The 115,343-nt window shown below is 46.8% G+C and carries 82 protein-coding genes and 2 tRNA genes (2 of these 84 only partly in view); 32 read left to right on the top strand and 52 right to left on the bottom strand.

From position 1 onward, the window contains the following. Both KE626_RS10970 and KE626_RS10965 read left to right on the top strand, forming a co-directional pair. A protein-coding gene (locus KE626_RS10970) for an STAS domain-containing protein (RefSeq protein WP_211972942.1) crosses the window boundary here: on the top strand, positions 1-328 show its 3' portion. 47 nt of this gene lie to the left of the window's left edge; the window shows 328 of its 375 coding nt (coding positions 48-375); its start codon lies beyond the left edge, outside the window; its stop codon occupies positions 326-328. A 72-nt stretch (positions 329-400) separates the two neighbouring features. Continuing rightward, positions 401-1,309, top strand: coding sequence for a ribonuclease Z (locus KE626_RS10965; protein ID WP_211972941.1), 909 nt, complete (start codon positions 401-403; stop codon positions 1,307-1,309). Positions 1,310-1,412: 103 nt separating this feature from the next. Here KE626_RS10965 and dapA read toward each other — a convergent pair whose 3' ends face one another. Both dapA and KE626_RS10955 read right to left on the bottom strand, forming a co-directional pair. Continuing rightward, positions 1,413-2,294: a 4-hydroxy-tetrahydrodipicolinate synthase gene (gene dapA / locus KE626_RS10960; protein WP_211972940.1), complete on the bottom strand. Its 882-nt coding sequence runs from the start codon at positions 2,292-2,294 to the stop codon at positions 1,413-1,415. A 79-nt stretch (positions 2,295-2,373) separates the two neighbouring features. Beyond that, positions 2,374-3,327 carry an acetyl-CoA carboxylase carboxyltransferase subunit alpha gene (locus KE626_RS10955; protein ID WP_211972939.1) on the bottom strand — a complete coding sequence of 318 codons (954 nt, stop codon included), beginning with the start codon at positions 3,325-3,327 and terminating at the stop codon, positions 2,374-2,376. Between the two features lie 173 nt (positions 3,328-3,500). On the opposite strand from KE626_RS10955, the gene KE626_RS10950 reads away from it, so the two are divergent. Beyond that, positions 3,501-3,574, top strand: a tRNA-Asp gene (locus KE626_RS10950). Between the two features lie 426 nt (positions 3,575-4,000). Here KE626_RS10950 and KE626_RS10945 read toward each other — a convergent pair. From KE626_RS10945 to KE626_RS10925, 5 genes are all read right to left on the bottom strand, one after another. After that, positions 4,001-4,276: a hypothetical protein gene (locus KE626_RS10945; RefSeq protein WP_211972938.1), complete on the bottom strand. Its 276-nt coding sequence runs from the start codon at positions 4,274-4,276 to the stop codon at positions 4,001-4,003. A 69-nt stretch (positions 4,277-4,345) separates the two neighbouring features. Continuing rightward, positions 4,346-5,785: an AAA family ATPase gene (locus KE626_RS10940; RefSeq protein WP_211972937.1), complete on the bottom strand. Its 1,440-nt coding sequence runs from the start codon at positions 5,783-5,785 to the stop codon at positions 4,346-4,348. Between the two features lie 679 nt (positions 5,786-6,464). After that, positions 6,465-6,773 carry an RNA recognition motif domain-containing protein gene (locus KE626_RS10935; RefSeq protein ID WP_211972936.1) on the bottom strand — a complete coding sequence of 103 codons (309 nt, stop codon included), beginning with the start codon at positions 6,771-6,773 and terminating at the stop codon, positions 6,465-6,467. A 357-nt stretch (positions 6,774-7,130) separates the two neighbouring features. Then, complete coding sequence (locus KE626_RS10930; protein WP_211972935.1) at positions 7,131-8,162, bottom strand: alpha/beta hydrolase family protein; 1,032 nt, start codon at positions 8,160-8,162, stop codon at positions 7,131-7,133. Between the two features lie 290 nt (positions 8,163-8,452). Then, entirely contained in the window at positions 8,453-9,058 is a 606-nt protein-coding gene (locus KE626_RS10925; protein ID WP_211972934.1) for a succinate dehydrogenase/fumarate reductase transmembrane subunit, read from the bottom strand. 721 nt (positions 9,059-9,779) lie between these two features. On the opposite strand from KE626_RS10925, the gene KE626_RS10920 reads away from it, so the two are divergent. Genes KE626_RS10920 through KE626_RS10895 form a run of 6 tightly spaced genes read left to right on the top strand, consistent with a single transcriptional unit; the run spans position 9,780 to position 19,644 of the window. After that, positions 9,780-12,101: a TonB-dependent receptor gene (locus KE626_RS10920; protein ID WP_211972933.1), complete on the top strand. Its 2,322-nt coding sequence runs from the start codon at positions 9,780-9,782 to the stop codon at positions 12,099-12,101. 2 nt (positions 12,102-12,103) lie between these two features. Then, the gene (locus tag KE626_RS10915; protein WP_211972932.1) at positions 12,104-12,973 is read left to right on the top strand and encodes a heme/hemin ABC transporter substrate-binding protein; all 870 of its coding nucleotides are present in this window, start codon (positions 12,104-12,106) and stop codon (positions 12,971-12,973) included. Next, entirely contained in the window at positions 12,960-13,991 is a 1,032-nt protein-coding gene (locus tag KE626_RS10910; RefSeq protein WP_211972931.1) for a FecCD family ABC transporter permease, read from the top strand. The genes KE626_RS10915 and KE626_RS10910 overlap by 14 nt, the downstream gene beginning before the upstream one ends. Further along, entirely contained in the window at positions 13,991-14,764 is a 774-nt protein-coding gene (locus KE626_RS10905; protein ID WP_211972930.1) for a heme ABC transporter ATP-binding protein, read from the top strand. Before KE626_RS10910 ends, KE626_RS10905 begins: the two co-directional genes overlap by 1 nt. Further along, positions 14,730-15,320: a hypothetical protein gene (locus tag KE626_RS10900; protein ID WP_211972929.1), complete on the top strand. Its 591-nt coding sequence runs from the start codon at positions 14,730-14,732 to the stop codon at positions 15,318-15,320. The genes KE626_RS10905 and KE626_RS10900 overlap by 35 nt, the downstream gene beginning before the upstream one ends. Before the next feature lie 49 nt (positions 15,321-15,369). Then, positions 15,370-19,644: a discoidin domain-containing protein gene (locus KE626_RS10895; protein ID WP_211972928.1), complete on the top strand. Its 4,275-nt coding sequence runs from the start codon at positions 15,370-15,372 to the stop codon at positions 19,642-19,644. 56 nt (positions 19,645-19,700) lie between these two features. Here KE626_RS10895 and KE626_RS10890 read toward each other — a convergent pair whose 3' ends face one another. The 3 genes from KE626_RS10890 to KE626_RS10880 form a co-directional block, all read right to left on the bottom strand. Next, positions 19,701-21,071 (bottom strand): DUF4236 domain-containing protein, encoded by a 1,371-nt coding sequence (locus KE626_RS10890; RefSeq protein ID WP_211972927.1) that lies wholly within the window; start codon positions 21,069-21,071, stop codon positions 19,701-19,703. 68 nt (positions 21,072-21,139) lie between these two features. Further along, positions 21,140-21,370 carry a hypothetical protein gene (locus KE626_RS10885; protein ID WP_211972926.1) on the bottom strand — a complete coding sequence of 77 codons (231 nt, stop codon included), beginning with the start codon at positions 21,368-21,370 and terminating at the stop codon, positions 21,140-21,142. Positions 21,371-21,651: 281 nt separating this feature from the next. Next, entirely contained in the window at positions 21,652-21,951 is a 300-nt protein-coding gene (locus KE626_RS10880) for a hypothetical protein (protein WP_211972925.1), read from the bottom strand. A 361-nt stretch (positions 21,952-22,312) separates the two neighbouring features. Here KE626_RS10880 and KE626_RS10875 point away from each other — a divergent pair, with 361 nt between their 5' ends. The 3 genes from KE626_RS10875 to KE626_RS10865 all read left to right on the top strand — a co-directional run bounded on the left by KE626_RS10875 (position 22,313) and on the right by KE626_RS10865 (position 23,923). Next, entirely contained in the window at positions 22,313-23,044 is a 732-nt protein-coding gene (locus KE626_RS10875; protein ID WP_249207402.1) for an AraC family transcriptional regulator, read from the top strand. Between the two features lie 94 nt (positions 23,045-23,138). Next, positions 23,139-23,555, top strand: a complete 417-nt coding sequence (locus tag KE626_RS10870) for a DoxX family protein (RefSeq protein WP_211972923.1) — start codon at positions 23,139-23,141, stop codon at positions 23,553-23,555. A 14-nt stretch (positions 23,556-23,569) separates the two neighbouring features. Then, complete coding sequence (locus tag KE626_RS10865; protein WP_211972922.1) at positions 23,570-23,923, top strand: cupin domain-containing protein; 354 nt, start codon at positions 23,570-23,572, stop codon at positions 23,921-23,923. A gap of 47 nt (positions 23,924-23,970) precedes the next feature. On the opposite strand, the gene KE626_RS10860 is transcribed toward KE626_RS10865, so the two are convergent. From KE626_RS10860 to KE626_RS10825, 8 genes are all read right to left on the bottom strand, one after another. Next, positions 23,971-24,465 carry a hypothetical protein gene (locus tag KE626_RS10860; protein ID WP_211972921.1) on the bottom strand — a complete coding sequence of 165 codons (495 nt, stop codon included), beginning with the start codon at positions 24,463-24,465 and terminating at the stop codon, positions 23,971-23,973. 10 nt (positions 24,466-24,475) lie between these two features. Continuing rightward, entirely contained in the window at positions 24,476-24,838 is a 363-nt protein-coding gene (locus tag KE626_RS10855) for a VOC family protein (RefSeq protein ID WP_211972920.1), read from the bottom strand. 220 nt (positions 24,839-25,058) lie between these two features. Beyond that, a complete protein-coding gene (locus KE626_RS10850) occupies positions 25,059-26,636 on the bottom strand; it encodes a RagB/SusD family nutrient uptake outer membrane protein (protein ID WP_211972919.1) in 1,578 nt (525 codons plus the stop codon). Positions 26,637-26,656: 20 nt separating this feature from the next. After that, on the bottom strand, positions 26,657-29,707 hold the full coding sequence (locus tag KE626_RS10845) for a SusC/RagA family TonB-linked outer membrane protein (RefSeq protein WP_211972918.1): 3,051 nt from the start codon (positions 29,705-29,707) through the stop codon (positions 26,657-26,659). A gap of 36 nt (positions 29,708-29,743) precedes the next feature. Then, on the bottom strand, positions 29,744-30,691 hold the full coding sequence (locus KE626_RS10840; protein ID WP_211972917.1) for a glycerophosphodiester phosphodiesterase family protein: 948 nt from the start codon (positions 30,689-30,691) through the stop codon (positions 29,744-29,746). 41 nt (positions 30,692-30,732) lie between these two features. After that, on the bottom strand, positions 30,733-31,470 hold the full coding sequence (locus KE626_RS10835) for an MIP/aquaporin family protein (protein ID WP_211972916.1): 738 nt from the start codon (positions 31,468-31,470) through the stop codon (positions 30,733-30,735). Between the two features lie 13 nt (positions 31,471-31,483). Next, complete coding sequence (glpK, locus tag KE626_RS10830) at positions 31,484-32,977, bottom strand: glycerol kinase GlpK (RefSeq protein ID WP_211972915.1); 1,494 nt, start codon at positions 32,975-32,977, stop codon at positions 31,484-31,486. Between the two features lie 51 nt (positions 32,978-33,028). Then, on the bottom strand, positions 33,029-34,633 hold the full coding sequence (locus KE626_RS10825) for a glycerol-3-phosphate dehydrogenase/oxidase (RefSeq protein ID WP_211972914.1): 1,605 nt from the start codon (positions 34,631-34,633) through the stop codon (positions 33,029-33,031). A 360-nt stretch (positions 34,634-34,993) separates the two neighbouring features. Here KE626_RS10825 and KE626_RS10820 point away from each other — a divergent pair, with 360 nt between their 5' ends. After that, positions 34,994-35,764, top strand: a complete 771-nt coding sequence (locus KE626_RS10820) for a DeoR/GlpR family DNA-binding transcription regulator (RefSeq protein WP_346344378.1) — start codon at positions 34,994-34,996, stop codon at positions 35,762-35,764. Positions 35,765-35,800: 36 nt separating this feature from the next. Here KE626_RS10820 and KE626_RS10815 read toward each other — a convergent pair whose 3' ends face one another. The 17 genes from KE626_RS10815 to KE626_RS10735 form a co-directional block, all read right to left on the bottom strand. Next, positions 35,801-36,229, bottom strand: coding sequence for a hypothetical protein (locus KE626_RS10815; protein ID WP_211972913.1), 429 nt, complete (start codon positions 36,227-36,229; stop codon positions 35,801-35,803). Between the two features lie 142 nt (positions 36,230-36,371). After that, entirely contained in the window at positions 36,372-37,853 is a 1,482-nt protein-coding gene (locus tag KE626_RS10810; RefSeq protein ID WP_211972912.1) for an FG-GAP repeat domain-containing protein, read from the bottom strand. Between the two features lie 23 nt (positions 37,854-37,876). Next, positions 37,877-40,312 carry a GEVED domain-containing protein gene (locus tag KE626_RS10805; RefSeq protein ID WP_211972911.1) on the bottom strand — a complete coding sequence of 812 codons (2,436 nt, stop codon included), beginning with the start codon at positions 40,310-40,312 and terminating at the stop codon, positions 37,877-37,879. A 57-nt stretch (positions 40,313-40,369) separates the two neighbouring features. After that, a complete protein-coding gene (locus KE626_RS10800) occupies positions 40,370-41,941 on the bottom strand; it encodes a DUF4874 domain-containing protein (protein WP_211972910.1) in 1,572 nt (523 codons plus the stop codon). 76 nt (positions 41,942-42,017) lie between these two features. Then, positions 42,018-43,520, bottom strand: coding sequence for a RagB/SusD family nutrient uptake outer membrane protein (locus tag KE626_RS10795; protein WP_211972909.1), 1,503 nt, complete (start codon positions 43,518-43,520; stop codon positions 42,018-42,020). 17 nt (positions 43,521-43,537) lie between these two features. Continuing rightward, positions 43,538-46,954 (bottom strand): TonB-dependent receptor, encoded by a 3,417-nt coding sequence (locus KE626_RS10790; RefSeq protein WP_211972908.1) that lies wholly within the window; start codon positions 46,952-46,954, stop codon positions 43,538-43,540. A 281-nt stretch (positions 46,955-47,235) separates the two neighbouring features. Beyond that, the gene (locus KE626_RS10785; RefSeq protein WP_211972907.1) at positions 47,236-48,288 is read right to left on the bottom strand and encodes a FecR family protein; all 1,053 of its coding nucleotides are present in this window, start codon (positions 48,286-48,288) and stop codon (positions 47,236-47,238) included. A gap of 75 nt (positions 48,289-48,363) precedes the next feature. Beyond that, positions 48,364-48,993, bottom strand: coding sequence for an RNA polymerase sigma factor (locus KE626_RS10780; protein ID WP_211972906.1), 630 nt, complete (start codon positions 48,991-48,993; stop codon positions 48,364-48,366). A gap of 116 nt (positions 48,994-49,109) precedes the next feature. Next, the gene (locus KE626_RS10775) at positions 49,110-49,508 is read right to left on the bottom strand and encodes a hypothetical protein (RefSeq protein ID WP_211972905.1); all 399 of its coding nucleotides are present in this window, start codon (positions 49,506-49,508) and stop codon (positions 49,110-49,112) included. Continuing rightward, complete coding sequence (locus KE626_RS10770) at positions 49,492-50,241, bottom strand: class I SAM-dependent methyltransferase (RefSeq protein ID WP_211972904.1); 750 nt, start codon at positions 50,239-50,241, stop codon at positions 49,492-49,494. Before KE626_RS10770 ends, KE626_RS10775 begins: the two co-directional genes overlap by 17 nt. After that, positions 50,229-50,969, bottom strand: coding sequence for a DUF2071 domain-containing protein (locus KE626_RS10765; protein ID WP_211972903.1), 741 nt, complete (start codon positions 50,967-50,969; stop codon positions 50,229-50,231). The genes KE626_RS10770 and KE626_RS10765 overlap by 13 nt, the downstream gene beginning before the upstream one ends. Then, positions 50,969-51,352, bottom strand: coding sequence for a DoxX-like family protein (locus KE626_RS10760; RefSeq protein WP_211972902.1), 384 nt, complete (start codon positions 51,350-51,352; stop codon positions 50,969-50,971). Before KE626_RS10760 ends, KE626_RS10765 begins: the two co-directional genes overlap by 1 nt. A gap of 207 nt (positions 51,353-51,559) precedes the next feature. Beyond that, a complete protein-coding gene (locus KE626_RS10755) occupies positions 51,560-53,062 on the bottom strand; it encodes a glycoside hydrolase family 32 protein (protein WP_249207401.1) in 1,503 nt (500 codons plus the stop codon). Between the two features lie 20 nt (positions 53,063-53,082). Continuing rightward, positions 53,083-54,801, bottom strand: coding sequence for a RagB/SusD family nutrient uptake outer membrane protein (locus KE626_RS10750; protein ID WP_211972901.1), 1,719 nt, complete (start codon positions 54,799-54,801; stop codon positions 53,083-53,085). A 13-nt stretch (positions 54,802-54,814) separates the two neighbouring features. Continuing rightward, positions 54,815-57,889, bottom strand: a complete 3,075-nt coding sequence (locus KE626_RS10745) for a SusC/RagA family TonB-linked outer membrane protein (protein WP_211972900.1) — start codon at positions 57,887-57,889, stop codon at positions 54,815-54,817. A gap of 42 nt (positions 57,890-57,931) precedes the next feature. Further along, positions 57,932-58,834, bottom strand: a complete 903-nt coding sequence (locus KE626_RS10740) for a carbohydrate kinase family protein (protein ID WP_211972899.1) — start codon at positions 58,832-58,834, stop codon at positions 57,932-57,934. An 11-nt stretch (positions 58,835-58,845) separates the two neighbouring features. Continuing rightward, positions 58,846-60,228: a sugar porter family MFS transporter gene (locus tag KE626_RS10735; RefSeq protein ID WP_283093144.1), complete on the bottom strand. Its 1,383-nt coding sequence runs from the start codon at positions 60,226-60,228 to the stop codon at positions 58,846-58,848. Positions 60,229-60,521: 293 nt separating this feature from the next. Between KE626_RS10735 and KE626_RS10730 the strand changes: the two genes are divergently transcribed. After that, complete coding sequence (locus KE626_RS10730; protein WP_211972897.1) at positions 60,522-63,254, top strand: hybrid sensor histidine kinase/response regulator transcription factor; 2,733 nt, start codon at positions 60,522-60,524, stop codon at positions 63,252-63,254. A gap of 82 nt (positions 63,255-63,336) precedes the next feature. Here KE626_RS10730 and KE626_RS10725 read toward each other — a convergent pair whose 3' ends face one another. The 4 genes from KE626_RS10725 to KE626_RS10710 all read right to left on the bottom strand — a co-directional run bounded on the left by KE626_RS10725 (position 63,337) and on the right by KE626_RS10710 (position 66,147). Then, complete coding sequence (locus tag KE626_RS10725; RefSeq protein ID WP_211972896.1) at positions 63,337-63,669, bottom strand: hypothetical protein; 333 nt, start codon at positions 63,667-63,669, stop codon at positions 63,337-63,339. Positions 63,670-64,002: 333 nt separating this feature from the next. After that, a complete protein-coding gene (locus tag KE626_RS10720; RefSeq protein WP_211972895.1) occupies positions 64,003-64,725 on the bottom strand; it encodes a hypothetical protein in 723 nt (240 codons plus the stop codon). Between the two features lie 10 nt (positions 64,726-64,735). Further along, positions 64,736-65,704 carry a hypothetical protein gene (locus KE626_RS10715; RefSeq protein ID WP_211972894.1) on the bottom strand — a complete coding sequence of 323 codons (969 nt, stop codon included), beginning with the start codon at positions 65,702-65,704 and terminating at the stop codon, positions 64,736-64,738. A 119-nt stretch (positions 65,705-65,823) separates the two neighbouring features. Beyond that, positions 65,824-66,147: a S24 family peptidase gene (locus tag KE626_RS10710; protein WP_211972893.1), complete on the bottom strand. Its 324-nt coding sequence runs from the start codon at positions 66,145-66,147 to the stop codon at positions 65,824-65,826. A 195-nt stretch (positions 66,148-66,342) separates the two neighbouring features. Here KE626_RS10710 and KE626_RS10705 point away from each other — a divergent pair, with 195 nt between their 5' ends. Next, complete coding sequence (locus KE626_RS10705; protein ID WP_211972892.1) at positions 66,343-68,724, top strand: ABC transporter permease; 2,382 nt, start codon at positions 66,343-66,345, stop codon at positions 68,722-68,724. 53 nt (positions 68,725-68,777) lie between these two features. Continuing rightward, positions 68,778-69,581: a hypothetical protein gene (locus tag KE626_RS10700; RefSeq protein ID WP_211972891.1), complete on the top strand. Its 804-nt coding sequence runs from the start codon at positions 68,778-68,780 to the stop codon at positions 69,579-69,581. On the opposite strand, the gene KE626_RS10695 is transcribed toward KE626_RS10700, so the two are convergent. Continuing rightward, positions 69,578-70,300, bottom strand: coding sequence for a hypothetical protein (locus KE626_RS10695; RefSeq protein ID WP_211972890.1), 723 nt, complete (start codon positions 70,298-70,300; stop codon positions 69,578-69,580). The genes KE626_RS10700 and KE626_RS10695 overlap by 4 nt on opposite strands. Before the next feature lie 85 nt (positions 70,301-70,385). After that, a complete protein-coding gene (locus KE626_RS10690; protein ID WP_211972889.1) occupies positions 70,386-71,057 on the bottom strand; it encodes a DNA-3-methyladenine glycosylase family protein in 672 nt (223 codons plus the stop codon). A 143-nt stretch (positions 71,058-71,200) separates the two neighbouring features. Between KE626_RS10690 and KE626_RS10685 the strand changes: the two genes are divergently transcribed. Then, positions 71,201-71,398, top strand: coding sequence for a KTSC domain-containing protein (locus KE626_RS10685; RefSeq protein ID WP_211972888.1), 198 nt, complete (start codon positions 71,201-71,203; stop codon positions 71,396-71,398). A gap of 229 nt (positions 71,399-71,627) precedes the next feature. Here KE626_RS10685 and KE626_RS10680 read toward each other — a convergent pair whose 3' ends face one another. The 6 genes from KE626_RS10680 to KE626_RS10655 form a co-directional block, all read right to left on the bottom strand. Continuing rightward, a complete protein-coding gene (locus KE626_RS10680) occupies positions 71,628-72,764 on the bottom strand; it encodes a TlpA disulfide reductase family protein (protein WP_249207398.1) in 1,137 nt (378 codons plus the stop codon). Positions 72,765-72,781: 17 nt separating this feature from the next. Further along, on the bottom strand, positions 72,782-74,296 hold the full coding sequence (locus KE626_RS10675; RefSeq protein ID WP_211972887.1) for a RagB/SusD family nutrient uptake outer membrane protein: 1,515 nt from the start codon (positions 74,294-74,296) through the stop codon (positions 72,782-72,784). A gap of 18 nt (positions 74,297-74,314) precedes the next feature. After that, complete coding sequence (locus tag KE626_RS10670) at positions 74,315-77,776, bottom strand: SusC/RagA family TonB-linked outer membrane protein (protein WP_211972886.1); 3,462 nt, start codon at positions 77,774-77,776, stop codon at positions 74,315-74,317. Between the two features lie 336 nt (positions 77,777-78,112). Then, on the bottom strand, positions 78,113-79,291 hold the full coding sequence (locus tag KE626_RS10665) for a FecR family protein (RefSeq protein WP_211972885.1): 1,179 nt from the start codon (positions 79,289-79,291) through the stop codon (positions 78,113-78,115). Between the two features lie 147 nt (positions 79,292-79,438). Continuing rightward, entirely contained in the window at positions 79,439-80,026 is a 588-nt protein-coding gene (locus KE626_RS10660) for an RNA polymerase sigma factor (RefSeq protein ID WP_211972884.1), read from the bottom strand. A 152-nt stretch (positions 80,027-80,178) separates the two neighbouring features. After that, positions 80,179-81,018 carry a rhomboid family protein gene (locus tag KE626_RS10655; protein WP_211972883.1) on the bottom strand — a complete coding sequence of 280 codons (840 nt, stop codon included), beginning with the start codon at positions 81,016-81,018 and terminating at the stop codon, positions 80,179-80,181. A gap of 152 nt (positions 81,019-81,170) precedes the next feature. Between KE626_RS10655 and KE626_RS10650 the strand changes: the two genes are divergently transcribed. The 4 genes from KE626_RS10650 (at position 81,171) to KE626_RS10635 (ending at position 84,748) form a co-directional block, all read left to right on the top strand. After that, entirely contained in the window at positions 81,171-82,208 is a 1,038-nt protein-coding gene (locus KE626_RS10650) for a hypothetical protein (RefSeq protein WP_211972882.1), read from the top strand. Further along, on the top strand, positions 82,171-83,865 hold the full coding sequence (locus tag KE626_RS10645; RefSeq protein WP_211972881.1) for a hypothetical protein: 1,695 nt from the start codon (positions 82,171-82,173) through the stop codon (positions 83,863-83,865). Before KE626_RS10650 ends, KE626_RS10645 begins: the two co-directional genes overlap by 38 nt. A gap of 41 nt (positions 83,866-83,906) precedes the next feature. Next, positions 83,907-84,587: a hypothetical protein gene (locus KE626_RS10640; RefSeq protein WP_211972880.1), complete on the top strand. Its 681-nt coding sequence runs from the start codon at positions 83,907-83,909 to the stop codon at positions 84,585-84,587. A gap of 87 nt (positions 84,588-84,674) precedes the next feature. After that, positions 84,675-84,748, top strand: a tRNA-Asp gene (locus KE626_RS10635). A 496-nt stretch (positions 84,749-85,244) separates the two neighbouring features. Here KE626_RS10635 and KE626_RS10630 read toward each other — a convergent pair. Beyond that, positions 85,245-86,477, bottom strand: coding sequence for an MFS transporter (locus tag KE626_RS10630; protein ID WP_211972879.1), 1,233 nt, complete (start codon positions 86,475-86,477; stop codon positions 85,245-85,247). 391 nt (positions 86,478-86,868) lie between these two features. Here KE626_RS10630 and KE626_RS10625 point away from each other — a divergent pair, with 391 nt between their 5' ends. Then, a complete protein-coding gene (locus tag KE626_RS10625) occupies positions 86,869-87,450 on the top strand; it encodes a dihydrofolate reductase family protein (protein ID WP_211972878.1) in 582 nt (193 codons plus the stop codon). A gap of 107 nt (positions 87,451-87,557) precedes the next feature. On the opposite strand, the gene KE626_RS10620 is transcribed toward KE626_RS10625, so the two are convergent. Together KE626_RS10620 and KE626_RS10615 are read right to left on the bottom strand one after the other, a co-directional pair. Continuing rightward, complete coding sequence (locus KE626_RS10620) at positions 87,558-88,847, bottom strand: alpha-L-fucosidase (RefSeq protein WP_211972877.1); 1,290 nt, start codon at positions 88,845-88,847, stop codon at positions 87,558-87,560. A gap of 453 nt (positions 88,848-89,300) precedes the next feature. After that, positions 89,301-90,452, bottom strand: a complete 1,152-nt coding sequence (locus tag KE626_RS10615; protein WP_211972876.1) for a peptide-N-glycosidase F-related protein — start codon at positions 90,450-90,452, stop codon at positions 89,301-89,303. A gap of 23 nt (positions 90,453-90,475) precedes the next feature. Here KE626_RS10615 and KE626_RS34850 point away from each other — a divergent pair, with 23 nt between their 5' ends. From KE626_RS34850 to KE626_RS10585, 7 genes are all read left to right on the top strand, one after another. Next, on the top strand, positions 90,476-90,604 hold the full coding sequence (locus KE626_RS34850) for a hypothetical protein (RefSeq protein WP_283093143.1): 129 nt from the start codon (positions 90,476-90,478) through the stop codon (positions 90,602-90,604). A gap of 300 nt (positions 90,605-90,904) precedes the next feature. After that, positions 90,905-91,783, top strand: a complete 879-nt coding sequence (locus KE626_RS10610) for a helix-turn-helix domain-containing protein (RefSeq protein ID WP_211972875.1) — start codon at positions 90,905-90,907, stop codon at positions 91,781-91,783. 82 nt (positions 91,784-91,865) lie between these two features. Beyond that, positions 91,866-92,420 carry a sigma-70 family RNA polymerase sigma factor gene (locus tag KE626_RS10605; RefSeq protein ID WP_211972874.1) on the top strand — a complete coding sequence of 185 codons (555 nt, stop codon included), beginning with the start codon at positions 91,866-91,868 and terminating at the stop codon, positions 92,418-92,420. A gap of 72 nt (positions 92,421-92,492) precedes the next feature. Continuing rightward, positions 92,493-93,542, top strand: coding sequence for a FecR family protein (locus tag KE626_RS10600; RefSeq protein ID WP_211972873.1), 1,050 nt, complete (start codon positions 92,493-92,495; stop codon positions 93,540-93,542). A gap of 85 nt (positions 93,543-93,627) precedes the next feature. Continuing rightward, complete coding sequence (locus tag KE626_RS10595; RefSeq protein WP_211972872.1) at positions 93,628-96,786, top strand: SusC/RagA family TonB-linked outer membrane protein; 3,159 nt, start codon at positions 93,628-93,630, stop codon at positions 96,784-96,786. Between the two features lie 17 nt (positions 96,787-96,803). Continuing rightward, a complete protein-coding gene (locus KE626_RS10590; protein WP_211972871.1) occupies positions 96,804-98,405 on the top strand; it encodes a RagB/SusD family nutrient uptake outer membrane protein in 1,602 nt (533 codons plus the stop codon). Between the two features lie 109 nt (positions 98,406-98,514). Continuing rightward, complete coding sequence (locus tag KE626_RS10585) at positions 98,515-103,962, top strand: Ig-like domain-containing protein (protein WP_211972870.1); 5,448 nt, start codon at positions 98,515-98,517, stop codon at positions 103,960-103,962. 110 nt (positions 103,963-104,072) lie between these two features. Here the strand turns inward: KE626_RS10585 and KE626_RS10580 are convergent, their stop codons facing one another. Then, positions 104,073-105,455: a SusD/RagB family nutrient-binding outer membrane lipoprotein gene (locus KE626_RS10580; protein ID WP_211972869.1), complete on the bottom strand. Its 1,383-nt coding sequence runs from the start codon at positions 105,453-105,455 to the stop codon at positions 104,073-104,075. Positions 105,456-105,483: 28 nt separating this feature from the next. Beyond that, entirely contained in the window at positions 105,484-108,525 is a 3,042-nt protein-coding gene (locus tag KE626_RS10575) for a SusC/RagA family TonB-linked outer membrane protein (RefSeq protein ID WP_211972868.1), read from the bottom strand. Positions 108,526-109,062: 537 nt separating this feature from the next. Here KE626_RS10575 and KE626_RS10570 point away from each other — a divergent pair. The 3 genes from KE626_RS10570 to KE626_RS10560 form a co-directional block, all read left to right on the top strand. Then, positions 109,063-109,578, top strand: a complete 516-nt coding sequence (locus tag KE626_RS10570) for a DUF4402 domain-containing protein (protein ID WP_211972867.1) — start codon at positions 109,063-109,065, stop codon at positions 109,576-109,578. A 100-nt stretch (positions 109,579-109,678) separates the two neighbouring features. Beyond that, positions 109,679-110,545: a fimbrial biogenesis chaperone gene (locus tag KE626_RS10565; protein WP_211972866.1), complete on the top strand. Its 867-nt coding sequence runs from the start codon at positions 109,679-109,681 to the stop codon at positions 110,543-110,545. A 33-nt stretch (positions 110,546-110,578) separates the two neighbouring features. After that, positions 110,579-115,343 carry the 5' portion of a T9SS type A sorting domain-containing protein gene (locus KE626_RS10560; RefSeq protein WP_211972865.1) on the top strand. Its footprint extends 3,284 nt past the window's final position, so the window shows 4,765 of its 8,049 coding nt (coding positions 1-4,765); the start codon lies at positions 110,579-110,581; its stop codon lies off the right edge, out of view.

Below are 115,343 nucleotides of genomic sequence, written 5' to 3'. Positions count from 1 at the left end.
GGAAGAAACCGTTCTGGATGCTAATTTGTCAGACGACTTTATCCAGACTGCGATTGGATTGCCGGAGTTAAAGGGACGTAATCTCATACTGGATATGGCATTGGTAGAAAAATTTGACGTTAAGGGCGTTGAAGCCATTTTAACAGTATACCGGTGTATATATGACAATAATCTTTCCTGCGCCATTACAGGCCTTAACAACACTTTAACAGCTGCATTGAAAGTATCAGGCGACGACCTGCTTAATATTGCCCCAACCATGGCCGAGGCGATAGACCTGATCATGATGGAAGAACTGGAGAGGGAGTTGCTTGACGGAATGGAGTAAGAAAAGGCTATTAGCCGTTAACCAGATGTTAACGGGCTAAGAGCTAACAGCTAAAGGCTAAAAGCTATACACATGTTTGCAGTAACAATATTAGGTAACAATTCCGCTATCCCCACGCTGGACAGGCACCCCACTGCTCAGATAGTTACCTGTAACGAGCAGCTGCTGCTGGTTGACTGCGGAGAAGGAACGCAATTGCAGATCGCTAAATACAGGATCAAGCGCAGTAAACTGAGATACATCTTCATCAGTCACCTTCACGGAGATCATTACTTTGGATTAATCGGATTACTGAATACGCTCAACCTGATGGGGCGTACCGAGCCGCTCAGCGTGTATGCGCCACCGGAGCTGGAACAAATTATCCAGCTGCAGCTGGATTGTTCGGGGACGGTGATAAAATTTGAGTTGTCTTTTGTCCCCCTCCAGCCGGGATATAGTGGTATTATATTGGAAGACAAAGACTTACAGGTTAAATGTTTTCCGACCCAACACAGGATTTCCTGTTTTGGTTTTTCTTTTGAGATGCAGAAAAGGAAGCGGAAGCTGATCCCCGATCAGGCCAGGGCTTACGAAATTCCGGCCGCCTACTTCTCGAAATTACAGGATGGCGCTGATTATCAGCGGAAAGATGGCATGCTGGTAAAAAACGACTGGGTAACGCTGCCTCCTCCGGAGGGTAAGCGGTATGTGTATTGCGCGGACACTATTTACGATGTAACATTGCTGCCATGGCTGCGGAACGCGGATATGATGTATCATGAAACCACCTATCTCCACGAGTTGCAGGAGCGGGCGGCAGAGCGCTATCACAGCACTTCCGTGCAGGCGGCTTCACTGGCGGCATCAGCCGGGGCGAAACAACTGCTGATCGGGCATTTTTCGTCCAAATACACCGAATTACAACCTTTCCTGGATGAGTCCAGGCCGGTATTTGAAAATACCAATATCGCGGAAGAAGGAGTAACATACTTCGTATAGCTTAGCCATTGGCTTTTAGCTTATAATAAAAATGCAGCGAAGATGATCTTCGCTGCATTTTTATTATAAGCTAAAAGCCAATGGCTAACAACCGGGTTTGTTACTACCCGTTATAGCTTTTTAGATATTTTTCAATTTTGCTGTAAAGTCCGTCGGTAACTGGTAATACGGGCAGGCGGAAATTATTGCCCACAATTCCTGCGTGATGCAGGAATGCCTTGATTCCGGCGGGATTATTTTCTGAGAACATCAGGTCAAATCCTTCGAGCATTTTGTTATTCAGGATACGCGCTGCCGGGTAATCGTTTACCAACGCGGCGTGTACCATGCTGGAGAAATCGGTGGCGAAATAGTTGGCTGCAACGGAAATCACCCCATCCATGCCGCAGGCCAGCTGGCCAAGCGCCAGGGCATCATCGCCGCTGATTACCAGGAAATCCTTTGGTTTATCGCGGATGATCTGCATACACTGCATCATATCACCGGAAGCCTCCTTCATCGCAACGATGTTTTCCACTTCATGGGCGAGGCGCAGCGTGGTTTCAGCAGTCATATTGCGACCGGTACGTCCGGGCACATTATACAGGATAATGGGTTTAGGAGAAGCCGCCGCAATTGTTTTATAATGCTGGAAGATGCCTTCCTGGGTAGGCTTGCTGTAGTAAGGCGCTACGCTGAGTACAGCGGCAGCTTCATCCAGCGGACATTTTTCCAGCCGTTTCACTACATCCCTTGTGTTATAATCACCAATACCAATCACCACAGGCACCCGCTTCGACACCTTTTCGAAAGTGAATTTTATCAAATCCAGCTTTTCATCTGCAGAAAGAGTAGGTGTTTCACCGGTTGTGCCTAAAGACACAACGTAGTTAACGCCGCCATCGATCACGTAGTTGATCAACTTTTCCAAAGCATTCCAATCTATGCTTTCATCTGCTTTAAAGGGTGTTACCAATGCCACCCCGGTGCCTTTTAGTTGTTCCATATTGTGTTTACGGGAAAATAAAAATTTCGAACTTCGAAGGCCGAAATTCGAAATTTTTATTGTGATCTCTAAATATTTTTTATTTTTCTTCGTAAAAACCCATGCGGGAGAACTTATCGATACGTTGTTCGATACGGGTATCGGGATCGATTTTCTTCAGTTCTGCCAGTGTTTCCTTGATACGCACCTTTAACAAATGGGCCATTTCATCGGGGTTTACGTGTGCGCCACCGAGCGGTTCGCGTACAATTCCGTCTACCAGGCCAAACTGGCTCATATAATCGGAGGTCAATTTCAGTTCTTCTGCCGCTTTTTCCTTAAAATTCCAGCTACGCCAGAGGATAGTGGAGCAGTTTTCCGGGGAAATAACGGTGTACCAGCTGTTTTCCAGCATAAATACCCTGTCGCCGATACCGATGCCCAGCGCACCACCGGAGGCGCCTTCGCCGATGATGATGCAGATAACAGGAACGCGGAGTTTTACCATCTCAAAAAGATTACGGGCAATTGCTTCTGCCTGTCCTCTTTCTTCCGCTTCCAGACCGGGATACGCACCGGGAGTATCGATGAGGGTAACAATGGGCTTATTAAATCTTTCGGCCAGTTTCATGAGACGGAGGGCCTTGCGGTAACCTTCCGGGTTAGCCATACCGAAGTTCCTGAGCTGACGCATTTTGGTGTTTATGCCTTTTTGCTGGCCAATAAACATCACCGTTTCGCCATCGAGGTCGGCAAAACCGCCTACCATGGCCTTATCGTCTTTCACATTCCGGTCGCCATGCAGTTCCGTAAAGTTGGTGCACATCTTTTCGATATACGCCAGGGTATAGGGCCTATCCGGATGACGGCTCAGCTGTACGCGCTGGAAGGGAGTAAGGTGGCCATAGATTTGCTGGCGGGTATCAACAATTTTCTGTTCATACTCGCTCACGGTAGCAGATACATCTACGCCTGATTTTTCACCATTCTCCTTCAGCTTCTCCAACTGATCATATAAGTCAGCGATAGGTTTCTCGAAATCCAGGAATTGCATAATTTGATTAAATTGGTTAAAGATCGGGTGTAAAGATAATGCTGAAAATATTTTTTAAAAAAGATTTGCTTAATTGGGAACTTTGTTGCTATCTTTGCAATCCCAAAACGGAACAACACAACGAATTGGGAGACAGAAAGATAGGAAATTAACACTCCTGTTTTCTTTGGAATGGATCGGTAGTTCAGTTGGTTAGAATGCCGCCCTGTCACGGCGGAGGTCGCGGGTTCGAGTCCCGTCCGGTCCGCAAAATCTCGAAGGAACCCGCGCTAGTCGCGGGTTTTTCTTTTATGATCGATTACTTAGTCGATTCCAGTTTAATTTGGATCAAGTTGAAAAGTTGGGGGATTGGGTAAATTTTAAACACTGTCTATCCTGCTTGGCCATAGCTAGGAAGGGCTATCTATAATTTAATCCCTTTTTTTTCAACACTGTCTAACTTATCAAAAAAATCAAACAGAAGATCTTTAGATAGCACCTTCAGTTCATCATTAGACTCTTTAAAAGTCTTCAAGTCTAATGATTTGAAGACTTTTTGTTTGTAGTTAATCCTCCGCCAATTTTAGCTGATAGTAACGTTGTGATACCTCTTAAAAAACAAAGGTTATGAAACACAAGCATTTGCCGATAACAGGGCCACAAGCATTCATGTTTTCATTATTTAGATCATGTGCTAATAATTAAAGTGCTTGTTTAATTCAAAATAACCTTCTGCTAACGGGATTCTAAAAATATCAGTGGAATACGCTCCATTCCATACCCCCATTAATTCATGTTTTTTTTCATTCTGATTATCAAGAATATCTTTTAGCTTTTTCAATAAATCTTTTTTCCCGGAAACATTATAAAAATCTGTTTGGGTACGGTTTTCCCAATCTATCAGATAGTACCAAACAGCTTTATCTTTACTATGAAATGGGAAGTCTTCTGAAATATCTCTAAATGCCATCAGATGTACAGTTAATTGATATAATTTATGAATAAAGAACTATCTTCTTAAGCAACTTAAATTCACTGTTCATTTAAATAGATCTTCAAGGATAATATCATTTTGAACTAAGCCCGGTTTATACATATTCTGTTTAACTCCAAAAGTAGTCACCATTACCAGAAATAATGTTTTCCTCGTCTTGGTTTTCTGCTGAAATATATCCAGTTTATTTTTCAGTTCTATAGAATAGGCTTTATCTATAGAAAATTCTGCGCTTGAAAATTTCATCTCACAAATACTTATGCAGAAGTCATTTCTATCTATTAGTAAATCTATCTGTGCTCCTGTTCCGCACTCATCCTTTCCAGGCACATTTCTCCAGATTGATTCTTCCGTATAAACGCCAGAAATTCCTAAGGCTACCTTTATTTCAGTTATATGTTTGAGACAAATGCTTTCAAATGCGAGCCCACTCCAACTTTTCCATGTTGGCTGTGTAGATAATTTCATCCATGTTCCGGTGCCAGTTGCTCTTACATTGTCAATATACTTTAGATAAAATCGGGAATATTCATCACTCAGTTTATATATATTGTCTCTTACATTTTTCTCATATGGAATATAGCTTGTAATAAAACCCGACTCGATCAATTCATCAAGGAGTAATGTTGCTCTTCCTCCGCTGGATAATCCACAGGCAGCAATAATTTCTTTACGGGTTAAACCCATGGGAGTATTATTTAATGCTTTAACTACCGCTATATGCTTATCTGCTTCTGCAAATAATGACTGATATAAATTATCAAACTCATTTTTTAATATTCCATCCTTAGTAAAACAAAGCTTATCAATATTCTGTGCAGCGCTAAACCCAGCTTCTACCTCTTTCAGATAATGTGGAATTCCTCCCATCACCATATAAAGCAGAACAATCTGATAAAGTTCTAGTTTCACATCTCTGCTTTCCAAATATTCCTTCGTTTCAGCGAGTGTGAAGGGTAATAACCTGATTTTTTTTGTAATCCTATTGTGAAGCCCTCCTTTGTTGTTAACAACTTTTTGTATCATCCACGAAGCTGCCGATCCGCAAATTGTTAATATGAGATTATCTTGTTTAGTGCCCCATGAATTCCAGAAATATTCAAATGCAGACAAAAAACCTGATTTAGGAGTATTTAACCAGGGAAATTCATCCAGGAAAATAACGCACTTTTCTTTTTTCAACAATGGCTCACTATACTTTTTGAGCATCTCAAAAGCTTCTGTCCAACCAACAGGCACATCTGGTAAAATCTCCTGTTTCATGATTTCGGCTAATCTATTTCTAAAATTACCCAATTGCTCTTTTAATGTAGCATTGTGAACTCCCGAAAACTCCAATATCATGTTACTATTAAAGACTTCCCTTATCAGGAAAGTCTTACCAACACGTCGCCGTCCAAAAACCGCAATTAACTCAGCTTCATCAGATGCTAAAGCTTTTTCCAAAATTTTTTTCTCCTCTTTACGACCTATAAGTGGTTTCATTTTTATAAATGTTATTCTATCACTAACAGCCAATATTTATATTCGGCCATAACTATATAAAATTATATAGTTATGGCCGAATATAAAAATAAAATGGGCCATAACTATATAAAACATAGCACTTATAGCCCCGTATTGTGAAAAATAATATATAAAATTACTCCTTTACGACTGAAAAAAAATCGATCTAACTAAGTTGGATTACTTATAGTATAAGGGTTTCCTGTTACATACACATTTTAGAACAGCCTTAAAAAGGCTTATGGTGGTACTATCAATTATAAAAATTCGTTTGAGTAACTCCTTTTCAGTTTGGCTGTCCGATAAAAGGTTTTTATAGTGCCTATAAAGGCTGGCATAAACATGCCCAAAAAATGCTTCACCACTGCGTGCGTTGGCTTCGCTAAAAGTACTGCGAGGGAAATATAGTTGATCCCCAAATGATTGAGTTTACCTCCGTAAGCAGCTATACCCTGGGTTACCTCACGAAGTGAGGTGCATCCCGGATGGTTTATTAAGGGGATAATTAGAAAATTAAGTGGAAAATTCAGCTTGGATTGCTGCTATCCGGTACATAGAAAGTAAAAGCAAAGCTACAAACTACTTAACGTATTTTGCGGCTTTGCTCTTCTGCTCTCTTAACAGATAAAGGTAATCGACGTTTTAAAACATCCAACTATTAGTATCTGGGTCTAAATCCAGAGCCTGGGCCGGATCTCGAGAAACGATTATTTTCTGGTCTTTCAGGTTTTGGACGAGCCTCATACACTACTATTGTCTTGCCAGCAACTACTGAATTATTCAATTCCTTAATTGCCAGTACTGCATTGGAATCGTCCGGCATTTCAACGAATGCAAAGCCTTTAGAACGTCCACTGTACTTATCATAAGCCACATTAATACTATATACAACTCCAAATGGGTCAAATAAAGACCATATCTCATCTTCAGTTGTTCTGTCACTTATATTACCTACAAAAATATTCACAAATATAATTTTAATTAAAAATACATACTACTGAAAAACAGGGAATTAGAAAGAAACAGAAACCCAAACTAAATCAGAAGAAGCCAAATCCAACCTTGCTAAAGTTAGAGCAATAAATTGGGTATTACAGGATTAATTTATGGGGGATACTACAAGTGCGTTAAAAAAATGTTCTTTTTTACCGTATGGCCAATAATATCTTCCGTTATTCGTAACTGTTATACTAAACGGCTATTTAACGTTTCGGCAGAGCCATAGGCTCGAGTCCCGTCCCCTCCGCAAGCAGGGACAAATCATTATCACAATGGTTTGTCCCTTTTCGTTTAACCCGGTATTCTTCGAAAATGAGTCCAGCGCTCATTTCAAATTCTTACTGAAAAAATCAGCCGCGAGGCTGTCTATTTTTAAATGCACCTGGTGCCTGTCTACAGAAGGATCATCTACAAATGGCATCGGCGCTTCTTTCTTCATTTCGCTATTTGCTTCGGGCAACATTACATAATGCCCAACTTTACCGCCAAACTCATAGTAACCCGAACCTGCGATCAGCTTATGATATACCCTCGCATTTCCTTTAACAGGCGCCATACTATCTGCGAGTGAGCCGGTAATAAAAACGGGTCCGTGAACATTTTTAAACTGCTGTTTATGGATAAAGCCCGGCCCTGTACCCGGAGACAAGGCGAGGAAGGCTTTGATACGGTTATCTTTCAAATCCGGAACATGCTTAGTAGCCGCCAACAAAGTACTGTCATACAGTAAGTGGCCCAACCCCGGGTATTCAGGGAACTCCATCTCCCGGCGGCCTATGGTGCGGTAATAGTGTATCATGACCGGATAATCAACTACTCCGCCAGCCAAGGCGATCACGGTATACCCTCCAAATGAAAAGCCCAATGCACCGATTTTTTGTGCATCTATCAGGGTATTAAAATCCTTGTCTTTCAGCAGCTGGGTAAGCACAAAGCTGATATCCTGCGGCCTCTCCCACGCCTTTATAAATTCAATCGGAATTTTATTATCCGATGTATTGCCCCAGTGGTCGACAGCAGCTACTATAAAACCCGATTGAACCAAATGTTGTGCTAACCATTCTAAAGAAAACCGGTTCCCACCGGTGCCATGTGAAACTAAAATAAGAGGCAACTTACCTGCCGGTAAACTTCCTTCGCGTACTGTGTAATTGCGTAAAAAAGGAGAATACTTCTTATCACTTATTTTAAGTGTGTCCGTTGTTGGATACCATACTTCCGTAACGAGAGGCCGGTTACGTTTTTCATCTTTAAAATGAAAAGTGCGCTCACCTATATTAGAGGGTGGTACGCTCTGTCCAAAAATACCCAGGTGGATAAATAGTAATAGTATGGTGAGGATTTTTGTATGTATCATAATGCTATAAATGAAATGAATGTTTTTAGGGTCTGTTTCCCGGACTTGCATTTTTTCTGATAGCCTTACGGTCCTTTACTAATAAATCAGGGTAGTCTCTGTATTCCGGGTGTTCCAATTTCAATTAAACGGGTAACCTATTCGTAAATTTATGGAATTATACTGTTTAATTTTATCAAGGTTTGCAATATGTTTGTTTCAGTAGCAACGCGGAAGGAGGCTGACCGTTTCCACTGAGTAGAAACCGTAACAGGCGATTACTGGCATAAAGCAAAAAAGTCGCGCTTTCTTTATCCATACTTTACCATAGCGCCGATTATACACACTGCTGTAACAACGCCCACGGACGCAATTGTCAACGCTGCAACTTTGATTCTTCTTTTGGCGGCAGGTATATTGCTGTCAGGCAGATGAACAAGCAGGTCGTTGCTTTTTATATAATGAATGCTGGCAACGTGGAAGAATACTGCTACAACGGAAAGAAAATAATATGGTATAAAGAAATAGGCAGATGGCAAATGGGCTGCGCCTCCGGCGGCGAATTGAAACCCGGTTTCCACTTTCCAGACAAACCGGCCCATCATTACCGCCCGGATATGATTACACATAAAAGCTGCCAGGTAAAAACCGCTTACCCTTTGGATGACCTGTGGCGCCGATATCTTTCTCTCACTTTTCTTAAAAATCAACAACAAACCGGAAAAAATCTGGATGGCGACGCATAACAATAACAGGCATTCCACCGGGGGAAAGCGGTAAATTTTGCGTAAAGCAGTCATTACCGTTGCATGAAGCTCCGGGCCACCCAACGAAAAAAGATGGTTGGTAATATGGAGCAAAATAAAAACTGCCAGCACTTGTCCGGATCTCCGGTGGATCACTTTAAAATCAATCATAGGAAGGAACTTATAATCAAAACGGTTGATTAAAAACCAAACGCATCAAACACCCGCACTCAACCTTAATATTACTACAAATAATGGATTACTTCACTTTTTCGTTCAGGAATATGATGAATGTTGCGTACTGCGATATATATGCAGATCAGTCTTGCATATGCCGTGGCGTTAAGCCTGAATGATGGCATAATCCCCTTGAGTGCCGGCACAACCGATTACATTTACATGATAATTTCTTTTCAGAATTATCCATGATTGTCATAAAAAATAAACAAAGGAAAAAAGACTATCATCAGATAATTTTTTTTATTAGCTTTATTTGAACATAAACGACGACCAATTTCTGAAGCCGAATCTAAACGATCAGCAAAAAAACCTTGTTTAAAATACCTGAATACCACGGGAAAAGTAACCCTAAAACAGGTTAGATACATCAGCACAACGAGAGAAATAAACTTGAGCACTATTGTAATTATGCCGTACCGCACAGGAAAGATATTTCTATGAACCAAAAGACTCCGTGAACCCGACTTGCTGTGAACAAATGAACTGATACAAGTTGCCTTTATCAACTTTTAATTATGTTATTCATGTAATTAACCAAATCATATATAAGCAATGAAAAAATTTACTTCCCGGCTATAGGCTGTAGCATGGCTATGTCTAACGGCATCGTATACACGTTAAAATTCTTACAAAAAATCCAAATTAACACCCGATGAAAATCCTGATCAATTGTTTACTGGCGACGGTACTGTCGCTCCATAGCTATGCCCAACAGGGAATACATGGAAAGGTATATGATATCTATGCACAGACGCCGATCAAAGGCGCGGGGCTGTATTCTAATGGCAAGCTGCTGGCTTCAACAGACATAAACGGCAGTTTCAGCATAGACTGTTCCAACTGTACTATAACGGTAACGGCTATGGGATATGATGCCCAAACGATCCCGGCTAAAAATAGCAGTACACAACTGATGATAGGGCTTACCGCTGCATCCTATACCCTAAACGAAGTAATGGTCAATGCCGGCAAGTCCAACACTGATCTGTTGCAACCGAAATCTGTATCCATACTCACCCGGCAGGACCTGCACCGGAACGACGGTCTCTTTCTCGAAAATTCGCTGAACCTGGTACCCGGTGTACGGATGGAAAAAAGAACGATGTCCGGGGGCCAGCGTATTACCATCCGGGGATATGGCAATGGTACCAATTTTAATGGTACCGGCTACAAAGCTTATCTGAATGGCATTCCCGTCACCGATGCGGAAGGCACTACCATCCTGGATGATATTGATTTCTCTATATTAGGGAAAGTGGAAGTGATCAAAGGACCCGCCTCCAGTTTGTATGGCAGCGGTATTGGTGGTGTATTGAAAATGTACACACTGAAACCTGCCACCTACGGCACCCGCATCTCGCAGGAAGCGCTGGCGGGAAGCTATGGCCTGTTCAGAACTAATACCAGGATAGAATACGCAGATGAAAAATCGTCTGTTATGCTTAACTACGGCCACCAGAACTACGACAGCTACCGCATACAAAGCGGCTCCAAAAAAGACTTTGTTTCCTTTATCGGAGATTTTCATAGTAATGATAAACAAACCCTGTCTGTTTATGCTGCCTATAACAATTCCAACGACCAGCTTGCCGGGCAACTGGACAGCATACAGTTTGCACAACGAAAAGATACCGGGGAAGTACCCTATCTGAAAAACAAAGGCTATGTATCTTTCGAATCTTATCGCGCCGGAATTTCCCACAACTACCAGTTTTCCAAACACGTCAGTAACCTCAGCAGCGCCTGGTTTACCGGGTACAAACAATCGCAGGCCTTTGCAGTAGGACTATCCAGTAACCTTGCCCAGAACATCGGCGCACGCACTGCATTCGGGCTTAATTTCACCGGTCGTGCCATTACCCTGAATGGGAGCATAGGCGCTGAATACCAGAAAACAAATTCTTTCAAAAAAAGCTATGGACTGGCTAACAATGTCCCTGGTGCGCAGACAGGAGATATTGAATTATCCGCTATGCAGTACAATATTTTCACCCAATGGGAACTGACGTTACCACAGGGATTTATGGTGATCGCCGGTGTGAGCAATAATTACATTGAATACAGCATCACCGACCGTCTTACCAACAGCGCCAATCCTTCACATAAGGACCAGTCGGGTCATAAAACATTTACGCCGGTACTTACGCCGCAGATCAGCGTGCTGAAATCACTGAATGAAAATGTGTCGGTATATGCCGGTGTCAGTAAAGGCTATTCCCCGCCGGTATCCGGACAGGTAGTGATTCCACAGATCAGCCAGGTGAATACAGGCTTACGACCCGAAAAATCTGTACAATATGAAGCCGGCGCCAAAGGTACCCTGCTACATAAAAACCTGTTGTTCCAGATAGCTGTATTTGATATGGAGATAACAGATAAGCTTACCTCGCAGGCAGTAACAGACAATACCGGCACTGTGCTGTATTCCCTGACCACCAATGCCGGGGCTCAACAAAACCGTGGTATAGAAGCAGAAGTAACCTACACCATACGCCCGGCAAAACCGCAGGTATTCTCCCTGATACAGCCATTCGTAAGTTATACTTATTCCAGCTTTACCTATAAACAGTTCCGGAGCGACAATAATAACAATGCCAAAACCATTGACTATAGCGGAAACAAAGCCTCCGGCGTACCTCCTCACCTTGTCAATGCGGGGATAGATTTCATTTCCAAATGGGGTGTTTATTTAAATACCACCTGGCAGTTTGTGGATAAAATGCCGATCACCTATGACAATCGTCATTACGCTGACGCCTATACGTTATTACAGGCCAAATTGGGCTACCGTCATCCTATCGGCAAGCATTTTCAGCTGGATGTGTTTGCCGGTGGCAACAACCTTACCAGCAGCCGTTATTACACGATGGTGTTTTTGAACGCCAACTTCAGCGGCGCCACTCCTAATATCTATTTACCCGGCCCTTATAAAGCCAACTGGTATGGCGGGTTTAATCTCAACTATAAATTTTAATCATGAAAAAAAATATCCTCCTTCCATGGGTCGTGATATTGCTTACTTCCTGCGGAAGATTTGGCCACCAGACGCAGCAGCACAACGACAGCATCCGCATTGTTTGTTTATCCAAACAATACAATGAAGTGATTTACGCACTGGGAGCGGAAAAGAACCTGGTAGCAGTGGACCTTTCCAGCACCTACCCCCCAGCCATCAAAGCGCTGCCCACAGTAGGCTACCACCGTGCTTTAAGCGCAGAAGGTTTGCTGGCGCAGCATCCAACGCTGGTGATACACGACAACAACATAGGGCCGGAAAATGTGATGCGCCAACTGGAAAAGATGAAAGTCCCTATGAAAACTTTTAAAGACAGTGTATTCACCATAGCGCAGGACAAAGCCATGATACAGCAACTGGGCGCTTATTTCCACAAAGAACCAGAAGCCGATAGCCTTTGTAAAAAACTGGATGCAGAAATGACCCTTGCGCTGACTAACGCGCACCAATATACGGATACGCCCAAAGTAGTCATTATTCATTTTGGACGCGCCATGAACATCTACCTGGCGCTGACTCAAAAAAGCACCGCCGCCAAACTAATGGGATGGGCCGGGGGGAGCATTCCTATTGGTGGCGACAAGGGTATGCAGCAGGTATCCGCAGAGCTTATTGCGCAGGCAGATCCTGATGTAATACTGCTAACCGACTTTGGATATGACAGGCTGGGTACTTTCGAAAAAATAAAAGAGCTACCCGGTGTTTCCGGCACGAAAGCGGCGCTTCATCATCGTATTTACAGGATAGAGGAACACGATATTGTGTACCTGGGGCCACGCACAGGCGCCAATGTGCTGGCTTTTCAAAAACTGATACATGCAAATAAATAGGCAATACCGTGGCGTGTATCCGATCCTGGCAGTATTACTGATATTAACGGTATTGTTATCTGCCTGCTATGGCGCTGTTAATATCAGTACCGGTGAAATATATGATGCCCTCAGTAAAACCCTCTCGGGGCATAGCGACCTCTCTTTGAATGAACGCATTTTTATGGAGATACGTTTACCAAGAGTGCTTTTCTGTTTGCTGGCCGGATCGGCGCTGGCGGTAGGCGGTGTATTACTGCAGGCGCTTTTCAGGAATCCTATTGTAGAACCCGGCCTGGTGGGAACTTCCAGTGGCGCGGCTTTTGGAGCGGCGCTTTATTTCGTATTGGGAGCATCCCTGCATTTCAACGCCGGAGAATGGACGCTTCCCATTGCGGCCGCCGCCGGCGCCATGATAGCCACTTTCCTGGTACTCGGCTTATCAGAAAAAAAGCAGACAGGGAAAGCGGTTATCGGGACTTTGTTACTGATGGGAATTGCGATTAATGCCTTGTTTCTCAGTGGCACCGGCTTTCTTTCTTACTTAGCCCGCGATCCACAGGCCCGCTCCATTACTTTCTGGAACCTGGGCACGCTCTCCGGCGCCAGCTGGCATGCGGTGATCATTACCTCTGTTGTATTGGCCATCTGTTTCTGGCGCTCACTTTCCTATGCAAAGCAATTGAACCTGCTGATACTCGGTGAAGAAGAAGCAATGCTGGCAGGGGTTTCCGTTCAACGGCTCAAAAGAGAAATATTGATCATTAATGTCATCATGGTGGCCGTGGTTACCTCTTTCACCGGTGTGATCAGTTTTGTAGGATTGGTAGTTCCTCATTTAATGCGGATCTGGAGAGGGGCCGATAACCGCTACCTGATTATCGGCAGCGCGCTGACGGGAGCTATCCTGTTAAGCCTGGCTGATATCGCCGCAAGAGTGTTGCTGCGCCCGGCCGAACTGCCTATTGGGATTGTTACTTCCGTTACCGGCGTACCTGTTTTCATCTTCCTGTTAAGGAAAAAAAAATATTACTACTGATGTTGACAGTATCTCATCTAACCTATGCAGCGGGGAACACCTTATTGTTGCAGTCTGTCGACCTCCGGTTGGATGCCGGCAAACTGCACCTGGTAATAGGTCCCAACGGGGCAGGGAAATCCACTTTATTAAAAGCCATGGGTGGACAAATCAGGCCTTCTTCCGGTACTATCCGGTATGGTGATAAAAATATTTCCGCCATTGGGTATAAAGAGCTGGCACGGATAAGGGCTTCACTTTCCCAGCAGCAGGAATTGTCTTTTCCTTTAAAAGTATGGGAGGTGGTGATGATGGGGCGATACCCTCACGTACGGGAAAACCCCGGTCATAAGGATACCAGGTATTGCAGGGAAGCGATGCAGCTCTTTCACCTGGAAACATTAGCTGACCGGGACTATATGAGTCTTTCCGGGGGAGAAAAACAGCGGGTACACTTTGCCCGTATCATGGCGCAGATATGGGAGCCTATTCCGGGCGCCTGCCGCTATCTGTTCCTGGACGAACCGCTCACTTTCCTGGATGTGCATTACCAGTTTCAGTTGATGGAATTGTTAAAGACTTTGCTGCAACAGCCTAATCTGCTTATCGTTGGCGTGGTACATGATCTTAATATCGCCGCCCGGTTCGCCGACAACATCCTGCTGTTACATCATGGGAAGTTAATAGCTCAGGGCAACCGGGAACAGGTGCTTACATCAGAGAACATACGCAATGTTTACCAGCTGGAACCGGTGGTCTATGAAAAAGATGACCGGTATTTTCTGGCCTTTTGAAAACTATATTTTATCCACTTCACAACAACCAACACAAATGAAAACACAATTTGTAAAAAGATCACTATGGCGCTATGCTTTACTGATGATTCTCCTGCTTTCCGGCATTGCATCATCAGCGCAGCAGCATGCCCGCCAAAGCACCAAGGCGCCCGATTGGATCGCCATGATGGATGATCCTAATGTCAACTTCTTCGTGATTGAAAAATCATTTAATGATTATTGGAGAGGGAAAGAATTACCAGTGGAAGAAGATGAAATACTGGATGTGAAAAATAATTCAGAAAGAAAGCGTGGCTTTCTGGGCTTATTCAGACGAAAAGAATCGGCAGAAAGAAAAGAAACAGAGAAATATGCATTTGCATATAAAAAATACCAGTGGTGGCGGAGACAGGTACTTCCCTATGTACAACCTGACGGCACCATTCTCAGCAAGGACCAGCAGATACGGATCTGGCAGCAGCAGAAGGAACTGAAGAACAACATTAACGCCAAGCAGGCCAGGGACAAAAAGGAAAAAGAGAAAGACACCAGTAATTCTCAGCAGCGCTATTAAATAGCCGTTGACCGAAAACTAATTTCCCCATCAATCTGAAATAACTGAAATGCATATACGTAAATACCCTTTATTAATCTTATCCGCTTGTCTGCTGTTATCATCAGCGGCATTTGCCCAGAATTATGGCAACTGGCGGAATATAGGACCGGTGCTCTTCCCCGTCAACTCTTCCGGTCAGATCAATGGCATAGGCCGCGTTACACAAATGAAATTTCATCCCACCACTTCGGGTACTCTTTATGCGACCAGTGTGTGGGGATTATGGAAAAGTACCGATACGTCCAATACCTGGCAGTTGCAGGGCACCGACGACCTGCCGAAAGCTTCCTGCGCCTCCGTGTGTATTGACAATACCAACGACCAGATTATTTACCTGGGCACCGGTGACCCCAACTATTACGGCACTTCCCTGGGCATTTACAAAACAACAGACGGCGGGCAATCGTGGCTGCCGGCTAACAGCGGCATCGATACCCGCATGGCTGTGGAGCTGCTGATGTCGCCCACGAATCACAATGTACTGGTAGCCGCCACCAACGATGGTATCTGGAAAACCACCGATGGCGGTATTTCCTGGTCGCAACAGCTGATCGGCGGTCAGTTTACCGATATGGTTTTTAAAGCAGTCACAAACACTTCTACCCTGTTTGCCGTTACCATGGATGGTAAGTTTTATACTTCCAAAAATATGGGAGATACCTGGACTGCTACCACCCTCACACTGCCCACAAATGGGGCCAATGGCACCAGGCTGGGGGTAACAAAAGCCGACTCCAACCGGGTGTATGTGGGCATGGTGGGTTCCAATAACGGGTCCGCAGGCGGTGTTATTTACAAATCTACCGATGGCGGCGCCTCTTTCACGCAGGTAAAAGGCGACGTTTCTCCCAATCTGAATGGTTATTCCAGCACCAGTACCGGTCAGGGTAACTACAACTGGGCCATGTGCGGAGATCCCGCCAACGCTAATACCGTATACGTAGTAGGCCACCTCATATGGAAAAGTACTAATAGCGGCAGCACCTGGACACAAATGGAACCTAACTGGGCTTCCGTGATCCATACAGATATGCATGGTATTAAAGTAGACCCTTATAACAATACCCGGCTATTTAACTACAACGATGGCGGTGTATGGCTTTGCACCGATGGCGGCACCACCTGGACGCCCAAAAGTAACGGCCTTTCGTCCACAGAGGTATATCACGCCTCCAACAGTCCTATCAGGAGAGATATGATCAGCATTGGTACCCAGGACAACGGGGAACTATATTATAAATATGCCGGCAATCCCTGGTTTACCAACAGGGGCGGTGACTGGGGAGAGCGCTCCAACTTTGACTACAGTAATAACAGCCAGGTGTATTATTACAACGGAAAAAGAAGGTCCGTGACCGGCAGCGACGCCTCCTATAACCTGCCCTTCACCGGAACCAACAATATGCAACTGGAATTCACGCCGCAGAATGTAGCCATCGCCTTTGCCGCAGATACCGGTTTATGGCGAAGCGCCAATATTACTGCTGGCTCTCCCTCGTGGACCCAGGTAGCCAGTGCCGCGGAGAAAATTAATGCGGTACAAATCAGTAACGTCAATGCCAACGTGGTTTTCTATGTTACTACCAATCAGAAGGTATACAGCTCCCGCAATGCTACTGCAGCCACTCCCACTTTTACCAGCATTGCCGCGCCGGCCGCTACCAATGTAGCTGCCAGCATTACTACCATTTCCAGCGATACCAATGTGGTGTACCTTTCCTGCGGCAGCCGCGTATACCGCTCCGGCGACAAAGGCAACACTTATACTGATATCAGTGGTACCCTCCCACAGGTAAATGTGATCCGCCTGCTGGAAGATCGTTATGCCACTAATGAAACCGTATACCTGGCTACCGCACGTGGCGTGTATTACCGCAATAAAACCATGAACGACTGGGGACTGTATTCCATAGGGCTCCCTACTGTAGCAGATATTACAGATCTCTTTGCTTATAATACCGGTAACGCTGACAGCAGCGAATTAAGAGTGAGCTTTTATGGAAGAGGCGTTTTTGGTACCAAGCTAAACAATGCCATCACTCCGCTGATCTCCTTTGCAGCAACAACCATTGGTACCACTGCTGCCGGCACCAGCATTTCGGGATGTAAGCCCTATACGGATTACCCTGTGAACCTGACCATCAGCCCCGCGCCAACCGGCAATGCAAACGTACAGCTGGTAGTAGGCTCCACGTCTTCCGCCAAGCAGGGAATTGATTTTGATGTAACCACCAATGGTAACTTCACCACTCCCAGCGATACCGTAATTTTTGCTTCCGGGCAAACAGCCCCGCGAACGGTTACGATCAGGATTTATGGCAGCAAAACAGATCCTTCCAGCAAATTCAGTTTGCTTACCTTCAGCGTTAACGGCACCACCAATGCCATGGCCAATCCATCTGCGCAAACAGCACGCGTGGACATCACCTATCCGGACGCTTCACCGGTGGGAGACTCCGCACTCGTCAACCTGACCTATGGCAACGGTACTACAGGAGGAAGTGCCTCCAGTCCGTTTAACGGCACACAATCGGATAAGAAAGCACAAACTATTTATCCGGCCAGTGAGTTAAGGGCAGCAGGCATACAAAAAGGATACATCAATTCCATCTCCTACCATGTCAGCTCCAGAACAGTGACCACTATCAGCACTTTCCAGAACTTTAACGTAAAGGTGGGACTTACACCACAGGTAGCCTTCACCAATACGGTGTTTGACAACAGCCCGCTTACCAGTGTATATACAGGCACGATCAATGTACCGGATACAGGCTGGATTCAGGTACCTTTCTCACAACCATTTTATTGGGATGGTTATTCCAACCTGCTCATCCAATCCTGTTACGATAACGCAGATGGCAGTAACCAGGGAGATAATCTCGTAGCATCCATATCTGTAAGCGGGGCTAATCCTACGGCTTTCCAACGCCAGACCAACGGCGCCGGCTGTACGTTTAACGCCCCCGGTTACGGTTCTACCAGGCCTAACCTGATCATCAATACCAAACCTGCTGTGACGCCGGTAGCCAGTGTATTAAACCGCAGTACCACACAGTATCTCGGACCTAATGCAACTGTTTATTTTTCAGATACCAGCGGCGCGATTATCGCCAAAATACAGAACCAGTCCGGTTTTGATTACGGATGTACTACCGTAAAGATAGACAGGGCAGGCAGCAGCGCCGCACCATTCTGGGATAGCACTGCCGCACATTACCTGGCTTCTAAAACCGTGAAAATAACGCCTGCCAACAACAATCCTTCCGGCAGGGTTAGTGTAACGCTTTATTACAACCAGACAGAGAAACAAGGTTGGGCAGCAGCTACGGCACAATCATGGGATACGATAAAGATGGTGAAGGAAATCAGTAACATCAGCAATGTAACACCTGGTAATCCCTATCCGGACGGTGCGGGAGGCTTTGAGGTAAGCCGTGATTCCAGCGGTAAAAAAGGTGCTACGATTTATTATGTTTCTGCTACATTTAATACGGGTCTCGGTGGCTTTGGCGTGGGTATTCCTGGTACTCCGCCTGCAACACCCGGCTGTAATACGCCGATACCACGTACACAATTAAGGATCTCCCAATTCGACAGCCAGGAAACGGTTGGAGAAAGCGCGCCGGTTACCAATGTAATTGACGGCAATATTAACACCTTCTGGCATACGCAATGGTACAACAGTACCGCGCCAATGCCACACTATGTGTCCATCTACCTGGGCGGCGCCTATAATCTGAGCAAGCTTACCTACACACCCAGACAGGCAGCCGTAAACGGCCGGATTAATGCCTACAAAGTAGAAGTAAGTACAGACAGTCTTACCTGGACACAGGTAGCTACCGGCAACTTCGCCAACAGCACGGCAGCCCAGGATGTTGTTTTCAGTCCTACCGTAAAAGCAAAATATGTGAAACTCACTGCCACTTCGGAAGTAAATGGCAATGCGTGGACCTCTGTAGGAGAGCTTTCCTTTACCGGTTGCCCGGATACCAGTCCAATGCTGAGTAAGACAAATACTTTGTCTGCCAGCAACGTCAAGGTATATCCAACTTTATTGCGGAGAGGAGAACCCGTTCATGTCCGTAACAGTAGCCCAGGCACTATCCTGATACAGCTGTACGATGTGAATGGAAAAATGATGAAGCGGGAATTGCTAAACAACAGCGGTACTATTCAAACGAACGAGCTGCCGGCAGGTATTTACATCTATAGTATTTTCAATAATAAAACGAATACGCGCAAACAGATCATGAGTGGAAAAATTATTATAACGGAATAATATTTCACCTTTATGATGATAAATAGCGAGGGCTGGCCATTGGCCGGCCCTTACTATTAATTAAAATGCATCTCTTCCATCCTGGATTGTAAAGCGCCAATTTTACCAATAAACCCTGCAAAATCATCCATAGCCGAAAGTTTTGAAGTAGCAATAATTTCAAAAACGCCGGTATCTGATGTAAACGTATACTCTGAGTAGGCACACACCGGCAGCCTGCGATTGTCATTGAAACGCTTGTCCGGTCCACCCGCCTTATTTACATACTGCCAGGTGTAGTCGAGCACTTTTGCATCCTGTGGCAGCACTTCTGATTCAACAACATTCGTAACAATACCCGTTATGCGTAAATTCTTATAGAATACGGCTGCAAAAGTATTTCCGCGCTTTATCAGCAGGCGTTCAGGTAAAAAATACAGTTCCATCTTATGGAGTGAGATACATGGAATGGCTACATTAGCAACAAAATAACGAACCGGCATTTTGTTCTCAGACAGTCCTGGTATCCCCACCCTTCTTATCAGCTTACCCGCTCCTGCATTTCGCTTATAATCCGTTGTGCGCTGCGCATTCAGATATTGCCAGATTCTTGAAGACCGGGAAAAGGTAACAAAATGTGTTTTAAATTGCTGGTACACCTGTTGGTATTTATCGTCCATGTCATAATGCAGTTCAATGCGGAGTCTTTTCTTATCCAATTTTTTCAACCAACGGATAAATAGGATAAAACAAAGCACATATAGGGCCAATTCATAACCCAGATACCGGTTTACCAGGTACGTCTCTTCTTCTTTCACTTCTTCAGAAGACAGATGGTTAATTTCCGCCACTTCACGGTTTATATAACCGGAAAAGTCCGGTAGTCTTACTTGCAGCCATTCCTGATTTGAGCTATCCTGTAATGCAAATTTCTGATCATAATCGACTGTTTGCAAAACCTTGGATTTTAGATGGGGTTCTTTTCGAATATTGGCACCATTAAATGCAATTACTCTCACAATGGTACTGTCTACCGCCGGTTGCACTATTCTATCCCGTTTACCAAAAGAAAAAAACAGCAACACCATCGGGATAAGTAACAGCGGAAATTTCGCTTCTTTCACATAAGAAATTCTTGCGGACTTCTGATTCAGTTCTGTAATAAATGCCAGGGAATCTGTATCAGTCAGTTCTTCCACTGCCGCAGAAGTTATATTACCGGGTGCATCATCCGGTTGTATTTCAAACGCAGGGCGGGGTAAAGGAGCAGCAGGACCGGGTATCTTTTGCCGGTAGCTGATGCCATGCGTACTTAAATTAACGTATGTCCCTCCTGGCCCCATATTAATGCGTGCACCTTTCACTCCCATTGAATAACTGATACCTTTTTTAGAAAAGTTCATTCTGAATGGTCCGGCACTAAAAGACTTACGGTATGACCAACCCATAACTAACAATGTTTAATTCAGGCAAAAGGAATGGCTGCTGATCTATGCGTTCCATAGCAGATGCAGGTTTACAAATGAAGCCTGTTCAGTAATAAATGGCGAAAGGAAGAGGCGATGTACCTGTTCATCTGCGAGGTGCTATCTCGTATTGCATGAGGGAGAGCATATTTTGCAGCCATCTGCTGTTGGATAGATTTCTTTGGCTGCACTGACAGCATCTTTGCAGTCAGAAAATTCTCCCAGTGCTCTCCTGTTTTCAGGCTTGGGGACCACACGGCAAGTTTCGTGGTGGACTTCATGATCTCCATTGTCTTGCCGGATCTTTGATACGTAGTACATTAATTTCATAAAAGCTATTTTAATAGTTACGTATCAAAAATAGAGGAAGAAAAATGTCGATTCTTACGGAAAACCGTATTCGGGATTTTTTATGAGAAAACTACAAGTATCGCCAATAGAGAGAGTAGTAAGGAGTGGGTTAATGCAAAGCAATAGATATAACCCCCCACTCCATTCTGCAGAGAAATGAATAACCCATTTGGGTGAGGGTCAACGATCCTAACTTTCGCGATATGGATTTTTATTTCGGTACTCCCAAACTCTGGAGTCCCTTTTGCAGGTCTTCTGCGTTCATAACAGGACTAAACTCTACTTTAGCATTAAGCGACATAAAGAAAGGCTCAGATATGCCTGGTATTTCGGAGGGGTCTTTAAGATCGAAGACGAATATCGCCGTTCTGCATCCATCCAGTGCAAGAAAATAACTTGCTTCCGGATTTAATTTTTCTTTGGTTGATTGCATAATTTTTGGAAGTGTTCCATCCAGCAGTGCTTTGTTGGATGCTTCTACTTCGAGGGTCACTTTGAGTAATGTACGCATTGCAATTGTTTTTTAAGAAGTAAACAAATACTTAAATCTCATGGAGGGCATTACAGGCATATTGTTTCATCCATCATTGGTTATAGCTAAACCTGCTCTTTTATAGTTGTGTAATTATCATAACAAATCAAACGCCGAAGTGGTTGGGCTGACAAGCGGAATATAATGGTTCATATTGTTAATAATTTGTTATTCCCCCTGCGGTTACCCACCGGGGAAGTTCATCATCGTCTATTTATGGCTATTTATCTTTTCACGGCAAAAATTCGTTAACATTGTAAAGAACCTTATCTCGCGGAAACAAATGATTACGATAGCATCTCTGGAAACTATTACCGGTCTGGAACATCCACGGCGTATTATGAGATACGTATTAATTTATTGCAGTTCAGGCAACCTCGCTATGAACATTGATGAAAAGGAATTCCACCTTTCTGCAGGACAAACAGTTACCATTACATCAGGGCAAATCCATAGTCTTAGCAGGCCACCAAAGGCCAAAGGTTATATACTTGAATTTACCTTAGACTTCTTTTGTAAAGATGACAAAGACATTGAACTGATTTTCCACAATGGACTATTTTGCCACTTTGCGATGAACGAAGTGATACCGGTTGATAAAACAATTGTTGAAGCCCAACTCAGATCAATTGAAGAAGAACTGCTTCATCAGCCATATCAATACCTTATTTCTGTTCATAGCCGGATAGAATTGATATTGGTAGCCATTAACAGGGCGAAAGTTGCCAGGGGAGATGAAATCTGGAAACCCGATGCCTTATTCCTCAAATTTTTAGAAGCGGTAAGAAACAACTTTGAACATAACTATTCTCTCGGTCAATTGGCCAATATGCTTGGCACTACCGAATTAAAACTAAACGAACTGGCCAGACTGCATACCGGTAAAACGGCTCAAAATGTTATTTATGGGTTAGTAACGTCTGAGGCTAAAAGACTGCTTACCTATGGGAATTTGTCGGTAAAAGAAGTCGCCTACCAACTCGGCTTTAACGACCCTTTTTATTTTTCCAATTTCTTCAAAAAACAAACAAAGTCCTCCCCCAAGCAGTATAAAGAAAAGCTAACGATATAAATATTACATGTTTTTCTCAGCATTCTCTATTCTTTAGGCCTCCTTTATGAGCCATCTTTGTGCCTGATTAATTATCTGTTTAAAAAATCAGGACATGAAAATCACAGACCTAGCAAGCCTCCTGTTGCGCCTGGCGCTGGCATCCGGCTTTTTATCGGCCGTAGCGAGCCGGCTTAACCTATGGGGATCCAAATCTTCCGGCTGGAACAATTTTCTAAATTATACAGCACAGGTAAACTCATTTGCACCCAAAGGTTTTATTCCTGCCATTGCCATCACCAGCACCATTTTGGAAACCGGGTTAGGAATACTATTGCTTATCGGGTTTAAAACAAACTATGCCGCCTATAGCGCCGCCATCCTTTCGTTGCTATTTGCCCTGGCCATGACCTGGTCATTTGGCATAAAGGAACCAATGGACTATTCCGTTTTTGCTTTCTGCACAGGCGCTTTTCTCCTCGCAACGATGCCCTCCTACAAATGGAGCATTGATCAATTATTACTCAACTAAATAAAACGAAAAATATGAATACCGACATCCATCACTACATCGTAAGAAATAATCAAAAAGAATGGCAGCCGTTAATTGAAAAAGGCATCCGGTATCATGGCATATCTGTCATCTCTCTCCGGTATGATGAAACCGCGCAACGTTCCAAAACCATACTGTTGAAATTTGAAGCGGGAGCCACCTATCCTTACCATAATCATCCTGCCGGAGAAGAAATATATGTGCTCAGCGGGGAAGTAACACTGGAGGGCGTAACGCTTACAGCGGGCGACTATTTATATACTCCTCCCAATTTTAAGCATGCAGTTACTTCAAAAACGGGATGCACCCTATTATTTGTTATCCCGGAAGAAGTGGAAATTCTATAATTGTTCCGGCATACGCCGGAACAATATTTGAAAATAATTCAGTTCCATTAGTGATTCTTCTCCATGGTTTTCTTTAAGGTCTGCAGGTCCGCTGTTACCAGCTTTGCATCTTCCTCAAATTCGGCAGAAGTTTTGCCGGGCATACGAAACAGGGTAAACACAAATTCGCAGCCTTTATTATTGGTAATAACTCTCATAGGGTTATCTACCGTTTCACCGTTGGCAAATGTTACCTGGTGGTCGAGAATGCCGTACTCATTTGGAACAGGCCATTTTATCCGGATATCGCCCTGGCTGGTTGTACCGATCCAGTGGTTGTCTTCCTTCCTGATTGCCCGGACAAAAGCTACCCATTTGGGAAAGTTTTCCGGTTGGGAAGCGAATTGATACACTTCCTTTGCAGGTTTATTGATAGCAACACTGATGTTTTTTACCGGATAGGTGATGTCATTTGCCATAGCAGCATTTCTTGTAACGGACGCGTTGTCTCCACCGGCCAGCATAAAACTGACCGACACCAGGAGTACCAGCAGGTTGTTCATATGATTGTTGTTATAAAGCCCAAACAGCCAGTTCGTAACCGTCAGGATCTGTGAAGTGGAAGCGTTTGCCACCGGGGAAATTAAAGGTGTCTTTTACAATGGTACCACCAGCTGCAATGATCTTTTGTTGGGTTGCCTCAATATTATCTGAATAGAGAATTACCAACACAGTACCTTTTACCGGCTTTCCCGTGGTAAAGCCACCATCTACATAATCGCCTTCAAATGCCGTATAGTCCGGTCCGTAGTCGGTAAACTTCCAGCCAAAACTATTGGTATAAAATTCCTTGGCGCGGGTAATGTTTTTTGACAGGAATTCGAGGTACTGTACCTGTTCATGCTTCAATTTTCCTTTGGAATGAGTGTCTGCCATAGCTGTTGTACTTTTTGTAAAGTTAGGGAATAAGAGCAGTTCCTTGTTTGGAAAAAAACGCCAAAATCAGGCGGTTGTGTTTGCCAGGAAGCCTGATGGGTAACATGGGGAGTGGTATCCTGTTAAAAAAACGTGTGCGTATATGGCCACCTGGCAGCGCTAACAAAAAGCGTGTATGCGATAACAAACGTTATCGCATACACGCTTTTAAGCTAATAATTTAATATCCTTTATTCTGTTCCAGGTTTGGATTCAGATCTCTTTCGCCTACCGGGATAGGCCACCAGTAGTCCCGATCTTTGTCAAACCGGCGTGTCTCCAGGTTTTTACCACTGTAATTCTGAACAGTAGCATTCATCAGGGTTTCAGCTGTTTTCCAGCGACGGATATCGCTGTAGTACAGCCCTTCCCCCGCGAACTCTACGCGCCTTTCATGACGGATCTCAGCACGCAATGCCTCTTTGCTTAACGTTCCATCTATATGCGGCATTTTTACACGGTCGCGTATGCGGTTTAGCGCTGTAAAGATGGATGCATCCGGACCACTTACTTCATTCTGTGCTTCTGCATACATCATCAATACATCAGCATAGCGCAACACAATGAAATTAATATCGGATTGTCCGTCTTTCAGATCAGATTTATCTTTGGGCGGTGCAATGCTATCATACAAACTATACTTCTTCATGCCATAACCGGTGATGGCAAAGCGGGTAGGTTTAATGATGGCGCCCTGGTACATATCGCCCGGATAAGTGAATGTACCATATAGGCGCGGATCACGGCGCAGATAGGGGCTATCGGGATTATATCCGGAAGCGGGATCAGTAATTGGCAAGCCTTTGTTGGTATAGTATGTTTTGGCCAGGTCCAGCAATGGTGCATTGGTATTGTACTGTGCACAGATCAGGTCAAAAGAACTACCCTGCTGCGGGAATATATACTGCACATCAAAAATAACTTCCTTGTTATTTTCATTAGGCTGCAAAAATAATCCCCTGTAGTCGGCAAACAGATCATAGCCGGTGCCGGCCAGGTCTATTACTGCTTTAGCTGCATCTGCGGCGGCTTTCCATTTGGTAACATCATTGGTGGTATTCAGCAGCGGGCTCGCCTCATATAACAGCACTCTTGCCTTTAACCCCATAGCAGCACCTTTCGTTGCTCTTCCCAGATCGGCGCCGGTAAATTTCAACGGCAGTATGTTAGCTGCACTGTCGAGATCAATGAGTACCCGGCTCACTACCTCGGCACGCGGTGTACGCGGCAGATCGGACTGGGTATTTTTATCCGGCGGCGCCAGTATCAATGGTACTGCGCCATAGTAGTTCTGGAGCATGAAATAATAGAGGCCGCGCAGAAAATAGGCTTCTCCTTTCATTCTTCTTCTTACCGCGGGATCAATAGCTGCTACGTCATCCACCCGGGCCAGGAAAGTATTGCAACGGCCAATACCACTGAAACAATCAGCATAGCGGCCGGTTACAATGCCACCGGTACTGGACATCTGTGTGCCCCTGGCGATGGAGTTAAAACTCAATGCATCCGTTTGGTTGTAGGCATTGGGAGATAAGGTTTCTTCCCATAACGCAGTAGCATTGTTGGAAGTTTTACCACCATAAACACCCGCGTTTCGTAATACGGAATAGCAGCCTGCCAATCCGGCGAAAGCGGCTTCCGGTGTTTTCCAGAATGTTTCCTCAGTATAGCGGTCATGCGGGGCAGTGTCCAGCAGACTTTTGTTGCAACCTGCAGCCAGGGAACCTGCGCAGAAAAGTAAAAGAAATATTTTCTTCATGTTACTTGTCATTTGATTATTTAGAACGTAATGTTAATACCGCCGTTAAAGGTTCTCAACATCGGGTAAGTGTACAGGTCTGTTTGATCCAATACAGACTCCGGATCAAAGTCCTTGTAACGGGAGAACGTCAGCAGGTTCTCTGCATTGATGAAGAAGTTCACCTTCTGTATCTTCACTTTCGACAATAAGCTTTGCGGCAACGAATAACCCAGTTGTATATTCTTCAACCTCAGGTAGGAGTTATCTCTTAACCAGAAAGTAGAGCGCTGGAAATTATCGATACCGCCGGTGCTGGTAGTAACAATAGGCAAATGGGCATTGGGGTTGTCTGGTGTCCAGGTATCCCTGGTCCACTCCCAGGTAGCATTGGCGCCGTTGTTGAAAGGGAATGCCAGGTTAGCTACCGGCAGTGCTTTCACACCACTGATACCCTGGAATGCGGCAGTAAGCGTTATCCCTTTGTAACCGAGATTAAAGCCAAATCCGTAGGTCGTTTTAGGTACCGATGAAGAACTGTTTACAATAACACGGTCATCACCATTAATGATGCCGTCGTTATTCACGTCCCTGTATTTGATATAGCCGGGTTTGGTATTGGCAGATTGTTTGGCGCTATGATCTATTTCATCCTGCGACTGAAAAATACCCTCTGCCTGTAACAGGTAATAGGCGTCAATCGGTCGTCCTTCGCGGGTAATGGTACCGGTGCCGTATATAATTTCGCCATGCAGATCCGTTACTTCATTTTTATTCAGCGACAAGCTTCCGTATACGTTTACATCGAGGTTGCCGAAATGATCGGTGTACTGCACCGTGGTTTCCAGGCCGATATTTTTCACGGAGCCTACGTTCTGTTTAGGCCCTGTGAGGTCGCCCACCTGTGATGGCAGGGCTACGGAGCGGAGGATACCATTGGTAAGTTTCTGGTAGGCATCAACGGTAAAGCCTAAACGATTTTTCCAGATGTTGATATCCACACCTACGTTATAGGTATTGGTAATTTCCCATCTGAGTGAAGAATCCGCATCTGCTTTCTTCGCAGCGCCGGAATTCAGGATACCACCGAAACTATAGTCTTCTCCCAGCAACACAGAGGCCTGTGTGCTGTACAGGTCAACCGCCTGGTTCCCCATTTTACCTGCAGAGGCGCGCAGCTTCAGGAAGTTGATAAACCCTGACTGGAAGAATGCTTCTTTATCAATACGCCAGCCGGCTGATACGGACGGGAAAAATGCCCAGCGGCTTTGTTTACCCAGCCTGCCGGAACCATCGTAGCGGAAAGTGGCTTCCAGTAAATATTTACCGTCATAATCGTAGTTAGCGCGACCAAAATAAGACTCCAGTACATCGCGGGTAATGTTACCACTGGTGGCATTCCAGGTGGTACCTGCGCTTAATGCATCCAGCGTGCCATCGAGGTAGCCATACATGCTGGTGGCCCAGGTATCTGCATCCATATTGTCATAACTGGCGCCCACCATAGCGCTCACGTTATGTTTTGCAAACGACTTTTTCCAGTCGAGTGTATTATAAAAATGGATGTTCATGTTGTTATAGTCTGTTTTAGCAGACCTTGGTGCAGTAGCCGGGCTATTCCAGTTGGTAGCTTTGAATGTTTTCGGATCAAAGGTTTGCATACGTGGTGTGAAGCCGTTGAGCAAACCATCATATTTATCCACTCCAAATTTGATGTTATAGTTGATATCAAACGGCAGTTTGTATTCAGCAAAAACCGTGGTCAGGAAACGTTGTACTATTTTCGTTTGCAGGCCGTTAAAAGCCAGCATGCGTGGGTTTTCCCAGTTATTACGGCCGGTGGTCCTCATCCAGGAATTACCGTAGCGGCCATCTGCCAGGGTATCTGTGAGGATAGGGAGCGTACGTGCTAAATAAGACCAGCTATCAGTATAAAAAGGTGTGGTATAGTTACGGTAGTAACCATCTAAGGTGATGCCTGCGCGCAACCGTTTGCTAACATCCATCGTCGCATTTAAGCCTACAGAATATTTCTTTTCATGGTTACCGGGTCCGAAGAGGATACCGTTTCTGTCGAGGTAGCCCAGCGACAGGCGGTACTGGTACTTTTCGCCGCTACCGGCCACGCTGAGGTCGTGCTTTTGTATGACACCGTTTTTAAGGGCAATTTTATACCAATCGTTTGCAGGATAGGTGAAAGGATCTGTTTTCATCCCTGCTTCATATTCGGCGATATCGGCATCACTGTATTCCTGGGCCTTGCCTTCATTCTTCAGCGCCTGGTTTTTCAGCTTCATATACACGATGGGATCGTTGATGGCATCGGGTAAATAGGTAGCTTTCTGCTGACCATAGAAATAGCTGTAGTTCACATGCGAAGCGCCTTTACCCTTTTTGGTAGTAACGATAATAACGCCATTCGCGGCACGTGATCCATAAATGGAAGCAGCGGCATCTTTCAGTACGGTAATGGTTTCAATGTCGTTTGGATTCAGTTCATCCATGGAATATTCGATACCATCTACCAATACCAGCGGATCGTTGCCGCTGAGTGTACCAACGCCGCGGATGCGGATAGTGCTGCGGTCAACACCCGGCTGACTGTTGCTTTGATTGGCAAATACGCCGGGAACGCCATGCAGGGCGTTACTGACGTTGGTAATAGGCTGGCCTGCCTTGTCGCTCATTTTCACTGTAGTGATGGCGCCGGTGAGAGAGGCCTTCTTTTGTGTGCCGTAGCCCACTACTACCACATCATTCAGTTTCTGTACATCTTCCTCCAGCACTACCTGCAGCGGCTTACCGGTTACTTTTACTTCTTTCGGGAGATACCCGATAAAGGAAAATTTCAATACCGCGTTTGCCGGGGCATTGAGCTTGAAGGCGCCGGCAGCGTCTGTGGCGGCGCCGCGGGTGGTGCCCGCTATCTGAACATTTACACCGATGAGCGGCGTGCCATTGGCGGCGATTACTTTTCCGGTCACCGGCTGATCCTGCGCCTGTAAAGTTAAACTGTTACTACCGATGATTCCGATGCATAGCAATAGGAACACAGCCGGCTTTAACCGCCGGAATCGTGCAAGTAATTTCATACGTGTTTTTTGTTATGATGGTTGATTAAAAAATGGTCATATCCCTGCTGCCTGCAACCTGTTGGGGTAATCGGTGATGATGCCGTCTACGCCCATTGCTTTCAGCCTTTTCATTTCAGTAAGGTCGTCTACCGTCCATGGAACAATCTGAATATGTTTATCGTGACATTTTCCTATGAGCTCCGGTGTTACCAGTTTATAGGAAGGGTTATAAAAAAAGGGTGTAAATCCCAGCTGGCTCAGGTGCTGATCAAATCCGTTCTTTTTATCATCAGTAAGAAAACCTAGCTTAATATCCGGGTAGCGGCGGTGTATCACCTGCAACGGGCGCATATCAAATGATTGTACAAGCAGGCGTTTCCCCAGCGGCTGCAGTTGTTTTACCGCCATTAGTTTGGTGATATATTCTTCCGGCGCCGGCTGTTCTTTACCATCTGTTTTTTCGGAGGATTTAATTTCCAGCAGGTAGTAAGCCGCAGGCAGATGATTTGCTTTCGTATAGGCTTCCACGGAGTCGATCATTTCCGACAGCAATGGCGCGTAGGAGCGCATCTTTTGTTGTTCCGGGTAAGCGGGATAAAATTTTTCACCGATAATAAATGGCCTGATATCGGCATAGTTCATCTGGTAGAAAATATAGTCATTACGTTTTTCTGCAGGTATATCTTTCCCTTCGGGAGATGTGGTATACGACGGGGTAAAAGAAGCGTCATGATATACCACTACCTGTCCGTCTTTCGTAATATGCACATCAAATTCGATGGTATTGGCGCCGGTAGTTAATCCCTTATACATGGCAGGGATGGTATTTTCCGGCATCAGTCCGCGGGTACCGCGGTGGCCTACTTTATAAAAGGAAGGATAACCATTACCGGCAGTGGTGGCCGGCTTACTTGTTTTACAGGCATTGAGCAGGGATACAGCTGCCAGGGCAACTGTGCAGCCAATCAGGCCAATTGATATCTTATTTTTCATTGTTTTCATTGTTTCATTGTTTTAACGGGCAAAAAGCAGGAAACTAACAGCTAATGGCTGACAGCTAAAAGCTGGTACAATGTTGCTGCGAGTACAGCGCCGGCTACAGGCCCTGCTACAGGTACCCATGCGTATGCCCAGTCGCTGTGACCTTTGCCATTGATGGGCAATATGGCGTGCATGATGCGTGGGCCCAGGTCCCTCGCAGGATTGATGGCATACCCGGTGGTACCACCCAGTGATAAACCGATAGACCATACCAGCAGGGATACCGGTAAAGCGCCCAGGGAGCCAAGGCCCATCGGTGTTTTCTCTGCGCCAACGGAGGCATCGGTGAAATAGAAAATAGTAAACAGCAGTACGAAAGTGCCGGTAGCTTCACAAATAAAGTTGCGGAGTGGATTTCGTATAGCCGGCTCCGTGCAAAATACTGCGCGTTGAAGACCGTTGTCAGTGGTGTTGTTGAGATGGTCTTTATAGTTAAGCCATACCAGGCTGGTACCGATCATAGCGCCCAGCAGCTGCATGGCAATAAACAGCGGCACATCTCTCCAGGGAAATTTTCCGGCGGTAGCCAGTGCGAGGGTGACAGCGGGATTGAGGTGTGCGCCACTGTACGGACCGGCAAAAACAACGCCTACAAATACGGCTAATGCCCATCCGGTGGTAATAACGATCCATCCGCTGTTGTTGCCTTTGGTGTTGTGTAACACCACATTGGCCACCACACCATTGCCCAGGAGGAGCAGCAGGGCGGTACCAATTAATTCTGCTAAATAAGGATACATAATGTGAAATGATTTATTGGTGAGCCCATGATTTAGCTGCGTGTACAGCCTTGTTCCATCCGTTGATCCAAAGTTGCCGTTGTTCCTGCTCCAGCGCGGGTGAGAATGATTTTTCCATTTGCCACTGGCTGCTTATTTCTTCGGTATCTTTCCAGTAACCGGTTGCCAGTCCGGCGAGATAAGCTGCCCCCAGTGCAGTCGTTTCCGTTATACCGGGTCTTACCACGGTTGATTCCAGGATATCGGCCTGGAACTGCATCAGCAGGTTGTTCCCGGTGGCGCCACCGTCAACGCGCAGTTCTTTGATACTGATACCGGCGTCGGCCTCCATGGCTTTCAGCACTTCCATGGTTTGATAAGCGATACTTTCCAGTGCGGCGCGGGCGATGTGTGCAGCGTTGGTACCGCGGGTCATGCCTACCAGTGTGCCACGGGCGTGCTGGTCCCAGTGAGGTGCGCCCAGACCGGCGAAGGCGGGTACGAGATAAACGCCGTCGTTTTGCGGTACGCTGGCTGCCAGGGCTTCTACTTCCGAAGAAGCTCGGATGATGCCCAGTCCATCACGCAGCCATTGCACGATCGCGCCGGCAATAAAGATGCTGCCTTCCAGTGCATATTGTACCTGTCCGTTTATTTTCCAGGCAACGGTAGTAAGGAGATTATTTTTGCTGATAATAGGTTTGCCGCCAATGTTCATGAGCATAAAACAACCGGTGCCATAGGTATTTTTCACCATGCCGGGCGCAGTACACATCTGGCCAAACAGTGCCGCGTGCTGATCTCCGGCGATACCTGCGATAGGTATCTGTACAGCAAAAATACCGGGGGCTGTTTCTCCGCATACTTCGCTGGACTGCTTCACTGCCGGCAGCATAGATGCAGGAATGTTAAGCAGGGCGAGCAGTTCGCTGTCCCACTCCTCTGTGTGAATATTAAACAGCATGGTACGGGAGGCGTTGGTGATATCGGTTGCATGTACCGCGCCATGGGTAAGGTTCCAGATCAACCACGCATCTACAGTACCAAAGGCGAGCTTGCCTTCGTTGGCCCGTTCCCGTGCCCCGGGTACATTTTCGAGTATCCACCTGATTTTTGTTCCTGAGAAATAGGCGTCGATGACCAATCCTGTTTTTTCGCGCACCCCTGTTTCATGACCGGCGGCTTTCAGCTGATCGCAGTATTCCGCTGTACGGCGGTCCTGCCATACAATGGCGTTGTACACTGGTTTGCCGGTTTCACGGTCCCATACCAACGTGGTTTCCCTTTGATTGGTGATGCCGATAGCGGCGATGTTACCCCCTTCCAATCCTGCTTTGGCCATGGCTTCTGTGGCTACGCCGATCTGGCTGCTCCAGATTTCAGCGGGATCATGTTCTACCCAGCCGGGTTGTGGAAATAACTGGGTGAATTCTTTCTGCGCTGTGGAAATGACGGCGCCTGTTTTGTCGAATATGATGGCTCTTGAGCTGGTTGTGCCCTGATCCATTGCCATAACGTACTTGATCATGTTTCTCTTTTTTGTTACGTGGATATTACGTGGTCTGTTTTTTCGTATATGCTATGCTGTTACCTTCAGTTGTTGATGTGCGCTTTCATTTTTGAGCAGGTAATGTTGAGCTACCTGGATAAAATTGTTCACCTGTTTTTCCTGCCATGCTGTATCCTTATTCATTTCTGCGGCCATGATGGTGGCAACGGCGGGGGCCATGTCGATAGCAGCCTGTGCATCGAGGAAGAGTGCGCGTAAGCGCCTGGCCAGTACATCTTCCACGGTTTGGGCCATTTCGTTTTGCACGGCCCATATTACCTGCGCTTTGATATAGGGCAGGCGTGGATGCAATGGAGCGGCCATTTCCGGATGCAGGCTGATATAAGCTGCTATGCGGGTAGCATCGCTGCCATATACATCCAGTGGCGCCGGCGCGGAGGGGCGCTGCTGATAGCCGTGAATGCGGAGTGTTTTTGTTTTGCAGGCAGCCGGGGTAAGTCCCCCGGTTTTGATAGCCTGTTCCACTGTATCTTCCGCCATTCTGCGGAAGGTGGTCCACTTACCGCCGGTAATGGTAATAAGACCGGAGGGGGCTACCAGTATTTTATGGCTGCGTGAAATTTCTTTTGTGCTGCCGGTATTTTTCTGTGGCGCTGCCAATGGGCGGAGACCGGCAAATACACTGAGCACATCTTTGCGGGCTGGCGGGCGCGATAAATATTTCCCGGCGGTGTTCAGGATAAAGCTGATTTCTTCTTCCAAAGCTATCGGCTCAGGACTATGTTCATCCAGTGGTGTATCTGTGGTGCCGAGTAATACTTTGTTATGCCAGGGCACTGCAAACAATACGCGGCCATCGTCCGTTTTGGGGATCATGATAGCGCTGTTGCTGTTAAGAAAGAAAGCGTCGAGCACCAGGTGTACACCCTGACTGGGCTTTACCATATTGGGTGCGGTGGGATTGTCCAGCTGCAATACTTCGTCTACAAACACGCCGGTGGCGTTGATCACCGTTTTTGCAGAGAGGGTAAATATTTCTCCTGTTTCCAGGTCTTGTGCGCGCACGCCGTTTACCTTACCTGCCGTTGATTTCAGCAAACCATTCACTTTAAAATAGTTCAGCAGTACGGCGCCGTTTTCATCGGCCGTCCGGGCAATATCTACCGCAAGCCTGGCGTCATCGAACTGACCATCATGATATACGATTCCTCCTTTTAACCCTTCTTTGCGGATGGTAGGAAGCCGGTTGATCACTTCGCTGCTGCTGATGTGGCGGGAGCGGCCCAGGCTCAATTTCCCCGACAGGAGATCATATACTTTAAGACCGATCGTATAAAAGGGGCCTTGCCACCAGCTGTAATGCGGTATAATAAACTGCTGATTGTGTGCCAGGTGCGGCGCATTGTTCAGTAATAAACCTCTTTCGTATAGGGCTTCCCGTACCAGGGCTACATCTCCCTGGGCCAGGTATCTTACGCCGCCATGTACCAGTTTTGTGCTCCGGCTGGAGGTGCCTTTGGCAAAATCCGCCTGTTCCAGCAACAGCGTTTTGTAGTTCCTGGTGGCTGCATCCATAGCAATACCAAGGCCTGTGGCGCCCCCTCCTATTATGATCAGGTCCCATGGCTGATCCCCGGTTGCTTTTAGCTGTTTAACCGATTCAGTTCTTTTCATTTTATTACTTAATATCTTATAATTTATTTCATTTATTTTCCGTATGGTCACTTTGAAAACAAAAAGAAACAATTCGAAACCAAAATATAAAATAAAATGAAAAAGAAGAGAAATTGATGGATGAGCGGAAAAGAAAGAAAAATAATTTTTAAAATTATTATTAATCAATAAATTATATATTTACGATCAAAGAAATATCTTTCAAAATATTTCAAATTACCAGAATGAAGTAAAATTGAAGAGGGAATTTTACGTTAAAAAGGAATTATAAATAACAATATGAAACCAATTTGCGGATATTTGTAACGGGCTCATAAATATTCTGTGAAGACACATTTTAATACGTTAATTTTATCTGATATGTCTATGATCAATATTGCTGAACGTCATAAGTTTATCCTCAGTAAACTGCATGAGAAGGGATATGTTAATGTACTGGAACTGTGCAAAGAACTGGATGTATCAGGAGTGACCATACGAAAAGATCTGAAGCTGCTGGAAGATAAAGCACTCTTATACCGGTCGCACGGAGGCGCCACGGTACAAAACCCGTATACGATCGATAAACCGGTTAACGAAAAAGAAAATATACGCCGGGAGGAAAAAAACCTCATCGGTCAAACTGCAGCGGCCCTGATTGTCCCCAACGACGCTATCATCATAGCCTCCGGCACCTCGGTGCTGTCGCTCGCTAAAAACATACATCCCAAAGGACACCTTACCGTCATTACCGGCGCCCTGAACGTTGCGCTGGAACTACTGCGCCGCCCGGAAATTGAAGTCATACAGTTAGGTGGTCATCTGCGTAATAGCTCCACTTCTGTAACAGGCACTTATGCAGAAAAAATCCTGGAAGATTTTTCCTGTAGTAAACTATTCCTCGGCGTAGATGGTATTGACCTGGAATTCGGGCTTACTACCACCAATATCATGGAGGCCCACCTGAACCAGAAAATGATGGCTACGGCGCAAAAAACCATTGTGCTGGCAGATTCCAGCAAATTTGGCAAGAGAGGTTTCGGCAGGATCTGCGGACTTGAAGATATTGATGAAGTAATTACCGACAACGGTATTTCGGCACATGTGGTAAAACGGATGGAAGACCTGGGCGTAAAAGTGACGGTGGTGTAAATATATCAGCGTGGCAATCTATATTCTATTGTGGGTTTACTGTCCGCTGGACCACTGTACTCTCACGCTCACCTCGTGATTAGTCCCAAATTGCACCTGTACTACCCCTGTATATATTCCCCCGGTTACAGTAAAATTTATCTGCTTCCACACCGGGCTGTTAACCGGGTAAGAATACGATATACCGCTCGCAGTAGTAGATTGTTCATTGCCATTGTATTCCTGGATAACATAGGAATTGGGCGAATCCAGGTCAAAGGTATTTAAACTGGGAGCCGTTCCTCCACTTGGACTCCACATCACGTTGGTAGTTTTGTAATATGTACCGGGGATTTCGTTATTAAATACGGTTACTACAATGGGGCCCGGGGAATTTGTTTTATTATTGAACGACTGGGATTTCGCGGCGAATGAGAACAGGAAGCAAACTAAAGCTCCTGTTACAAAGAATAGTACTCTTTTCATAAAAATTGGGTTTAAAGTAATTGTCTGCTGATAACTAAAATGGAATGAATATAGATTGCCGTTCACTGATGTTATTTCCGGATAGTAAAATAAGCTTTGTTCAGAACAGGAAAGAATTAACTCTCCGTTAATTCAATAACATTTACTTACTGTGGTTAAACAATATCACTACCCCTGGTCCATCTTTCCATTCAGACCTGTAACCACCGGGCGCCATCACCATCATCGGGTAGCTGCCCAGCACAATGTCACAGTCGCCGTCGCCGTCAATATCTGCTGCATCCATTACCAACCAGCGGCCTACATTACCCAGGTGATTGGATAATACCGTAAAATCATGCTTATCTTGTAAATACAATCTCATATCGTCCTGTTGGGATGCTTTGGTATCCGGGAAATACGCAATAGCTGCAAGATCCATATCCCCATCGCCATCAAAATCTCCCGCGAGTACTTTGGTAACACCATTTTGCGGCAGGAAGCGCTGCAGGGTGAACGACTGTTGCCCGTTGTTATGATAGATATAAATACCGTGGTAGGGTTTCAGTACAGGTGAATAGTCGGCATTATCACCACAGGTGTAAACAATATCGGGGGCTCCATCATTATCCATGTCGGCGATATCGAAACTGGTAGAACCATACGCTGGCGCGAAGCGCAGTAAGGTATGCGCTGTAAAACTGAGCCCGCCTTTATTTTCAAACCATATCAGCTGTTCATTTCCCTGGCCAAACAGCGCCACTATATCCGGCCTGCCATCATGGTTCATATCGGCAACGGCTGTATGAATAGCGCCGGGCATGGAATATAACACTGTTTCTTTTCCTGCTTTCCAGATACTTAATTTTCCGTCATCTGCTCCAAATTCGCAGGTGAGGAGCTCTGAAGCGCCATCGCCATCCAGGTCGGCCGTTAATGTTTGTACGGGTCTGTAAAGATGAGAACGTATAACCGTAGCTGTTGTACCAGCGTATAGCCCTCTCCGTGATACGATTCCGTTTTTCTCCGTTGTGGGATTAAGAGAAGCACCGATACTTGTTTCCAGCACGGTGTCCTCCAGCAGCTGCATATCTGTAATAACAGCTCCGCCGGTATTGTAGGCATAGGTGGGTACACCGGTTGCATCTATATACCAGATCTTATGGTTTACCGCATCTGCGGCATACAGTTCATGTTTCTTTGTATTGATGCGTACACAGGAGATGTTGACGGATTTCTCACCGGGAATATTCACCTGGCGTATCTGGAATAGCTTACCAATATTGCCGCTTACCGGCAGCGTGTCATTCGTTTTTAGTTTTCCGGGAGCGTTGGTGAGATAATAACGCTTTATGGCCTGCCAGTCTTCATTACTGATAAGCGGTTGTGACGGTACCAGCCGGGCTTCTACAGCAGACAACTTTTTACCGGCCACCGCCTCCTTTACTCCCAGTCTTAATCCCATTTGCGGCAATACCATCTGCTCCCAGATACCGGCGGGTAATAGCGCCGGCTCCGGGAACAAATGGCAGCTACCACAGGTACGCTTTGCAATATCTTCATTTCTGCGATCTTTTCCGGGATGGCAGGCCGTTATAAAAATAATGACTGACAGCCACACCGGCAGGTAGCCCGATTTTTTCATATATCCTTTTACGTTATTAACATCTATGGCCTGACCAGCTTGCACTGCAATGTCTTCCCGGAATACTGCACGTTTACCAGGTAAACACCCGCCGGCCAGGCTCCTGTACTTAAAGATATCTTATTGTAGCCTTTCAGCAGTTGTTTTGGTGTATTATATACCTGCCTGCCATCCATGTTATAAATGCTGATCACAGCATTCTGTGCCTGTAATAACTGCAGCTCCAGCTGAAAGCTATCACCGGATACCGGGTTGGGGTAGACATTAATGGCATCGGCCACCAGCGAATGCTTCAGCGGCGCCACGCTGCTCATGAAATTGTTTGCCGCCATCAGGCTTCCCACCCCACTGATGCTCACAAAAAAATCCTGCGTAGTAGTATAATCGGCCTGGCCACATGGACCGGGATCTGTATTCCATGCATCATAGAAACGCACCCGCAGGCGCACCTTACCTGTTATCGCAGCGGCGGGTACTGTAATACTTCTGCTGATGTTTAACACAGTACCGCTGTTATCCTGTTTGGCGTTCCCTACCGAAAATAGCAATTCGCCGCCGTCTGTAAAACTGCCGTTCCCGTTCCAGTCGGCATATACATTTACTCTTGCCCACTTGGTGTTTGGGCTGTTGGTGATGTTAAGGGTAAAGGAAGAATCCTTATACTCCGCGATAGAATCGGCGGTATATACGCCATAACCATTTGCTGGATAGGCCGCGTTGGTATAACTGATATTATGCGCGGCATTGGTAGTTGTTAAGCTGGTGATGTAGCGGTCCTGGGCATTAGCGCCACCTGCCGCAGAGCAAACCACGGCCTGCCCGCCGTTACCGCCTTTTATCAGCGTGAGGTCATCAAATGTAACCGTTCCGGCGCCTGTATTGGTGAGCGTCAGTTTAATTGTTTTCAAATGATCCCCGTACTCTGTGCCGGTGGCGAGCAGCAGCGAGTCCTGGCTAAAAGTAGCCGTAGCAGTTTTACTGCCGAGGTAAGTACGCTGCACCACACCGGTTACGGGGGTGAGGTTTTCCACTTTTACCTGCACCGTACTATTTCCCTGCAACCAATAATTCAGGCGGTAGTTGCTGCTGTTATTGAGGTATATGTATTGTGCAGCAGACTGGCCTGCTGCCAGTACCAGTGCGCCGTTACCCGTTCTTTTGGAAGTGGCTGACAAGCTGCCGTTTCCACTCCAAGGCAACAAGGTACCATATTCAAAACCGGCATTGGGCAGTTCATTCCCCATTACAACGGGCCACTGATAGCCGCGGATATAATCCACTTCCATAGTAGCGGTGCTGGTCATGCCGGCGGTCCATCCGTAGTAGTTGCCCAGCAGGATATTCATAAAATGATTGGGCGCCATATTATGCAACGGGTCGCTCCATTCTTTTTTCAATACGCCGTCGATATAATATTTGATGCCTGCAGCCGTCCATAATAGTCCGTGGGTGGTCCAGTTGTTTTGTGTAGGAGAGGTGGCGTTATAGGTAGTGAGGTTTCCCTGGAAAGTGCCATCGGCTGCCACGTTGCCATGCATGGTAAAAGGCGTGGTGGTGGTAGTGGTAGCATTACCGCTTTGTTCAAAAACATCTATTTCAAATACCTGCCCCCGGGGTCTTACGCCGGTAACGCCATTGTAAGTATTTCCCTGCTCCATATAATATTTCAGATCCGGACCTGGTGCATCGAGCCAGTAGGCGGCATTTAAGCCTGAGGTAGCGTTGAGGGTATTGCTGCGTCTTACCCTTATTTCATAGTAACCTCCGCGGCTGTTGTCGAGGTATCGTTCATTTGAGTTCCAATCGTATGTTTGAATTGATGATAACTTCCTGGCAGGCCAATATGCTTTTGCGGGCATGGTATCATTTACGATCAGCTGGATACTGTTGCCTGTCATGATAATACCCGGCTGTGGCAGGGAATCGTGTTGCATGGCGGAGAGGTTGGTACCGGATTTAAAATCGATGGTAGAATAATAATTGGTGGACCATTTATTCCTGTTGAGGAGTGCGTCATTAAATTCATCCTGCCAGAAGAGCTGCATACCTGCCGGTACTGCTGCGGAGCTGGCGATGGACAGGTGGTTGACTTCTGCCGTATCGAGTGTCCATTGCCGGGTAGTGAGTACGGCAGATTGCAGCGCAGCAGAGGAGCCGCTGGCATTGTATGCTTCTACCCAAACATTATAAGTGGTGGTGGCCGTGAGGCCATCGATATAATACCTGTTGCTGTTGGCTGCGATGGTGGCGCCCGGCGAGCCTGGTTTAACAGCTGATACCGACCAGTAAATTTTATATCCCAGTTCATTGGTGGCATTGTCCTGCCAGGTAAGCCGTATCCAGCTGCGGGTGCCCAGTGTTTGCAACTGCGCAGGTGCGGCGGGTTGTTGTGCCATAGCGGTATATGCTGCCAACAGTGAGGTTAGCAGCAAACAAAAAGAACGTAATAAGCTTTTCATGGGTACCTGTGTTTTTTGTTAGTAACGCATAAAATGAAAAAGTAGGAGCCGTTCTATTTATCGTATAGTCATTTCTGTTAGTATGTTAACGCCGTATTGCCTGGTATTGTCTATAAACCAGGTGTTACCGGCATTGGCACAGTGCATCGCATAGTCCGCATTATATTTCAGCACCGTGTCGCCATCGGGCAGCCATAGGCCCACGCGGTATTTGCCGGGCGCAATTGTTGTTCCGGCGGGTACGCTCACCATTACCGTATGCAGCAGCGGTTTGTAACTACTGTCGCCGGGCTGGTAAGGTTGCCAGCTATCGGGGCGGGCATAAGCCGGCAGCGTCTGCGCTACTTTGTTCTGTGGATCGATGAATACAAAAAAGGCTTCGCGGGCATTGTGCGGAGCGGAAAACCCGCGGTTGATCAGCGTAAGCGTTAAGGGGAAACCTTTCCTGCTATCTGCGTCTGCAGGAAGAATGAGTTGTTGTAATTCCAGGCGGTAGCCAAGATGATCGCGGATGTAATCGAACGCCGACCTTGTTACAGGCTTGTTTTGTTTGTTGCGGAAATAGCCATCCGACAGTGGCAGGCGGGCAGAGGTGATGTCTCTTTCCGTCAGCTGGTATCGGCGCCAGTAGCGGATATTGCTGCTGTCGTTTTCCAGGTTATTATGCACAATACTTAAACTGGTATAATGATGATCGCGTAATCTTTTAATCCCGTTCATCACATTGAAAGGATGATTCAGGCACCATTCATCACCATTGCAGCTATAAGGCAGTTCTCCGTCGATCAGCAGGGCAGGCGATTCATAGCATGTTTGCCAGTATTCCGGTGTCCCTTTTACGTAGTCGTTTCCGCTGGCGCGGGGATGCTCGTCGGCACAAAAATAATCGTTATGAAAACCGATGCGCGCTTTCCAGCTTGCCGGCAAGGCAGCCTCATTTTTCCGGTAAGGCAGGCGCACCATTACCTGCTTTGATACGGGGATGTTTTGAAACAAGGCTGTTAACACCATCTGCAAACTGTCTTTATGTGCAGCGATGGGTGTGCTGTGCCATTCGCCCCAGGCGCCTATCAGTCCGGCCTGCACCGCATGGATGGCGCCGGCATATTCTTCCATCACCGGTTTCAGTTGTACCAGGTGGCGCTGTATATCAGCTACGGATACGCTGGTCAAACCCGGGTTGTAATCATATGCGAAGCGCAGCAATGCTTTGTATCCTTTATTGCTGAAGCTCCGGAAAGTGGCGCGTATATTCTCCAGTCCTGCTGCTGTAATATCTTTTCCTACATAGGGCGTCAGGTAGATATACAGCTGGGATAACGTAAGACTATCCTCTGGCCCATAGCGGTTTTCGAGAAAGGTAAGTAAACTGTCTATCTGTGCCGGGTTAGCGCCGTAAGTGGTATTGTTATTTGCTTCATTGTTCGCTTTCGCATAGGGCGACTGCAGGTTATTGGCGAGTACAAAAGCTTCATAACGAAAGCCTCTTTCCGGGTTTCTTAACGGCGCTTTGCCATTGGGATCATCGGAACGGATGCCGCGGAAAACAACATGCTGCTGTGCGGCCAACTGCTGTGTAAGGCAGCATAACAGTATGCACCGGATGGTATTTTGAATGAAACGTTGCATGTAAATATCTTTTGAAGAAAAATGACGGGTATCCCGGGAGCAATATCCCGGGAGTTCCCGTCATCACTATGATTACTTAGTACCCTGTATTCTGCTTTATTTTACCGCCGCTTTCATCTATAGCGGGGCGTGGAATCGGGTAAAAGATTTTGTTAGTATCTGCAAAAGGCGATCCTTCCGCCCTGGCCCTTTGTACAAAGAGCCCCCAGCGGATCAGGTCATCACGGCGGGAACCTTCTGTCCATAATTCAAAGAGGCGTTCGTCCTGTAATTTGCTGCGCAGTTGTGACTGGGTAAGACTCCCGTACGCAAAAGGCGTTAACCCTGCTCTTTCATGCACGCGGTTGAGAAGATCGATGGCTGCGTTCACAGGTCCGCTGGTTTCGTTGATAGCTTCGCTGAGCAGTAACAGCACATCAGCATAACGCCATACAACCATATCGTTGCCTTGTGATTCGCCGCTGGCGGCAGGATCGGGGCTGTATTTAATGGGGAGGGCGCCAGGTAAACCGGCTGCTTTCGCATCTTTATATACCAGTTCTCCGTTGCCATTTTTCCCGGTAGGATAATTTCTCAGCAATACGGTGAGGCGGTTATCTTTCGGGTCAAACTTATCGTACGTTTTCCAGGGCATTTTATATCCTCCCCAGGCGGTGAGGGCCTGACCCGCCGGATCAAAATAGTCGCCCTGTAATACGTGCGCCAGCCACATATTGGTTTGATCTGCGTCATTACGGCAAGGTATGGCCAGGATGATTTCTTTATTGCCTTTGTTGGTAATTTTGAAGATATCCGCATACTTTGGTTGCAGGGCATATACGTTTTGTTCATCTCCTATTTTCAGCAGTTGCTGACCAACAGTAACGGCATCGGCCCAACGTTTTTTCTGCATGTACAGTTTCATCAGCCCGGTGAGTGCCGCCGCCTGTGAGAAACGGCCATAGTCGGATCCTGTAAAGGATGCCGGCAGCGCTGCGGCGGCTTCTTTATAGTCTTTCTCGATCTGCGTTACCATCCATTCATCGGTAGGGCGCGCCATGGCCGGCGCTAACGGATCCTGCGCTACTTTAGGATCAACTACAATGGGTACGGGCCCGTAGTAGCTGTACAGGATCTGGGTAAAGTGTGCGCGCAATGCTTTGGCTTCGGCAATATACCTTGCCTTCAGGGTAGCGTCCATAGTTACGGCCACCGCTTTATCCATGAAGATGGTACATTCCGATACTTTCCTGATCAGGGTGGTATAATGGCCGGTGATTTCGCCAAAGTTTTCTGCGAAGTTGAGGTCATTCATTTTCTTCCATCCATCCCATCCCCAGGAGCAAACCAGTTCATCTGTTGTCATACTGTTTTGCACATGCCAGGAACCGTTGCCACTGCCCCAGCCGGCGTAACCGCCTGTCATGAGGCCATTGTATGCGGCAGTAAGGGCAGCCTTTACATCATTTCCATCTTTGTAAAAAGTAGATGGCGTGAACTGGTCATACACATCCGGCTTCAGATCTTTTTCACAGGCGGTGAAAGTGGTAAGTCCTATTAGTGCCAGACCGCCGAATATAATAGATAATTTAATGTTCATTGTTTGCTGTTTTTACATTAGAAAGAAACATTCAGACCGAGTATCCATGAACGTTGCACCGGGTAGGCTGCAAAGCTCTCCAGCTCCGGATCGATACCACTGTAAGGCGATATCACAAACAGGTTTTGTGCATCGATATAGAAGCGTACCGAAGAAATGATGTGCTGTTTCTTTAAGAGTGCCGCCGGCATGGTGTAGCCTAAAGTAATATTACGGCAGCGCAGGAACCAGGCGTTTTCCCGGAAATAGTTGCCGGTATAGGAACCATAAGGATTATTTAACCCGCTGGGGCGGTTGCTCGACTGGTTGTCTGACGCCCAACGATCTTTAACGAGGCTCAGCGCGTTCCAGCCAAACTGGGCGAGTGTAGATTCCAGGTCGTACGCGGTAGCCAGGTCAGAATTGTATTTTGTGCGTTGCAACTGACCATAAAAGAAGATGTTCAGGTCAAACTGTTTGTAACCAAAAGTATTGTTGAAACCAACAGAATAACCCGGATCCTCTGTACCCATATATACCTGGTCGGCGGTATTTAATTTACCATCAGGCACACCGGTGAGATTACCATCGGCATCATATCCGTTTACATCTTTTACTTTTACCATACCGGGTTTCAGGCCGGTCAGGTAGCCCGGTACTTTTTCACCGGCCTGGAGAATACCATCTGTCTGATAGCCATAGATAGCACGGATAGGATCATTCAAGCCTACATACTTTGCCAGTGTTTTAATCACCAGCGGGTCACGTTGTTTCCAGGTATCTTTATAGCGGGCGATATTAAAATCGGTGTTCCAGACAAAGTCTTTCGTAGTTACATTATTGGTACGCAGCGTAAATTCAAAACCCCGGCTTTGTGTTTTACCGATGTTGGCTGCCATTGAGCCAACCACAAAATAGCTGGGCAGTGGTCTGGAGCTCAGCAGGTTGCTGATGGTTTTATTAAAGTATTCGAAAGTACCGCTGATACGATCTTTAAACAGGCTGAAATCTAACCCGAGGTTTATTTCCCGTGCTGTTTCCCAGGTGAGATCCGGGTTAGCCACCTGGCTCAGGTATACGCCGGTGTTTTGTGTATTTCCGAATACATAATTTTTGCCGGTGCTATAATAGGAAAATGCGCTGCCTCCTATATTACTGTTACCGGTGGAACCGTAGCTGGCGCGTAATTTCAGGAAGGAAATGAGGTTGTTGTATTTCAGGAATTCCTCATTGGAGATTTTCCAGGCGCCGGATACGGAAGGGAACCAGCCATACTTTTTATTTTCTGCAAACTTAGAGGAGCCATCACGACGGATAGAGGCCGTGAGCAGGTATTTGCTTTTGTAATCGTAGGTAGCACGTGCAAAATACGAAGCCCATCTTTCCCTTGATTTAAATGATCCTACTCCCGGTCTTTCGAATTCTCCCATTCCCAGGTTGTTATACAAAAAGTTATCGGTGATAAACTTCTGGTTACCTGCATTAAAGCCTTCCTGTTGCATTACCTGGTAGGAATACCCGGCCACTGCATTAATGCTGCTGTTATCGGCGAAGGATTTATTATAGTTCAGCAGGTATTCGAGCAGGCCAATGTTGGCGGTATTTTCGAGAATGTTTGCCTGACCGCCTGTACGGGCGCCGTAGAGGAAAGTTTTAGGCAGGTAGTTGCTTCTTTTGTTATTGGATTGGTCGAAGCTGAAATTTGCTTTCGCGCTCAGGCCTTTGGTAATATCCCAGGTAGCAGCAGCAGATCCCAACAGGCGGGTACCTACGGTTTGATCCGTTATTTCCAGGAAAGAAGCGGGATTAGGTGAATTGGAATAGTCGGGATTTAAAGGATAGCTGCCATCAGCATTTTTTAATGGAACGGTAGGCGGATGATAAAATGCCGCAACGATAATACCTGAGTTTTCATATAAACCAGTACCGATAGCGGGGTTGTTGCTGATAGAGCGGGAGCCGTTTACATTTACTGACAGTTTGATTTTATTACCGATCAGCTGATCCAGGTTGAGGCGACCGGTATATCTTTTATATCCTGATGTTTTGATCACACCTTCCTGGTTCAGGTAGTTACCGGATACGTAGTATTTGGTTTTATCGTTACCACCGGAAACAGACAGGTTATGCTGATCCATGAAACCGGATTGGGTAACCGCATCGATGGCGCTTTCAGCGGTACCGGCGGTATCTATTTCCTTTTGGGTATAACGGGGTACGAAGGCCGGTGCGGTAGATGGATCGGCGCCGCCATAAGGACCAATTTTATTATTACGCATCCACATTTCATGCAGGATGTGATTGCGTTCTGTCATGTAGTCCTTTTTGTTCATGATATCATAGAACTTAGCGGGCTCCTGGAAGGCATGGCTGAAGGTGTAGCCCACTTTTGCCTTTCCTTCCTTTCCTCTCTTCGTGGTAATGAGGATCACGCCGGCGCCTGCTCTTGCACCATATATGGCGGAGGAACTGGCATCTTTCAGTACTTCAATGGATTCAATATCGTCGGGGTTGAGGAAGTTAAGCGGAGAGCGATTGATACCGCCATAGCGGTTACCGGATCCCGGCTCATCGGCAGCGCCGTTTACCGGTACGCCGTCCACTACATATAACACACCGGCGGAAGCAAAGGAAGCATTTCCCCTGATCTGCACATTTACACCGGCGCCGGGTTGTCCGGATGGCTGGCTGGCCATTAAACCGGCGGCCCTGCCGCTCAATGCCTGATCGATAGAGGTGTTCGCTGATTTGGGTATATCTGTAGCTTTTACAGAAGCAATGGCGCCGGTAATATCTTTTCTTTTAACGCTGCCATAGCCGATCACCACTACTTCTTCCAGCCCCTGGGAAGAAACGGCCAAGGTAATAGCCATTTTCTGGTTACCCGTATGAGCAGGTACTTCTTTCTTCTCGTAGCCTACAAGTGTCAGTACCAGTGTTACATCTTCCGTTACATTCAACCTGAAATGCCCGTTCGCATCGGTAATAGTGCCATTGGAGGTACCTTTTACCAATACGGTTACGCCGGGCAATGGCAGGCCATCTTCCCCTTTCACAAAACCGGCAATAGATTTTTCCTGGTCGCGTTCCATGGCAACGGGAAACGGATGATCGAGCAGCATGTCCTTTTTCCACACAGTGCTGGATAGTACAATTTGCCTGTCTACCACTTCATAACGTACGCTGGTACCGGCAAACAGGGCATCGAGCACCTCTCCCAGCGGCTTATTGGCCGCGGCCAGGCTTACGTCTCTTTTCACATCTATCAGTTCGCTGCTGTAGATAAATTTTATATCGGCCAGTTTTTCCAGGGTAAGTAAAGCTGTTTTCAGCGACTGATCCTGCAGTGTAAAACTGATCTTATTATCCAGCAAAGTTTGTGATTTCCCTTCCGTAGCATAGCAAACGCCGGTAAGGGTAAAAAACAGTAGTAATTGTACAACTGAAATACGCATAAGCTTTTTTAGTAGCTGATGGTGATTAATACGATAATTCCACATAATTTTGGTTGTTTACGGTTCTGTAATAGAAATAGACGTCCCTCACCGCAGCGTGCTGCGGTGCAGGTTATGGAGCCGGAAATGACTCATAGGGTTGGTAATGTGTGCGCATTGCCAGCCCTTTTTTCATTGTTCTGAAAGCGTTAAGACATAGACATAAGTGGTATTAAAAGTGAATATTTTAATTAATGTGATGCCGGGTGGTTGATAACCCCGGTATTGTTTTCAAACAGGCGCTAGTTATTTTTACAGCCCTTGCCGTTAATCATTAACTGACCGTCTACTTCCTGGTAGCTTAATCCCAGTGCTTTACAAATGAGGTCCAGTTTATCGTAGAATGCTTCTTTGTTCAGATTCGCGGTAATGGTACAGGATTTTAGCGTGGCAGTATCGTACATTAACCGGATAGAATAAACTTTCTCCAGTTTTTCAAATACCGTAGAAACAGGCGTATCGTTAAAAATAAAATCCTCCTGGTGTTTCACAACTACCTGTGCCAGCGGAGCCGGGATCAGGGTTTTGCTTAATTTTCCGCTGCTGGCTTCATAATCGGCTTCCTGGTTTGGCAGCAATATCATTTCCTCTTTCGCGGCTTCTTTATTTTTCCGGATGGCTACCTTACCATGCTGCACCGCCACCAGCACGTTCTGGTGCTGCAACCCTGCTGTTACGGTGAAGGTGGTGCCCAGCACCACCGTCTGGATGTCGCCGGTATTTACAATGAATGGTCTTTCCTGGTGTTGCTGTACATCAAAAGCGGCTTTCCCTTCCAGGTATACGGTGCGGTCATCTTTGCCCCATTCCCGGCTATACCGGATATGTGCACCGGGTTCCAGGATAATGGTGCTGCCATCTTTCATGGGGAAAGTTACCGGCTTGCCGGTATTATTCACCATTTCTGTGAGGGCATGGTCGGGTATACCAGCCAATGGCGCGGGCGACGATTGATGACGGGTAAGCAGCCATGCCCCGCCGCTGAGCAGCAGCACGCCAATGGCAATAGCTGCGGCGCGCCAGTTTAGCCAGCTCACCTCTCCGCCCGTGGTGGGCAGTTGTTGTATAATTTCACTGACATGGCCGGCTATTTCGGCATCTGGCAGGGGATGTTCCTTTATCTGAACGGCCAGCAATAACTGACGTGCTTCTTCCAGCAAGGGCGCCTGTTGCGGATGTTCCAGCAACCAGTTTTCCCACCAGGCAGCGGCCACGGGATCCTTGCCCAAAGTCCAGGACAGGAAAGAGGCTTCCTGCCAAAAGTCTTCAATACGGTGAAATTGTTTATCTGTCATTGTTCACAAAATATAACCTTGCTATATCTTAAATACATACAGCGATAAAATCTCACCAATAAAAAAACAAAAAATTTAAAAATATTTTCCGGAGAGCAGGAGGGCGATGCCGGAAAGCGGGCCTATCTGGCTTTTGAGCCGTTTCAGGGAAGACGATAAAAGGTTATAAACAGCTACCCTGCTCAACTTCATGATAGCGGCTACCTGGTCATGTTCCAGGTTCTGAAAATAACGGAGATAAATAATTTCCTGCTGCCGTGGGCTGAGGCTTTTTAAACTGTCGTGCAGCAATTGCTTACGTTGCCGGTCTGTTTCATTATCTATAATAGCTGCTTCCACGGAGAATTCCGCGTCGAAGGGCTCCCGGGCGCCCTGTCCCCATAAAAGAAGGTGTCGTTGCTGTACATCCCGGCGCTGCAGTTGCCGGATCATTTTATGCCGCAGACTTTTAAACAGGTAACTTTTCACATGCACTTGCCTGCTCAGGCGTTCCCGTTTGCTCCAAAGGTCGGTAGCCATGTCCTGGATACTGTCCTGTACAAAAGCTTTGTCTGCATGGATTTTGATACCATATTGAAAAAGAGCCGCATAATAGCAGGAAATAATCTGACCAAAGGCCTCACTGTTCCCCTCCAGAAATTGCTGCCAGCATGTTAAAAGTTGTCCTTCTTCCAGATGATATATATTTTCTCTAATGGTGTGCATGCATTAATTACCCTTCACCAGATAATAGCTTGTGACAACGTTCTGTAAATAAATAATAATATGATGGTTTTATAAAGGCAAGTTAACAAAGTTATGGAGAAAGCGGACTTTTTTCCTTACACCATGTGCCATGCCAGCAGAAACACCATGGTAACGTATCCCCAGATCAGTGAAAACAGCACATGTATTGTTGTTTCAAAACGCTTGCCCTTCCATAACACCGGGGAATACACAAAGAACTGGAATAACAACCGGCATGCCCAGAAAATGAAAAGTCCCAGGACCAGCAGATGCCCCAGCCGGGTTTGCAGCATTTCTTCCGGCACATATATACAACAGAGTCCCATCAGGAATACCGCGAGCCCGATAAAAAAAGTATGTACATACATCATCTGCCGGTTTAACAAACCCACTGCAGCAAACTCTTTCTTCCAGTTAAAATACCTGGGAAAGAAAATATGTAATATTGATAACAACACCTGGATATAACCGGCGATCTTAAGATGCAGTTCCATTTTTATAAAGTATAAAGGCTGATAAAAAAGGCGTGATCTTTATTTCTTTTTCGATGCGTAATCCCGCCGATGCAAACACCTGCCGCCATGCTGCCCCGGAAAAAAAATGCAGGAAACCGATATTGTAGGCTGCAAAATTACGGGCATCTCTCAAATGCTCCAGTACTACCATCCTTCCATTTTCCCGCAAACTATGACGCAGTTGTTCAAAGAAAATACTTCGCTCCTGCCCGTCCCTGATTTCATGGGCCGCCAGGAACAGAAAAATAACATCTGCCGACGCGGCAGGCAGCGGTATCGCCGATGTGTTGATGGTTTCAGTACCCGGATAGGCAGGATATACTTTCCTCGCACGCTCTATAGATACCTCGGTATGTTTTGCGGGATCGTAAAAATCGAAAACGCGCAGCAACGCCCCCGGATATTTCTGTGAAAGCAGTTGACTGGTTTCGTCAAAGCCCGCGTTGATGTTCACGATCTGCGCTCCGCTGTGAATATGCAACCCATCCAGCCATTGCAGCTCATACAAACGGGACGCGTCGTAGATATACCACGAAACACCCAGTGACAAAACGGTGGCAGCGACGAGCGCCCATAACAATACCTGCACGGGAACAAGATGGCGGAAAAACAAACCGGCTGCCAGCAGCATTGCCGACAGCAAATAGAAATGCCAGTTAAACCGGATGATATTGAAAACTCCCTGAAAGGGTTTTCGTGTTACCCTTTCCATATATCTACTTTACCTTTTTTCCAGTAATACGGAATATGCTCTACCCAAAATGCATTGGCCAGCACCGCATCACGTAACTCCGGCCGGTTCATAAACCCTACCTGCGAAGCAATGACAGCTACCGGTTTTGGTGTCCAGTTTTCCCGTACACCTTCAATGATCAGTACTTTATCGGATACATTATCACAGTTAAATGTAAAAGGCAAAGGACCGGCAAAACGACGGGCTTCTTTCCAGGTGTTAAAAGGCGATCCCGCCGGCAACCCGGCATCCGGATCATTCAGCTGAACAGCGATATTGACAGCTGATTGCGCAGATGTTACCCGAATCATACCTGCTTCATTTTTCACTTCAATATCGGTAGTGGTGTAATTGTAATGGGTAAACAGGTTGCCGAAGAATTCCATCTTCCTTTTATCTGTTTCCGATTTCAGGATATATAATCCGCGGAGTTTTTTTCCCTTGCTGTTGGTATACCGCACAAAAACGCGGTAGCCTGTCAGCACGAAATCGTGACCCATAAAACCCGGGAATCCCTTTGGCCGCAGCTGCCGCGTTTTCACCACTGCCACCGCCACAAAGGCCCATCGGTTATCAAACAGGTCCAGCTCCAGCTTGGCAGGTACCAGGTGGCGCAATGCCGCCGCAGGTACTGCATATGCCAGCACCAGTGAGCTTTCAAAATATGCTTCTACCGCAAAAGGATGATTTTTAAGAAAGGATAACATCAACTAATGGTTTTGGCACCGTAAAAACGGAACTGATTCCAGTATATTATAAAGATAAAAAAAGCGGCTACAACAATATTTATTCTTCCAAATAACAGCAGATCAGGTACCAGCAAAAATTCAATGATGTTCATAGTGGCTACGAGCAGGATCTGCGTAAGGGCACACCAACGGGACTTTACGTTCGACAGTACCCATGCCGCCATTAACACTTCCAGCCAACCAATAGTACGGGTAAGCATGGCTGCATGGTCAGCGCCCAGGATACGGGCTACAATCTGCTGGTGCCGCGGTACGCCATTAAGTACTTTGCAGTATAAACCGTTGATCATCCAAACAGCGGCAATTGCGATGTTCAGATACCTGTGGATTTTCTTTTTCATCCGGTAACGTTAGGCCTCCAAGGTAAGGGAAACTACCCGGCTGCAAAAGACCAGGGTATAAAATTAACTACTCTGCTGGCCGGACACTACTATGCGGACACAGTATAATAAAACAGGTATCAAAGGCCGTTTCAAATGAATTGCCCCAAAAAGCCAAACACTTTTTGGGGCAATTCATTTGAAAACGACCTCTTTTATATTTAATGCTTACTTATCAAGATTCCATACTTTAACACTATTCAACTGTGCGCTTCCATTTTCAGCAAAAGCAGAAAAACCGGTGGCCGCTTTATCCGGGAATACCAATGTAGTCAGCACCTTTTCCCCGTCGTTTACAAAAACCTCCAGCGAAGATTTATCAAACAATACCTGCAAACGGATACGGTTGTTTACCGGCATCACGTCCAGTTGCTGCACCTCTTTTCCTGCAGTAATATAAAGCTGATGACGGGTATTGCTATATCCTATTACCACGCTGCTGCCATCATTATGTTGTGCTACTTTCAACCCAAGATCTGTAGCAGTACCCAATGTGAAAGTGGCATCAATCCAGTTGGTGTTGGTATTAAAACGCTGCCGGTTGTTCAACGGCAGTTCTTTGCCCTCCAACGATATGTTTTGCTGCTGCCATTTTTTTGTTGCGGGAAGTTTATCCAGGTAAGCATTTAATATCGCTGCCGGCTGCTGGAATAAACGTATACCCGTTTCCGTTGTTTTCAACGCCAGGTCGCGGGGAATAGACATTTGTCCACGCCATGGATGGGTAGCGGTTTCAAACGGCATCAGCCAGCCTATCATCGTATGCCGGTTATCCGGCAGGTGGTTATAGGGAATAGCGGCATAGAATGTTTTGCCTTCATCCACAAATAACTGTGCAGACGCCGGGTTGTCGTTGGTAAAGGTGGTACCGTCGAAATCGCCGGTAAAATATTGCATACCGGTAGCAGCGGCGCGGTTTCCTGAAGAAACCATCAGTAACCATTTCTTTTTTGCCGGATTACCATCCACCAATAAAGGCGTGAGCGAAGGGCATTCCCATATTTTCCGGGTATCACCCTGGTTACCAAATTCGCTGAGCAACTTCCAGTCTTTCAGGTTTACGGAGCTGTAAAACTGTACTTTATGTTCTGCCGGCACCGCTACTGTCATCAGCCATTTCTGCTGATCTTCGAGCCAGATCACGCTGGGATCGCGGAAATCTTTTTTATGGATATCCACTACGGGGTTAGCGGCGTAGTTAGTGTAAGTAAGACCACCGTCATTGCTGTACGCGATGAACTGTGATTCCTTCTGTTGTTTAGGCTGATCGGCGGTATAGATGGCCACTACAGGTCCTTTGCCATTTTTCCCAAAGCCGCTGCTGTTGTGTTTATCCCATACTGCAGAACCGGAGAAGATCCAGGTGGTGGTGTCTTTGCTTTCTATTTCGGGGATGGCCACCGGCAAATGTTGCCAATGTAGCAGGTCTTTGCTGGTAGCATGTCCCCAGCTCATATGTCCCCATTTATTTTCGAATGGATTGTGTTGATAATACAGGTGATACACGCCGTTTATCCAGATCAGCCCGTTAGGATCGTTCAGCCAGTTTTGGGGCGCGGTAAAATGATACACCGGCCGCCATTGCGGCGTAGGCACTGGTTTATCCTGCGCCTGCAGCATGAATGGCAATATACCTGCTGCCAGTATGGAAAAGAGTTTCTGCTTCATCATAAAAAGATAATGTTTATAGTTTACCAGCCGGTATTTTGTTTGTATAATCCTTTGCTGTAGTTGATCTGGTTAAGTGGTACGGGCAGGTATTCATCCCTTCCCTTTTTAAACGAGGCATCGTTTAAATGCGCACTGCGTGTTTTCTCTACTGCAAAATACGCATTGAGGTATTGCGCTGCAACACCCCAGCGAACCAGGTCGAAGAAGCGGCTGCCTTCCATAGCAAATTCGAGACGGCGCTCCCAGCGCAGCGCCTTCCGGGCAAAATCCGGCGTCCAGGTACAGTTTATGCCGGGTTGATAAGTACCCATTTTATAGCTGGATGTAAAATTACCATTTGCCTGTTTTAAGAGGGTGGTGCTGGCAGCGGCTCTTTCCCTTACCCGGTTGATCAGCGGCAGCGCTTCGCTTTGCCGGCCCAGTTCTATGAGCGCTTCTGCCTTGAACAACAACACATCAGCAAAGCGTATAATTTCCCAGTTTTTGGAACTCGACATAAAAGGCGGTACTTTCTGGAAGAGCGGATCTGTAGGTAATACCACTTCTTTCAAACTCATATAACTGCCATATACTTCCGGTGCGCGGGTCCAGGAGCGCTGAAACAGGAATGCAGGATTATATTTATAGGGATGCCCCGGTATGGCTACAGTATGATCTAAACGCGGATCAAAAGTATTGGCCAGGAAATCACTTTCCTTACTGATGTTGACATTGTTAAAAGTTTCAAACATCGGTAAGCCGTTGATATCCGTTTTAAATGCGTTCACCAGGTTATAGCTGGGCGAATGAAAGCCACAGCAGCCATATTCCTGGTTCATGGGATAATCGAGTGCATGACCGTAGTCGAGTCGGCCCTTGGGCGTACCATCATCTTTCGAATACTGGATGGCAAAAACGGACTCCGGGCCATTCTCGTTTTTCGATAAAAAATTGTTGGCGAAATCGGCAGCCAGATGGTATTTGCCGGCGTTGATCACTTCATCACACAAACTGTTTACCTGCTGCAGCAATGTGGCATCTATACCGGTTACCTGGTTATTTTCATCCTGTTTATAGGCTTCATATAACAATGTTTTGGCCAGGTAAGCCTTTGCTGCAAATTTATTGGCCCTTCCGGCTTCGGGTTGTATATCGGGGAGATGCGCAGCGGCAAAAGTAAAATCCTCTGCGATCTTTGTCCATAGCTGCTGATTACTGTATGTCCTGTTGGAAATAGTATCATAGCTTTCCTTTGGCGCATTTTCATCGATATATGGCACGTATTTAAACAGCTCTTTCAAAAGGAAATAATAGTGCCCTCTTAAAAACCTCATCTCCGCCTGCCTGGTCTGCTTCTGTGAAAAAGTATTATCGGGCACTTTATTCAAACGGCCCAGCGCGTCGTTCACCCGGCCAATACACACGTACAACCGAAACCACAACAAATCGGAGGAGCCGTTATCCACACGGTTCAGTGAAAACGTTTCGTAAAAATGATAGTCGCTGATATCACCGGCGCCGTCGCCACCTTTATAGGCATCCCCGCTGCGGATATTGCCATATGGCCACATACTGGAATAGGGAGCGGTATAATGATCATTGCCGAGTGATGAATAAGCGGCTACCACCATTTTCTCCAAATTCTGCGGCGAGTTAAGATCATCGCCGGCAATAACACCTTGTGGCGTTTGATCCAGGAATTTGCTGCATGCACCCAGCAACAGGCAGCCTAATAAAAATATATATTTCTTGTGTTTCATGATGTTTGCTGTTTTAAAAAGACAGGTTTAATCCAATGGTACCAATCACCGGGATAGGGTAAGCGTTGTTGGGATTTTCGGGATCTGTGGCAGTAAAGCTTTTGCTTTTTAATGTCAGCAGATTACTGCCCTGTACATACACCCTTGCTGTTTGCAAACGCTTGCTGAACAAGTGCTGGAAACTATAGCCCAGCTGCAGGTTCCTCAGTTTCAGATAGGAACCTGATTCCAGGAAATAAGTGGATGTTCTGTTTTCGTTATTGCGGTCTACCAGTGTTAAGGCAGGTACGGTGGCATCCGGATGCTGCGGCGTCCACGCATCGAGCGTACGTGCGCCCCAGTTAGTACCCGGCCAGATGGAAGAAAAGTCCGTATATGTTTTGTAGGTGTTGTATACCTGTATACCCTGTATTCCCTGCAGGAAGAAGGTGAGGTCGAAGTGTTTATACTCCAGCGATACGTTCAGTCCGTATGTAAAATCCGGATCTCCCTTGCCGATGTAGTCGCGGTCTTTATCATCAATCACTTTATCACCATTCAGGTCTTTATACCGGATACGCCCAATGCCTTTACCGATCTGGTTGGCATAGTCGTCTACTTCCTTCTGGGAGCGGAACAATCCATCTGCCACATAACCAAAAGTGGAATTAACAGAGCGGCCCAGGATTGTTTTATCCTGTCCGTTGCCGGGATAGGAAGTAAGCACTTCTGCGGGCAGCTGCGTAATTTTATTGCGGTAGGTAGCTACGTTTCCGGTAACGGTGAGCGACAATCCGGGCGCAATATTACCGTTGTACGACAGCAATACTTCCAGTCCTTTGTTTTGCATGGAGGCGCCGTTTACGAATTTGGTACCGCCTTCTCCTATCACCGCCAGGTAAGCGGGACTAATGAGGATGTCGGAAGTTTTCTTTACAAAGTAATCCACTGAACCGGTAAGGTGATTGTTGAATAACCCGAAATCAATACCTGCATTGGATTCCTGTGTGCTCTCCCATTTGAGCGCTGAATTACCTTGTTGTATCAGCGTGTAGCCGGATGCCAGCTGCCCTGAGCCTGCGCCGCCGAGATCATAGGCGCTTCCATTATCAAAATCCCAGGTAGGATCAATACCATAAATAGCAGAGTACAGCGTATATGTAGCGTTGTTAGCAATTTCCTGGTTTCCTGTTTTTCCCCAACCGTAGCGCAGTTTCAGATCAGACAGGAAAGGCAGGTTTTCTTTCAGGAATTTTTCCTCGCTTACCCGCCATCCCAATGATACTGCGGGGAACATCCCAAAACGGTTCTCTTTACCAAAACGGGAAGACCCGTCGCGGCGCAGGGTTACAGAAGCCAGGTATTTGTTGTCGTAGGAATAGTTGACTTTTCCAAAATAGGATAACAACGTATAGCCGCTACCGGTACCCCCGTTATCCTTATTGGAGGATCCTGCATTCAGGTAGGCGTAGTCGATATTTTCCAGTGCATATCCCTGTCTGCTGGCATAGAAATTCTGCGCCATGTATTTGATCTGTTCTGCGCCCAGCAGGAAATCGAACCGGTGTTTTTGCAGGGACAGGTTGTAGGTAAGGGTATTTTGCCACACCCAGTTGCCGTTGTAGTCCTGTGATGTTTGGGAGAAATTGGAATTATCTGACAGGAACCCGGAAGTATAAGATTTACGCAGGGTACGCTGATAGGTGCCATTATAATCGATACCGTAACTGCTTTTAAAATGCAGGTTGGGAATAATTTCCAGGTCGGCCCAGGCATTACCAAACAGGCGTACAAAGTTGCTTTTATTTTGCCGGTTGTCTTCAATGAGGCGTACAGGATTCTGGCGGTCGGTCATACCGGGTGCAGGGCCGCCCCAGCCGCCGCCTACGGTGTGTACAGGTACTACGGGTTGTTGCACCAGCGCCGCAAAAAGAATGTCTGTAGCGGGTACCAGCGCGTCTTTTGTATAGGTAGCAGAAAGGTTTTCACCGATTTTCAAACGTCCTTTGAAGAAAGAGTAATCGGTATTAAAACGGGCGGTTATTTTCCGTTGGTTGGTTGCTTTTACGATGCCTTTATTATTATACATGCCAACAGAAAAATAGGAGTTGCCTCTTTCGCTGCCATTGGCAATAGATACATTATAGGTTTGTAACAGCGACGTTTGTGCAATTTCATCGTACCAGTAAGTATCTGCCGGTTTCATTGTTTTAGCGGCATCGATAAATTCCGGCAATTTTATTTTGTTAAGTACAGGATTGTTATAGTCGCCGTTCCAGTCGTATTGATAGATCTGGTTGTTGTTCGGGTCGGTATGATCGTTTACGGCGGCCCGCCAGTAAGCGCGGCCGCGGCCTTCCGTATTCAGTGTTTTTAGTTTGGTACTGTAATTTTGTAAAGAGGCGGAGATGTCGGCGGTGATGCGGCTGTATCCTTTCTTTGCTCTTTTTGTGGTGACAATGATTACGCCATTTGCCGCGCGGGAGCCATAGATGGTAGCTGCGGAGGCATCTTTCAACACCTGGATGGATTCAATATCATGCTGGTTCAGCTCCTGTAATCCTCTTTTAGTAGGAATACCATCTACCACATAAAGCGGATCGTTGTTACCCAGGGTGCCTACCCCACGTATCCTTACCGTAGCGCTGCTGTTGGGATCGCCGTTGGTAGTAATAAACACGCCAGGTACGCGGCCCTGCAATGCTTTTACAGGATTGCCGAGTGGGATGTCTTTTATTTCACTGACATTTACCACGGATACTGCGCCGGTAAGATCTGCTTTTTTTTGGGTCTGATAGCCGGTAACAATGATCTGATTCAGGTCTGTGGCATTTTCTTCCATGGTAACAGCCATTTTTCCTTCTGCCACCTTTTGCGACAGGGGCTTCATACCGATGTAGGAAAAATTAAGCACTTCCCCCGGGGAGGCCTGCAGGGTGAATTGCCCGCCGGCATTGGTAATGGTATTCCTGTTGCCGGCCTGCACTGTAACGCCGGGCAGCGGTGTACCGCTTTGTTTGCTGGTAACGGTACCGGTAATGGTCCGTTGTTGTGCTATGGCATACAGGCCAAATAGCAGCATTGGTAATAAGTAAAACAATTTTTTCATAATGGAATTTGTGAAATGGGTGGTGTGGATATTGTAAGACGACTAACCGATCTGTGGTATTTTCATCAACGTGTATATTTCCGTGGTATCGTATTGCGGGCAGCCACCGGAGCGGGAAGCCACGAGAGCACCGAGCGCGTTGGCAAACGCAAGACTATAAGCCGGCGAACGTTGCTGGAGCTGGCATACCAGGAAACCTGCCAGGAACGCATCGCCGCTGCCAATGGTGTCTGCTACGGTTACCGGCTGCCCTTCCTGGTAGTGGAATGCCCCCGTGATGTATCCCATGCAGCCTTTGCTGCCAAGCGTTACGACCACCGTGGTGATATGAAAACGGTTTACCAGCGCCAGGATACGTTCTTCCTGATTGGCATACAAGCCATACCAGGCGCTGATCAGCTCCAGCTCGGCCACATTCAGTTTTAGCACCTGGCAGTTGCTCATCAGCCATTCAAGGGTATCGCGTGAGTACCAGGGGGCGCGCAGGTTTATATCGAGCACCTTTTGTGCGGGCGATTGCAATGCCCTGCGGAGCGTTTCTCTGGAGGCTTCGTGCCTTGCCATCAGGCTGCCGAATACGATATATTGTAGTTCATCTCCCTTTAGTAAAACTTCGAGTGCCGGGTTCCAACTGATATGATCCCAGGCTACCGGGAACAGGATATCGTACTGCATATCGTTATGCTCATCCATCCAGGCATTTACTTTTCCGGTAGCATAGGTATCGTCTGCCTGCACATAACCGGTATCGAGATTCATTTTTTCCATGAGCTGCAACAGGCGGCCACCATAATCGTCGGTACCCGTACGGGATACCATAGCCACTTGTTGCGACAGCTTTTGCAGGTGATAGGCTACATTCATTGGTGCGCCACCGGGCAGTTCTTTGCCGGGTAACAGATCCCATAATATTTCACCCAAACAGGCGATGTTATATTTAGTCATCCTCATTTTTTTTAGTGTACAACCATTGTCATTTCTATTTCTTCCAGTGTTTGTCCCTTTGTTTCAGGCATCCAGCGCCACACGAAAAGCAGCTGCAACACCATCATCACACAGAAGAAAAGGAAGATATGACCACCGCCGATGTGGCTGGCGAGATAAGGAAATGTAAAAGCGATAATGGCCGCCATGATCCAATGAGTGAAGCTTCCCAGCGTTTGTCCTTTGGCGCGTACCTGGTTAGGGAAAATTTCTGCAATAAATACCCATATCACCGCCCCCTGTGAAAAAGCAAAAAAAGCAATGTATACCAGCAGGTAGGAGATCACGGCGATGCCGCCGGTATGCATATAAAAAGAAACAGCCACGAGTCCCAGGGTGGCAATAAGACCCACCGTACCGATCAGCATCAGCTGACGCCGGCCTATCCGGTCTATAAACCGCATAGCCGTTAACGTGAATATGAAGTTCACAATGCCGAGGCCTACGGTCGACAGCAAAGAAGAACCCGCTCCCATACCTGACATTTCAAAAATGCGGGGGGCATAATAAATAATGGCATTGATGCCTGATACCTGGTTGAAGACAGCAAACAATACCGCCAGCATCACCGGAATCCGGTATTTTTTGGAAAAAAGGCGCTCTTTTGGCGCCCCTGCGGCCTGTTGCCGGGATTGGCGGATGGTATTAATATCTTCCTCGTAGCCGTCGGGGTTAATGATTTTCAATGTATCAATAGCAGCCGTTTCCTTTTTCTGATGTAATAATAACCAGCGCGGACTTTCCGGTACCCAGCGTAATAACAGGAGGAACAACCCCGCAGGCAACACCTGTATACCCAACATGAGCCTCCAGGAATTTTCTCCGCCATAGCCGCCAATAAAGTAGTTGGATAAATAAGAGATGAGAATGCCGAATACCACATTGAACTGGAACAGCGCCACCATTCTTCCCCGGTAAGCGGCAGGCGATACTTCGGAGATATAGACCGGCGCCGTAACAGAAGATGCTCCCACCCCTAGTCCGCCGATGAAGCGGCAAAGGAGGAAAAAGTACCAGTTGGTAGCCATGGCCGTACCGGCAGCCGACACGAGATATACCAGGGCTACCAATAACAACGTAGCCCTGCGACCCAGTTTATCGGATGGCAGGCTGCCGCCGAGGGCGCCAAAAACGGTTCCTATTAAAGCAATGGATACCGTAAATCCATGTTGCATGGCCGTTAGCTGCCAATATTGCTGAATGTGTTGCTCTGCCCCGGAAATCACGGCTGTATCAAAACCGAAAAGAAAACCGCCAAGTGCTACTACAAAAGCCCAGAAGAAAACAATGTTGTTGCGCATATTTTTTTTAGTAGGATGGAACCCCGCAGGACATTTTATCTGTGGAAAAGACAATGCACCTGTAAGGTTTCATAACGTGATGACTGTGATTGCGCTTCAAACCTAGTGCTTTCGGGAGGGCTGCTGTTACTGTATAGCACCCGTTTCTTTCAAAATGGCAACTTCTTTCGAAAATCTATTAAATATTTATTAGTCAATAATTTACACATTAGTATAGATATATTCTCCGGATATCATTTTCAATTTTGTATCATTGTTTTTAGAAATAGGAACATTACCACGCGACCAAAATTGCTACCACGTTGCCAGCACAATTGAAAAGATATCTCTGTTTATTTTGCTTGCCATTGTTGTTATATGTAACAGCATGCCGGCAGGAAACGGCGCCGAAATACCGCATTGGTTTTTCCCAGTGTACCGGTAACGACGACTGGCGCCGGAACATGCTCACGGAAATGAAGCGGGAGCTTTTCTATCATCCGGAGATGCAGTTATTATATAAGGATGCGGAAAGCGACAGCAAGCGACAGGCAGCGCAGATCACCGAATTATTGGCCAAGCAGATAGATATACTGGTAGTATCGCCCAATGAAGCAGCACCGCTGGCGCCGGTGATAGCCACCGCATATGGTAAAGGCATACCGGTGATTATCCTGGACCGCAAGGCAGCCACCGATTCCTTCACCGCTTACATTGGCGGGGATAACTATAATATTGGTAAACTGGCGGCCGACTACATTGCCGCCCAGCTGGGTGGTAAAGGGCGTATCATAGAAGTAACCGGCCTAAGAGGATCGTCCCCAACCGTAGAAAGGCACCAGGGTTTCCACGATGCGCTGGAGCGCTTTCCCGGGCTGCGCCTGATTGCCACACTGGAAGGTAGCTGGGTGGCCGATAAAACCCAGGCTGCCGCCGCAAAAAATGATTCTGCCCTGCGACAGGCAGACGTCATCTTCGCCCAGAATGATGTGATGGCGTATAGCATGTACCGTTATTGCCGCGACAAAGGCATGGCGCCTAAACGGTTTATTGGCGTGGATGCCTCGCCTTATCCCGATGCGGGTATTGACCTGGTATCGCGGGGCATACTGAGCGCTTCGCTATTGTATCCCAGCGGCGGAAAAGAAGCCATCAGCATGGCGGCCGACATACTGGCCGGGAAAAAGGTACCCCGCAATACCTTATTGCAAACCGTACTGATAGACAGCAGCAATGTAAAACTGATGCGGCTGCAGATCGATAAAATACAGGACCAGCACCAGGAAATAGAGCAACAGCAATCGTTGCTGCAGGAGCAGCGTTCCCTTTACCAGGATCAGCAGCACCTGTTGCGGATTGTAGTTACTACCCTGTGTATTGCTTTCCTGCTGGGAATTGTGCTGTTCTTTATATTGCGTACCAACCGGCGCATCAATCACCAGTTAAAGCAACAACGGGATGAAATACTGCTGCAGCGTGATCAGCTGGTGGAAATGACCGCCAAAGCACAAGAAGCCACCGAAGCCAAGTTTACTTTTTTCACGAACCTGTCGCACGAATTCCGCACCCCGCTCACCCTGATACAGGCGCCGCTGGAAAACCTGATGGGCAGCCGGCAGCTATCGGCCCCGCAAAAGCAGCAGCTGGAGCTGATGCGCAGAAATGTGATCCACCTCATGCGGCTGGTTAACCAGTTACTGGAGTTCCGCCGCATAGAAAGCGGCAAGCTGCAACTGAAGGTAGCGGAAAACGATCTGCAATCGTTTATGATCGATATCATGGAGGCTTATAAAGGTGTAGCCGCCAAAAAAAATATCGACTTCCGGCTGGTAAGCCGGCAACCCGGTATCAAAGCCTGGTTTGATCAGCACCTGTTTGATCGCGTGTTATACAACCTGCTTTCCAACGCTTTCAAGTTTACGGCTGATTATGGCAAGGTGCACATTTACCTCGAAAGGCCGGCGCATAGCCAGGAAGCGGTTATTCATATACAAGACGATGGCGCAGGTATGGACGAAAACACCCTGGCACATGCATTCGAACTATTCTACCAGAGCAGGAACAATGAACATAAGGGCACGGGCATAGGACTGGCGCTCACGCGAGAAATCATTTCATTGCATCACGGCAGTATCCGGGTAAAGAGCAGTAAAGGCGCAGGCACTACTTTCAGTATAAGTCTTCCCGGCAACTCCACTCCTTTTGCGCCGGAAGAAATACAACAGGAAGACGAAAGCATGAATGTTATTAATCATTCGCTGCATAGTTATATAGCCGATGCGGAAGATAGTATTCCGGCGCCTGCCGTTCCCACCACTGGCACCACGCATACGCTTTCCCTGCTGATCATCGAAGATCATCCTGAGCTGAACCATTTCCTGGTAGATTTCCTGCGTGAACAATACGAAGTGTTTCATGCCGGCAGTGGGGAAGATGGACTGAGAATGGCCTTCCAGCACGTTCCCGACCTGATACTCTGTGATATTATGATGCCGGGCATGGACGGCATACAGGTATTACAAACATTAAAAAAAGATATCCGTACTTCGCATATACCGGTAATCCTGCTAAGTGCCAACAGCAGCGAAGAACAAAGGATCAAAGGGATGCAGCATAACGCTGACGCCTATATCAGCAAACCCTTTAACCTGAAGTACCTGTCGGAAAGTATCAGCAGCATGCTGAACAACCGCGCCTTGCTGAAGGATCACTATATTGCGGAACCGGAAACCCGTGTACACACCACGCAGTCCAATAAGACGGACCGTAAGTTTGTCAATGATTTCAACGCTATCGTTGAAGAAAACCTGGGCAATGATCAGTTTAGTGTGGAAGATATCTGCCAGCAATTATCTATTTCCAAAATGCAGTTATACCGTAAAATAAAACAGTTGCTGAATTGTAACGTTAACGACTATATCCTTGATGCGCGCATCAGGAAAGGACGTTACCTGTTGATGAATTCCAAATTTTCGGTATCAGAAATAGCCTATGCATGCGGGTTTTCATCTCCCGCTTATTTTTCTACGGTATTTAAGGCCAGAACGCAGCAAACTCCGAAAGCCTTCAGGGACCAGGTGAATAAAAAGCCGGATGCATAAACACCGCACACTGTTTAAAACAGCCAGCTCCGAGAGCTGGCTGTTCTCCTAACCAGGTGTGAAATTTTAGCCGTCTATACGATTAGTTGATTTTAATACGGGATACTTTGCCATCAAGGCCGTTATTCCGTATAAAGGAAACTACCACATAATCATCTTCATAGCTCCTTTCGAAGGTATCCACAGTATACTCAGGGGAAACCCTTTTTACATTAATGATGCTGAAGTCGTCGGACATAGAACCATCCGGGGAGTCATACACCGTGATCTCGCAACCTGGTCTTACGCCATACAATTTACAGGATCTGATTTCGTCATTCTTTACCGGGCGGAAGTTTTGTCCTGGTACATCTTCCACGGTCTGTACAATGTTCTGCGAACCATTGTTGCCTTCATAAAAAACGATAATACCCATAATAGATTACATTTTGAGGGGTGATTAAATATAATTAACAGACAATCCTGCAGGATATAAGTTTTACAACCGGCAACGATGCACCGGCAATCTTTCATGATTAACAAAGGAAAACAATCCATCTCATCGCTAAGCGGGTATGCTTCACGATCCACAATAATGACAACAAAGAAACAGAGAGATGATCAATCAGGGCCTTCCGGATTTCATGCTATGGTTATTTTTACTTCAAGGTCTATAATACGAGCATGAAAATAAGGAGAATGTTTAGAAATAAAAAATTATTATTAGCTTTCCTAACATCATTAACATACAAGAAAAAAAACGGTTTGCCTACTGCCGGTAAAAGCTTTTCAGGTCGCCATTGGGTTCAAAACTGATAAAATACCGTTCCCTGCTGCCACTAATGGATTGGGGATACCAGCTGATCGTATTGTTATCAAATACGGCGTATACATGCGTAAGCGGCGGGGCGCCTGTTACGCCGTTTGCTTTGGCACTGTAGTGCCGGTATATTTTGCCTGCATTTTCAAAATCAACATCATCCAGTTTCACCAGCGATTTCTTTATATTGTCGTGCACAGACAGTTGTACCGGTTTGGGCGTTTCCCAGGAACCCTTGCGATAGCTATACTCATCCACGTATTCCGGGTTTTCGGGATTTTGCAGCTGTACATTAATTCTTCCGTCATCATAGAAGTGAATAAACCGATACAGGTAGATCTGTTTTCGGGAGAAGGCCGGCAGTTTACGCAGCGACAGTTCCGCCGCTTTAAGCCGGGAGCTGTTACCTAGAAAACCGGGGCTTGCTATCCCGGAGGAAGATGTGATGGAATGGGTGACGGTAGTGGAACTGCTGCTGGTACTGAACTCAATCCTCACCGTGTCGCTGCCGGATTCCATGATCCGTCCTGCGGTGCTGCTACTGCTGCTGTTGACCGGTGTTGTTCTTTGAGTGCCATACAGCGTATCGTGTATGGAATCCCGGAACTGGCTACAGGAGGCACATCCAACGATCAGTATCATGCCTAGTATCTTCTGTATCTGTTGTTTCATCCTATTGTTTTTATGCTTCCACATCACTGGCAAACGCCACCTGCTCCGGCTTGTCTTTTAAATAGAAAACGGGCATAGGCGCCTGCTTTACTGTTCCCAGATCCATCAGTGATACTATCTTCTTTAATGACACCACGTGGGTTTTTCCAAGGTCATCCTGGTATTGTAATTCAAACCGTACCTGCGGCTGTTCGTTGATATAGGTACCGGTTTGTTCGGCCGACAAAACCTTTGCATCTGTACGCAGTCCGTAATATTTAAAGTGCAGGTTGGTTTCCGGAGAGCCGCCTGTAAAAAGCCCCAGCAACCATCCCAGTCCTATACGGGAACCGATTAAGATCAGCGGACATAATACCAGCGGATGATAAAATTTGAGGAAACGCCAGCCGGTTCCATTATTTTCCAATGTATACGAAAATATACCGTAGTATACTACAGCAGCTGCTACCAGGAGCCAGAGTACACAAATCATGATCAGCCGAAACGGCTTGATAGTCACCTGTACTCCATCGATGGTGAGATAAGGGATTGCTTTGAGTTTTTCATCGATCTTTAACCGAACCGTTTTCCCGATATCGTATCGTCTTAGTTCCGGCTTGGTATCCTTGACAGATAGCTGTTCGGTAATATCGGCGCCTGCAAAGTTTTTTAATGAGCAACTTATTTCTGTAGCCACGCTGCCATTCGGCGCAGTGCTCAATGCTTTCATCGACAGCACACGGGCATCTTTCGGCGTTCCTTCTTCCAGGAGCCGAAAAATATTTCGGCGCATCAGGAAGATCATCAATACCCATTTTTTGAACCAGCCTGTCAGCAATATCGTCCACAATATAATCGCCAACGCCAGTAAACCTAATGCCATCCAGGGCTGGCTGGGTTCATTTTCTTCGTATCCCGTGTTATAATATAGCAACATGGGAAAAGGAATGGCGAAGAAAAGCATATAAATGATCCAGAAATAACTCCAAAAACCTTTCATACAGCTAATTTAACCATTAAATTTTAAGGAAGGATATCAAACGACTATTGTTATTATTAACTTCATTTAAGTGGGATCAACTGTTTATTTGCCTGTGGGGCAGCAAGGCATCTGCTAATTTAATCTTTCTTATAAATTATCTTATTCTCATACTCTCCCACAATTACTTTTCCATAGATCACTTTAGTCCAGCCATTTTCGAATCCATGGTTGTTGGCGATTAAACATCCTTTGTTCTCTACTTTCTTAATGATCTTATGCGCATCGATATAACGGCCTTTTACTTTACAGAATACAATATCGCCGATGGCATAATCAGTTGCTTTTACAAATGTGAGGAGGGTTCCGCTTTTCAGAATGGGTAACATTGAGGTGCCAAAGGCTTTCATTTTTCCGGTTCCGTGGGTTTCCAAATCACTCTTCAATCTTTCGTACTTATTCACTTTATGTTATTTGATTTCATATTTTAATTAAAAATAGGAAGAATTTTTCATTCAGAAATGGGGTGTCCGTAATTGAACACTGTAGATATGAAAATGAACATAAAATTATTTGTATAATATATAATTACGTGAGGGCTTCCCGTTGTAAAAACGGTACATTATTTTGTGGATGCATTCCGGCTAATAAACACTCCTATGATCAGCAACTATTTCCGTATAACATGGCGTAACCTTTCACGCAACAAAGGATTTGCAGTTATCAATATCCTTGGGCTGGCGATTGGCATGGCGGTAGTTATTTTAATTGGTTTATGGATAACGGATGAAACGTCGTACAATAAGTCTTTAAAAAACTACGATCGTATTGTGCAGGTAATGCACAACTGGAATAATGCGGCCTATCATAAAATTTCCACGGAAACAGTGATGCCGATTCCGGCGGCATTGGAACTGCGTTCCAAATACGCCGCTCATTTCAAGCATGTAGCGCTGAACAGGAATAGTGGTCCGCATGTACTGGCCTACGGCGATAAAAAAATCAACCAGGATGGCCTGTACGGAGAACCGGAACTGATGGATATTTTATCACCCGATATAGTATCCGGTACCTTGCATGGATTAAATGATCCATCTTCCGTTATGCTCAGCCGTTCGGTGGCACAGGCCTTGTTCGGAGCGGCAGATCCCATCAACAAAGTACTCCGTATAGATAATAAGAACAGTGTAAAAGTAACCGGGGTGTTTGAAGATTTCCCAGGGAACACTAATTTTTCCAACGTAAAATTTGTGTTGCCATGGTCCTACCTCATTGCTGACCAGGCCTGGATAAAAAATTCCTATGACGCCTGGAACAACAACTCCTTCTTTATTTATGCCGAACTGGCGGACCATGCCATACTCGCAACGGTGGCGGGCGCTGTAAGGGATTTGCTTAAAGGAAAACCTGACAGACACGACGACCCGGAAATTGTATTACAACCGATGAGCAAATGGCATCTGTACGGCGAATTTACCAATGGAAAAAATACCGGCGGCGCTATTCGATATGTATGGATTTTTGGCACTATTGGTTTGTTTGTGCTGTTACTTGCCTGTATCAATTTCATGAACCTTAATACGGCGCGTTCGCAGAAAAGGGCCCGGGAAGTAGGTATCCGCAAGGCGATCGGTTCTGAAAAACACCAGCTTATTTTCCAGTTTTTGGGAGAAGCCATGATCATCGCCGGGATGGCGCTGCTGTTAGCCATGGCGCTGGCTGCATTTTCATTGCCCTGGTTCAATGCACTGGCCGAAAAGGAAATCCGCTTTCCGTGGAACAGCGGGACCTTATGGGCAGAAGTTATTTCTCTTACGCTGCTCACAGGCCTGCTGGCAGGCAGCTATCCCGCCTTTTATCTTTCGTCTTTCAATACCTTAAAAGTACTGAAAGGCACCTTTAAAACCGGCCGTACACCGGTATTTTCCAGGAAGGCGCTGGTAGTATTACAGTTCACGGTTTCCGTAGTGCTGATCATTGGTACCATTATCATCTTTAAACAAATTCAGCACGCAAGAAACCGGCCGTTGGGCTATGACCGGAATGGACTGATCAATATTGCGATGACCACTCCGGAGTTGCAACAGCATTATGATGCGCTCCGCAATGACCTTATCAACTCAGGGGGAGCATTAAACATGGCCGAAGCGTCCAATCCTGCTACTGAGCTTTACGCCCATCTGACCGGATACGACTGGCCCGGTAAACCGGCAGATCTTCGTCCGACTTTTGCCACTTCGTGGGTGTCGCATGATTTCGGGAAAACGGTAGACTGGCGATTTACAGCCGGGCGCGACTTTTCAAGGGCTTTTGCCACTGATACCTTCGGCATGATACTGAATGAAAGCGCCGTTGCCTTTATGGGACTGGAGCACCCCGTAGGCTCCACCATAAAATTTGATGACAATAACTACCAGGTTATCGGCGTCATAAAGAATGTGATCATGGAATCTCCTTTTGCACATCCTGCGCCGGCGATATTCATGATGGACTATGGCAACCTCAGTCAAATTACAGTTCGCATCAATCCCCTTATCGGCACACCTGAAGCGCTTGCCAAAATAGAAACAGTGCTTAAAAAATACGCCCCCACAGCGCCATTTAAATTTAGTTTTGCTGACCTGGAATATGCGAGGAAGTTTTCTTCGGAAGACCGTATCAGCAAGCTATCCGCCTTTTTCGCGCTATTCGCCATCTTCATCAGCTGCCTCGGCATCTTTGGATTAGCCACCTTCACCGCTGAGCAGCGTGTAAAAGAAATCGGCATCAGAAAAGTGCTCGGCGCTTCTGTGGTAAGCGTATGGGCGCTTCTGACAAAAGAATTCCTTTTGCTCACAGCTATCTCCTTTAGTGTAGCCATGCCGGTTGCCTGGTATTTCATGCATAACTGGCTGCAGCAATACGATTACCGCATCGGCCTATCAGTATGGATATTTGTTATTACCGCGTTGGTCACCCTGGTGGTAACCCTGGGCACCGTAAGTTTCCAGGCTATCCGGGCAGCGCTGATAAATCCGGTCAACAGTTTGCGGGCAGAGTAAAAACCACCCAACGAAGCCATTTATGGTTTTCCAATAATTTGGTATTTTGCGGCATGACCGAAACCGTTGCACTGATTACCGCCGCACGTCGTTACTGTAAGGAACATTATGCCTACTGGGCCAACAGGTATGTCAATGAACGTACAGGGCAGGATTTCCCGGAGTATACGTATTCTGACAGTGATTATAATTTATTTCCCCGCTATCATGCATTGGCTGCCATACTGGGTGAAATAGAAATATACACAGATCAAACGTATCCATCACTGGCCGCCTGCCGTGAAGCATTGATCCATATTGGGAACGAGGCTGCCTCCTCCTTTACAGAAAGTGAGGACAATGCCATTGAAAAAGCAGCTATCCGCGATGAGCGCGATAAATTTATCGGCTTTATACAAACCATTACACCGGAAGCCCTGGCACAGGTGGCGCCGCTTCCCTATCGCCGGCGGCTCAACGAAAATGAAAAAGAGGTCGTCAAACAACAGTTGCTGGAACGATGGAATTATGACAACGAATACTGGGATCCGGTTGTAGAGAAGAGTCCCGGGGAAGTAATATTTCTCCCTAAAAATGAATTAACAGCAGACGATTATCAATCTATTGCTGACTTCCTGGATCAGCATGCAGCCACACATCTGCTGGAAGTAACGGAAGAAGAAATTTACACAGCGATTGCGCACAGCGAGTTTCATTTGAACAGTCACGAAACAATGTATTGTGATGCAGACTTCAACTGGCTGATCTATACTTCACATGAGGCCACGATTACATTTGCCGGCGATTTGCTGTTGATATTTATCAAACAACATTTTAAGGAACGGGAAGCATTGTTTAATCAATGGCCGGCTCACTAAATAGGATAAGGCAGGCACTGTATATTGTTGCTCCCAAACGTAATAGTATTGCCAAAATAGGCGGCAGTGCCGCTATCAAGGCCAACAAAAACCAATGCATCCGTTTTGGAGCTGCGGATCAGGTCATATTCCGTCCTGAAATAATCCGCTAATCCCCACTTTCCCAAATGATAGGTGGAGGATTGCTGAGCAGGTTCAAACCTCACCCACAACACATCACTGCTCATCGTTAACAATGTATCCAGAGGCAGCTGGTAACCGGTAGCGGTGATGGCAGCATCCAGTTTTAAGTACCGCAACACTTTTCTAAACCCCTCTTCATTATGACCAAAATACACTACTGTCATTTCACCGGACCAGGTAATTTCACCGTCGGGATGTAACACCTTTATCGTATACCCGTCAGCGTTGCTACTGATCTGGATATCCGTTGCAGTAACGGTTTCTATCACTGCATGCCCAAATTCGTCGGGTATAAATTCTTTCAGGATAAAACGATATAAAAGATACACCATGCCGATGACGGGGAAAGGCAGCACTGCTGCCCAAAACATACTTACATGCATACTGAGTAACGATGCCAGCCAGCCATAGGCAATAATGACGATAAAGAATGCCAGGCAGCCCAGCCAACCTGCCGTATCGCTGCTTTCATTGGCACGCGGGGAGCGTCCTTTTCTCAGAACTGCTAATTCTTCCTGTTTAAATGGTCTTTCCAATGGATAAAATTATTCGACTAATGTAAACTTATATTTTGTTTGGCCGACTTTTCTTTTACTTACGGCTGCCTTCATCAATGGCGAGCTATAGCGACATCGCCTTTTTAATTTTTGCGGTCTCCGCGGATTTATCTTTTACTCTCAGCGACAGGTAGTAATGCCATAGTATCATGGTAGCCACGGTGCGCCAGGGTTTCCAGGCGCCGGAAATTTCCAGCAGTTGTTCCCGGCTGGTTTCTTTGGGCAGTTGCTTTACCTGTTTCAGCGCGTTTACCGCGGCGAGGTCGCCGATGGGGAAAATATCGGCGCGGCGGAGTACAAACATCAGGTAAATATCTGCCGTCCAGTTGCCCATACCTTTCAGTGCCACCACTTTTTCGCGTACCACTTCGTCCGGCAGCTTTTCCAGCGCTTTGGGAACGAATTGCCGTTGCTGAATGGCGTTGGCAAGGGCCCGGGCATAAGTCGTTTTCTGGCGACTGAAATAACAGGCTTTTAGTTCTTCGTCTGTTAGCGTCAGCAGTTTTCCGGGGGTTATGGTAGTAATCTTTTCGCGCAGTTTATTCAGGGCAGCCAGTGCCGATGCCAGCGATACCTGTTGCTCCAGTATGATATGCACCAACGATTCGAAGGTGTTGGGCCTTGTCCACATAGGCGGGTAACCGTAGGTACTGATAATAAACTTTAATTGCGGATCTGCAGCGGCCAGCTGGTCACAGGTGGTGTGGAAATTTTCCGTCGAAAAGGTGTGTAACACGTATAATGGGTTTGTTGGCAGCGCCATTGTTTATAACAGGTTCCCTTTGTAAGCAACAAATCTAACGGATTTCCGGTAACAAAGATATACTATTACAAGCCCTGGCATACGGGCACCGGTATGATAATTGAGCCGGGGTATATATGCCGTCATCTGTAGTGGCCCATATGACCTATTATGCTGATACGCACACGCTTCGGATCATTTATGTATCCGGGATGATATACGATTACAAGGAGGTGCCGGAGGCTGTTTATTTAGCGATGAAGTCGTCCGGATCAAAAGGTACTTATCTTAATAAACATGTAAAGGGGCATTATTCTTTTGAAAAAGTAAAATAGCGGAAATTGTCTTTTTGCCCGGGATTTTTTCTTGCCCAGGATTAAACTGATTTTGATGATTCAAAGGATTTTTTTATTGTGATTATAGTTTGATTTTAAAGATTAGGGAAGATGCAAGCAAATTCGCTTATATCTTCCCTAATCTTTTAAAATCAAAAAAGAAAAAATCCTTTGAATCATCAAAATCAGTTTAATCCTGGGCAAAAAAAATCCCGGGCAAAGACAATTTCTAGCGCGGCAGCAGCTCTTCCAGCTTCTTTTCCAATGCCTCGCCACGCAGGTTCTTCGCTACTATTTTACCGTTGGGGTCCAGCAGGAAATTTTGAGGAACTGCGCGTACGCCATATAATTTAGCGACTTCGTTTTCCCAGAATTTCAGATCGGATACGTGTGTCCAGGTAAGCTGATCGGTGTGGATAGCTTTCAGCCATGCATCGTGTCCGTTTGCCTGATCGAGCGATACACCGAGGATGGTAAACTGTTTGTCCTTGTATTTATTAAAGGCAGCTACCACATGCGGGTTTTCTGCGCGGCAGGGACCGCACCAGCTGGCCCAGAAATCCACCAGCACATATTTGCCGCGGAAATCGGTCAGATTAACGGGTTTCCCCAGGGTATCGTTCTGTGTAAATACCGGTGCGGTAGCACCGATAGCGGTTTGTTTCCAGCCATTGATAATACCAGCTACTTCTTTTCCTCTTTTGCTGTCCTTTACCAGCGGAGATAAAGCATTGTAAGCGGCTTCAATTTCATCTACATTGTCAGGTATTGAGCCCGCGAAACTTTGCAGCGCATCCAGGCTCACGGGCGACTTTGGATTTTCTGCAATAAAGGCTTTATAGATATTCTTTTCTTCTGCCCGGATGGCTTTATTCTTCTCTTCAAAAGATTTTCTGAATACCTCTGACTTACGGTTTTCTTCACTGGCTGCGATGTAATCGGCAGTGAGCTGATCCCGCTGTTCACCGGTGCTTTTCAGTTTTGCCTGCAGGCGTTGCTGATCATCGTTCAGGCGGGAACCTTTTACGACTGCGTTGTATACGGAGTCTTTGGCGCTCAGGGTAATGGCGCCTTTTTCCAGGTATACTGCCAGCATATCCGATTTGTACGACATCATATTGGTGGGCGCCGTATGACGCAATACCAGTGTAGCTTTTACAGGATCGGTGACCTTACCTTTGAATTCGAAAGCGCCCTGTGTTAAAGCGGCAGAATCCCTGATTACTTCACCATTGGCACGGTAGGTTAAAAACAGTTTTGCCGGTGCATCCAGCTTACCTATTTTTCCTTTGAGTACAAAGTTGCCTTCCTGGGCGAAAAGTGTGGCAGGCAATACAGCCAGCATGGTTACAAAAATGTGTTTCATATGGATGTGTTTTTGATTTAAAAGGGTCTTCCATCTAACGGGATGTTCCACTGTGGATTAAATTTAAGTACAACATTCGATATCGTAAGTATAAAATCCTTTGAATCTATGGTGCCGCTATATGTTTCCGTACCTATTTTATGCTGCACTTTTTGTTTACTCCAGGGCTTACCGGTTTCGAGGCAAAGTCTTTTCAGATCCAGGAAACGTTTAAAAGAGCCCAGGGGCAGTTCCCTTCTTCTTTCATCCAGCACCTGCTGTATCACCTCTGCCTGTGAGCCCACGACCAATGGCGGTGTACCGGTTTTATAGCGATAACGGCGCAGGGTATTAAGGTCGTCGATGGCGGCAGATAAACGGTTGGTGCGGGCGTATCCTTCGGCGCGCATCAGCAGCAGTTCAGGATAGGTGAAGCCTGCTGTCATGGTTGTTTTGGAACCACGATAATACTGGATGCGGTTACCATCGTCGTAGGTAACGTTGTTGTACGTTGTTTTATAACCGGGTGCCGTTAAAAAGAAATATTTAAAGCGCAGGTCATTTGCCTGGTCATACAACGCAATCACTTCATCCGAAGGATAGGAAGAAGTAGATCTTCCCGCCCCTGCGTCGATGTTGCGGTAAAATAAATTTTCACGGCTGTTGGCGGCAGTCAGGAAGTTATCCTGTGCCTTAATGGTGCTGTTGATGATATTGGTGGGCTCTGTCCAGGAGAAGCCGTTGTAATCATAGATCAATTTATCCGTTCCGCCTGCGCTGGCAGCTGTCCAGGCCAGGTTGGCGTAATATACCACGCTGTCGTATTTCTGGGTAAACAGGTGGTAGTATGCCAGCAGCGCCTGTGCGGCCACTTTGGTAGGACGCGATGGCCAGTTGGTTACTTCCGGGATATCGGCCAATGCCGCATGTACATCTTTCGAAACAAGGGCAAATGCCTGCTCCTGGGTGGATAGATCCGGCAATGTGGCCCCTACATCGGAGCTGATCACATAGGGAATAGTTTTGGTATCATTGGGCGAACCAGGCTTGTACACCGGCCCGTATACCATAGTAGTAATGAAATAGGACCATGCACGGTTTACCAACGCCTGGGCCACTACCCGTTTTGCATATTGCTGGTTTTCGTTAGTTAGATTCGTAATACCATTGACCCCATCTATTACGTTGTTAAAATAAGCCATGGAACGATAAGTACCCCAGTCCCAGAAGTAATCAGAAGTAGCGGGATTTTTGTAAGGCTGCCGGAACAGGTAGGCCCAGTACCGGTCTATGTTAGGATGGTTGTTGGCTTTGTAGTTGATATTACCGAGACCATCAGACAAAGACAGGTTATCTGTTAAATACCCCAGGTTGCAACCTGTGTTGTTATCGAGAAAAACCCATTGGGCAATATTTGAATTGTCCAGCAGGTGGTCGAAGTCCGCCACTTCTGTAGGGATCAGTTTTCCTTTTGGTTTTACGTCCAGGAATTTGCTGCAGGAAGCCAGGCTGCCTGAGATGATGGTGAGTAGAATAAGTATCGACTGTTTCATGATCGCCGCAATTAAATGTTAAAGACTGAATGATAACCCTACATAAAACTCCGGCCTCAATGGCAGGGAGCTGAAGCCTTGTTCTGTAAACGCACCGGTACCGCCGGAAAGGTTCAGTTCAGACGTTTCCGGATCACGATGGTCGCTGTTGGCCGTGATCATAAACAGGTTCCTGCTTTGCAGGTATATCCTTGTACCGGTGAAACCAATCCGTTTCAACAGGCGGGGGTTGATATCATATGTAAGTGTAATATCCCGCAGCTTCATATAGCTGGCACTTTCTATCAGGATGTCTGAATAAGGGAAATAAAACATATCCATATTCCAGTCGCTGAGTTTCGGATAGATTGTTTTTGCTTCATCGCCGGGTTGTTTCCACCTTTCAGACACATGTTTGTTGAGGATATTAGACCCGCTGAAAGCATCTCTTCTCAGCACGTTACCTAACTTGGCGATGAACATAAATGACAGGTCAAAGTTTTTCACGCGGAAGGAGTTGGTCATGCTGATGGCATATTTCGGACGCAGGGTACCGCTGTATATCAGGTCACCCACGGCCACATTGCCGCCGCCGCTTTTTTCTCCTTTGGCTGTATAAAACTGCGATACGCCGTTATTGTCCAGGCCTGCGTAGCGGTAGCTGTAAAGGGCATCCAGCGGATCGCCTGCTTTTTTGATAGCACCGTTAGTAATGGAAGAAGCGTACTGGTAGGTAACATTATAGGTAAGGACCTTATTCTTATTATAACTGAAATTGAAGAAGGTATTCCATACCAGGTTTTTTTTGCGGATCACATCTGCATCAATAGATATTTCGTAACCGGTATTTCTTACTTCCCCGATATTTTTGGTGAGTGAGCTAAAGCCTTTGGTAGGATCGATCGCATCCGCTGCCAGCAGGTCGCTGCTGTTACGGAGGTAATAGTCTACCGTTAAGTTGATGCGTCTGTTCAGCAAAGAGAGGTCGGCTCCGAAGTTAGTGCTCTTTGTTTTTTCCCAGCGGAGGGTATTGTTGGGGGGAGAAGAAATGCCATAGGATACATCTCCCGTATAATTGGAGTAAGAACCTGGTGCGATGATGAGGAAGGGTCCTGAGTTCAGTGAAATATTGCCGTTGATGCCGTAGGAAGCGCGCAGGTCGAGACGATCTATCAATGGCAGGTGAAAGAATTTCTCTTCTGCGAGCTTATAGGTACCGCCGGCAGACCATAAAGGTTTGTAACGGTAGCGGGGATCGGTACCAAAAAAATTGGTTTGGTCCAGGCGGATGCTGCCGCTCAGGATAAACCGGTTGTCGTATTCATAAGAGCCGTTGGCATACCAGGAAACAAAACGATTATCCTGGTAGCTGTAACTGCCGATGCTGGCAGAAGGGCTGCTGGTACCGAGTTTATCTGCCGTGTAGTTACCGGCATTATAATCGGCATAATTAAAGGTAGAAAACGTACCTGCCTGGTCGTTATATCCAAAGCGGGTTGGCAGGTTATTGTTGTCGGCGGTATTCCTGCTGATTTCATTTCCGGCGATCGCAGAAATGCGGTGGCGGGAGGCGACCAGCTTATTAAAGTTCAGCTGGGTGCGGAACATATAGCTCTGGTTAAAATTGCGGTTTTCATTTACCACGGCGCCATCCGGGATATAATGTTTGGATGGGTTGGCGATAGAGGTATTGTCGTCGTACCAGAGTCTTACCCGGTAGGCATTTTTATCATACAGGGTTCTGCCCAGCTGATCGCCGCGGCTCCAGGAGCCGCCGGCTTCTATACTTAATCCTTCCAGCAGTTTAATATTAATGTTACCGCCCAGGCGGAGCTGCAGGGTTTTGTAAGTAGTTGTTTCCAGTCCCAGGTCTTCCAGCGGGTTATAATACAGTGGTTTCAGGCCGGACATCGCTGCATAGCGGTCTGCTTTTTTCTTATTCTTAAATGCCATTGTCAGCGGATCGCCGGTGGCGGGATCCACAATCAGGTCATAAGGCTGTATCAGCGAGGTATTGGTAAATGCGAGCATATCCTGCCAGCCTTTTACCGGCGCTGAAGAGGTGGCATAGTTCACGTTGGTAAACAATCTTATTGCTACGCGTTTACCGGGGCGCCAGTCGTTTTTCATATCAAAGATCAGGCGGTTGTCGGTGTTGCGTACGGTATTGTTCTGATTAGAAATATATTTTACCGCTGCGTTGAGCATGCTTTTGTCGCTGCCGCCGGAGAGGGAGATGTTATGCTGCTGGGTGAACTGGTTCCGGAAATAATACTTTTGCATCTGTGCCAGTCCGTCGTTGCTTTTCAGCGCTTCCAGCTGTGCATCCGCATCTTTTTCGTTTAGCCACCCCTGTGATTTTGCCAGCAGGAGGTAGTTTACGCGCGACAAGCTGCTGTAGTTGTTATAATCGGTGAGTATACCGTTCGGGTCCTGGTTATAGAGTTCTATTTCTGCGTCCACAAAATCGGCTGAAGAGGCCCTGTTCAGGTACTTCAGTTCCGGTTTGAGGGTGATGCCGGTGGAGCCTTTATATTCTACCTGTAACGCGCCTTTTTTTCCCTGGCGGGTGGCGATAACGATTACCCCGTTGGAGGAGCGGGCGCCGTAGATAGAAGCAGCTACTGCATCTTTCAGTACTGTGATGGATTCGATGTTATCGATGTTCAGTGATTCCAGCCCGGCAGAAGTAGGATAGCCATCGATCACGAGCAGGGGCGCGCTGGCGGCGGTGCCCAGCAAAGTGGATACGCCACGGATTTCGAGGTTGCCTTCCTTGGTCAACACTACCCCGGTGGCTTGTCCTTCCAGGGCTGATTTTACATCCGGTTTCAATTTAGCGCGGAGGCGATAGGGATCAATCACGGAAAATGAGCCCGTAGCCCTTTCGCGGGATATCATCTGGTAGCCGGTATTCACCACATCTACGCCGGTTAACTTGTTATTGGATGCTTTCAGTTGTAAACTGATCACGCCGCTTCTTCCTACCACTACTTCCTTTCTTTCGAAGCCGATGCAGGTAAATGACAGCACGGCATTTTCATCTTTCACCGCTACTGTATACTCCCCGTTGTTATTGGTTTGGGTGCCCCTGGTAGTACCTTTTACCACTACGGAAACACCGGCAAGGGGAATTCCATTTTCATCCGTAATACGGCCGGTAATCACTATTTGTGCAGGCAGTACGGGTAATTCCGGTACCCTGGCCACTACTCTCGTTACCGTGATGGTTTTGTCGTCGATGGTATAGTCCAGCCCCTGTCCCATGAGGGATACATGCAGTACTTCCTGGACGCTGACATTCTTCAGTTCCAGGGTAACGGGTCTCGCATTTTGCAGCGCATCGTAATTATAAAATACGATGTAACCGGTTTGCCGGTTGATGTTGGTAAATACCGTCGACAGCGGCGTGTTTTTTAAGGACATGGTCATTTTTTGCGCCACGCCTTTGGCGCTGATTTGTAGTGCGCCAGCCATTAGTAATAAAGCAGATAACCTCATGATCCTCCAAATTTTGGTTGGCTGATTGTTTTTTTTCACAGGGCCGGTATGCGCCAGTAAGTAAGATCTGCATTGGTGGTGCGGTTCTGATGTATTGGTGTGCTGATGATCAGGTTTGCGATTTAGCGCATGAGCGTTCCCTTCTCTGTTTTGGAACAAAGCAGTTAAAATCATACATTTGATTTCGGTGATAAAAATGAGTTTACACGATAATTTATTGCCTGTAACCAGTGATGTTTGCCCATCACTGGTTTTTTAATGGCATTGGTTTTCTAGCAATACTTTCTTAATTCAATAATTGGTTGATTTAGCATGTTAAAAAATCGGGTGCTGATACTATTGTAAAACGGTTATTTTTCTTCCATCTATCTTAAATAATACCTGGTTTTTCTCTAAAATATTTAATACGCGCGACAAGGGCAGGCTGCGTTGCATACCGCCGCCAAAGCGCATGGATGGGGGGGCGCCTTCATATACTACTTCAATATCGTACCATCGTTCCAGTTGCCGCATTACCATGGTGATATCTGCGTGTTCAAAAATGAAGAAGCCATTTTTCCAGGCCACCGCTTCGGATATATCCACATTGGTAACGGTGATATTATTATTAGCCGGAATGCGGGCCTGTTGGCCTGGTTGCAGTTTTTTCATCACGCCGTTCCTGCTCACGTTTACTGCGCCTTCCAGCAGGGTGACTGCCATGGCTTGTTCGTTGGCATACGCCATTATATTGAAATGCGTTCCCAGCACAGCGATCTCTGTTCCGTTCACTTTGACGAGGAATGGTTTCCCGGGCATAGGCGCCACTTCAAAATATCCTTCTCCCGTTAGTTCTACCAACCTGTTATGGTTAGCAAAAGAAGTAGGGAAATGCAGGGAGCTGGCCGCATTGAGCCATACTTTGGTGCCGTCCGGTAATGTAAGCTGGTACTGTCCGCCGCGGGGCGTAGTAAGCGTATTATAGGTAACGGCGGCAGCGGCTGCGGCGGCTTTGTATAATACCTGTCCGCTTTGCATTTTGATGATGCTGGTACTGCCCTGTTTACCCAGCGTATCATTCTTTGCGTCGTCCAGCGCAATGCTGGAACCATCTGACAGTGTGAGGATGGCTTTATTGCTTCCTGGCGGCACGTCATTTTTATATCGTACCGCTGCGGCGGGCAATGGTTTTACGCTCGCCGCAGGCTTGAACAGCCACCACGCGGCGGCAGCCAGCATAATACCTGTAACGGCAGCGGCAGCCCACCACCAGCGGACCACCGATGTTGTTTTCACCGTATCTGCAAATGGCAGGGTAATATCTGATGCGGTAATGCTTTTCAGCAGCGCGTTACGGGCTGCAACATCCGTTTGTTCTTCAACCGGCGCCTTCCACATCAGGTCTGTCAGCGCGGCCATAAACAACTCCATGTTGCCGTCGTCTTTCAGCAAATCGTACAATTCCTGCTGTTCTGCTACCGTTTCCTTACCGGAGAGCCGCTGCTGCAATAAAAAAATGACCCTTTGCTCCTGCATGCTGATAGGAATATATTTAATAGTATGTTTTAGAATTTAGCATTACGAATTTCAAATTACGAATTTCGGAATGCGTAATGCTAAATTCCTCCCCTTTCTAATAAGAATGAGCAGCATACATAAAGGACCTATCCGTTTAAAAAAAAATTATTTACAGAGGAAGACCAGGTAAACAAGCGGGATAGTGTGGCCATAGCGGCGGAGATGTTCGCGGATGGCCTTCAGCGAAAACACGAGCGCATTTTTTACCGAGTGGGGAGAAAGATCCAGTTCTGTAGCTATTTCCGGGATCTTCATGCCTTTATTACGGCTCATCTGGAAAATACGGCGGCGCTGCGGCGACAACAACTGCACAGCCTCCTCAATGAGCGCCTGCAATTCTTTTAAGCTCAGCTGCCTGGTAACTGTGTCGGTCTCATAAGCGGCGGTAGCGGCAGTTTCGCGTAAACGGTATTCTGTGGCTTCTTTGCGGAGATAAGTATAACATTCATTGGCAGCCACCCTGTATAGCCATGCTTTGGGATGATCTATTTCAGTAAGTTTATCGCGGCTGAGCCATACCCGCAAGAAAGTGGCCTGTATCACTTCTTGGGCGTTTTCCGGCGACTTGACCATTTTCTGAATAAACGGTTCCAGCGATTGCAGGGATGTATTAAAAAGGACACCAAATGCCGTTTCATCGCCCTCGGAGATGCGTTGAAACAATGCTTTGTCAATATAGATATTATCGTACATTATGCTTGCAGGCTACTGGACAAATGATATATATGGCTGGTGGTATTCCTGCTAAAGTAGTAAAAATTGCGCGGATACCATTAAAGCTTTTAGCTTTTAGCAGTTAGCTTTTAGCAAGCGGAGATAGAAGCGCCAATCAGGATTTTTGCCTGCTAAAAGTGCTGCGAGTATCTTTCGAGTTTTTCTTTCTCGGCCTTTGTTAAACTGTGCATACCTTTTTTGTGAATCTTTTCCAGGATGGCATCCAGCTCTTTTTGCCGGTTAGCCCTGTCGAAAACATATTTCTGATCTATGTCGCCAAAAACATGGTGTTGCTTGTAGAAGAAATTATCTACCAGGAGCACATGGGGCTTGGTAATGATCACGTACATAAAAAACACAGCCGGCACAGCAATCGCAATAATAGTAGCAAAGTTTGCAAACATCGCCTGCGGCTCCATTACAATAGCAATGGTCATCCCCGCCAGGGCGCCACCCAGGTGGGCATCGTGTCCTATATTGTGGTTGCGCGACTTAATACCGTAGATGGAATACAGCAGGAATACAACACCATAAAGCCATCCCGGCACCGGGATTAAACCCAATAAACTAACTCCCATGCCCGGGAATAATGCAATGGAGGCGAAAATAACCCCGCAAATAGCGCCCGAAGCCCCTACTGAACTGTAATCGCCGTTATGCCGGTGAATAAACAATGACAGCAGATCGCCTCCCAGCAAACTGCCAAAGTAAAGCAGCAGGAACTGCCAGCTGCCCAGATCAGCTTCCAGGAGGAAACTAAACATGAGCAACGAAATCATGTTAAAGATGAGATGTTGCCAGCTGACATGCAGGAACCCCGAAGTGATCAGGCGCCAGTATTCCCTGAACAACAATATCCTTTCTACCACGAAAGAATAGCGGTCAAAAAAAGCACGGTCTTTCAGGCCCTTGTATGAAACAATAAAATTGACGATGATGATTACCAGGCTTATTATACCAGTATTATTCATTGAACAGGGATTTTTTACGGGTTCACCGCTGCAATATGTATAATAGTTTAAATATATCAAAATTTGGTGAGGGGGAAAAGGGCGGGGGAGCAAGATAACAAGAAGGTTATTAATAAAATTTGATTTAGCTTTAGTACATACTCCTTTACATCATGTATCCCTCCCGGTATTGCCTGTGTGCCTTGCTGCTACTGATTTTTTCGTGTAAGCCTGAAAAAAGGGCCTCTGTTAGCCATTCGTTTTATTATTGGAAATCAATTTATTTCCTGGACGAGGAAGAACAGAAAAAGCTGAAACAGCTAAAAGCGGATCATTTGTATATCCATTACTTTGATGTAGACTGGAGTGAAACATTGCAGATGGCAATACCAAAAGCTGTTTTAGGAAATTATCGCTACGGAGGTGAAGATTTTTCGGGCATGGCCATTACGCCGGTGGTATTTATTACCAACCGGACTTTCGATATGATGAATGAAAACGACTGCGCTGCGCTGGCTGGAAAAATAACCGCAAAAATAAAACAGGTAAACGCCGGAATACACCGGAGCGACAGTCTGCAAAGCGTTTCAGAGCTACAGATCGACTGTGACTGGACCGCATCCACCAAACAGAAATATTTTACTTTCCTGCGGGCGTTTAAAAAAGCAAATCCAGGTATCACCCTATCGGCCACCATTCGTTTATACCCTTATAAATACTTCGAAAAAATGGGCGTTCCACCTGTAGACAGGGGAATACTGATGTGTTATAATCTGGGTAAAATAGCCACTGCTGCTACTCAAAACGCTGTTTTTGATTTGCAGGAACTACAGCAGTATCTGAACGGGAAAAAGTACCCGTTACCGTTAGACCTGGTTTTCCCCTTATTCGGCTGGTATGCGTGGTTTCGTGATAACCAGTTTAAAAACATTGTATACAACGATCGGTACCTTATCACCGACTCCAGCATCTTTAACAGGGAGCAGGAAAACCGTTACCGCTTTTACCGTGATACGGTGATCGGCGATAACTATTTCCGGGAAGGAGATGTGCTGCGCATGGAGTTTCCTGACACCCGTGAACTTGCCACCGCGATAGATCTGATGACACGCAAAATACCTGACTACCACCGGTTTGCTTTTTATTACTGGAATTTTCCTTCAATCACCACATATGAAAGCGTTATACAGGAAACTTTTGATCACCGCTAGTGCGTTGCTGCTGATCATTATTTCCTACACCAATACCAACAGCTGCGGTCCGGAATACTACCCGGATGAACGCCGGATCATGCTCTTCCGCAGCTATCTGAGCGGGCTCGATAACATGCAGCCTTTCTATTACACGCCTTCCTTTACCGCCATGTCGGACACTGATCCGCTAAAAACAGATAATCACCGGAACTGCAAAGAGTGGCAGGAATTAACAGGGAAAGCGGTATCGCTAAAAGATATTTACGAGGTACAATATGCCATGTCACCGGATGAATTTCTATTTACCATCAACCATTCGGCAGCAGGTATAAAGAATTCCTTTATGAAATGGCTGTTGCAGCCGGCACACAAAACAGCGCTGGATTACCTGGCGTTTGCAAAGCGGATAGAATTTACACAGGTAATGGATGCTGATCCATGGAAACTAAATGACCCCGGCTTTAGTAGCCAGTTTTATGATTCTGTTGCCAACTATGCCCTGCTACAATGTGAACGCACGCCCCAAACATTTTTGCAGGAACGCTACGCATTCCAATGCATTAAATCGCTGTCATATACCATATACGCCGGCAACGGTATTGCCATTCCCCATTTTGGTGAAAAAATCCGCCACTGTTATGAAAAATACCTCTTGAACAAGAAAACTATCGTGGCAGACTGGGGACTGATCTACTATGCCGCTGCACAGCCAAATGAAAAGCAGGAATTGTTAACGCTACTCCAGGCATTTGACCGAAGCGAAGAAAAGAAAGCATATGCGCAAATGCGGTTTTACCCAAAGAAATTACTGGCATTAAAGGCAACCGTTACCGATCCGGCTACCCGCACACTGATCTCCGCGGTCGCCAGCCTCAAAAACCCTGGCAGATCACTACAGGAAATACAGGAAATAAATGCCGCCGATCCTTCCAGCAAATACTTACCCTTACTCATATGCAGGGAGGTAAATAAGTTGGAAGACTGGCTGTTATCTCCCGAAATTCTAAAATTCGGGCCAGGAAAAACAGGCAATTATGAAAGGCTTTACCGCGATAGAAATCTGCAGAAAGACCGGCGGTACCTGCACCAGGTACGGGAACAGTTTATAGCCATGCGCCAACATCCCGGCGCTAACCGGGAGTTACTCACACTGGCTATTGTGCATTTATACCAGATAGATCACCACTATCCGGAAGCAGCTGCCTATCTGAAGCAACTTCATACCACCCACCCCCGGTATCTGAAACAGCAGGCCATTGCTACAGCCCTGAATATGATCTACTCGTCCAACATCACGCTGCCGGCAGTACAACAGGCCCTGTATCAACAGTTCACGAAGATTATCCGCCTCGGCGAAGAAAAATATGATTTCCAGGGATATGACGCGAGTACAAAACCTTCCAGCACTATTTCTCAATTATACCTGGCGCTCAGTTGGCAAATGAAAGCAAAAGGCGATATTGTAAAGGCTGGTCTTCTTTCAGAAAAAGCCAATTTGCTGGTAAATGACTACTATGGCTTTTATGACAGAGATGCATTTAACCGGGAGGAAACTGAAGCTGACAGTATTTCTTACTTTAAAATTGCCTTCTTTGATAAATATGCCTCAGCAGCAGATATTGACCGCTTGCTGTCTTTCAAATACAAAAAAATAAAACGCCTTTTGAAAAACTGATTACGCCGGATACCTGGTCACCAGATGATTTCTACCTGGATATGAAAGGCACCCTGCAGCTGCGGAAGAAACAGTACAAAGCAGCACTGACCACCTTTGACAAGGTATCGGATCATTTCTGGGAAAAAAGTTATGCCTATGGTGAATATCTTCCTGCTGACTATATAGGTACTACCACCGGGTTAGCAGGTATTGATAAATCAACCTGCAAAAAATATCCCTATGCCAGTAAAAAACTGATTCTCCGGGATATTGTTGCGCTACAGGACTCGCTGGACGCGGCTAAACAACCTGTGGAAAAAGCCCGTTTATCGTTGCTGACAGGTAATGCGTTGTTTAATATTTCGCGGCCGGGACGTGCATGGATCATGTTCAGCTATGGAAAAGGCTCGGGGGAGCGCAACAGCGGATGGGATGACTGGTATCATTGGGCCTGGTATACCTTTTCTCCCAATGATAAAATTTATGAACAATCCTACTATCGTTGTGCGGATGCCGTGCGCCTGTATCACCAGGCGGTTGCCTATGCAGGCAACAATAAAGAAATTGCCGCACAGGCAACAGTGATGCTGGCGGTTTGCGATGAAGAGACACACAAATACTTTTCCTACAGTAAATATTCTTCTCCTTACAAAAAGATATTTAAGGCCAGATATACCCATACTGCATCCTTTGCAGCAGCGGCTGGCGGATGTCCGGATGTGGCGGCGTGGGGAAAATAATTTCAAAAAATTATTTGGATGATTGAAAATAATGTTGCTACATTTGCAACCCCGAATGGGACAGGCTGAAAAGCTTGTCAGCAGGAAGGATCGGTAGTTCAGTTGGTTAGAATGCCGCCCTGTCACGGCGGAGGTCGCGGGTTCGAGTCCCGTCCGGTCCGCAAAATCTCGAAGGAACCCGCGCTAGTCGCGGGTTTTTCTTTTTAGTCTATTTTTTAGTCTATGCTCGCTTAACAAGCATCGTTCACTTAGCGTGGGTCGGTTTGTCGCCTATTATAAAGCAGGCGCTATTACACCTGGTTTTGAAATAAGGATCAACAGCCAATCGTTTAACGATGACTATACAGCGCAAATCTTTCTTTTGATGAAACTACCCTGCCGCATAAACGCGCTATGTTGGCGGGTATAAACCCTACGTTCAGCTACCAGGCACAGTTCAATGGAAAGCAGGTTGTGATTAACCGTTTACAGACGGTATACTTCAGCTTACCCTACTCGTCACCAAGGGCCTCAAATCCTATACCTCCATACTTTTTAACGCACCATTTATCTTCACCCTAATGGTTTTGCGAATGGGTGAGTAAAATTTATATTTTGTCACCTTCCCGTTTTCCCAAATATGGAGAGGCATCTGTCCTCACTGACATTCCACAGTGATTAATGTGCTGCCGCTTCAGGCGCTACCCGCGTTTTTCTTTGCCAGAAGAACAAAAAGGTAAACAGAACGATCAATATCGCCGGGAATGTGATCATATTTACCAGCGTAGCCTGACCTGCAGCCAGCTCCAGCTCTCCGCCAGTAAGGCCAGCTGCGGCTTTTTCCGCTCTTGCTGCATCGATCCAGCTTCCAATAAATGGCTGAAAGATGGCCGTAGAGAACATCCCGATTCCGCCAATAATGGACATTCCCAAAGCACCGCTTCCGGGCACCCGCTGCGCTACCGTACCAACCATCACCGGCCAGAAATAACATACGCCAAGGGCAAATATAACAGTAGCCACGTAGGCGAGTGGTCCTGTTACTGTGCTAAACATATAAATACCAATGGTGGCTAGAATAGCGGATGTTAACAGTACGCCCGTCTGGCCTAATACCCTGACTACCGGACCGGCAAAAAATCTGCCTAATGCCATCAATCCCGTGGTAAGGGCAAGGATCAACATAGGACTGGCGCCGCTGTTACTCATAATAACACTTACCCATTGATTGGGACCAAACTCGGTAATAGCAGTAAAGGCCATGCAGATAAACAGGAATAAATATAGCGGGCTAACCATGGCCAAAAAATGCTGCGAAAGGGAGGCTTTGATCTCTTCTTTTCTAACCAAAAAAGTTTTCCCGTAAAACAACACCGCATACAAAATAGTAGGCACCATCGTCACCCACATCTGTGCCTGCCATCCAAATTGATGATCCGTCATAAATTTGGAAATCAGCGATCCGATCACAATCCCACCAGGAAACCACATGTGAAACCTGTTCAACATCTTATTCATATCGCGGCCGGCATAAGTATCTGCTATCAATGGGTTACAGGCCGCTTCTGTACATCCGTTACCAAAACCGATAAAAAGCGTAGAGATAAGGAGGCTGGCGTATCCGCCTGAAAAGATGGTCATCAAAATCCCAATAGTATGGGTAACAAATGCCACCTGCATAATTCTTTTCGGACCAAAAGAATGGTATACCAAACCACCAATGATCATAGAAAAGGGAAAACCTAAAAAGAACATGAGGTTAATAAACCCCAGTTGTTCTCCTGAAAGTTTAAACTGAATACCTAGCTGAGGTAAAATACCCGCCCGGATAGAGAAGGTAAAAGCGGTGGTAATTAAAGCAAAACAACTACCGGTAAACAGTGCACCTTTGTTGATGTTATCGTTAGTCATAGATGTTGATTTTAATTTCAAAACGGGAATATTAAAAACACTATAGCAGTAAGAAATTATAGTCAATAAACATATCCAAACTTTGTTTTAAATAAAAGTACTTCGTTTGCAAATTTTCAATACTATATTAACCCACCTAAACTGTGGAATACCTTTTTGATCAGCCTGGGCCTATTCCGCCAGCTTGCTTTTGTATTCTCCCGGAGCCACCTACGCGGAGACTTACCGCCGACTTCAAAGCAAATATGCGTATAAAACTAGAGGGCGTTTCGAAAATAAAAAGAGGCGCTCTTTTATTCACAATGTCGCAATCTCCCCCTGGTATTGTCGTCTTCCCCCACCGTGACATCAGAAAGCGCTCGGTACATTTGTGATACAAAATCATTTAGCTATGCGAAAATTAATAATGAAGATGTCGATTTCGGTCGATGGTTTCGTAAGCAGCGCCGATGGCGGAAAAGATTGGGTTTTCAAAACGGGGGACGATGAGTCAATGGCCTGGAGTGTAGGGAAAATCCGGGAGGCCGGATTAATTATCATGGGCAGGAAAACGTTTGAAACGCTGGCCCCTTACTGGCCAACGGCGACCGGACCTTTTGCCACGCCGATGAACGAGATTCCCAAGGCCGTATTTACAAAAAAAGGAATCAATCCTGTGCATACAAACACTTCGGAACAGTCGTCTGCAGCGGCATCCTGGGCTGAGGCGCGGGTTTTTGATGGCGATCTTGCCGAAGGGATCAGGGAACTTAAAGCCGGGGCAGGGAAACCGATCTTAGCGATTGGCGGGGCAGGATTTATGCAAAGCCTCATTGCAACAGGTCTCGTCGATGAGTTTCACCTGGCCATCCACCCTGTTGCATTGGGTTCGGGGTTGCCGATCTTCACTGGTCTTGAAATACCGCTTTACATGAAGTTGGCGGATGTAAAGACTTTCCCTAAAGGGATTATAGCAAAAACTTACAGTGTGTAGCGGTTATATATAAGTGGGCGGGCGAAAATTCCATTCAGTCCGCAAGGAAAATTTTTTAAAGTTAAAGCCGGATAATCGTAAGATTTACCCGGCTTTTCTGTTTATAGCTATAATCCAAGCTCTATTACATAATCCATATCATCCGGCGCCTTATCCAGCAATAGCAATACGCCTTCTTTATGCTGTACAAATTTTACCGGCGCCTTATTGATATATACCCGGGCCGATTTTATTTTTTTATCATGAAGCGGAATAAATAGCGTTTTATCCTGCAGGTTTAGAATATGCACAAACATCCTGTTATCTTTTGCAGTAGTTACACCCCAGGCATGCTGGCCTACAGCTCCTCCCCTGGTACCATAAATAGTTTCTCCATATTGGCTCAACCAGCTCCCCATTCCTTTTAGTCGTGTTAGCGCCGTATCCGGTAAGGTTCCATCGGGGCGGGGACCGATATTCATCAACAAGTTGGCGTTATTACCGGCCGCTTTTACCAGGTACTGCACCAATGCTTTATCAGATTTATAATTCTTGTCTGTGATTTTATACCCCCATGAGTCGTTCATGGTTTCGCAAGTCTCTAACGGAAGTTGCGCAATGCTGGCCCCGGCGGAAAAACCCGCGGTATTCTGTCCGGGTAAATCGCGTTCGAATGCCTGTGCATCCTCGCCTTCGAGCGCATCCCAATGGTGGTTATTAATGATTAAGCACCCTGGTTGCAATGAGTGGATCAGGGAATAGATCTCATCAAATTTCCAGTCGAACGATTTTCCTTTATCCCAGGCCCCATCAAACCAAATGGCCCCGATTTCGCCGTAGTTAGTCAACAATTCTTTCAACTGGCTGAGCATAAACTGGTGATAGGTATTGTAATCTTTTCCTGTGGCTGTTGATGCCAGGCTTCCTTTCGGATTGTAGTCAGACCTTCCCCAATCGAGAAGCGAATAATAAAAATGCAGTTTGATACCTTGTTTATGACAAGCATCCGCCAATTCTTTTAAAACATCTCTTTTAAATGGCGAGCCTGTAACAATATTATAGCCGGAAGCTTTTGTACCGAACATAGAGAAGCCATCATGATGGCGCGAAGTAATACAAATATATCTTGCACCTGCCGCTTTTATAGCAGCCACCCATTCCTCCGCATTAAATTTAGAGGGGCAAAAGCCTCCTGCTAGTTTACTGTATTCATCATACTTGATATTCTTCTGCAACATAGCCCACTCGCCGTCTGCCAACATGCTGTATATACCCCAGTGAATAAAAATGCCAAACTTATTATCCTGGAATATTGCGCGGTTCTGTAAATTCTCCTTTGATGGAGCATAACCTTTTTGAGCCTGCGCGGCTATTCCAATAATAAGTAGCAACAATAATAGTTTTAATGTTCTTTTCATTTTATCTGATTTTTAAGATGGTAGTTGCCGGTGTAAGATTTTTCAATGCTGCACGAAAGACTGGTAGCAAAGGCGATTTCGTCCAAATTAATCCTGTATTCCAACGTAGCATAAAAGGATCGTAAAGCTCTCCTAACGGATAACAATAAACAAAGAGAAATTTGCCTTTTTATGATGTTATATTCTCCGGAGGCTGGCATATCGATGGGGCACCCGGTTAGCTTGGTATAACAAAGCATGAGGCAGCAGTGAACTGCCGCCTCTTACGTTGATCATATGCAATAAAGCAATTGATAGGATAATAGATGCTAACTTTTGAAAAACATCTCTGTTACAAAAGGACAAACAACCATAAACGTCGGGGAAAAAGGAATTAGTCCCCTATTTTAGAAAAACCGATATTGATGTCAGTGTAAGGCAAATTAGCTTTCACTGTACGTTGTTAAATTGATATTATTTTGTAAGTACGTAGGCCGACAAATCCATCGTTCCATTCGTACCGGACACTTTGAAATTAACACTATGGCTACCTGCCTTCAGTGCACCCAGGTTAAATATATATACCGGGGTAGCGCCGCCAGGGCACCAGTTACGCTTATTATAAATGGGATTATAACTATAATAGATGCCATTGTAAGAGGTATTATAGATCTTGAAACCAGTACAATTCATGTATGGATTCAAGGTATAACTCGTTTTGCCATCCAGGGTAATGGTATGCGTAGTAGCTTTAAACTCTTCATTGCCGTGGCCGGATGCCTGCACATACAATACCGCCGATGCCGCATCAGCCGGCAGCGTAAACGTTGCCGTTTGCGTGCCTGAAGCCGGGTACTGTGCCAGCGACAGCTCCCCACCGTTAGGCAGCGGATTGGAAATCAAAGTATACAGTGCAGGCGCTGCTGCAGCGGTTCCTGCTGTGGATACCATGGTCACCGTTGCATTAAAGGTGATCAGCAACTGACCGGCTGTTTTACATCCCGTGGCAGCTGAATTCTGCTCTGGGCGTAACGGGTTATACGCTTCACCGGCGCTAAAAAGACTGTAACCACCAATGCTGGCTACCAGGTAGATATCTTTGGTGGTATCCGCAAATAACGGCGCCAGTTGATCTGCATTTACATTGTAAGGCACCGGCTCAAGTGTGTTGGGGTCCATAAAGGGCGTCATGATACGTAATACTTCTATCATCCGGCCAGTAGAGTCGTTATAGCTCTTGCCGGCAGGCACCAGGAGCAGGGACAATGCGCCAATGCGGTCGTAAGGGTCGCATCCCTTCTTCAGTGAAAAATTGAAGCTAAGGGTAGCACCCACGGTTGCCCGCTCATCCCTGGAAAATTTGCGGACATAAGATGTTCTCCCTAACCTGGTCAGTCCGGCCGGCACACTACCCATGTCAGCATCATTGCCACCCCATTGGCTATAGAATGACAACCCCGAAAATAAGGTGACGGTACCCCCAACAGCCGTTGTGACTGCCGCAATGCCATCTTTCTTCAATGGCTGCAATGTCTGCCCATCCTTATTGGAACAGGCATAAAAAAATACACTGGTAATAACCAGCATGCATACGCTCGTGAAATTTGTTAAGGGTTTTGTGCTCATCTGCTCTGTTTTATTGTTAGATAATGGGTAATTATAGAAAGTCATCGTCTGTTAAGGACTCCATACAATACTGCCAGCCCGGCTGGCCCATCGATCCGACTGATATTTTGCCCGCTATTGGGGATACGCCTTTGGGTTACCTGGTGATGTAAATGTTTCACCGGAGAAAATAAAGGGTACAAGACTGGGTCACTGGCAATCCGCTCATGCTGTGTATTATCACAGGCTAACAATAACAACAAGATAAATCATACGTAGACATGATAACATAACAATCTTTACAAATTTTTCAACGATATTACCTTACTCGGATTTGACTTGATGAATATTACCATTTTATACAACAAATTTAGCAGAAACGGAGAATGGCATTATTACTGTTCCTTTATCTTTGCTTTCCTAAGCAATCTGTCATTAATTATTTCATTTTCAGAGCGGAAATCCCCAGGTAAATGAGAGCCCGACTTGTCAATACTGGTTTACAGTATGCCAATGGTATCCGGATAAAAACAGTGACCCAGTTTTTTCTTGATACTACTTTTCATTTTCATGATGCCTGTGAATTGGTTTTAATAGAACAGGGACATGGAAAACGCGTGGTAGGTGACCACACCGGAGCGTTTGAACACGGCGACCTGGTAGTTATGGGACCTGGACTGCCCCACGTATGGCAGCACGATGGTACCTACTACCAAAAAAAAACTGACGGTGTCAAGGCAATAGTAATTTACTTTGCCCCGGCTTTCCTGCTGGGTATGCTCAACGATACACAAACCATATCGCTGATCAATAGCCTGTTGCTCAATGCCGCCAGAGGTCTGGAGATCACAGGTGCCACAAAAATGACGATCCGTTCACTATTGACCGGTATCGATACATTCCCTGAGCTGAAAAAGATGGCGGCGTTCCTTGAGGTAATGGAACTGCTGGCCACCACTTCCGACTATCAGCACCTGGCGTCAGAAGGGTACCGCAACGCGTATACGAAAAAGGATAATGTCCGCTTTAATGAAGTACACCAATACATGCTGGCTAATTTCCATCGGGAAATCACACTGGAGGAAATTTCAACGGTAGCCCGAATGGCCCCTACCGCTTTCTGCCGGTATTTTAAGCTCCATACCAAACGCTCTTTCATACAATTCCTGAACGAGCTGCGTATCAGCCGCGCCTGCCGCCTGTTGGAAAACAGCCACTGCTCTACGGCCGATATCGCTTACAAATGCGGCTTCAACAACCTCACCTACTTCAACAAATGCTTCAAACAGATCCAGCATGTTACACCTTCCGAATACCGGAAGCAAATGACCTCAGGCAAAATTGCAGTATAACCCCTGTTCGCCTGCTTCCCGTCAGATGTATGCAGGATATAGTTTTTATTTATTTAAATTGCCGTGGTAAAACGCCACGTTTGTGAATACTATAGCTGCTTTGAAACAAGGTAACCTTTTGGTATTTAATGAAGTATACTATTCCTGGCACAAAAGGATCTACTATTTTATTCTCCAGAAAACAAAATCGTCTTTCATCGCAGAGGAGGTGGCGCAGCTTACCTTCATCAAATGCTGGAACTACCGGGAATCCCTGGCAGACGACCTCGATGTAGAGCGGCAGCTGTTCCGCATTGCCCGTACCACCCTGATCGATTACCTCCGCAAGGAAACCGTGTATAAAGAAAAGGTGATCCACGTAATAGAACGATACACGCTGCCAACGGACGACTTCTGGGGCAAGCTGGCCGAAAAAGAGCTACAGCATAAACTCGCCGATGCATTGGAAGAAATGCCACCCATGCGCCGCAAAGTATTTGAAATGAGCCGCTTTAAAGGCATGAGCCACCAACAGATCGCACACGAACTTTCCTTGTCATCCAGAACCGTGGAAACGCATATTTTCCAGGCCATCAAGCAGATAAAGCATTACCTCGGCCTGTTCTTATGGCTCCTGGCCTGGATTTTCCGGTTTTAAAAATATTTTTTCCTTCTGACTACGTAGTTGGTCGTTCACAAACGTATTACTTATCTATCAGCCGCATATAACATGATAAACGATGAATTACTGACACGGTTCTTTAACTATCAATGTACACCGGAAGAAGCCCGCGAGGTAGCCAACTACCTGCAGGAACATCCGGAGATGCTGGAGAAATATTTGCCGGAAGAAGAATTCCTGCAATTGCAGGAGGATAGCAATTTCCCGGAAACGGTTTCTCAGCAGTGGCTGAAAAATATTCATCGCCAAACGGTTTCGGGCAACAGTCGCCGCAAATGGATGAACCGGCTGGCTATTGCAGCAGTAACAATCGGCGTGCTGATAGGAGGAACACTGCTATTGATGAACCGCGATCATAAACCAACGGCCACTCCTGCTACTGTAGCCGGGTTGACGATTCCACCCGAACAACAGGAACGGAAAGAAAACACCGGCAGCAAAGCCATGGCCATTGTATTACCGGATGGTTCCGTAGTACAACTGCAGCCGGCAGCCAGCATGATGTATAATAAACAGTTCAGGGAAAACAGGAACATATACCTGGCAGGAGAAGCAGATTTTACCGTAACAGCCGATAAATTACATCCCTTCGTTGTGTACAGCAGCGAATTATCAACCACCGCCCTGGGTACCTTTTTTCATGTGAAAGCCATTCCCGGGGAAGATATGATCACCGTACGATTAAACTCAGGCAAAGTATTGGTACAGGGCGCCACCGATAAAAAGAAAGTCATCAGCGATGTGGTGCTGACACCAGGAAAGGAACTCCGCTATTACCGCAAAACGGGTAAAGCCATCGTAGCAAACTTCAATACTACGGGCACGGATATATTAGTAAAAGCAGGAAACAATAGCGATGGTCATGTAAAGCCCGACTGGTATAAGTTTAACAATCAACCAATGGCACAGGTACTCGATCAGTTGAGCAACTACTATGGCATAGCCATCTATTATTATCCATCAGACGTGACGGAGATTTATTTTGATGGCAAATTTGAAAAGACAGACTCACTGGCGAAAATCCTAACCGACTTAACATTGCCCAATAATCTGAAGCTGATCCGGAACGATAGCGGATTTATTATTAAGAAGAAATAATTCAACAACTACAGTTCTATTCCACAAAAGGCGCAAAAGCGCCCGGGGCCCGTCATGCCCCGGACTAAAAAAACACGTCCCAGTTATGAAGATGTTCTATCGACCAAAATGGCGCCTGCTCCTGCTGCTATGCATGCTGATATCAGGCGTTTCCATGTCCGCACTGGCCCAGGGCCGTATGCAGGTAACCGGCACCGTACGCACCGACCAGGGCGAACTCCTCCCTAATGCTACCGTAGTGGCGCTGAATGAAAAAACAAAATATTCTGCCGGCGTAGTGACCGACAGCAACGGCGTATTCCGTTTCTCCGGGCTGCCTCCGGAGGGTAAATATTCACTCAGCGTTTCCTTCGTGGGCTTTGAAACACAACAACTCAGCAACGTTCACCTTAAACCAGGCGCCACACTCACATTTTCGGTGCGACTCGTCAGAACAGTAGCAGCCCTGAACGATATCGTGGTGATCGGTTATGGTACCGCACGCAAAAAAGATGTGGTCGGCGCCTTCAACGTGGTAACCGTAAAAGAAGCGGGTGCAGTAAATGCAACCAACCCTTCACAGCTGCTGATCGGTAAAGCTGCCGGCGTGCAGATACTGCAGAGCAGCGGCAGCGCAGGCGCCGATGCACAGATCATTATCCGCGGTACCGGCAGTTTTACAGACATCAACCCACTGTATGTAATCGACGGTATCCAGGGTACCAAAAATCTTTTTAATACACTCAACCCCCAGGATATAGAAAGCATCACTGTTCTGAAAGATGCTTCTTCTACCGCTATCTATGGTTCGGCAGCCGCCAACGGCGTGGTGATCATCACCACCAAAAAAGGAAAGACCGGCCCGCCCCGCGTAAGCTTTACTTCACAATGGGGCATCGCCAAAGCATGGAAGCAACTGGATCTGCTCAACGCAGCGCAGTACGTGGATGCGCTGAAAGACCTGGCCGCCACCAAGAATGCAGTACTGCCGGCAAAATTCAGCACCCCGGCGGTATTGCAGGACAGCACCAACTGGCAGGATGCTATTTTCCGCAACGCCCTTGTATCTGAAAATGACCTGAACATCAGCGGAGGCGGCGAAAAAGTAAACTACTCCGTGTCCGCCACCTATATCAACCAACAAGCCATCTTAACAAATGCTACCAACAAAAGATTCCAGGCACGCGTTGGGCTGGAAGAAACATTGGGCCGCTTCCGGTTTACACAAAACCTTATATTCAGACAGTATGCAGGCGATGGCTACTATGCCAACATCATCAATGCTATTCAGTATGCCCCTTATAAACCCATACTGGATCCATCTATACAGGGTGGCTATTCTATCCTCTCCAACATCGACGATTACAGTAGCGCCAGCAACCCGCTGCAGGACATTGCCATGAAAAGTCAGACAAGTAAATCACTGGCTTTTTTTCCACAGCTGTCGGGTGAGGTGCGTATTATCGACGGACTGAAATTCCGTTCACAGTTTGCAGCAGAAGTAAACTCCACACGGAGCAACAGCTACCAGCAACAGTACCAATCCTCCAACTTTCTGAACCAGGCCCGCCAATCGATGCTCACCTTTACGGAGAACTCGTATTATATGCTGGAAAACTATTTATCCTATGAAAAAATACTCGGCAAACACCAGCTCTTTTTAATAGCCGGCCAAAGCTATATTGATCCCGGGCAAACCAATCAGTCAGCCATCCGGGGTACCGGCCAGCCAAATGATAATATCACCAATGTTACGGTGGCTTCTTCCCAGTCTGTTACCAGTGCCTATTCTAATTATGCCCGTCCTTCTGTGATCTCGTACTATGGCAGGCTGAACTATACCTTTGATGATAAATATATACTGACCACCAGTTATCGCAGAGATGGCGCATCCAACTTCGGCCCTAACAACCGCTATGGTAATTTTGCCGCAGCAGGCTTATCATGGCGCTTTTCAGAGGAAGGGTTTATCAAAAATTCCCTGCCCGTTTTGTCAGACGGAAAGCTGAGCGTAAGCTGGGGACAAACCGGCAACAACAATATTCCCAACTTCCTGAATACCGCAAAAACTTACCAGGGAACACCGGGAGGTGCATTGGTATATTCATTCGGCAGTACGGAAACATTTGTGTCCGGCACCACCCTCACTACTTTAAGCAACCCCGATTTAAAATGGGAACAAACCAATCAAACAGATATAGGTATTGACCTCGCCTTCTTAAATAACCGCCTCACCGTAGAAGCTGATTGGTACGACCGCAAAAGTACCGGCCTGCTGGTAACCACCTTGCTGCCGGCCAGTATAGGTGTAAGTCCTACGGGCACACAGCCGAAGAAAACCGTAAATGCCGCAGATGCACGCAATAAAGGATTTGAACTCACCATCGGCTTCAGAGATAAGATCAGCAATAACCTCAGCTTCAACGTGAGCGTAAACGGATCCGTTAACAACAACAAAGTGCTGTCGTTAGGTGATCAGTTTTCCGCACCTATCCAGGCAGGCGCCTTCACACCTGTTCCTGCTACTACCTATACCGCCGCCGGCTATGCTATCGGATCCTTTTATGGCTACCGTTTAGATCATGTGGCGCGCGATGCAGCAGAAGTGGCTGCCCTCGACCAGGAAGCCGCCAAGAAAACCGGCAACCCCAATGCTAAATACCAGGATGGATTGTTACCGGGAGATTTTATTTATAAAGACATTAACGGCGATGGTATAGTAACCGCAAAAGACCAGGAAATATTAGGCAACGCTATTCCAAAATATATTTACGGTATCAACGCCGGTGTAACGTATAAAAACTTTGACGGGAACCTGGTGCTGTCAGGTATCAGCGGATTGAAATTGCTCAATGGTTTAAAATTAAATACCAACATTATGGCTACCGGTCATAATGCGTCTACCGATATTCTTGACAGATGGCGCCAGCCCGGTGATGTAGCAGCTTTACCAAGAATTGGTCAGAACGCCACGGGAAACGGTAATCTCCGTCCTTCCGACTGGTGGCTGGAAGATGGCAGCTACCTGCGTTTGAGGAACATTACCATTGGTTACAATGTCCCCCAGGCCATGTTAAACAGTGTCACCAAAGGCACCGTTAAATCGCTCCGCATTTATGCAGCGGCGCAAAACTTACTAACCATTACTAACTACACCGGGTACGATCCGGAAGTAGCCGGTGACTACCTGTTTGCCCGCGGTATTGACCAGGGACAGGTGCCGCAGCCAAGAACATTCCTGGCAGGTATCCAATTAGGGTTTTAATTTTTAAACATGATTTTATGAAGAAGTATACCTATCAATTGCTGCTGATAACCGCACTGATGACCATTGGCTCCGGATGTAAAAAATCCCGGCTGGACCTGGTAGATCAGAGCGCCTATGCGTATGATACTTATTTCACCAATACCGGTGCGCTGAACCAGGCTACTGTAGCCAGTTACGCCACACTGCTCCATCCCGGTTTATGGGCCAGGGAGTACTACTATATTTTTGATCTGATGGGGCATGAGGCCAAGCGGGCCAGCTTTTTGCTTGGTGCGGAACAGGAATTGGGCGATTACAGTTTTGGTACAAACAACGCCGATCTCAGCTCGTTATGGAGTTCCCTGTACCGGATGATTTTCAGAACCAACCTGGTGATAGATCGTGCCGCCGCCTGGAATCCTACGGCCACCGCAGATCGCGCAAAACTGAATCAGTACCTCGCGGAAGTTAAGTTCCTGCGGGCATACGCTTACTTTCATTTAGTAACATTATGGGGAGATGTGCCACTGTACATCGACTATCAAACCACACTTAATAACAACTATTTATCCCGCAGCCCTGCTGCTGATGTGTGGAAACAGGTAGAAAAAGACCTGACAGAAGCGCAGGCTACCGCAGAACTGCCTGTGGTATATCCTGCCGCCGAATTGGGCAGGGCCACCAAAGGCGCTGTGACAGCACTGCTCGGCAAAGTTTATTTGTACCAGAAAAAATGGGTGCCCGCACAGGCCGAATTCGAAAAACTGATGGGCGCACCATACGCGTACAAACTTGATTCTTCTTTTGATAATGTTTTTAGTATCACCAATCAGAACACCACCGAAAACATTTTCCAGATCATGAACCAGCAGTGGACCGACTGGGGCATCGGTTCGCCTTACTATATGTTTGGCAACGGCGCCGAACAGGTGGGCAAGCAAACGCATAGCGGTCGTGCCATGGAGTATGGCTGGAACGACTGGAAGAATGTATACATCAGCACTGCCGCTGTGAAAGCTTTCACCTACCCGAATCCTGCCAATGGTTTGCCGTATACTGATCCCCGCGCCAAATCTACCTTCTACGGTACCGCCGCTTCCGGTGGCGAAACGGCTTACTGCCAGCAATGCGCTGCCGGCGCAAAGGCATATCCCTTTGATGCCAACGATCCACAGGGCGACTATCGCTGGAAGAAATATGAGTATTATCATCTCATGGAAAAATACGGAGATCCCAAAAGCCCGATTAACGGACAGGTAATCCGCCTCGCAGATGTAATGCTGATGCTGGCCGAAGCACAGATCCAGCAAGGCAATACCGGCAATGCGCCGCTGGCACTGATTGATAGTGTTCGCTCCCGCTCCCATGCATTTTTATATACCACCTTGGGTGATAAAACAAATGCCATGAAAATATTGATGCGTGAACGACAACTGGAATTATGCGGCGAACAATCCCGGTACTTCGACCTGTTGCGCTGGGGCATTATCAAACAAACCATTAACGCAGAAAAGGCCGCAGAACCCGGAACCGGCACACAGCCCTTCCAGGATAAACACCTGCTGTTCCCTATTCCTGATGCGGAAAAAAATTATAATCCTAACGTAGCCAAAGATATCAACAACGGATGGAATTAGTCACAAAAGAAGGGATGGTCACCAACAGAAAAGTTCGTCAGATCCGATAGCCAATTACTATTCTTTGAACTTTCAATTTTAACACCCGCTCGTAAATTCCACTATGAACATGAAAAAGATCTGCTACACACTACTATTAACTATTTTTTACCTGGCCGCCTCGCAGGGCGTACGCGCGCAAACGTACACCTGGAACCAGGTCCGGATAGGCGGGTCCGGTGCGCTGCCCTCTTTTGTACCACACCCGAAGGTACCCGACCTTTATTTCATCACCACGGATGTTGGCACTCCTTACCGATGGAATAAGAACCTGCAAAGATGGGAGGATTTAATGTTGTTTAAAAAGATGCCTGTTAACTACTGGGGCTGGGAGTTTAGCCAGCGTTGCGGCAGTATCGCCGTAGATCCCAATGATGCCACCGGCAATATCCTGTATGCTACCGTAGAACACGTAGCCGGTCCGGGTCCCGGTAAAGGCACCAGCGCCGGTACTATCATGAAGAGTACCGACCGGGGCGACTCCTGGACTGATTTACATGTACCCATTTTGGTAAGTCCCAACAACACACAGATTTACGGGGATCGTATACAGGTAGATCCTGCCAACTGCAACCGGGTATGGGTAGTAACAGACCAGAGTGGCGCCTGGAAATCGGAAGATGCCGGCGCCAGCTGGTCGCAGGTAAGCGACATTACCACGCCAGGCTCCTGTTCTTTCCTGCTGTACGACAAAAGTGCAGGTACCATTGCCATCAATGGGGTAGATGTCAGCAAGCGGATTTATATTGGTCGCGCCAACGGCGTATACGTATCAAACAATGGCGGTGTTTCATTCACCTTGATGAGCAATAGCCCGCTGTATCCTATCCGGGCCACGATTCACGCCGATGGGACCCTGTACATATCTGCCGGCACCGAAAACCTGCCAAAGGGCGTCTTCAAGTATAGGAACAATACCTGGCAAGACATTTCTCCGGTAACTTTAGAACCCGACCTGGTTAAGTCCGACAGGTTCTTCTCCAAAGTGGCCGTAAGTCCTGCCAATTCAGATTATATTATTGTAAGCACCCGTGGCTCCTGGCAAAAAGACCCCTATTATATTTCAAAAAATGGCGGCGCCCAGGGCTCTTATACACCGGGAGTAATAGGCACCCGTGATAATTCTGAAGCGCCGCATTCAGCAAATGATGGTTTATCCTATAATGATCCCGGACATAATGCGCATGCGTTTACCTGGGACCCTTTTTATCCCGAAAGGGTATGGATCAACGACCTGTTGGATATACTTTCTACAGATAATATCTCTGATCAAAAAAATAACTGGAAGGTCCGTGTAGTAGGATTGGAAGAAATCATGGTAACAGGTCCTATGCTTTGTCCTCCCAGCGGCAAAAGTGTTCTGCTCACCGCTACGGCGGATGTGGGCGGCGGTCATCACCGGTCCCTGACGGAGCCGTTATCCGAGGGCGCGGTTTCCAATACTGTGCTGCACAACAACGTTTTTGGCGCATTCAATATGAACGGCGTAGCTTTCCAATATACCGATCCTGATTTTATCGTGCGTGCAGGCTCCGATGGCGCAGGTACCACGAACATCAGCGACTCGCGCTCAGGATATTCCACCGATGGCGGCGATCACTACACCCTCTTTCCAAAATCGCCGGGTTTACGCGGACGTATGGCCGTATCTGCCAACCGCCGGAATATTGTCTGGCTCACGCAAATGGATGGCAACAACCTGGGCAACGTTTACTGGTCGTCCGACCTGGGCGCTAACTGGACAAAATCCAGCGGCCTTTCTTCAGGGATCCTGCCCGCAGGCGGGCAGTGGATGGTGTATCCCGGGGAAAACCACCTCGCGTCAGATAAAGTAAACGGCGATTATTTCTATGTATGGGACCGTGGCGGCTTTTTTGTTAGCTCCGATGGTGGAAAATCATTCACGCAAACAGCAGCCACCGGCCTTACTGCCAATGGTGGTAATAATTCGAATGGCTCCGCTTACGCCACTACTTCCAACGTGGAAACAACGCCGGGAAAAACAGGCGATGTATGGATTGCCTATCACAATGAATCCTATTCTCAAAACAGCGCCCTTTATCATACTACAGATACCGGTAAAACATTCGTGAAGGTTGGCGGCGACAGTATTAAACCTAAATGGGTGGCAGTAGCCATGTCCGACACTACACCCAATGCGCACCTGACTTTGTACGTCACCAGCCAGGCCATTCCCATCAATGGTATTTACTACGGCGCCTTCCGCTCAGATGATACCGGCCGCACCTGGACTACCATCCTGGATCGCCTGCCAGGCGTGGCGCCCAGCATTGCTGCCGATAACAAAGGCAGAATGATCATATCTGCTCATGGAAATGGCATCTACTTCGGCGCACCGGTAGCAGGTCCTGTGCAGTCGGTCGAAATCATCAATCCTTCATCAGATACTATTGTAAAAGGATACTCCATCAAACTGAATGCGAAGCTGACGCCTACTTATCCTACCAATCCATCTGTTACGTGGAGTTCTTCCGATACAGCGGTGGCAAAGGTAGATCCCTTCGGAAACGTAAAGGCCATCAATGCAGGTACCGTTACGATCACCCTTACATCGGTCGATGGCGGGAAAACCAATACGCGGCAGCTGGTCGTCATTCCGCCCACGATATCTAGCGGTGTTACCGTAGACAGTATCGTATATGGTACTATGAATACGCCTAAGCAGATAGCCGTTGCCGTTATACCTGCCAACACTACCAATAAAACCCTGAATTGGTCAATAGCGGATACCACGATTGCCAAAGTAGATGCCAGCGGCGTAGTAACCGGCTATAAGATGGGTATTACTACCCTTACTATTACTGCGGCAGATGGCGGTTTCACTAAAGTCGTGCAACTGGTGGTAAATACAACGGTGGTAGCCATCAATGCGGGAACTACCGGCAACCCGGCAACACCCTATCAGAATGCCAGTGTGGGTCAATATATACCGGAAGGCATTGCGGGTACAGATAAGCTATGGCATGCAGGATATACCGGCAATGTTAAAATCACCGCAACAGCAGACCTGAGCCAGGTAACATCACCTGCTCCCCGCCAGGTATATGAATACATGCGCATCTCCAGGTATAACCAAACACCGATGCGTTATTATTTCCGCAACCTGATTCCCAATGCTAATTATTCTATCCGCCTGCATTTTATAGAGCCCAGCGATGTGGATAAAGCCAACAGGACATTCAGCGTAAAAACCGGTGGCGACAGCCTCATCAACTTTAACCCTTACCAGGCGGCAGGTAATAAGCTGAATACCGTGATTACACGTACCCTGGAAACCAAATCAGATAACCAGGGTCTGATAGCCGTGTTCTTTTATCCTAACGGCGTTGTCAACGGTCCATACACCGCTTCTATAGCCGCGCTCGAAGCAAATATTATCCCGCTGCAGGGAATTAATATTTATTCAGACAGCAGCAATTTGTATGTGAGCTATAAAGACACGCTGAAACTCACGGTTACACCTGCCAATGCCACTAACCGGAACCTGGTATACAAATCTTCCAACGACTCCATTGCTACGGTAGACCTGAATGGTATCGTAACAGGAAAAAGAGCAGGCACGGTTACCATCACGGCTCAATCCGTAGAAAGTAGTTTCACGGCTGCCAAAACGTACCATGTCTTCTATATACCGGTTACCACATTAACATTAGATAGCACCTCCGCCAATGTATTTGTAGGATCGTCCCTGCAACTGAATGCGATCATCAGCCCGGCGAAGGCCAGCAATAAAGGCGTGATATGGACCTCTTCGGATACTACCCTGGCTACCGTCAGCTCCACCGGTCTTATTAGCGGCATCAGGCAAGGCAATGTTATTATCAAAGCTACATCTGCAGACAACCCAGCCATTGCTGCCCAAACCAATATCCATGTAGCCAATGTATTGGCCACTGGTTTAACATTCCAGCCATCTCCTGTTATCATCGGGGAGAGAGATACCATACGGATAAACGTTTCTTTTATTCCTGCTAATACGTCCATTAAAAAAGTAACCTGGAGCAGTTCCAATACTGCGTTCGCTACCATCGACAGTGCAGGCTTAATTACTGCGATCAAACAAGGTACGCTCACTATTACCGCCAATACGCAGGACAGCTCCGGTGTTTCAGCTGCATTGCCGGTAACGGTAGTACCGTTTGATTCGTGTGGAGGTATACCCAACTATGGCTTTGAAAGCGGTCTCGTTAACTGGCTGTCTTTTAAAGATACTATTCTTACACCGGGCGTCGTATATGCCGTTAGCGGTAAAGGCCATTCGGGTGACAAGGCGGTTACCATGGGTTTCACAAATGCAAAAACCGCTTTAAACATACAAGGTTCCATACCCGTGAGAGGCGGTAGCGTCATCGTATTTACAAAATGGATTAAACTGGAAAAAGATGCGATGGGTTATCCCTGGTGGGCAGGATACGGTGTTGGTTTCATCGATAGCCAGGGCGCCGCAACGGGCAATGCGTCTTATTCAAAAGAAGTATACAATGTGACCGCATACCGCGACAACTGGGCCCAGGTAAGAGACACCATTAACGTACCGGACAGCGCAACAGGACTCACCTATTGGATGGCCAAGACAGGATCCGGGACGGTATGGCTGGATGACTATTGTATAGAAGTGCTAAAGACCAACAAATCGGCTGTTTACGGTATCAATGCAGGTACCACACAAACGCCTCCAGGCCCGTATGCCAATACCACCTTTGCGCAATATGTTCCCGAAGGACCCACCGGCACAGATAAGTTATGGCATGCAGGTTATACCTGGGTGCAAAAAGTGAATGCGCCGGTAGACCTGTCGTATGTAACCGATCCCGCTCCTCCGCAGGTATACGAGTATATACGCGTATTCAAAGACAACGTTACCCAGATGCGCTATTACCTGCGCGGACTTACGCCTAACACTGTTTATGCCATCCGTCTGCATTTTGTGGAACCACAGGACGCAGAGAAAAACAAAAGGATCTTCAGCATAAAAGCTACCAATGGCCTCGACAGTCTTATGGACTTCAATGTGTACCAGGCGGCGGGCAACAGGTTGAACACCGCTGTTATAAAAACTATCAGGGCAAGAGCCAACAGCGCAGGTTTGATACAGGTATTCTTCTATCCTAAAACAGGATTGTATGATCCTTATAGTGGTTCAATAGCGGCCATCGAAGTGCGCACATTACCACCCGGCGACACCCTGCAAAGTTTGAGTGAAAATCAAAACACGATGGCAGTAGCCGACAACAAAGTAATCGGCCGCAAGGACCTGGATTTTACAGCACAGGTATATCCCAATCCTTCAAATGGCGTGTTTAATCTGAAAATGGCTTCTTCCTCAAAAGCACCGGCACTGCTTGTCATTGTTAATAATGCCGGCAACGTCATTTATTCTACAAAAATAAATGCCGGCACGTACTACCAGGTTGGCCAAAATCTGAAACCTGGTATTTACTATATCAGTATCAGTCAAGGCACTCAGCATAAAACGATGAAAGTAGTGAAACAATAATGCGCTTTTAATTAAAGTGTCCCTTTCAAAATAAAATATCCCCCAACCTTGTCTAAGGTTAGGGGATATTTCATTTTGAAAGGGACACTCTATAAATAATTACTTCCGTTCTAGTTATCCCACCAAACCTTCGTATGCTGAATGGCTGTCTGTTGGGGTTGTTCATTCGTTAACCTCTCGCTTTGCGGATATAATAGCCTTCGGGGGATGTCTATCAATGCGCCGTCTACTTTCTGCAATTTTGGAAAACCCGTTCTTCTCCAGTCGTTATACGTTTCAAAGTTGAAGATATTCGCTATTGCTTTTTCTTCCATGATCAGCTGCAAGGCATTGCTGCCGGTTAGTTTACGGCTGTTTACATATGCAGTAGCGGCAGCGGAAGTGGTATCAATACCGAGTTTGAACAAATGGGAATTGATCGCATTTACATATACCGGCTGCGCTACAGTATAACCGCCGGTGATCAACAGGGCCTCTGCCTGTATGAACAGTGCTTCAGTATAACTGAATATATAGTTGGAAGATGATTTTGCGCCATAAAATGCCGCAGGATATGAGTACTTCGCCAGGTCTCCGGTGGGCGTACCGATCTTTCTGCCGGTATATAATCCTGTTGCCGAAGCCGGAGCAATGATCTTCGGCAGCCGGGGATCTTTCCGGTTACGCAATGAATCTATCAGCGTGGCATTCATTACATAGGTGGTTACCGGTGTAAAGGTAAGGTACCAGATGTTTTCCGATCCCGCAGCACCCGAATAAGTGAATTTAAAATCGTCGTTGTTGGATGTCATGCCGTTCTTTAAAGCGGTCATCGCATTTTCCGCCTGCGTTTTAGCAGCATACCCGGGCGCTTTTGTAAGATGTATATAATACCTGGCTTTCAGCGACCAGGCGAGTTTTCGCCATGCGCTCATATTGCCGTTGTAGAAATAGTCATCACCGCCGGGGCTCTTCGGACTGCTATTTTTATCGATGTTGGCGATAGCGTCGCTGAGCAGTGACTGGATACTTTTATAGATATCCTCTTGTTTGTCGTAAGGCACAATAAAAACGCCGCTGCTAAACCCTTTGGAATAGGGAATATCGCCCCAGAAATCAGTAGCCGTGCCAAGGGTGTAAGCCGTTAGTATTTTGGCAATGGCCGCATAATTCCAGTTGTTATTGGCTTCCGCTTTTTTGTTCAGGGAAATCAGGTTGTTGAGCGAGCTCACGTAAAAGCTGGACCAGTCGCCATCCATATCAACATTAAACAACTGGTAACTGCCTACATAAGGATTCAGCTGGTTGGCAGCTATGTTCTGCACATAGTTCTGTATAATGATCCCCGCATTACCGCCCTGGATGTTATCGGAAATATTCAGTTCTGCCGGCGCCAGGATCAGTGATTCCTGTACATCTGTGGGATTGTTGGGATCTTTGTTTACATCGAGGAATTTTTTACAACCCTGTAAACAAATACCTGAGAGCAGCAGTATATAAAAGGACTTTCTCATGTTGATAAATTTTAGTGGTGCTGGCATACTAAAAACTGAATTTCAGTGAAAAGTTAACAGAGCGCGCCGTAGGCGTAGAAAACGAATAGATGCCCTGTGAGCTGTTGCCGGTGCCATAGGAGCTTACTTCCGGGTCAGCGCCGGTAAAATGCGGGCTGTAGATCCAGAGGTTTCTGCCGGCTACCGCCAGTGAAGCGGATTTAAATGGTGTTTTAGCCAGGAAGGAAGCCGGCAGGAAATAAGAGAGACTTACATTCCGCAACTTGATATAAGTACCATCCTGGATGGTAGATTCATATTGCCTGGTTTGGTAGTAGGTTTGCGCATCTACTTCCACGTTGTTGGGCTTCCCGTCTACCTCGCTGATTCCTTTCACCACCATTTTACCACGGGTCGCCGTTACCTTCGCAGTACCGTAATAAAAACCGCCCGCATCTACATCATTTTGTACATCACCGCCTTTTTTCATGTCGAAGAAAAAGGAAAGGCTGAATTGTTTATAACGAAAACTGTTATCCATGCCGGCGAGCCAGTCAGGGTTAATATCGCCTACAATGCCCTGTTGCGGATCCACTACCGGTAATCCACCGGCATCGATCAGCAACTCGCCGTTGGCGGCACGCGTATAACGGCTGCCATAGAAGATATTATAAGGTTGTCCTTTTATGAGCCGTCCCAGCTGATCGATGCCTGGTCCCAGTGTAAGCACCTTATTTTTGATCTTCGAAAAATTCAGGGTAATATTCCAGCTGAAATCTTTTGACTTCACAGGAGTAGCGCCCAACAACAGCTCTATTCCTTTGTTGGATATTTCTGCGGAATTAATGGTGGTAGAGCTGAAGCCGGTGGCATTGGAGATTTGTGAACCCGGAATAAGCCCGTTTTTGGAGCGGCGGCTAAAATAAGATCCTTCAAAGGTGATCCTGTCTTTCAGGAAACGCATCTCCAGTCCTGCTTCATATTCATTAAGCCGTTCGTTGATGAGTGAGGGGTTACCCAGCGCAGATGTCAGTAAAAATCCCTGTTGCCCCTGGAAGGGGAACAGGAAATAACCGGCATTAGTGTTTCTACCTGCCTGCACATACGGGGTAGATAACGCGTACGCCCCTACGCCATCGTTACCTACTGTGGCATAACTCAATCGCACTTTTCCGAAGTTAATAACATCGGAAGCTTTGGGCCCCAGGAATTCGGAGAAAATAAAGCTGGCTGCAGCCGAGCCGTAAGGGTAAAAGTTCTTATCGGGATTGAGTACCGAACTGCCGTCGTACCTGCCGGTTAACGACAGGTTAAGGAAGCGGTTGTATTCAATATTAGCCTGGGAGTAGAAGCCCACTTTTCTAAGCTGGGTATGATTCTCCGTGCCTGTGATAGTGGTACCGGACGATAAATTGTCAAAGTCAGTAATATTTAACCCGGTACCATTGATATTCATGTACTGGTTGTAAGTAGTATAGATATTGTTACCCAGCAACAGGTTCACATTAAATTTGCCAAATGTTTTTGTGGCGTTGATGATCAGGTCATTGTTGAATTGCCGGAAGTTGATGTTCTGGTTCCTGATCTGTCCTGTGAGCCCGATCTGCGGGCTTGGATGTTCTATGTACTTATCGGCCTCGGTGTAAATATCCGCACCGAGTCTTTCTGTGATGGTAAGCCAGCTGGCAGGCGTGATGTTGGCGGTAAATACCGGGAGAAACCTGTTGACTTTGGAGTCGTTGTTGATGTTATCGAGCGTCCACAGGGGCATATTCCTTGAATTGCGGTAACCGCGCTGGCTGCCATCCGGGCGGAGTACCGGGTAGGGATTCCAAGATACCGGTTGCACCAGCAACACATATAAAGGCCCGTTACTGGCGCCTTCGGGTAGCCGGTCCTGATCAGAGTTGCTGTATCCCATCTGGAAAGTAGTGCTTACATACTTGCCTATCCTGGAATTGTACTTTGCAAAAAAGGAATGCCGCTTAAAATCATTTCCCGGCATGACGCCTTTCTGGTTGAAATAGGAATAGCTGAGAAAGTAGTTGGAATTATTGTTACTGCCGGAAGCAGCAATGGTATTGTTGGTAGTAATACCGGTACGGAAAAAATCGTAAGGGTCGTAGGTAGGCGCGGGCAGGCCATTTACCTTAAGGGTATCCATGCGGGGGCCCCAGGAAAGATTTGTTTTTTTGTCGGCATCCTCACCGTTATAAAAGATACCGGTGGTACCCTGCCCATAAGCAGTTTGCCGTTCCGGCAACAGCGGATGTTCGAAAGAGGCGTCAGATGAAAAACTGAACACCGGTTTTTTATCCGCTCCACCATTTTTGGTGGTAATAAGCACTACGCCCCGGGCGCCTGAAGAACCGTACAATGCTGTAGCGGCAGCGCCTTTGAGGATGTTCACATTTTCAATAATAGCAGGATCAATATCTGCGATACGGTTTACGCCGGAACCGGCTGCTCCGCCACCTATATTGCCGGTTTCCGTGTTATCTACCGGTACCCCGTCAATAACAAATAAAGCCTGGTTTTCCCCGGTAGGAGAAGAATTCCCCCTGATAACAATACGGGAAGAGGCGCCTGCATTACCCGAAGAACTGGTGATCTGTATACCCGGCACCTTGCCCGCCAGCGTATTCACCAGGTTGGGTTCCTTGGTTTTTAACAGCTCCTCTCCGTTCAGCTGCTGGGAGCTGAAGGTAAGGTTGCGTTTTTCCCGCTTCACCCCCAGGGCCGTTACCACTACCGCCGTCAGCGCGGAGGTATTGCTGGTTAAAGTAATGGCAAAGGTCGTGTTGCTGCCCACCGGCACTTCCTTATTAAGGAACCCGATACTGGAAATAAGCAGCGAATTTTTTTCATCTACGGTTAGTTTAAAGGTTCCGTCGGAACCACAGGTGGTGACAGCCTTACCGCCTTTTTCCCGGACGGTGGCGCCGATAACAGGCGCGCCGGATGAATCGGCGACAGTACCCGTAATCGCTCTCTTCTGCGCTGACGCAGAAAAGGACAAGAGTACAAGAAAACATACCACGCATAGCGGCGCGAAGCATCCTGATACTGCTGATTTTGATGATGGTGCCATTTGAATGAACATTTGGTTGACAGTGAAAGCTCTGATAGAATAGTTAGCACAATAAAAGTAGGTGTAAGCAGCAAACAGGTATGCAGAATTATTAACCGATTATAAACATATATTATCCTAAAATACTTAACCGTATTAATTTATGATCATGTTAAATGTCATATAGACAATAATATGAATAAGAAAAACAAGGTGATTTTTGTGCCGGGAATTTTACTACCGGGAATTGTTTATTCAACGGGGTGATACCTGCAAATATTTATGGTGTATGGCCAGGCAAATTACCACCTGACAGGGTCAGGCAAATCCACAGATAATCAATCAAAAAGACATCTAGAAATTCATACTTCTACATTTTTTTATTATCTTCATTACAGATATTCCCTCGAACAACATGATCAAAAAACAATGACCCTGAGAAACAGTAGCTCGTTATACCACCAAAGCAACATGCAAGTGCCCCTGGCAGGTCTTTTCGTCGTCCATTGGATACCTGTAAACTGTTCACACATATCCTACATGATAAAAACAACCGACATGAAAAAGCTTAGCATCATCGCATTCGTCTCGCTGGCATTGATGGCAGTAAGTCCTCGTATATCCGCGCAGGAAACGGCATCCGCAACGGCAACAGCCACCATTGTAACGCCAATCAGTATTGTAAAAGATGTGGACATGAATTTTGGTAATGTAGCTGTTCAATCTACTGCGGGTGGAACCGTGGTACTGACCCCGGCAGGCGTGCGTTCCCGTACAGGAGGCGTAACGCTTCCCTCTACAGCCACAGGAACCGTTACAGCCGCCTCATTTACCGTAACCGGTACCGGCAGCTATTCCTATAGCATTACATTACCTTCCACTGCTTTAACCATTACCAGCGGATCCAATACAATGACCGTAACCAATTTCGTCAGCAATCCGACAGGCGTTGGAACCCTTACAGCAGGTACGCAAACCCTCACTGTTGGCGCTACACTCAATGTCAGCGCAGCGCAAGCCGCCGGCACATATGTTTCAGGAACTCCCTTTGATGTAACAGTGAATTATAACTGACCGGACGCACGATACGTTTCCGGGTAACTTTAACCAATTATCCTGTATAGCACGCACCCGGTATGCGGCTATAGACTGTATTATCCTAAAGTACGAAGCCATGAAAATATCGGTATATCCGAATGTTCCCCCGATGACATGTCTCCCCCGTTTTGTGGCTGCTATTATGTTATGTTGCTGCATAGCAATATCTGAAGTGAGCGCACAAGGTAACCTGCTGGTTACGCCTGTGCGCGTTGTTTTTGAAGGACAAAAACGTGCTGAAGAATTGAACCTGGCTAATTCAGGTAAAGATACGGCCAGGTACCTTATTTCATTTGTGGAGATAAGGATGAACAAGAACGGCACTTTTGAACAGATCAATGAACCAGACTCCGGACAACAGTTTGCCAGTAAATACCTTCGTTTTTTTCCCCGCAGCGTGGTACTGGGGCCCAATGAAGCACAGGTGATAAAATTACAGCTGACCAACGCCGGCGAGTTGACAGCCGGCGAATACCGCTCCCACCTGTATTTCAGGGCCGTGCCAGACGAAAAACCTGCAGGCGAAAATATTCCGAAGAAAGACAGTGGTGGTATTAACGTTAAACTCACCCCGATTTTCGGAATTACCATTCCCGTTATCATCCGGGTGGGTGAAACCAAAGCAAGTGTACAGTTGACCGACCTTTCGGTAGACCGCGTCAATACGCCGGCGCCGGGACTGAACCTCCTGTTTAACCGGTTGGGAAATTCTTCGGTATATGGTGATATCACAGTGGATTATATTTCGCCCCAGGGGAAAGTAACCCAGGTAGCGGTGGCAAGGGGATTGGCGGTATATACTCCAAATACACAACGTCAGCTTCATCTTGCACTCGAAAAGAAACCGGGGGTGAATTATCAAACCGGGAAATTGCATGTGTCCTATACAACCACGTCCAAAACAGTTACCGAACAACTGGCTCAGGCCGAATTGAAATTATAGCAGGCAGGCATGTGGCAACCAAATAACGCTCCTATGGAAGTGATTATACATTGGTTAATTCGTCAGTTTCGCAGCAAAAAACTCCTCAGGGTTCGTCGTACAGGCGTTCCCTGTATTCCTGTGGCTACCTGTGCTGTAAAACTGCTAATGGTGTGGGCGCTCTTTCTTCCCGTTCATTTGTTTGCGCAAACCAGCTGGAAAGGCACCGTAAGCACTGCCTGGTCTAACAGCGCCAATTGGACCGCGGGCGTACCTACCGCCACCATTGATGCCATAATAGGTAACGCCAGCTTTACAGGAGCTTTTAGCCCTAATATCAGCAGCAGTGCCAATTGTAAATCCCTGACGGTGGGCGCCGGCGTAAATGCCACGCTAACAGTCAGCAAAAACCTGACGGTAGCCGGTAACCTGACCATCGCCGCCGGCAGTACCATTTCCCAGAAAGGCGTAACATTGACCGTAACCGGTAACTGGAGCAATTCCGGCACTTATACTACCACCTCCAGCACGGCAAGGGTTACTTTTGCCGGCACCACGCAATCAATTGGCGGTACCGCGGTTACCCCATTCCGGAGGCTGACCATTGGTACCGGAAGCACTACCACACAAAATGTAAATATGACCGTTGCCGGTACGCTTACCATAAACGGCTTTTTTATCCCAGCCGATGTTGCCACACCGGTTGTTGTTTCGGGAGCAGGCACCACTACTGTAAACCAGGGTGGCGTACTGCACGTAAATGCCTCCACATACGCAGGTAATTATGGTCTCACGGGAACGGTTACACTCGCGGCCGGGAGCATTGTAGAATACAGTGATACCCTCACCAGTCAAACCGTAAGGAACAACCTTACTTACTCTACGCTCAGGATCAGTGGCCGCGGTACCAAAACATTAGGAGGCAACCTGAATGCCCTTAACTCCACCACGGCTGCCGTGGGTAATATAGAAGTTCTCGCCGGCACATTAGACCTCACTACCTTTACCGCAAACAGGGGCACCACTGTAGCCGGCGGCGGTCTTACCGTAGCCAATGGCGCCACGTTAAAGGTTGGCGGCACCAGTAACTTTCCCATTAATTTTGGTACGGTTTCACTTAGCCTGACCAGCATAGTGGAATACAACGGTACCAACCAAACGGTAACTGCAGCCACTTACGGTAATCTCACTTTATCTTCCGGAAGTGGCGCTGCCGTAAAAACTATGCCTGCCACAGCTATTACCATATCTGGTAACCTTACCTCCGTCATTGGCAGCGGCACTTCTGTGAGTTATACGGCGGCCGCCAACATCACGGTGAGCGGCAACGTAAATATCGGTACATCCACCACCTTTAACGGAGGGAGCTTCACTGTAACCACTTCCGGCAACTGGGTGAACAACGGCACTTTCAGCGGTGGCACAGGAACAGTTACCTTCACCGGGGGAGGTACTTCCATTAGCGGAAGCGGTACACATACCTTTAATAACCTCACTGCAGCTGCCACCAATATCACAGCAGCCGCCAGCACCTCGCTCACCCTTTCCGGAAACCTTACCACCACCGCTCCCGGTACTTTTACCCATCTTACCGGCGGCACCCTTACCATGAATGGAAGCAGTAAAACAATTACAGGTACGGGCATCTCCCTTGAAAACCTGACCATCTCCGGTACGGTGAGCGCAGCAACAGGAATCAGCATTACCGGTAATCTTTCTGTAGCAGGAAGTTTCACCAACACTTCAGGCAGTGTGATCATGAGCGGCGCCGGTAAAACCATTTCCGGCGCCGGCACCATCGGCTTCGCAAGTTTATCGCTTTCCGGCAGCATTACTTCCTCCGCAGGATTCTCGATCAGTAATACACTGGATGTATCCGGCAGCTTTTCTGCCAGCGCCGGCACCACCACTTTTACAGGAACCAGCTCGCTTAACGGTACGGCCAATCTTTTCAATGTTACCCTTAATGGCACCTCCTTACAATTATCCACCAATTCAATCCTCGGAATTGCCAATACCTACACAGTTACCGCCGGAACGCTGGATGTAACTTCCACCATTCCCAACACCGTCAATTTTAATGGTACCGGCGCACAAACAGTTGCTGCCGGTACATTTAATAAATTGGTGGTCAGCAATGGCAACACCAAAACACTGGGAGGAACGGTGACCGTGAACAGTGATTTTACCATCTCGTCCGGCACTACCTTTAATGGATCCAGTCAATCGCTTTCCCTGCTGGGCGACTGGATTAACAACGGTACTTTCACTGCATCCACCGGCACCGTTACGCTCAGCGGGGCCGCCAACACAGCCATTACCGGCGCTTCTACCTTTAATATACTTACCATAAATAAATCTGCTACCACCAACCAGGTAACCCTTTTAAGCAACATTTCTGTGGGAACCGTGAATATGACCAGTGGCACCATCATTACAGGCGTTAATACACTGACCATTACCAGCAATAGAAGTGGCAACGGTATTATCCTTGGTACTATCCAACATTCCCATACTTTTAACCTGGGCACGGCATACGCCTTTGAAAGCCCCAACAATACCGTTACCCTTACCGGCCTTACCACCAGCGGCACTATTACCGTATCCGTTACACCGCAAACAGTAGCAGATTTCCCTTCCGGTGCCGCGATAAACCGGGAATATAATATTACAACTGGCGGCGGTATCACGCTCGCTGCCACCACCCTGCGTTTTCACTATGAAGATGCGGAGCTGAATGGTAACACTGAAAGCAGTTTGACCATCTGGCGTAACACCGGTTCCGGATGGTCGGTATATGGCAACTCCGCCAGCAGCACCACCTCCAACTATGTGGAGCAATTTACCCTGCTGGCCTTGAGCTTTACCGGGCGTTATACCATGGCTTCCACCGCCAACGTGGTAAGGTGGAACGGCTCCGTGAGCACCGACTGGAATACGGCCGCCAACTGGACCATAGCACAGGGCAGTCCTTCCCGTCCACCCGGCGTAAATGATATCGCTGAAATCGGCACCATTTCATTTACCAATCAACCCACTATCAGTTCCAGCGTCAATATAAAAAGTATTTCCTTCGGCAGTGTGGAGGCTGCTACGCTCACACTGGCTGCGGGAGGCTCACTGACAACACAGGGTAATATCGCCGGCATATGGGCAGCCAATGCCGCACATACCATTAATGTCAATGATCAAAACCTTACCGTAAACGGCGGCCTTGTGCTGAGCGATGGCACCGCCGGACACACCATTCAGCTCAATGTGGGCAATGGAAATGCTACCATTGCAGGATCTGTTACACAATCCGGCAGCGCCGGTATTGCCTGCTCCGGTACGGGAACGCTGAATATTGGCGGCGATTTCAATTATTCCAATGGCACCTTTACAGCGGGCAGTGGTACGGTAAATTACAATGGCTCGGCGGTGCAGTCAGTAGCAGGACTTACCTACAATCATCTCACCATTAATAAATCTGCCGGTAGTGCGCAGATAAACAGCGCCACCACGGTAAACGGCAATCTTACTGTAAGCAGCGGTAACCTGGGTGTAAATGCTGCCACTACTGTCACGGGAGATTTCGGAATGAGTGCAGGCGCCACTGCCAACGGAGGATCAGCTGCCATCACAGTAGGCGGCAACTGGAATAACAGCGGCACCTTCACCCCTACTACCGGCAGCGTTAACTTCACCGGCAGCAACACACAAACTATCAGCAGCACCACCTTCAATAACCTGGTGATCAACAAAACCGGCGGTACAGCCTCGCTTACGGGTAATGTGGTGATAAATGGAAACCTGTCTTTAAACGGAGGCACCATGGGATTGTCTACATTCACGGCTAACCGCAGCGCCCTGGGTGGCGTGCTTTCCATCGCCAACGGCGCTACTTTAACAGCCGGGGGAGCGGGCAATTTTCCTGCTAACTACTCCCAGTACCAGCTGGGCAACACCAGTACCGTTAACTATAATGCAGCCGGCGCACAAACAGTATCCGGCAACATTTCATACGGGCATCTGACGCTGAGTGGCAGCGGTACCAAAAGCCTGGCGAACAACATAACGATAAATGGAGATCTGCTGATCAGCAGCGGCGCTACCTTCAGTGCCGGCGCATTCACCACTAACCTTTACGGTAACTGGAACAACAGCGGCTCCTTCTCAGGCGGCACCGGTACGGTTACACTTAACGGCAGCAGCAAAACAATTACCGGCAATACTACCTTCAACAGGCTCACCGTATACGGCAGTTACGCGGTAGCCGGCAGCGATATTACCTATAACGGTCTCCTGCAGATAACTACCGGAGGATCCTACGATGGCGGCAGCGGATCTGCTACCGTAAATGGAGATCTGACCAACAGCGGATCACTGATCAGCAATGGCATCACCACTTTCAGTGGTACCAGCCTTCAAACAATACGTTTCCTGAATGCGGTGGTGTCCAACTCCAGCGGCGTCATTAATTTCAATGGGAACGTTTCTCCTATTTTAAATTCTACAAGTACGCCTACCTATGCTACGCTGAATATAAATAATACAGCAGGTATCAATCCAAGTGTGAACTGGCTGGTGCTGGTAGCCTTTAATATCAGCAATGGCGCCATCTTTAACGGGGGCTTGCCCACCCATACCATTCGCGGCAGTTTTACCAACAACGGAACGGTAACCAGTTCCGGCACCCTGTATTTTAACCCGATTGCGCCACAGAATATCACGCTTACCGGCACCAGCTTTTCCAGCACCGGCAATGTCATATTCGGCGGCAACGTGGCGCTTACCGTTTCAGGTGCGCCTACCAGTCTTACAGACGTTACCATCGCCA

This window comes from Chitinophaga hostae, assembly GCF_018224885.1.
Taxonomy (GTDB): domain Bacteria; phylum Bacteroidota; class Bacteroidia; order Chitinophagales; family Chitinophagaceae; genus Chitinophaga; species Chitinophaga hostae.
Note: the sequence above shows the minus strand (reverse complement) of the source record. Positions and strands in the feature narration are given on the sequence as shown.

Coding starts and splice junctions, on each gene's coding strand:
- KE626_RS10965 (WP_211972941.1), top strand. CDS start 401: ATGTTTGCAGTAACAATATTAGGTAACAATTCCGCTATCCCCACGCTG.
- dapA (WP_211972940.1), bottom strand. CDS start 2,294: ATGGAACAACTAAAAGGCACCGGGGTGGCATTGGTAACACCCTTTAAA.
- KE626_RS10955 (WP_211972939.1), bottom strand. CDS start 3,327: ATGCAATTCCTGGATTTCGAGAAACCTATCGCTGACTTATATGATCAG.
- KE626_RS10945 (WP_211972938.1), bottom strand. CDS start 4,276: ATGGCATTTAGAGATATTTCAGAAGACTTCCCATTTCATAGTAAAGAT.
- KE626_RS10940 (WP_211972937.1), bottom strand. CDS start 5,785: ATGAAACCACTTATAGGTCGTAAAGAGGAGAAAAAAATTTTGGAAAAA.
- KE626_RS10930 (WP_211972935.1), bottom strand. CDS start 8,162: ATGATACATACAAAAATCCTCACCATACTATTACTATTTATCCACCTG.
- KE626_RS10925 (WP_211972934.1), bottom strand. CDS start 9,058: ATGATTGATTTTAAAGTGATCCACCGGAGATCCGGACAAGTGCTGGCA.
- KE626_RS10920 (WP_211972933.1), top strand. CDS start 9,780: ATGAAAATCCTGATCAATTGTTTACTGGCGACGGTACTGTCGCTCCAT.
- KE626_RS10915 (WP_211972932.1), top strand. CDS start 12,104: ATGAAAAAAAATATCCTCCTTCCATGGGTCGTGATATTGCTTACTTCC.
- KE626_RS10910 (WP_211972931.1), top strand. CDS start 12,960: ATGCAAATAAATAGGCAATACCGTGGCGTGTATCCGATCCTGGCAGTA.
- KE626_RS10905 (WP_211972930.1), top strand. CDS start 13,991: ATGTTGACAGTATCTCATCTAACCTATGCAGCGGGGAACACCTTATTG.
- KE626_RS10900 (WP_211972929.1), top strand. CDS start 14,730: ATGAAAAAGATGACCGGTATTTTCTGGCCTTTTGAAAACTATATTTTA.
- KE626_RS10895 (WP_211972928.1), top strand. CDS start 15,370: ATGCATATACGTAAATACCCTTTATTAATCTTATCCGCTTGTCTGCTG.
- KE626_RS10890 (WP_211972927.1), bottom strand. CDS start 21,071: ATGGGTTGGTCATACCGTAAGTCTTTTAGTGCCGGACCATTCAGAATG.
- KE626_RS10885 (WP_211972926.1), bottom strand. CDS start 21,370: ATGAAGTCCACCACGAAACTTGCCGTGTGGTCCCCAAGCCTGAAAACA.
- KE626_RS10880 (WP_211972925.1), bottom strand. CDS start 21,951: ATGCGTACATTACTCAAAGTGACCCTCGAAGTAGAAGCATCCAACAAA.
- KE626_RS10875 (WP_249207402.1), top strand. CDS start 22,313: ATGAGATACGTATTAATTTATTGCAGTTCAGGCAACCTCGCTATGAAC.
- KE626_RS10870 (WP_211972923.1), top strand. CDS start 23,139: ATGAAAATCACAGACCTAGCAAGCCTCCTGTTGCGCCTGGCGCTGGCA.
- KE626_RS10865 (WP_211972922.1), top strand. CDS start 23,570: ATGAATACCGACATCCATCACTACATCGTAAGAAATAATCAAAAAGAA.
- KE626_RS10860 (WP_211972921.1), bottom strand. CDS start 24,465: ATGAACAACCTGCTGGTACTCCTGGTGTCGGTCAGTTTTATGCTGGCC.
- KE626_RS10855 (WP_211972920.1), bottom strand. CDS start 24,838: ATGGCAGACACTCATTCCAAAGGAAAATTGAAGCATGAACAGGTACAG.
- KE626_RS10850 (WP_211972919.1), bottom strand. CDS start 26,636: ATGAAGAAAATATTTCTTTTACTTTTCTGCGCAGGTTCCCTGGCTGCA.
- KE626_RS10845 (WP_211972918.1), bottom strand. CDS start 29,707: ATGAAATTACTTGCACGATTCCGGCGGTTAAAGCCGGCTGTGTTCCTA.
- KE626_RS10840 (WP_211972917.1), bottom strand. CDS start 30,691: ATGAAAACAATGAAAAATAAGATATCAATTGGCCTGATTGGCTGCACA.
- KE626_RS10835 (WP_211972916.1), bottom strand. CDS start 31,470: ATGTATCCTTATTTAGCAGAATTAATTGGTACCGCCCTGCTGCTCCTC.
- glpK (WP_211972915.1), bottom strand. CDS start 32,977: ATGATCAAGTACGTTATGGCAATGGATCAGGGCACAACCAGCTCAAGA.
- KE626_RS10825 (WP_211972914.1), bottom strand. CDS start 34,633: ATGAAAAGAACTGAATCGGTTAAACAGCTAAAAGCAACCGGGGATCAG.
- KE626_RS10820 (WP_346344378.1), top strand. CDS start 34,994: ATGTCTATGATCAATATTGCTGAACGTCATAAGTTTATCCTCAGTAAA.
- KE626_RS10815 (WP_211972913.1), bottom strand. CDS start 36,229: ATGAAAAGAGTACTATTCTTTGTAACAGGAGCTTTAGTTTGCTTCCTG.
- KE626_RS10810 (WP_211972912.1), bottom strand. CDS start 37,853: ATGAAAAAATCGGGCTACCTGCCGGTGTGGCTGTCAGTCATTATTTTT.
- KE626_RS10805 (WP_211972911.1), bottom strand. CDS start 40,312: ATGAAAAGCTTATTACGTTCTTTTTGTTTGCTGCTAACCTCACTGTTG.
- KE626_RS10800 (WP_211972910.1), bottom strand. CDS start 41,941: ATGCAACGTTTCATTCAAAATACCATCCGGTGCATACTGTTATGCTGC.
- KE626_RS10795 (WP_211972909.1), bottom strand. CDS start 43,520: ATGAACATTAAATTATCTATTATATTCGGCGGTCTGGCACTAATAGGA.
- KE626_RS10790 (WP_211972908.1), bottom strand. CDS start 46,954: ATGCGTATTTCAGTTGTACAATTACTACTGTTTTTTACCCTTACCGGC.
- KE626_RS10785 (WP_211972907.1), bottom strand. CDS start 48,288: ATGACAGATAAACAATTTCACCGTATTGAAGACTTTTGGCAGGAAGCC.
- KE626_RS10780 (WP_211972906.1), bottom strand. CDS start 48,993: ATGCACACCATTAGAGAAAATATATATCATCTGGAAGAAGGACAACTT.
- KE626_RS10775 (WP_211972905.1), bottom strand. CDS start 49,508: ATGGAACTGCATCTTAAGATCGCCGGTTATATCCAGGTGTTGTTATCA.
- KE626_RS10770 (WP_211972904.1), bottom strand. CDS start 50,241: ATGGAAAGGGTAACACGAAAACCCTTTCAGGGAGTTTTCAATATCATC.
- KE626_RS10765 (WP_211972903.1), bottom strand. CDS start 50,969: ATGTTATCCTTTCTTAAAAATCATCCTTTTGCGGTAGAAGCATATTTT.
- KE626_RS10760 (WP_211972902.1), bottom strand. CDS start 51,352: ATGAAAAAGAAAATCCACAGGTATCTGAACATCGCAATTGCCGCTGTT.
- KE626_RS10755 (WP_249207401.1), bottom strand. CDS start 53,062: ATGATGAAGCAGAAACTCTTTTCCATACTGGCAGCAGGTATATTGCCA.
- KE626_RS10750 (WP_211972901.1), bottom strand. CDS start 54,801: ATGAAACACAAGAAATATATATTTTTATTAGGCTGCCTGTTGCTGGGT.
- KE626_RS10745 (WP_211972900.1), bottom strand. CDS start 57,889: ATGAAAAAATTGTTTTACTTATTACCAATGCTGCTATTTGGCCTGTAT.
- KE626_RS10740 (WP_211972899.1), bottom strand. CDS start 58,834: ATGACTAAATATAACATCGCCTGTTTGGGTGAAATATTATGGGATCTG.
- KE626_RS10725 (WP_211972896.1), bottom strand. CDS start 63,669: ATGGGTATTATCGTTTTTTATGAAGGCAACAATGGTTCGCAGAACATT.
- KE626_RS10720 (WP_211972895.1), bottom strand. CDS start 64,725: ATGAAACAACAGATACAGAAGATACTAGGCATGATACTGATCGTTGGA.
- KE626_RS10715 (WP_211972894.1), bottom strand. CDS start 65,704: ATGAAAGGTTTTTGGAGTTATTTCTGGATCATTTATATGCTTTTCTTC.
- KE626_RS10705 (WP_211972892.1), top strand. CDS start 66,343: ATGATCAGCAACTATTTCCGTATAACATGGCGTAACCTTTCACGCAAC.
- KE626_RS10700 (WP_211972891.1), top strand. CDS start 68,778: ATGACCGAAACCGTTGCACTGATTACCGCCGCACGTCGTTACTGTAAG.
- KE626_RS10685 (WP_211972888.1), top strand. CDS start 71,201: ATGCCGTCATCTGTAGTGGCCCATATGACCTATTATGCTGATACGCAC.
- KE626_RS10680 (WP_249207398.1), bottom strand. CDS start 72,764: ATGAAACACATTTTTGTAACCATGCTGGCTGTATTGCCTGCCACACTT.
- KE626_RS10675 (WP_211972887.1), bottom strand. CDS start 74,296: ATGAAACAGTCGATACTTATTCTACTCACCATCATCTCAGGCAGCCTG.
- KE626_RS10670 (WP_211972886.1), bottom strand. CDS start 77,776: ATGAGGTTATCTGCTTTATTACTAATGGCTGGCGCACTACAAATCAGC.
- KE626_RS10665 (WP_211972885.1), bottom strand. CDS start 79,291: ATGCAGGAGCAAAGGGTCATTTTTTTATTGCAGCAGCGGCTCTCCGGT.
- KE626_RS10660 (WP_211972884.1), bottom strand. CDS start 80,026: ATGTACGATAATATCTATATTGACAAAGCATTGTTTCAACGCATCTCC.
- KE626_RS10655 (WP_211972883.1), bottom strand. CDS start 81,018: ATGAATAATACTGGTATAATAAGCCTGGTAATCATCATCGTCAATTTT.
- KE626_RS10650 (WP_211972882.1), top strand. CDS start 81,171: ATGTATCCCTCCCGGTATTGCCTGTGTGCCTTGCTGCTACTGATTTTT.
- KE626_RS10645 (WP_211972881.1), top strand. CDS start 82,171: ATGAAAGCGTTATACAGGAAACTTTTGATCACCGCTAGTGCGTTGCTG.
- KE626_RS10640 (WP_211972880.1), top strand. CDS start 83,907: ATGAAAGGCACCCTGCAGCTGCGGAAGAAACAGTACAAAGCAGCACTG.
- KE626_RS10630 (WP_211972879.1), bottom strand. CDS start 86,477: ATGACTAACGATAACATCAACAAAGGTGCACTGTTTACCGGTAGTTGT.
- KE626_RS10625 (WP_211972878.1), top strand. CDS start 86,869: ATGCGAAAATTAATAATGAAGATGTCGATTTCGGTCGATGGTTTCGTA.
- KE626_RS10620 (WP_211972877.1), bottom strand. CDS start 88,847: ATGAAAAGAACATTAAAACTATTATTGTTGCTACTTATTATTGGAATA.
- KE626_RS10615 (WP_211972876.1), bottom strand. CDS start 90,452: ATGAGCACAAAACCCTTAACAAATTTCACGAGCGTATGCATGCTGGTT.
- KE626_RS34850 (WP_283093143.1), top strand. CDS start 90,476: ATGGGTAATTATAGAAAGTCATCGTCTGTTAAGGACTCCATACAATAC.
- KE626_RS10610 (WP_211972875.1), top strand. CDS start 90,905: ATGAGAGCCCGACTTGTCAATACTGGTTTACAGTATGCCAATGGTATC.
- KE626_RS10600 (WP_211972873.1), top strand. CDS start 92,493: ATGATAAACGATGAATTACTGACACGGTTCTTTAACTATCAATGTACA.
- KE626_RS10595 (WP_211972872.1), top strand. CDS start 93,628: ATGAAGATGTTCTATCGACCAAAATGGCGCCTGCTCCTGCTGCTATGC.
- KE626_RS10590 (WP_211972871.1), top strand. CDS start 96,804: ATGAAGAAGTATACCTATCAATTGCTGCTGATAACCGCACTGATGACC.
- KE626_RS10585 (WP_211972870.1), top strand. CDS start 98,515: ATGAAAAAGATCTGCTACACACTACTATTAACTATTTTTTACCTGGCC.
- KE626_RS10580 (WP_211972869.1), bottom strand. CDS start 105,455: ATGAGAAAGTCCTTTTATATACTGCTGCTCTCAGGTATTTGTTTACAG.
- KE626_RS10575 (WP_211972868.1), bottom strand. CDS start 108,525: ATGGCACCATCATCAAAATCAGCAGTATCAGGATGCTTCGCGCCGCTA.
- KE626_RS10570 (WP_211972867.1), top strand. CDS start 109,063: ATGAAAAAGCTTAGCATCATCGCATTCGTCTCGCTGGCATTGATGGCA.
- KE626_RS10565 (WP_211972866.1), top strand. CDS start 109,679: ATGAAAATATCGGTATATCCGAATGTTCCCCCGATGACATGTCTCCCC.